This window comes from Caminibacter profundus (assembly GCF_054657155.1).
Genome location: NZ_BAAHXC010000001.1, coordinates 346029 through 461371 on the forward strand (window position 1 = coordinate 346029; position 115343 = coordinate 461371).

The 115343-nt window shown below is 28.0% G+C and carries 116 protein-coding genes, 2 tRNA genes and 1 pseudogene (3 of these 119 running past the window's edge); 66 read left to right on the forward strand and 53 right to left on the reverse strand.

Annotation, left to right across the window (positions count from 1 at the left end):
* The 4 genes in view from yihA to mrdA are tightly spaced (each overlapping or abutting the next) and all read left to right on the forward strand, a layout consistent with a single transcriptional unit that may run on beyond the window.
* Window positions 1-425, forward strand: partial view of a ribosome biogenesis GTP-binding protein YihA/YsxC gene (gene yihA / locus ACYQ1U_RS01800; RefSeq protein WP_459883597.1) — the 3' portion only. It extends 160 nt beyond the left edge of the window; the window shows 425 of its 585 coding nt (coding positions 161-585); its start codon lies beyond the left edge, outside the window; its stop codon occupies window positions 423-425.
* Window positions 409-867, forward strand: coding sequence for an N-acetyltransferase (locus ACYQ1U_RS01805; protein ID WP_459883599.1), 459 nt, complete (start codon window positions 409-411; stop codon window positions 865-867). The genes yihA and ACYQ1U_RS01805 overlap by 17 nt, the downstream gene beginning before the upstream one ends.
* Window positions 864-1244 (forward strand): hypothetical protein, encoded by a 381-nt coding sequence (locus ACYQ1U_RS01810; RefSeq protein WP_459883601.1) that lies wholly within the window; start codon window positions 864-866, stop codon window positions 1242-1244. The genes ACYQ1U_RS01805 and ACYQ1U_RS01810 overlap by 4 nt, the downstream gene beginning before the upstream one ends.
* Window positions 1226-3004, forward strand: coding sequence for a penicillin-binding protein 2 (gene mrdA / locus ACYQ1U_RS01815; RefSeq protein WP_459883604.1), 1779 nt, complete (start codon window positions 1226-1228; stop codon window positions 3002-3004). The genes ACYQ1U_RS01810 and mrdA overlap by 19 nt, the downstream gene beginning before the upstream one ends.
* A 14-nt stretch (window positions 3005-3018) precedes the next feature.
* On the opposite strand, the gene ACYQ1U_RS01820 is transcribed toward mrdA, so the two are convergent.
* Genes ACYQ1U_RS01820 through dnaG form a run of 5 tightly spaced genes read right to left on the reverse strand, consistent with a single transcriptional unit; the run spans window position 3019 to window position 8998 of the window.
* A complete protein-coding gene (locus ACYQ1U_RS01820) occupies window positions 3019-4365 on the reverse strand; it encodes a sodium ion-translocating decarboxylase subunit beta (RefSeq protein WP_459883606.1) in 1347 nt (448 codons plus the stop codon).
* A gap of 3 nt (window positions 4366-4368) precedes the next feature.
* Window positions 4369-6162 carry a biotin/lipoyl-containing protein gene (locus tag ACYQ1U_RS01825; protein WP_459883608.1) on the reverse strand — a complete coding sequence of 598 codons (1794 nt, stop codon included), beginning with the start codon at window positions 6160-6162 and terminating at the stop codon, window positions 4369-4371.
* Window positions 6159-6398, reverse strand: coding sequence for an OadG family protein (locus ACYQ1U_RS01830; protein ID WP_459883610.1), 240 nt, complete (start codon window positions 6396-6398; stop codon window positions 6159-6161). The genes ACYQ1U_RS01825 and ACYQ1U_RS01830 overlap by 4 nt, the downstream gene beginning before the upstream one ends.
* 40 nt (window positions 6399-6438) lie before the next feature.
* On the reverse strand, window positions 6439-7398 hold the full coding sequence (locus ACYQ1U_RS01835; protein ID WP_459883613.1) for an argininosuccinate synthase domain-containing protein: 960 nt from the start codon (window positions 7396-7398) through the stop codon (window positions 6439-6441).
* Entirely contained in the window at window positions 7376-8998 is a 1623-nt protein-coding gene (gene dnaG, locus ACYQ1U_RS01840; RefSeq protein WP_459883615.1) for a DNA primase, read from the reverse strand. The genes ACYQ1U_RS01835 and dnaG overlap by 23 nt, the downstream gene beginning before the upstream one ends.
* 157 nt (window positions 8999-9155) lie before the next feature.
* Between dnaG and ACYQ1U_RS01845 the strand changes: the two genes are divergently transcribed.
* From ACYQ1U_RS01845 to ACYQ1U_RS01855, 3 genes are read left to right on the forward strand one after another with little or no spacing between them, the layout of a single operon-like run.
* A complete protein-coding gene (locus tag ACYQ1U_RS01845; RefSeq protein WP_459883617.1) occupies window positions 9156-10094 on the forward strand; it encodes a tetratricopeptide repeat protein in 939 nt (312 codons plus the stop codon).
* A gap of 38 nt (window positions 10095-10132) precedes the next feature.
* Window positions 10133-12337: a phosphoribosylformylglycinamidine synthase subunit PurL gene (gene purL / locus ACYQ1U_RS01850; protein WP_459886364.1), complete on the forward strand. Its 2205-nt coding sequence runs from the start codon at window positions 10133-10135 to the stop codon at window positions 12335-12337.
* Window positions 12338-12347: 10 nt separating this feature from the next.
* Window positions 12348-13367, forward strand: a complete 1020-nt coding sequence (locus ACYQ1U_RS01855) for an aldo/keto reductase (RefSeq protein ID WP_459883620.1) — start codon at window positions 12348-12350, stop codon at window positions 13365-13367.
* Window positions 13368-13372: 5 nt separating this feature from the next.
* Here ACYQ1U_RS01855 and ppsA read toward each other — a convergent pair whose 3' ends face one another.
* The gene (ppsA, locus tag ACYQ1U_RS01860) at window positions 13373-15772 is read right to left on the reverse strand and encodes a phosphoenolpyruvate synthase (protein ID WP_459883622.1); all 2400 of its coding nucleotides are present in this window, start codon (window positions 15770-15772) and stop codon (window positions 13373-13375) included.
* Between the two features lie 135 nt (window positions 15773-15907).
* Window positions 15908-17086: a glucose-6-phosphate isomerase gene (locus ACYQ1U_RS01865; protein ID WP_459883625.1), complete on the reverse strand. Its 1179-nt coding sequence runs from the start codon at window positions 17084-17086 to the stop codon at window positions 15908-15910.
* A gap of 61 nt (window positions 17087-17147) precedes the next feature.
* Between ACYQ1U_RS01865 and purH the strand changes: the two genes are divergently transcribed.
* The 6 genes and pseudogenes from purH to rpoN all read left to right on the forward strand — a co-directional run.
* Window positions 17148-18662 carry a bifunctional phosphoribosylaminoimidazolecarboxamide formyltransferase/IMP cyclohydrolase gene (gene purH, locus ACYQ1U_RS01870; protein WP_459883628.1) on the forward strand — a complete coding sequence of 505 codons (1515 nt, stop codon included), beginning with the start codon at window positions 17148-17150 and terminating at the stop codon, window positions 18660-18662.
* Between the two features lie 8 nt (window positions 18663-18670).
* Complete coding sequence (locus tag ACYQ1U_RS01875) at window positions 18671-19105, forward strand: phosphoribosylaminoimidazolecarboxamide formyltransferase (protein WP_459883631.1); 435 nt, start codon at window positions 18671-18673, stop codon at window positions 19103-19105.
* 117 nt (window positions 19106-19222) lie between these two features.
* The gene (tsaE, locus tag ACYQ1U_RS01880) at window positions 19223-19624 is read left to right on the forward strand and encodes a tRNA (adenosine(37)-N6)-threonylcarbamoyltransferase complex ATPase subunit type 1 TsaE (RefSeq protein ID WP_459883635.1); all 402 of its coding nucleotides are present in this window, start codon (window positions 19223-19225) and stop codon (window positions 19622-19624) included.
* Window positions 19612-20331 (forward strand): LPS export ABC transporter ATP-binding protein, encoded by a 720-nt coding sequence (gene lptB, locus ACYQ1U_RS01885; protein WP_459883638.1) that lies wholly within the window; start codon window positions 19612-19614, stop codon window positions 20329-20331. Before tsaE ends, lptB begins: the two co-directional genes overlap by 13 nt.
* Window positions 20328-20537: a hypothetical protein gene (locus ACYQ1U_RS01890; RefSeq protein WP_459883641.1), complete on the forward strand. Its 210-nt coding sequence runs from the start codon at window positions 20328-20330 to the stop codon at window positions 20535-20537. The genes lptB and ACYQ1U_RS01890 overlap by 4 nt, the downstream gene beginning before the upstream one ends.
* 15 nt (window positions 20538-20552) lie before the next feature.
* A pseudogene (gene rpoN / locus ACYQ1U_RS01895) lies at window positions 20553-21551 on the forward strand (RNA polymerase factor sigma-54); the annotation flags it as partial.
* Here rpoN and ybeY read toward each other — a convergent pair.
* Window positions 21541-21954, reverse strand: a complete 414-nt coding sequence (ybeY, locus tag ACYQ1U_RS01900; RefSeq protein WP_459883644.1) for an rRNA maturation RNase YbeY — start codon at window positions 21952-21954, stop codon at window positions 21541-21543. The pseudogene rpoN and the gene ybeY overlap by 11 nt on opposite strands.
* 41 nt (window positions 21955-21995) lie before the next feature.
* On the opposite strand from ybeY, the gene queC reads away from it, so the two are divergent.
* The 8 genes from queC (at window position 21996) to htpX (ending at window position 31181) form a co-directional block, all read left to right on the forward strand.
* Window positions 21996-22658, forward strand: a complete 663-nt coding sequence (gene queC, locus ACYQ1U_RS01905; protein WP_459883647.1) for a 7-cyano-7-deazaguanine synthase QueC — start codon at window positions 21996-21998, stop codon at window positions 22656-22658.
* 109 nt (window positions 22659-22767) lie between these two features.
* Window positions 22768-23610: an acetylglutamate kinase gene (gene argB, locus ACYQ1U_RS01910; protein ID WP_459883650.1), complete on the forward strand. Its 843-nt coding sequence runs from the start codon at window positions 22768-22770 to the stop codon at window positions 23608-23610.
* Complete coding sequence (locus ACYQ1U_RS01915) at window positions 23610-24815, forward strand: cation:proton antiporter (RefSeq protein ID WP_459883652.1); 1206 nt, start codon at window positions 23610-23612, stop codon at window positions 24813-24815. The genes argB and ACYQ1U_RS01915 overlap by 1 nt, the downstream gene beginning before the upstream one ends.
* 31 nt (window positions 24816-24846) lie before the next feature.
* Window positions 24847-25206, forward strand: coding sequence for a flagellar assembly protein FliW (gene fliW, locus ACYQ1U_RS01920; RefSeq protein ID WP_459883654.1), 360 nt, complete (start codon window positions 24847-24849; stop codon window positions 25204-25206).
* Window positions 25207-25236: 30 nt separating this feature from the next.
* Window positions 25237-27264: an ATP-dependent helicase gene (locus ACYQ1U_RS01925; protein ID WP_459883656.1), complete on the forward strand. Its 2028-nt coding sequence runs from the start codon at window positions 25237-25239 to the stop codon at window positions 27262-27264.
* Window positions 27265-27452: 188 nt separating this feature from the next.
* On the forward strand, window positions 27453-28655 hold the full coding sequence (locus ACYQ1U_RS01930) for an MFS transporter (RefSeq protein WP_459883658.1): 1203 nt from the start codon (window positions 27453-27455) through the stop codon (window positions 28653-28655).
* Window positions 28656-28727: 72 nt separating this feature from the next.
* Window positions 28728-30242, forward strand: coding sequence for an MFS transporter (locus ACYQ1U_RS01935; protein WP_459883660.1), 1515 nt, complete (start codon window positions 28728-28730; stop codon window positions 30240-30242).
* A gap of 57 nt (window positions 30243-30299) precedes the next feature.
* Window positions 30300-31181 (forward strand): protease HtpX, encoded by an 882-nt coding sequence (gene htpX, locus ACYQ1U_RS01940; RefSeq protein ID WP_459883662.1) that lies wholly within the window; start codon window positions 30300-30302, stop codon window positions 31179-31181.
* A 4-nt stretch (window positions 31182-31185) separates the two neighbouring features.
* Here the strand turns inward: htpX and ACYQ1U_RS01945 are convergent, their stop codons facing one another.
* Entirely contained in the window at window positions 31186-32355 is a 1170-nt protein-coding gene (locus tag ACYQ1U_RS01945) for an EAL domain-containing protein (protein ID WP_459883665.1), read from the reverse strand.
* 82 nt (window positions 32356-32437) lie between these two features.
* Between ACYQ1U_RS01945 and ACYQ1U_RS01950 the strand changes: the two genes are divergently transcribed.
* From ACYQ1U_RS01950 to ACYQ1U_RS01960, 3 genes are read left to right on the forward strand one after another with little or no spacing between them, the layout of a single operon-like run.
* Window positions 32438-33199 (forward strand): inositol monophosphatase family protein, encoded by a 762-nt coding sequence (locus ACYQ1U_RS01950; RefSeq protein ID WP_459883667.1) that lies wholly within the window; start codon window positions 32438-32440, stop codon window positions 33197-33199.
* 1 nt (window position 33200) lies between these two features.
* Window positions 33201-34313, forward strand: a complete 1113-nt coding sequence (locus tag ACYQ1U_RS01955) for an NAD(P)/FAD-dependent oxidoreductase (protein WP_459883669.1) — start codon at window positions 33201-33203, stop codon at window positions 34311-34313.
* Window positions 34314-34334: 21 nt separating this feature from the next.
* The gene (locus ACYQ1U_RS01960) at window positions 34335-34496 is read left to right on the forward strand and encodes a hypothetical protein (RefSeq protein ID WP_459883672.1); all 162 of its coding nucleotides are present in this window, start codon (window positions 34335-34337) and stop codon (window positions 34494-34496) included.
* A 160-nt stretch (window positions 34497-34656) separates the two neighbouring features.
* Here the strand turns inward: ACYQ1U_RS01960 and ACYQ1U_RS01965 are convergent, their stop codons facing one another.
* The 8 genes from ACYQ1U_RS01965 to ACYQ1U_RS02000 form a co-directional block, all read right to left on the reverse strand.
* On the reverse strand, window positions 34657-35949 hold the full coding sequence (locus tag ACYQ1U_RS01965; protein ID WP_459883674.1) for a TRAP transporter large permease: 1293 nt from the start codon (window positions 35947-35949) through the stop codon (window positions 34657-34659).
* Complete coding sequence (locus ACYQ1U_RS01970) at window positions 35949-36539, reverse strand: TRAP transporter small permease subunit (protein ID WP_459883677.1); 591 nt, start codon at window positions 36537-36539, stop codon at window positions 35949-35951. The genes ACYQ1U_RS01965 and ACYQ1U_RS01970 overlap by 1 nt, the downstream gene beginning before the upstream one ends.
* A 14-nt stretch (window positions 36540-36553) precedes the next feature.
* Window positions 36554-37966 carry a Mur ligase family protein gene (locus tag ACYQ1U_RS01975; protein WP_459883679.1) on the reverse strand — a complete coding sequence of 471 codons (1413 nt, stop codon included), beginning with the start codon at window positions 37964-37966 and terminating at the stop codon, window positions 36554-36556.
* Complete coding sequence (locus ACYQ1U_RS01980; RefSeq protein WP_459883682.1) at window positions 37959-38618, reverse strand: metal-dependent hydrolase; 660 nt, start codon at window positions 38616-38618, stop codon at window positions 37959-37961. The genes ACYQ1U_RS01975 and ACYQ1U_RS01980 overlap by 8 nt, the downstream gene beginning before the upstream one ends.
* On the reverse strand, window positions 38619-38888 hold the full coding sequence (locus tag ACYQ1U_RS01985; protein WP_459883684.1) for an acylphosphatase: 270 nt from the start codon (window positions 38886-38888) through the stop codon (window positions 38619-38621).
* A complete protein-coding gene (locus ACYQ1U_RS01990) occupies window positions 38888-39913 on the reverse strand; it encodes a D-alanine--D-alanine ligase (protein WP_459883686.1) in 1026 nt (341 codons plus the stop codon). Before ACYQ1U_RS01990 ends, ACYQ1U_RS01985 begins: the two co-directional genes overlap by 1 nt.
* A 166-nt stretch (window positions 39914-40079) precedes the next feature.
* Window positions 40080-40613, reverse strand: a complete 534-nt coding sequence (gene ruvA, locus ACYQ1U_RS01995) for a Holliday junction branch migration protein RuvA (protein WP_459883689.1) — start codon at window positions 40611-40613, stop codon at window positions 40080-40082.
* Entirely contained in the window at window positions 40582-42441 is a 1860-nt protein-coding gene (locus ACYQ1U_RS02000) for a flagellar assembly protein A (protein WP_459883692.1), read from the reverse strand. Before ACYQ1U_RS02000 ends, ruvA begins: the two co-directional genes overlap by 32 nt.
* Before the next feature lie 27 nt (window positions 42442-42468).
* Here ACYQ1U_RS02000 and murJ point away from each other — a divergent pair, with 27 nt between their 5' ends.
* From murJ to ACYQ1U_RS02020, 4 genes are read left to right on the forward strand one after another with little or no spacing between them, the layout of a single operon-like run.
* A complete protein-coding gene (murJ, locus tag ACYQ1U_RS02005; protein WP_459883695.1) occupies window positions 42469-43860 on the forward strand; it encodes a murein biosynthesis integral membrane protein MurJ in 1392 nt (463 codons plus the stop codon).
* A 1-nt stretch (window position 43861) separates the two neighbouring features.
* On the forward strand, window positions 43862-45256 hold the full coding sequence (cysS, locus tag ACYQ1U_RS02010; protein ID WP_459883697.1) for a cysteine--tRNA ligase: 1395 nt from the start codon (window positions 43862-43864) through the stop codon (window positions 45254-45256).
* A 14-nt stretch (window positions 45257-45270) separates the two neighbouring features.
* On the forward strand, window positions 45271-46386 hold the full coding sequence (pyrD, locus tag ACYQ1U_RS02015; RefSeq protein ID WP_459886367.1) for a dihydroorotate dehydrogenase (quinone): 1116 nt from the start codon (window positions 45271-45273) through the stop codon (window positions 46384-46386).
* Window positions 46376-47602, forward strand: a complete 1227-nt coding sequence (locus tag ACYQ1U_RS02020) for a M16 family metallopeptidase (RefSeq protein WP_459883700.1) — start codon at window positions 46376-46378, stop codon at window positions 47600-47602. The genes pyrD and ACYQ1U_RS02020 overlap by 11 nt, the downstream gene beginning before the upstream one ends.
* Before the next feature lie 82 nt (window positions 47603-47684).
* Here ACYQ1U_RS02020 and ACYQ1U_RS02025 read toward each other — a convergent pair whose 3' ends face one another.
* The 7 genes from ACYQ1U_RS02025 to secA are packed head-to-tail and all read right to left on the reverse strand — an operon-like array spanning window position 47685 to window position 55609.
* Window positions 47685-48344: a YggS family pyridoxal phosphate-dependent enzyme gene (locus tag ACYQ1U_RS02025; RefSeq protein ID WP_459883703.1), complete on the reverse strand. Its 660-nt coding sequence runs from the start codon at window positions 48342-48344 to the stop codon at window positions 47685-47687.
* A gap of 28 nt (window positions 48345-48372) precedes the next feature.
* Window positions 48373-49416, reverse strand: a complete 1044-nt coding sequence (gene rseP, locus ACYQ1U_RS02030) for an RIP metalloprotease RseP (RefSeq protein WP_459883706.1) — start codon at window positions 49414-49416, stop codon at window positions 48373-48375.
* Complete coding sequence (gene pgsA, locus ACYQ1U_RS02035; protein WP_459883708.1) at window positions 49413-50009, reverse strand: CDP-diacylglycerol--glycerol-3-phosphate 3-phosphatidyltransferase; 597 nt, start codon at window positions 50007-50009, stop codon at window positions 49413-49415. The genes rseP and pgsA overlap by 4 nt, the downstream gene beginning before the upstream one ends.
* 21 nt (window positions 50010-50030) lie before the next feature.
* Window positions 50031-50804, reverse strand: a complete 774-nt coding sequence (locus tag ACYQ1U_RS02040; RefSeq protein ID WP_459883710.1) for an enoyl-ACP reductase — start codon at window positions 50802-50804, stop codon at window positions 50031-50033.
* A 28-nt stretch (window positions 50805-50832) separates the two neighbouring features.
* Window positions 50833-51699: a 4-hydroxy-tetrahydrodipicolinate synthase gene (gene dapA / locus ACYQ1U_RS02045; RefSeq protein WP_459883713.1), complete on the reverse strand. Its 867-nt coding sequence runs from the start codon at window positions 51697-51699 to the stop codon at window positions 50833-50835.
* Window positions 51700-51731: 32 nt separating this feature from the next.
* On the reverse strand, window positions 51732-52928 hold the full coding sequence (locus ACYQ1U_RS02050) for an FtsX-like permease family protein (RefSeq protein WP_459883716.1): 1197 nt from the start codon (window positions 52926-52928) through the stop codon (window positions 51732-51734).
* 35 nt (window positions 52929-52963) lie between these two features.
* On the reverse strand, window positions 52964-55609 hold the full coding sequence (gene secA / locus ACYQ1U_RS02055) for a preprotein translocase subunit SecA (protein WP_459883719.1): 2646 nt from the start codon (window positions 55607-55609) through the stop codon (window positions 52964-52966).
* Between the two features lie 63 nt (window positions 55610-55672).
* Here secA and lolA point away from each other — a divergent pair, with 63 nt between their 5' ends.
* Genes lolA through ACYQ1U_RS02070 form a run of 3 tightly spaced genes read left to right on the forward strand, consistent with a single transcriptional unit; the run spans window position 55673 to window position 57948 of the window.
* A complete protein-coding gene (gene lolA, locus ACYQ1U_RS02060; protein WP_459883722.1) occupies window positions 55673-56170 on the forward strand; it encodes a LolA-like outer membrane lipoprotein chaperone in 498 nt (165 codons plus the stop codon).
* Between the two features lie 42 nt (window positions 56171-56212).
* Window positions 56213-57349 carry an FIST N-terminal domain-containing protein gene (locus ACYQ1U_RS02065; protein WP_459883724.1) on the forward strand — a complete coding sequence of 379 codons (1137 nt, stop codon included), beginning with the start codon at window positions 56213-56215 and terminating at the stop codon, window positions 57347-57349.
* On the forward strand, window positions 57349-57948 hold the full coding sequence (locus ACYQ1U_RS02070) for a GGDEF domain-containing protein (RefSeq protein ID WP_459883726.1): 600 nt from the start codon (window positions 57349-57351) through the stop codon (window positions 57946-57948). The genes ACYQ1U_RS02065 and ACYQ1U_RS02070 overlap by 1 nt, the downstream gene beginning before the upstream one ends.
* 37 nt (window positions 57949-57985) lie before the next feature.
* Here ACYQ1U_RS02070 and ACYQ1U_RS02075 read toward each other — a convergent pair whose 3' ends face one another.
* The 3 genes from ACYQ1U_RS02075 to ACYQ1U_RS02085 all read right to left on the reverse strand — a co-directional run bounded on the left by ACYQ1U_RS02075 (window position 57986) and on the right by ACYQ1U_RS02085 (window position 59626).
* Window positions 57986-58720: a Fic family protein gene (locus tag ACYQ1U_RS02075; RefSeq protein ID WP_459883729.1), complete on the reverse strand. Its 735-nt coding sequence runs from the start codon at window positions 58718-58720 to the stop codon at window positions 57986-57988.
* A gap of 14 nt (window positions 58721-58734) precedes the next feature.
* On the reverse strand, window positions 58735-58941 hold the full coding sequence (locus tag ACYQ1U_RS02080; protein WP_459883732.1) for a hypothetical protein: 207 nt from the start codon (window positions 58939-58941) through the stop codon (window positions 58735-58737).
* 220 nt (window positions 58942-59161) lie between these two features.
* Window positions 59162-59626, reverse strand: coding sequence for a DUF1998 domain-containing protein (locus tag ACYQ1U_RS02085; protein ID WP_459883733.1), 465 nt, complete (start codon window positions 59624-59626; stop codon window positions 59162-59164).
* Window positions 59627-60100: 474 nt separating this feature from the next.
* Here ACYQ1U_RS02085 and ACYQ1U_RS02090 point away from each other — a divergent pair, with 474 nt between their 5' ends.
* The 6 genes from ACYQ1U_RS02090 to ACYQ1U_RS02115 all read left to right on the forward strand — a co-directional run bounded on the left by ACYQ1U_RS02090 (window position 60101) and on the right by ACYQ1U_RS02115 (window position 63550).
* Window positions 60101-60805: a tyrosine-type recombinase/integrase gene (locus tag ACYQ1U_RS02090; protein WP_459883735.1), complete on the forward strand. Its 705-nt coding sequence runs from the start codon at window positions 60101-60103 to the stop codon at window positions 60803-60805.
* A gap of 42 nt (window positions 60806-60847) precedes the next feature.
* Window positions 60848-61321 (forward strand): tyrosine-type recombinase/integrase, encoded by a 474-nt coding sequence (locus tag ACYQ1U_RS02095; RefSeq protein WP_459883737.1) that lies wholly within the window; start codon window positions 60848-60850, stop codon window positions 61319-61321.
* 412 nt (window positions 61322-61733) lie between these two features.
* The gene (locus ACYQ1U_RS02100; protein ID WP_459883739.1) at window positions 61734-61979 is read left to right on the forward strand and encodes a hypothetical protein; all 246 of its coding nucleotides are present in this window, start codon (window positions 61734-61736) and stop codon (window positions 61977-61979) included.
* Entirely contained in the window at window positions 61966-62346 is a 381-nt protein-coding gene (locus ACYQ1U_RS02105) for a type II toxin-antitoxin system VapC family toxin (RefSeq protein WP_459883741.1), read from the forward strand. The genes ACYQ1U_RS02100 and ACYQ1U_RS02105 overlap by 14 nt, the downstream gene beginning before the upstream one ends.
* Before the next feature lie 104 nt (window positions 62347-62450).
* A complete protein-coding gene (locus ACYQ1U_RS02110; protein ID WP_459883743.1) occupies window positions 62451-63011 on the forward strand; it encodes a hypothetical protein in 561 nt (186 codons plus the stop codon).
* Between the two features lie 413 nt (window positions 63012-63424).
* Window positions 63425-63550, forward strand: a complete 126-nt coding sequence (locus ACYQ1U_RS02115) for a hypothetical protein (RefSeq protein ID WP_459883745.1) — start codon at window positions 63425-63427, stop codon at window positions 63548-63550.
* Here the strand turns inward: ACYQ1U_RS02115 and ACYQ1U_RS02120 are convergent.
* Complete coding sequence (locus ACYQ1U_RS02120) at window positions 63536-63727, reverse strand: hypothetical protein (protein ID WP_459883747.1); 192 nt, start codon at window positions 63725-63727, stop codon at window positions 63536-63538. The two genes, ACYQ1U_RS02115 and ACYQ1U_RS02120, sit on opposite strands and share 15 nt — an antisense overlap.
* Before the next feature lie 271 nt (window positions 63728-63998).
* On the opposite strand from ACYQ1U_RS02120, the gene ACYQ1U_RS02125 reads away from it, so the two are divergent.
* The 5 genes from ACYQ1U_RS02125 (at window position 63999) to ACYQ1U_RS02145 (ending at window position 66817) form a co-directional block, all read left to right on the forward strand.
* Entirely contained in the window at window positions 63999-65048 is a 1050-nt protein-coding gene (locus ACYQ1U_RS02125; protein WP_459883749.1) for a Fic family protein, read from the forward strand.
* Window positions 65049-65108: 60 nt separating this feature from the next.
* Window positions 65109-65237, forward strand: a complete 129-nt coding sequence (locus tag ACYQ1U_RS02130) for a hypothetical protein (RefSeq protein WP_459883751.1) — start codon at window positions 65109-65111, stop codon at window positions 65235-65237.
* A gap of 227 nt (window positions 65238-65464) precedes the next feature.
* Window positions 65465-65986 carry a hypothetical protein gene (locus ACYQ1U_RS02135; protein ID WP_459883753.1) on the forward strand — a complete coding sequence of 174 codons (522 nt, stop codon included), beginning with the start codon at window positions 65465-65467 and terminating at the stop codon, window positions 65984-65986.
* A 272-nt stretch (window positions 65987-66258) separates the two neighbouring features.
* A complete protein-coding gene (locus tag ACYQ1U_RS02140; protein WP_459883755.1) occupies window positions 66259-66459 on the forward strand; it encodes a helix-turn-helix transcriptional regulator in 201 nt (66 codons plus the stop codon).
* 10 nt (window positions 66460-66469) lie between these two features.
* The gene (locus ACYQ1U_RS02145) at window positions 66470-66817 is read left to right on the forward strand and encodes a hypothetical protein (protein ID WP_459883757.1); all 348 of its coding nucleotides are present in this window, start codon (window positions 66470-66472) and stop codon (window positions 66815-66817) included.
* 207 nt (window positions 66818-67024) lie between these two features.
* Here the strand turns inward: ACYQ1U_RS02145 and ACYQ1U_RS02150 are convergent, their stop codons facing one another.
* Both ACYQ1U_RS02150 and ACYQ1U_RS02155 read right to left on the reverse strand, forming a co-directional pair.
* Entirely contained in the window at window positions 67025-67258 is a 234-nt protein-coding gene (locus tag ACYQ1U_RS02150) for a hypothetical protein (RefSeq protein WP_459883759.1), read from the reverse strand.
* Window positions 67251-67466, reverse strand: coding sequence for a helix-turn-helix domain-containing protein (locus tag ACYQ1U_RS02155; RefSeq protein WP_459883761.1), 216 nt, complete (start codon window positions 67464-67466; stop codon window positions 67251-67253). The genes ACYQ1U_RS02150 and ACYQ1U_RS02155 overlap by 8 nt, the downstream gene beginning before the upstream one ends.
* Before the next feature lie 488 nt (window positions 67467-67954).
* Between ACYQ1U_RS02155 and ACYQ1U_RS02160 the strand changes: the two genes are divergently transcribed.
* Genes ACYQ1U_RS02160 through ACYQ1U_RS02175 form a run of 4 tightly spaced genes read left to right on the forward strand, consistent with a single transcriptional unit; the run spans window position 67955 to window position 71016 of the window.
* Window positions 67955-68281: a hypothetical protein gene (locus tag ACYQ1U_RS02160; RefSeq protein ID WP_459883763.1), complete on the forward strand. Its 327-nt coding sequence runs from the start codon at window positions 67955-67957 to the stop codon at window positions 68279-68281.
* A gap of 10 nt (window positions 68282-68291) precedes the next feature.
* Window positions 68292-68462 carry a hypothetical protein gene (locus tag ACYQ1U_RS02165; protein WP_459883765.1) on the forward strand — a complete coding sequence of 57 codons (171 nt, stop codon included), beginning with the start codon at window positions 68292-68294 and terminating at the stop codon, window positions 68460-68462.
* Window positions 68459-69574, forward strand: coding sequence for a hypothetical protein (locus tag ACYQ1U_RS02170; protein ID WP_459883768.1), 1116 nt, complete (start codon window positions 68459-68461; stop codon window positions 69572-69574). Before ACYQ1U_RS02165 ends, ACYQ1U_RS02170 begins: the two co-directional genes overlap by 4 nt.
* The gene (locus ACYQ1U_RS02175; RefSeq protein WP_459883770.1) at window positions 69571-71016 is read left to right on the forward strand and encodes a DNA primase family protein; all 1446 of its coding nucleotides are present in this window, start codon (window positions 69571-69573) and stop codon (window positions 71014-71016) included. The genes ACYQ1U_RS02170 and ACYQ1U_RS02175 overlap by 4 nt, the downstream gene beginning before the upstream one ends.
* 460 nt (window positions 71017-71476) lie before the next feature.
* Here ACYQ1U_RS02175 and ACYQ1U_RS02180 read toward each other — a convergent pair.
* The 4 genes from ACYQ1U_RS02180 to ACYQ1U_RS02195 all read right to left on the reverse strand — a co-directional run bounded on the left by ACYQ1U_RS02180 (window position 71477) and on the right by ACYQ1U_RS02195 (window position 74934).
* Window positions 71477-71563, reverse strand: a tRNA-Leu gene (locus tag ACYQ1U_RS02180).
* 27 nt (window positions 71564-71590) lie between these two features.
* Complete coding sequence (locus ACYQ1U_RS02185; protein WP_459883772.1) at window positions 71591-72466, reverse strand: hypothetical protein; 876 nt, start codon at window positions 72464-72466, stop codon at window positions 71591-71593.
* Window positions 72459-74015, reverse strand: a complete 1557-nt coding sequence (locus tag ACYQ1U_RS02190; protein ID WP_459883773.1) for an AAA family ATPase — start codon at window positions 74013-74015, stop codon at window positions 72459-72461. Before ACYQ1U_RS02190 ends, ACYQ1U_RS02185 begins: the two co-directional genes overlap by 8 nt.
* 91 nt (window positions 74016-74106) lie before the next feature.
* Window positions 74107-74934 (reverse strand): NAD(+)/NADH kinase, encoded by an 828-nt coding sequence (locus tag ACYQ1U_RS02195; protein ID WP_459883775.1) that lies wholly within the window; start codon window positions 74932-74934, stop codon window positions 74107-74109.
* A gap of 110 nt (window positions 74935-75044) precedes the next feature.
* Between ACYQ1U_RS02195 and ACYQ1U_RS02200 the strand changes: the two genes are divergently transcribed.
* Together ACYQ1U_RS02200 and ACYQ1U_RS02205 are read left to right on the forward strand one after the other, a co-directional pair.
* The gene (locus ACYQ1U_RS02200; RefSeq protein ID WP_459883778.1) at window positions 75045-75551 is read left to right on the forward strand and encodes a bacterioferritin; all 507 of its coding nucleotides are present in this window, start codon (window positions 75045-75047) and stop codon (window positions 75549-75551) included.
* Between the two features lie 2 nt (window positions 75552-75553).
* Window positions 75554-75742 carry a CDGSH iron-sulfur domain-containing protein gene (locus ACYQ1U_RS02205; protein ID WP_459883781.1) on the forward strand — a complete coding sequence of 63 codons (189 nt, stop codon included), beginning with the start codon at window positions 75554-75556 and terminating at the stop codon, window positions 75740-75742.
* Window positions 75743-75756: 14 nt separating this feature from the next.
* Here ACYQ1U_RS02205 and ACYQ1U_RS02210 read toward each other — a convergent pair whose 3' ends face one another.
* Window positions 75757-76857, reverse strand: a complete 1101-nt coding sequence (locus ACYQ1U_RS02210; protein WP_459883783.1) for a mechanosensitive ion channel family protein — start codon at window positions 76855-76857, stop codon at window positions 75757-75759.
* Window positions 76858-76918: 61 nt separating this feature from the next.
* Between ACYQ1U_RS02210 and aspS the strand changes: the two genes are divergently transcribed.
* The 8 genes from aspS to ACYQ1U_RS02250 all read left to right on the forward strand — a co-directional run bounded on the left by aspS (window position 76919) and on the right by ACYQ1U_RS02250 (window position 85931).
* Window positions 76919-78685 carry an aspartate--tRNA ligase gene (aspS, locus tag ACYQ1U_RS02215; protein ID WP_459883786.1) on the forward strand — a complete coding sequence of 589 codons (1767 nt, stop codon included), beginning with the start codon at window positions 76919-76921 and terminating at the stop codon, window positions 78683-78685.
* Entirely contained in the window at window positions 78678-78920 is a 243-nt protein-coding gene (locus ACYQ1U_RS02220; protein ID WP_459883789.1) for a ferrous iron transport protein A, read from the forward strand. The genes aspS and ACYQ1U_RS02220 overlap by 8 nt, the downstream gene beginning before the upstream one ends.
* 183 nt (window positions 78921-79103) lie before the next feature.
* Window positions 79104-79682, forward strand: coding sequence for an adenylate kinase (locus ACYQ1U_RS02225; RefSeq protein WP_459883791.1), 579 nt, complete (start codon window positions 79104-79106; stop codon window positions 79680-79682).
* The gene (locus tag ACYQ1U_RS02230) at window positions 79679-80395 is read left to right on the forward strand and encodes a competence/damage-inducible protein A (RefSeq protein ID WP_459883793.1); all 717 of its coding nucleotides are present in this window, start codon (window positions 79679-79681) and stop codon (window positions 80393-80395) included. The genes ACYQ1U_RS02225 and ACYQ1U_RS02230 overlap by 4 nt, the downstream gene beginning before the upstream one ends.
* A gap of 105 nt (window positions 80396-80500) precedes the next feature.
* Complete coding sequence (locus ACYQ1U_RS02235) at window positions 80501-82297, forward strand: hypothetical protein (RefSeq protein ID WP_459883796.1); 1797 nt, start codon at window positions 80501-80503, stop codon at window positions 82295-82297.
* Window positions 82272-84329, forward strand: coding sequence for an ATP-binding protein (locus ACYQ1U_RS02240; RefSeq protein WP_459883799.1), 2058 nt, complete (start codon window positions 82272-82274; stop codon window positions 84327-84329). The genes ACYQ1U_RS02235 and ACYQ1U_RS02240 overlap by 26 nt, the downstream gene beginning before the upstream one ends.
* Window positions 84319-85476, forward strand: a complete 1158-nt coding sequence (locus ACYQ1U_RS02245) for a GGDEF domain-containing response regulator (RefSeq protein WP_459883802.1) — start codon at window positions 84319-84321, stop codon at window positions 85474-85476. The genes ACYQ1U_RS02240 and ACYQ1U_RS02245 overlap by 11 nt, the downstream gene beginning before the upstream one ends.
* Entirely contained in the window at window positions 85473-85931 is a 459-nt protein-coding gene (locus tag ACYQ1U_RS02250; protein ID WP_459883805.1) for an adenylate kinase, read from the forward strand. The genes ACYQ1U_RS02245 and ACYQ1U_RS02250 overlap by 4 nt, the downstream gene beginning before the upstream one ends.
* A gap of 3 nt (window positions 85932-85934) precedes the next feature.
* Here ACYQ1U_RS02250 and ACYQ1U_RS02255 read toward each other — a convergent pair whose 3' ends face one another.
* Window positions 85935-86174 carry a hypothetical protein gene (locus ACYQ1U_RS02255; protein WP_459883808.1) on the reverse strand — a complete coding sequence of 80 codons (240 nt, stop codon included), beginning with the start codon at window positions 86172-86174 and terminating at the stop codon, window positions 85935-85937.
* 50 nt (window positions 86175-86224) lie between these two features.
* Between ACYQ1U_RS02255 and ACYQ1U_RS02260 the strand changes: the two genes are divergently transcribed.
* Window positions 86225-86965, forward strand: coding sequence for an SIR2 family NAD-dependent protein deacylase (locus tag ACYQ1U_RS02260; RefSeq protein ID WP_459883811.1), 741 nt, complete (start codon window positions 86225-86227; stop codon window positions 86963-86965).
* Here ACYQ1U_RS02260 and ACYQ1U_RS02265 read toward each other — a convergent pair.
* Window positions 86957-87463: a DUF302 domain-containing protein gene (locus ACYQ1U_RS02265; RefSeq protein WP_459883814.1), complete on the reverse strand. Its 507-nt coding sequence runs from the start codon at window positions 87461-87463 to the stop codon at window positions 86957-86959. The two genes, ACYQ1U_RS02260 and ACYQ1U_RS02265, sit on opposite strands and share 9 nt — an antisense overlap.
* A gap of 1 nt (window position 87464) precedes the next feature.
* Complete coding sequence (locus tag ACYQ1U_RS02270; protein WP_459883816.1) at window positions 87465-88421, reverse strand: SLAC1 anion channel family protein; 957 nt, start codon at window positions 88419-88421, stop codon at window positions 87465-87467.
* Between the two features lie 143 nt (window positions 88422-88564).
* On the opposite strand from ACYQ1U_RS02270, the gene ACYQ1U_RS02275 reads away from it, so the two are divergent.
* Window positions 88565-88837: a DUF134 domain-containing protein gene (locus ACYQ1U_RS02275; RefSeq protein ID WP_459883818.1), complete on the forward strand. Its 273-nt coding sequence runs from the start codon at window positions 88565-88567 to the stop codon at window positions 88835-88837.
* A gap of 171 nt (window positions 88838-89008) precedes the next feature.
* On the opposite strand, the gene ACYQ1U_RS02280 is transcribed toward ACYQ1U_RS02275, so the two are convergent.
* On the reverse strand, window positions 89009-90364 hold the full coding sequence (locus ACYQ1U_RS02280; protein WP_459883820.1) for an adenosylmethionine--8-amino-7-oxononanoate transaminase: 1356 nt from the start codon (window positions 90362-90364) through the stop codon (window positions 89009-89011).
* 91 nt (window positions 90365-90455) lie between these two features.
* Between ACYQ1U_RS02280 and ACYQ1U_RS02285 the strand changes: the two genes are divergently transcribed.
* From ACYQ1U_RS02285 to ftsZ, 3 genes are read left to right on the forward strand one after another with little or no spacing between them, the layout of a single operon-like run.
* Complete coding sequence (locus ACYQ1U_RS02285) at window positions 90456-91883, forward strand: peptidylprolyl isomerase (RefSeq protein WP_459883822.1); 1428 nt, start codon at window positions 90456-90458, stop codon at window positions 91881-91883.
* Between the two features lie 10 nt (window positions 91884-91893).
* Window positions 91894-93219 carry a cell division protein FtsA gene (gene ftsA / locus ACYQ1U_RS02290; protein WP_459883824.1) on the forward strand — a complete coding sequence of 442 codons (1326 nt, stop codon included), beginning with the start codon at window positions 91894-91896 and terminating at the stop codon, window positions 93217-93219.
* Window positions 93220-93233: 14 nt separating this feature from the next.
* Window positions 93234-94346, forward strand: a complete 1113-nt coding sequence (gene ftsZ / locus ACYQ1U_RS02295; RefSeq protein WP_459883827.1) for a cell division protein FtsZ — start codon at window positions 93234-93236, stop codon at window positions 94344-94346.
* 13 nt (window positions 94347-94359) lie between these two features.
* Here ftsZ and ACYQ1U_RS02300 read toward each other — a convergent pair whose 3' ends face one another.
* Entirely contained in the window at window positions 94360-95139 is a 780-nt protein-coding gene (locus ACYQ1U_RS02300) for an MlaE family ABC transporter permease (protein WP_459883830.1), read from the reverse strand.
* A 42-nt stretch (window positions 95140-95181) separates the two neighbouring features.
* Here ACYQ1U_RS02300 and fliL point away from each other — a divergent pair, with 42 nt between their 5' ends.
* The 3 genes from fliL to ACYQ1U_RS02315 all read left to right on the forward strand — a co-directional run bounded on the left by fliL (window position 95182) and on the right by ACYQ1U_RS02315 (window position 96144).
* A complete protein-coding gene (fliL, locus tag ACYQ1U_RS02305; protein WP_459883832.1) occupies window positions 95182-95706 on the forward strand; it encodes a flagellar basal body-associated protein FliL in 525 nt (174 codons plus the stop codon).
* Entirely contained in the window at window positions 95703-96056 is a 354-nt protein-coding gene (gene acpS, locus ACYQ1U_RS02310) for a holo-ACP synthase (RefSeq protein WP_459883834.1), read from the forward strand. Before fliL ends, acpS begins: the two co-directional genes overlap by 4 nt.
* A gap of 11 nt (window positions 96057-96067) precedes the next feature.
* Window positions 96068-96144 (forward strand) — tRNA-Arg (locus tag ACYQ1U_RS02315).
* A gap of 198 nt (window positions 96145-96342) precedes the next feature.
* On the opposite strand, the gene ACYQ1U_RS02320 is transcribed toward ACYQ1U_RS02315, so the two are convergent.
* The 10 genes from ACYQ1U_RS02320 to nadB all read right to left on the reverse strand — a co-directional run bounded on the left by ACYQ1U_RS02320 (window position 96343) and on the right by nadB (window position 108624).
* On the reverse strand, window positions 96343-96840 hold the full coding sequence (locus ACYQ1U_RS02320) for an NADH-quinone oxidoreductase subunit B family protein (RefSeq protein ID WP_459883836.1): 498 nt from the start codon (window positions 96838-96840) through the stop codon (window positions 96343-96345).
* 9 nt (window positions 96841-96849) lie between these two features.
* The gene (locus tag ACYQ1U_RS02325) at window positions 96850-98214 is read right to left on the reverse strand and encodes a hydrogenase large subunit (protein WP_459883839.1); all 1365 of its coding nucleotides are present in this window, start codon (window positions 98212-98214) and stop codon (window positions 96850-96852) included.
* Window positions 98211-99587, reverse strand: a complete 1377-nt coding sequence (locus ACYQ1U_RS02330; protein WP_459883841.1) for a proton-conducting transporter transmembrane domain-containing protein — start codon at window positions 99585-99587, stop codon at window positions 98211-98213. The genes ACYQ1U_RS02325 and ACYQ1U_RS02330 overlap by 4 nt, the downstream gene beginning before the upstream one ends.
* Complete coding sequence (locus ACYQ1U_RS02335; RefSeq protein ID WP_459883844.1) at window positions 99588-100175, reverse strand: hydrogenase; 588 nt, start codon at window positions 100173-100175, stop codon at window positions 99588-99590.
* Between the two features lies 1 nt (window position 100176).
* The gene (locus tag ACYQ1U_RS02340; protein ID WP_459883846.1) at window positions 100177-101097 is read right to left on the reverse strand and encodes a respiratory chain complex I subunit 1 family protein; all 921 of its coding nucleotides are present in this window, start codon (window positions 101095-101097) and stop codon (window positions 100177-100179) included.
* Complete coding sequence (locus tag ACYQ1U_RS02345) at window positions 101090-102811, reverse strand: proton-conducting transporter transmembrane domain-containing protein (RefSeq protein ID WP_459883849.1); 1722 nt, start codon at window positions 102809-102811, stop codon at window positions 101090-101092. The genes ACYQ1U_RS02340 and ACYQ1U_RS02345 overlap by 8 nt, the downstream gene beginning before the upstream one ends.
* Window positions 102812-103635: 824 nt before the next feature.
* Complete coding sequence (locus ACYQ1U_RS02350; RefSeq protein WP_459883850.1) at window positions 103636-104292, reverse strand: uroporphyrinogen-III synthase; 657 nt, start codon at window positions 104290-104292, stop codon at window positions 103636-103638.
* 20 nt (window positions 104293-104312) lie between these two features.
* Entirely contained in the window at window positions 104313-105848 is a 1536-nt protein-coding gene (guaA, locus tag ACYQ1U_RS02355; RefSeq protein ID WP_459883852.1) for a glutamine-hydrolyzing GMP synthase, read from the reverse strand.
* A 51-nt stretch (window positions 105849-105899) separates the two neighbouring features.
* Window positions 105900-107204, reverse strand: coding sequence for a sodium:proton antiporter NhaD (gene nhaD / locus ACYQ1U_RS02360; protein WP_459883854.1), 1305 nt, complete (start codon window positions 107202-107204; stop codon window positions 105900-105902).
* Window position 107205: 1 nt separating this feature from the next.
* Entirely contained in the window at window positions 107206-108624 is a 1419-nt protein-coding gene (gene nadB, locus ACYQ1U_RS02365) for an L-aspartate oxidase (protein WP_459883857.1), read from the reverse strand.
* A gap of 137 nt (window positions 108625-108761) precedes the next feature.
* Here nadB and ACYQ1U_RS02370 point away from each other — a divergent pair, with 137 nt between their 5' ends.
* On the forward strand, window positions 108762-109184 hold the full coding sequence (locus ACYQ1U_RS02370; RefSeq protein WP_459883859.1) for a DciA family protein: 423 nt from the start codon (window positions 108762-108764) through the stop codon (window positions 109182-109184).
* On the opposite strand, the gene ACYQ1U_RS02375 is transcribed toward ACYQ1U_RS02370, so the two are convergent.
* On the reverse strand, window positions 109174-111126 hold the full coding sequence (locus ACYQ1U_RS02375; protein ID WP_459883861.1) for a methyl-accepting chemotaxis protein: 1953 nt from the start codon (window positions 111124-111126) through the stop codon (window positions 109174-109176). The genes ACYQ1U_RS02370 and ACYQ1U_RS02375 overlap by 11 nt on opposite strands.
* Window positions 111127-111197: 71 nt before the next feature.
* On the opposite strand from ACYQ1U_RS02375, the gene uvrC reads away from it, so the two are divergent.
* Window positions 111198-113030, forward strand: a complete 1833-nt coding sequence (gene uvrC, locus ACYQ1U_RS02380; RefSeq protein WP_459883863.1) for an excinuclease ABC subunit UvrC — start codon at window positions 111198-111200, stop codon at window positions 113028-113030.
* Here the strand turns inward: uvrC and ACYQ1U_RS02385 are convergent.
* Window positions 112999-115343: the 3' portion of a putative bifunctional diguanylate cyclase/phosphodiesterase gene (locus tag ACYQ1U_RS02385; RefSeq protein ID WP_459883865.1), read on the reverse strand. Its footprint extends 1 nt past the window's final position; only the last 2345 of its 2346 coding nucleotides appear in the window; its start codon straddles the right edge of the window (only 2 of its three bases are visible, at window positions 115342-115343); it ends in the stop codon at window positions 112999-113001. The genes uvrC and ACYQ1U_RS02385 overlap by 32 nt on opposite strands.
* Window positions 115334-115343: the 3' end of a hypothetical protein gene (locus ACYQ1U_RS02390; RefSeq protein WP_459883867.1), read on the reverse strand. Its footprint extends 470 nt past the window's final position; the window shows 10 of its 480 coding nt (coding positions 471-480); its start codon lies beyond the right edge, outside the window — the gene reads right to left on this strand; the stop codon is at window positions 115334-115336. The genes ACYQ1U_RS02385 and ACYQ1U_RS02390 overlap by 11 nt, the downstream gene beginning before the upstream one ends.

The window sequence follows — 115343 nt, forward strand, 5'->3', positions numbered from 1 at the left end:
AGACAAAACTTATAAACTTTTTTGAGGTTGAAGATACAGGTAAAAAGTATGTACTTGTTGATTTGCCTGGGTTTGGATATGCTAAAGTTTCAAAAAGTATGCTAAAAGAGTGGGGAAAAAATTTAGATGAATTTTTAAAAAAGAGATTCAATATAAAGCTTTTTATTCATTTAAGAGATGCAAGGCATCCTGACTTGGATATAGATAATAATGTAGATGAATATTTAAAAAGTTTTTTAAGGAATGACCAGCAAATTCTTACTGTTTTTACAAAAATTGATAAATTAAAACAAAGTGAATTTGCAAAACTTAAACAAAAATATCCTGATGCACTTTTTGTATCAAATCTTAAAAAAAGAGGGATAGAAGAAGTTAGAAAAAAAATAAATGAAATTCTTTGGGGTGAGTATGATAAAAATAGTTAAACCCACTCTTAAAAATATTATTGATATAAAAAGTGTATTAAAACCTTATGTAGAAGAGGGGATAATTTTAAATAGAGATGATGATGAGATAGCTACTAATATTCGCTCATATCAAATTTTATATGATGATAAAAAACCAATAGGAGTTGGGGCTTTACATATTTATTCTCCTTTTTTAGGAGAGATTCGCTCTTTAGCAATTGATAAAAACTACCAAGGAAAAGGACTTGGTAAAAAACTTGTAGAGAATTTAATTGAAGAAGCTAAGAATCTTGAATTAAAAGAAGTATTAGTTTTAACATATCAAAAGGATTTTTTTGAAAAACTTGGATTTATTGAGATTGAAAAAGAAGCAATTCCTGATAAAAAAATATGGGCGGACTGTATAAAATGCAAATTTTTTCCAAATTGCAACGAAATAGCTTTAATTACTTATTTGTGAAACTTGTTTTTTTATTTTTTGTTGTTATTTTAAATAGTGAGTTTTTATTTTTCCCTTTAGCTTTAAGTGTTGTTATTTATTGTGAGAGTTTATTAATAGGAGCTTTTTATTTAGGTCTTTTTTCTATAATGCATGGAATTTGGGGGATTAAAGCTTTATATTTGTTTAGTCTTTTTTTATTGTATAAGCTATTTGTATATCAAAGAATAGATAATCTATTAAATAAAACATATAAGCCGGTTGTTTCATCTATAATTATTTATATTTTGTTATTTCCTCTTTTCGGATTTAATAATTTTTACTTAATATATATTTTTTACAATATAGCATTTGATATTGCAATTATTAGGATTTTTAAATGCGAACCAACATTGTAATAGGAGTAATCTTTCTTTTTTTTACACTTTTAATTTATAGAGTATATAGTCTAAGTATTCTTTCTCACGAAAAATATGTAAAACTATCTCAAAAGAATATTATTAAAGAAATTCCTATTGCACCAATTAGGGGTATAATTTATGATAGAGACAATACTCCTGTAGCATTAAATGAACTTAGATTTAATTTGACACTAAAACCTCACTTAAAAGATACAGAATTAAATGCTACTATTAAAAACATTGCTGAGGTTATAGATATTAATAAAACTAAAGTTTTTTATACATATAAAAAGCAAAATTCTCCCTATAATCATAAACCAATTCCAGTTTTGAGATATTTAAGTGAAGATGAAGTATATAGAATTGAACCACTTCTATCTCAAGATACAAATATCAAATTCACACCTACGTATATTCGAAAATATCCATATAAAGAGTATCTTTCAAATGTTTTAGGATATGTTTCAAAAGCAAATGCAAAAGATCTACAGAGAAATAAAGTAATAGAACTTACTCAAATTTCAGGAAAAAGGGGTATTGAAAGGTTTTATGATGATATTTTGCAAGGAGTTTCTGGAGAGAAAAAAGTTATAGTCAATGCAAAAAATGAGATATTAAGTGTTTTATCTGTAAAACCTCCAAAAACACACTCAATTACACTTAGTATTGATACTAAGTTACAAAAATTTATTTATGACTTATTAAAAAAAGAGAATAAAAAAGGTGCAGTGATTGTAATGAGAACAAACGGAGAGGTTTTAGCGCTTGTAAGTTTTCCTAGTTTTAATAATAATCTTTTTGTAAAAGGAATATCTTTTAAAGAATGGAAAAGTTTATCCCATAATATCTATAATCCACTTTTAAACAAACCTGTAAGTGGGCTTTATCCACCAGGGTCTACTATAAAACCAGCAGAAGCTTTAATTGCAATTGCAAGCGGGAAATGGAACCCATGGAAAAAAATATATTGTCCAGGTTATATTGAAATAGGAAATAGGAAATTTAGGGATTGGAAAGAAGAGGGACAAGGAGAAGTTGATATATTTAAAGCAATAAAAAGAAGTGTTGATGTTTACTATTATAAAATGGGATTAAAACTAGGTATTGATTATATTGCAAAAAATCTTAGAAAAATGGGATTTGGAAGTAAAACCGGTATAGATTTACCAAATGAAAAAAAAGGAATTGTCCCAGATAAAGAGTGGAAAGCAAAAAGATTTCATCAGCCTTGGTTTATTGGAGAAACATTAAATGCTGTTATAGGACAAGGTTATTTTTTAGCTACTCCTCTTCAAGTTGCGGTCAATACTGCTTTAATTGCAAGTTCTAAACTTCCAAAACCTTTTGTAGTTAAAAAGATAGACAATAATATTACAAAACCTATTTTAAAAGATGTATTAACGTTAAAGGAAAAAAAGTCTCTTTGGATGATAAGAAAAGGTATGTGGGAAGTTTGTAATGCCCCAGGAGGTACTGCTACAAGACATATTCAAACAAAAATAATAATAGCAGGTAAAACAGGAACAGCTCAAGTTTATTCAATTCCTCAAGAAGTTAAAAAAAGAAAAAGAGAAGATGAACTTGCTTATTTTCATCGCTCTCACGCATGGCTTACAACATTTGGTCCTTATAAAAATCCTCAATTTGTTGTAACTGTTTTAATCGAACATGGGGGACACGGAGGAAGTGCAGCCGGAGGAATTATAAGTAAAGTATATAATTGGTTAGTAGACAATCGATATATAAAAATAAAATAAAAATAGGAAAAGTTTTAAAAAATAGAGATTAAGACTCCTGCTGCAACAGCTGAGCCAATTACTCCAGCCACATTAGGCCCCATTGCGTGCATTAATAAAACATTAGTTTTATCACTCTCCATTCCAACTTTATTTACGACTCTTGCAGACATAGGCACAGCACTAACTCCAGCTGCTCCAATTAATGGATTGATAGGTTCTTTTGAAAATTTATTCATAATTTTACCCATTATAACACCTGCTGCTGTTCCAATTGAGAATGCTACAAGTCCTAAAATTAAAATTCCTAAAGTTTCTGGGACTAAAAAATATTCTGCTGCAAGTTTCGAACCAACTGCAAGTCCTAAAAATATTGTAACAATATTAATTAATTCATTTTGTAAAGTTTTAGATAATCTCTCAACCACACCAGACTCTCTTATAAAATTACCAAAAGTTAATGCACCAATAAGTGGAGCTGATTCAGGCAAAATTAAAATTGTAAGTAATAGTACTATTAGAGGAAATAGCATTTTTTCTAATTTACTTACTTTTCTACCTGTTTTCATTTTAATTTTTCTCTCTTCTTCAGTTGTTAAGGCTTTCATAATAGGAGGTTGAATTACTGGTACAAGTGCCATATAACTATAAGCAGCAACTGCCATAGCGCCTAATAGCTCAGGGGCTAATTTACTTCCAATAAAAATTGTAGTAGGTCCGTCTGCACCACCAATAATTGCAATAGCTGCAGCTTGTTGCAAAGTAAAATCAAAAACTCCAAAATGACTTAAAAGCACTGCACCTACTAAAGTTCCAAAAATACCAAATTGAGCTGCTGCTCCAAGTAGTGCTGTTTTTAGTCTTGAGAGCAGGGGTCCAAAGTCAGTCATAGCTCCTACACCCATAAATATTAAAATAGGAAATAACTCATTGGCAATACCAGATTTGTAAAGTTCCCCTATAAACCCACCTTCACCAATAATATTAGCTAATGGAATATTTGCTAATAATCCACCAAATCCAATAGGTATTAAAAGGAGTGGTTCAAATCCTTTTGCAATAGCTAAATAAAAAAGCAAAAATGAAATACCTATCATAATAATGCGTCCAAAACTTTGGTGAAATTTACTTACTTTGTCGCCTTTTGCATTAGTTACATTATCTTGAGGATTTAAAAATGCATATATTCCTGTGGTTTTATAAAAGTTATAGAGTAGCTCTCCTAAACTTTTACTTTTTACTTTATCGTTTTTAGTAGTTTGAATTTGTGTTTCTTCAGTTTTGATGTTGTTTGAAGTAAAGTGTGAAACTGTTGCTAAAGCACTAAGAGGAATAATAAAAATACTAAGTGCTAATAAAAAAGATGTAATTTTATTTTTCATTTCTTACTCCATTGTAGCCAAAACTTGGCCTTCTTCAACAGTATCATTTACTTTAACAGCAATATGAGCAATTATTCCATCTTTTGGTGCTGGGACATCTATTTCCATTTTCATAGATTCAAGTATCATTATTTTATCTCCAGCTTTTACTTTATCTCCTGGGTTTACAACTATTTTCCATACTGTCCCAGGTACTGCTGCTTTAATTTCTGTCATACCAGGTGCAGATTCTCCTAACACATTAGGTTCTTTTATAGTTTCAGTTTCTTTTTTTTCCATTTGTGACTTAACTTCAACATTTCCTTCAGCAATTTCTACCACAAATTTTTCACCATCTACTATGACAGTATAAATTCCGCTACTTTTACTCACTTTTTCCTCCTCTATATCACTTTTTTTTCTTATCATTAATGGGCTTTCACCTTTTAAGAATGCAATACCTTTATCTCCACAAGATGCTGCAATAAAAATATTTTCTTCTGTAATTTCAATATTTTCTTCTTTTAATCTTTTTTTCCAATATGCAATAGATTTTGTCTCATCTCTATCAGCAATATCTAATGGATTTTCTGTAGTTGGTTCTAATCCCAGCTGTTCACTTGCTAGTTTTATAGTTTCTGGGTCTGGTTTAACAGGAGTTTTTCCAAAATACCCAAGTATCATTTTTCCATATCCTGGAGCAATTTTTTTCCAAGGACCAAACATTACATTATTAAATGCTTGTTGCCAATAAAATTGGCTAACAGGAGTAACACTTGTACCAAACCCACCTTTTTCTACAACTTCTCTCATTGCTTTAATAACTTCAGGGTATTTATGTAAAATTTTATTATCTCTCATCATTTGAGTATTTGCAGTAAGTGCTCCTCCTGGCATTGGAGAAAAAGGAATTAATGGACTAACATGAGTAGCTTCTGGTGGAATGAAGTAATCAGCTAAACATTCTTTCAATACTTCTTCATATTCTAATACTTTTTCCATATCAAGTCCGCCTAAATCATAAGGTTTACCTTTTACAGCGTGTAACATTGTAATGATATCTGGCTGACTTGTTCCACCACTAACAGGGGCTGCTGCTAAATCTATTCCATCTACTCCTGCTTCAAGTGCTGCTAAATAACAAGCTACACTAACTCCTGCAGTTTCATGAGTATGTAGTCTAATATGCACATCATTTCCTAAAAGTTTTCTAGCCATTTTGATTGTTTCATAAACTTTTTGAGGAGAGCTTGTACCACTTGCATCTTTAAATGCTAATGAATCAAATTCTATTCCTCTATCTAAAATTTCTCTTAATTTTTTTTCATAAAATTCAGGAGTGTGAGCTCCAATACATCCTGGAGGCAGGTCCATTATAGTGATAACTACTTCATGTTTCATTCCATACTTTTTGATACATTGAGAAGAGTACTCTAAATTATCAACATCATTTAATGCATCAAAATTTCTAACAGTGGTTGTACCATGTTTTGCAAATAGTTTTGCAAATAGATCAATAAGTTCTCTACTTCCTGTATCAAGCATTACAGTATTAATACCTCTTGCTAAAACTTGAAGATTAGCTTCTTTTCCTACTTTTTCTCTAAAAGCATCCATCATATCAAAAGCATTTTCTCTTAAATAGAAAAATAGACTCTGAAATCTTGCTCCACCACCAAACTCAAAATGATTTATCCCAATTTCTTTTGCGGCATCTAAAGCTGGTAAAAAGTCTTTCATCAATACTCTACCACCAAATACAGACTGAAAACCGTCTCTAAAAGTAGTATCCATTACATCAATGTATTTTTTTTTCATTTTTGCCTCTTTTTATAGTTTTTCATATGATGAATTGAAGCAGCAATTGCAGCTATTTTTTTTAATTTTTCTCTTTTAGAAGGTTGTGGTTTAGTTGAGGTTTTGTCTTCAAAACTTTTAGGAAAAAATTTTAAAAGTAACTTATATTGCAATTCTAATACAACAGACATTACATACAAAAATATAAATACAACCCCCATTCCTAATATCATATATTTAACGGCTTCTAATATCATCTTTTGTCCTTTGAATTCATATGGGGATGTGAAAAAAGTTTTAAATTAGATAATTTTTAAACTCATTTTTCTCTTTCTTTTTCCCTTGAAAAACTTCTGCAGAAATCTTTACATCTGCTTCATTAAATTTAGTATAACTTACCATCATATCAGCGGCTTTAATTTTAATTTCAATTGGAGCATTTTTTTGGATAAGTCCTACTGGACCTGGTTTATTAATAATAAACATTTTTTCAAAAACTTTGCCTTCATATTCTTTTAAAGTAGGGTTTTCATCTTTATTTCTTGAAATGATTATTTTATATCCATCTACATTGAAGTGGCGTCCTATTTTTAATATATTAATTTCATCTGGTGTTAGTGGAAGATATTTGTGATAATCTTTTAGTCTTTTTGAAAAGTTTATATCAGTTAAAAGACATCCTCCACCAGGTGACTCAAATCCTTCAAGATTATATTTTTTAGCAAGACTTAGTTGTACTTTTCTATCTCTTCCACTAATTCCAAATAACTTTTCTCTATCAACCCATCCTTTAATTTCTGGAATTGTAGGTGGTAATAACTTTGCACTAAGAGGTCTTAGAAGCAGGCCATTGGCTTCACTTAACTTGTTTACAGCATTAAGAGCCGGAAGTCTTTGACTCATAGGTCTTTGTCCAACCACTTCACCACTTATTATAAACTCTGCACCAGCCTCTGGCATATATTCAAGGGCCTTTTTAATCATAAACGCATGACAATCAATACAAGGATTCATGTTTTTTCCATATCCATATACAGGTGAAAAAAGAACCTTTTCTATATACTCTTTTTTTGCATCAATTACTTTGAAATCAATCTCAAGATTATCTGCTAATTTTTGTAAATGAAGAATTTTATCTTTATTTGCATCAAATCCTATATTAATATAAACACCTTCTACTTCTATACCTTGGTCTTGTATTATTTTAATAGCAAGTGCACTATCAAGCCCTCCGCTAAAAAGTGATATCGCTTTCAACTAAGTATCCTTTCTTTAATGAAATTAATTTTTTATTTAGCTCTTTTAGTAAATGCATTTTTTTATTGTTATCAATAGATGAATTGAGTTTAAGTTGTATTATTTTTTCTTGATAATATGGTATCAAAATTTTTCTTATTTGATTTTTTAATTTATCGTAATCTAATATTTTTATATCCTCTCTTAATACAATATCTAGAAGTTTTGTGTCGTTAAAATCTTCTTCATATACTTTTTGAAGTTCATATCTATGTGTTTTAAACATATCAACTGATAAATACTCTACAATTTCATTCATTAAATAAGGATTTTCATAAAGTGTTTTTATAATACTAGCCTCTGCAATATCTATTTTCTTTGATATATCTTTAGTTCTTGAGATTTTTTTACTTACTAATAAATAGTTTGGCGAAATTTGTAAAAATCTTGCTGTTTTAATTACAAAATCTTCTTTTAGAATTTCAGGCAATGTAGATATATATTCTCTAAACTCATCAATTGCTTTTTTCTTTTCTAATACATTTTTTATATCATATTTTTTTATAGTGAACTCTATAATAAAGTCTGAAAATGAAATAGAATTTTTAAAAAATTCATCTACATTTTTACCACTACTAATCAAATCTGCTGGGTCTAAATTTTCAGGAAAAAGCACAACCCCTCCATCAAAAAATTCACTAAATAAAAGCTTACTAGCCTTTAGTGCAGCATTTATTCCAGCACTATCACTATCATAGGCTATTAATACTTTTGGATTTATTTTTCTAAGGATTGGTAAATGATCTTTTGTAAGGGCAGTTCCAAGAGTAGCCACGCTATTTTCAAGACCTGCTTGATGTAGCATTATAACATCCATATACCCTTCAACAATTATTATTTCTTTTTTTCTTAAGATATGTTCCCTTGCAAAATTTAGTCCATAAAATGTTTTTGATTTATTGAATATTTTAGTATTAGTAAAGTTTATATATTTAGCAGGATGGTTTGTAATAGTTCTACCACCAAATGCAATTATTTTTCCACTTTGTGAAAAAATAGGAAAAGTAATTCTCTCTATTAGTCTTGGATACTCTTCATTTGTTAAAACTCCTAGTGTTATTAATTCTTTTTTATTTAGATTAGCATTTTTAAAAAATTGAAGTTGTGTTAGGCTATCTGGAGCAAAACCAAGTTGAAACTTTTCAATAGTTGAATCAAAAAGACCTCTTTTTTTTAAATATTCAAAAGCATCTTTTTTTTTATAAAGCTCACCTTTATAAAAATTACCCACTTTTTCTAACACATCAAGTGATAAAAAGTTTGAGTTTGTTGTGTATTCAAGTTTAACATTATAAAGACTAGCTAATTTTTCAATAGCTTCTTTGTAACTTAGCTTTTCAATTTCCATTACAAATTTTATAGCATCTCCGCTTACACCACATCCAAAGCAGTGATAAATTTGCTTCTCTGGAGACACTACGAATGAAGGGGTTTTTTCACTATGAAAAGGACATAAAGCTTTATAATTACTTCCAGCTTTTTTTAACTGAACATAATTTCCAATTACATCTACTATGTCAATTATACTTTTTAGATTTTCGATTGATTCTTGGGTTATCATGTCGCAATTATACTATAATAACATTAAAAATGTGGGTAATGGAAAATATAGGTACTGACTAAAACAAAAAATTTATACTCTTGTTGAGTGTATTTAGCCAGTGCTAAAATATACGTATTTCCTAGCTTAAAGTTTTAAGTAATACAATGGAGAAAAAATGGACTATAGAGACCCTCTTTTTAGTGTAATTGTATTTTTTTTAATAATATTAATTACTATTCTTTTGACACTTGGATTTGGAAAACTTAGAAGTTTTCTAAGGCAAAAAGAAATAGAAAACTTATTAAAAGAATTTGAATATGTAGAAATTGAAGATATGCCAATTGACAAGTATTCTATTAATGCTATTTTATTATTAGCTAGAGCATTTGAGATTAAAGGTGATTATGAAAAAGCGTTAAAACTTTATTTATTAATAGAAAAAAAACAACATTCAATTGAAATTTTAAGAAATATATCTTTACTTTATTATAAAGCAGGTTTTTTAGAAAAAGCAAAAAATATAATTTATCAAATTTTAAAAGTTTATCCAAGGGACATTGAATCACTTAGACTTTTAATTTGGATTGATGAAAAACTTGGAAATTATAAAGAAATAGTAGATATTTTGGAAGTATTTAATGAACTTGGAGTAGATTTGCCAAGAGAGAGAGCTAATGCAATATTTAAAATGGAAAATGGAAAATGGAAAATGGAAAGTTATTTAGAATTTTTAAAAAAATATCCATTTACAAGAAGAGAAGTTGTAGAGAAAATATTTTTAATTAATCCTAAAAAAGCTTATGAAATATTAGATGTTTATAGAGATTTGGATTTGTATTTTTATAGAAATGATATACCTGATATAGAAAAATTTTGTAATATTTTGGCTGCTAAAAAACTCAAAATTTGCACAAAAAAAGCACCTTTTGAGATAGAAGCATTAAAACACTTGCCTCAAAATCTAGCAGAGCTTGAATTTGAGTATTTGTGTGAGAATTGTAAAAAAGTGTTTCCTCTTTATTCAACAAGATGTCCAAATTGTCATGAGTTATTCTCTCATAAGCTTATTGTTAAACTTGCTGAGAAAAAAAATATTGAGAATATTGAATTTTAATGGTAAAATTCAAATAAAAAAGGTCTGATATGGGATTTATGGAAATTGATAAAAGTCAGCTTGATGAAATTTTAGCACAGCATAAATTAAGTAAAGATGATTATGAGCATATTGTAAAAATTTTAGGACGTGAGCCAAATTTAGTCGAACTTGGTGTTTTTAGTGCAATGTGGAGTGAACATTGTAGTTATAAATCAAGTAAAATTTATTTAAAAGGATTTCCAACATCTGCTCCTTGGGTTATACAAGGACCTGGTGAAAATGCGGGCGTAATTGATATTGGTGGAGGAATGGCGGCTGTATTTAAGATGGAAAGCCATAACCATCCAAGCTTTATTGAACCTTATCAAGGTGCAGCTACTGGTGTTGGTGGAATTTTAAGAGATGTATTTACAATGGGTGCTAGACCTGTTGCAAACCTTAATGCAATTAGATTTGCTGATATTAAAGGAAATGAGAGAAAAGCAAAACTTCATAGACATTTGCTTAGTGGAGTTGTTGCTGGGATTGCTGGATATGGAAACTGTGTTGGTGTGCCTACAATTGGAGGTGAGACTGCGTTTGAAGAGTGTTATAAAGGAAATATTTTAGTGAATGCATTTGCTCTTGGCCTTGCAAAACAGGATGAGATTTTTTATGCAAAAGCAGAGGGGATAGGAAACCCTGTAATTTATGTAGGAAGTAAAACAGGTCGTGATGGACTTGGTGGTGCTGTTATGAGTAGTGATAGCTTTAAAGAAGGTGATGAAGATCAAAGACCTACAGTTCAAGTAGGTGACCCATTTACTGAAAAATTATTAATGGAAGCGTGTTTAGAACTTTTTAAAACTGATTATATTATAGGTATTCAAGATATGGGTGCAGCGGGGCTAACTTCTAGTAGTTTTGAAATGGCAGGAAAAAGTGGAAGTGGGCTTAGACTGGATTTAGATAAAGTGCCAATGAGAGAAGAGGGTATGAACCCATATGAATTGATGCTTAGTGAATCTCAAGAGAGAATGCTTATTTGTGCAAAAAAAGGATATGAAGATAAAATTATTGAAATTTTCAAAAAATATGACCTTGATGCTGAGGTTATTGGTGAAGTTACAGATAGTGGAAATGTTGAGTTATACTGGTATGGTGAAAAAGTAGCTGAAATTCCAGTAGCTCCTATTACAGAAGAAGCACCTGAACTATGTCGTCCTGTTAAAGAGCCTGAATACTTAAAAACAATTAAAAATGTAGAAATACCAAAAGTTGATCCACAAGTTGCGTTTGAAAGACTTTTAGCTGAGAGTGAAGTTGTAGATAAAGCTTGGATTTATGAGCAATATGATTCAATGGTTCAAACAAATACGGTTGATACAAAAAGAGTTGATGGAAGTGTAATTAGAGTAAAAGAGAATGGAAGATATCTTGGAATGAGCTGTGACTCAAATGCAAGATTTTGTTATATAAATCCTCGTCTTGGAGCAGCTGCTAGTGTAATGGAAGCAGGGAGAAATATTGCCGTTAAAAAAATTAAACCTTTAGCAATTACGGACTGTTTAAACTTTGGAAATCCAGAAAATCCTGAGATTATGTGGCAATTTAAAGAGGCATGTGAAGGAATAAAGGAAGCATGTGTTGCTCTTAATACTCCAGTAGTTAGTGGAAATGTTTCACTTTATAATGAAAATGAAGGTGAGGGTGTTTATCCAACACCAGAAATTGCAATGGTTGGAGCAAGTGATGATTTTAGAAGCAGTGAATTAAAAAGTGAAGGGAATAGTATTTATATTTTAGGTGAGACAAAACCAGAATTTGGAGGAAGTTTATACTTAAAAGTATTTGGAGGAAAAGTGGCTGGAGTCCATCCTGAGGTTGATTTTGAAAAAGAACTTAAACTATGGAAAGTACTTGAGAGTGATTTGATTGAAAGCGCAAAAGATATAAGTACTGGTGGAGCTGCAATTGCTGCTTATAAATGGGCTTGTATTAGTGATAAAGGGCTTGAACTTAATATCAAAGTTCAAAACCCAGAAGATATTTTTGCTGAGAGTCTTAGCCGTGCATTTGTAGAAATAAAACTAGAAAATGAAAAAGCATTTGAAGAACTTTGTGAGACACAAGGAATTTATTTTGAAAAAATAGGTCGTGTTGGTGGAGATAAAATAAAAGTAAATGAAGCTCAGATAGATTTAAATAAAGCAAAAGACATTTACTTTAACACTTTCCCAAAAATTATGCAAAATATCCACGATTTTGCTGATGATATATAAAAGGTGAACAGTGGAATACAGATATATTGGAAGAAGTGGTTTAAGAGTTAGTGTCATTTGTCTTGGGACTATGACATTTGGGTCTACTACTGATAAAAAAGAAGCTTTTAGGATACTTGATAAAGCGTATGATAATGGAATTAATTTTTACGATACAGCTGAATTATATCCTGTTCCACCTGAAGCAACTTATGCAGGATTAACAGAAGAGATAGTAGGGGAGTGGCTAAAAACAAAGCCAAGAGATAGTATTATTTTAGCTAGTAAAGTAGCAGGAGCAGCGAGTGGGTGGTTTGTGCCACCAATTCGCCATGGTCTTACAGCTATGGATAGGTTTCATATAAAAAGAGCAGTTGAAGGCTCACTTAAAAGGCTAGGGACTGATTATATTGATTTGTATCAGCAACATTGGCCTGATACAGTAGTGCCAATTGAAGAGACAATGAGGGCATTTGATGAACTTGTGCGAGAGGGAAAAGTTAGGTATATAGGTACTTCAAATGATAGTGCTTATGGACTAACAAAAGCAAATACTATTGCAAGATATGAAGGGCTTGCTAGGTTTGAAAGTATTCAAAATAATTTTAGTATTCTTAACCCTAGGTTTTTTGATGAACTAGAATATGTTTGTAGAAAAGAAAATGTTTCTCTTCTTCCATACTCTCCAATTGCTGGGGGAATACTTAGTGGGAAATACAATACACCAAATCCCCCAAAAGATGCAAGATTTATATTTTATTCTAATTACCCTAACAAAAGAGTTAAAAATCATGCGAAAAGATTTTATAATGAAAAAACGATTAAAGCTACTGAAAAGTTTTTAGAGATAGCAAAGAAATATAATATTCATCCTGTAACTTTAGCAGTTGCTTATTCGAAACATTTCGATTTTGTAGCTTCTACTATAATTGGAGCTAGAAAATTAGAGCAATTAGAACCATCACTTAGGGCTGCTGAAGTGAAACTTAATAGAGAGATTTTAAAAGATATTAAAAAATTACAAGAAGAAATCCCATATCCTATGGGATGATTTTTTTATTTATTATTTTCCATTTCTGCTATATCTTTAATTACCTTTAAGACGCTATCTGGATTTAAACTCATACTTTCAATTCCTATTTCAACTAAAAATTTAGCAAAGTCTGGATAATCACTTGGTGCTTGACCGCAGATACCTGAATATTTTTTGTTTCTTTTAGCTCCTTCTACTGCCATTTTTACCATTATTTTTACACCTTCATCTCTTTCATCATAATCAAAAGTTACAATTTGAGAATCTCTATCTACTCCTAAAGTTAGCTGAGTTAAGTCATTGGTTCCTATACTTATTCCATCAAAAATTTCTAAAAATTTATCTATTAAAATTACATTATTTGGAATTTCACACATCATATATGTTTCAATATCTCCAAGACCGTTTTCTTCTAAAACTTTTTTAACTCTTTTTGCTTCATCAACTCTTCTACAAAAAGGTATCATCAAAACAATATTATTAAATCCCATATCAAATATTGCTCTTTTTAACGCTTTACATTCAAGCTCAAATCCTTCTTTATAATTTGGATGAGTATAACGGCTAGCTCCTCTAAAACCAATCATTGGGTTTTCTTCAATTGGTTCAAAAAGACGACCACCAAGTAAATTTGCATATTCATTTGATTTAAAATCACTCATTCTAACGATACATTTTTTTGGATATACAGAACTTGCAATTGTAGCAACACCTTCACTAAGAGTCTTTATAAAAAACTCCTCAGCATCCCCATCAAAAGGAAAAGCTAATTCATCAATTAATGCTTTTTCAGTTTCACTTAGTAATTCTGGATGCTTTATAGCCATTGGATGAGCTTTTATATGGTTATTGATAATAAATTCCATCCTAGCAAGACCAATTCCATCTACAGGAAGTTTTGCTAAAGAAAATGCAATATCTGGGTTTCCTAAATTCATCATAATTTTTGTTTTAGGATGAGGAAGCTTTGAAATATCTACTGTTTCTATTTCATATTTTAATTTGCTATCATAAACTTTTCCAACTTCACCTTCTGCACAACTAACAGTTACTTCTTGATTGTCTTTTAAAATTTTAGTTGCATTACTTGCTCCAACTACTGCCGGTTTGCCAAGTTCGCGACTTACAATTGCCGCATGACAAGTCCTTCCTCCAGTTTCTGTAATAATTGCACTTGCTTTTTTCATTATAGGTTCCCAATCAGGAGTGGTTGAAATAGCTACTAAAACATCACCTTCTTCAAACTTATCAGACTCAGCCATTGATTTTAATATTTTTACTTTTCCTGCTCCTATTTTTTCACCAACAGCATTTCCAGTAAGTAATATTTTTCCTTTTTCTAGTAATTTATAAATTTCAAATTTAGTTAGCTTTTCTTGAGAGTGAACAGTTTCTGGTCTTGCTTGAACCATATATAATTCACCATCAATTCCATCTTTTGCCCACTCCATATCCATTGGGGTATAGTGTCCATTGATTTTTGAATAATGATCTTCAATTTTTATTGCCCATTCGGCAAGTTTTAGTATTTCTTCATCCGTAATTGAAAATTTCATTCTTTTTTCAATTGGTGTTTTTATATTTTTAGTGAATTGTTCGGATAAATTTGCAGTTTCTTTTTTTTCACTGAATATCATCATCTTTTTTTTATCACCTAGTTTTCTTTTTAAGACTGCTTTATGAGCTTTTTTGAAAGTGGGTTTATGCACATAAAAGCTATCAGGGTTAATAGTTCCTTGAACGATATTTTCACCAAGTCCCCAAGCAGAGTTTATAAAAATAACATCTCTAAAACCGCTTTCTGTATCTAAACTAAACATAACTCCACTACTTGCTAAATCGCTTCTTACCATTTTCATTACAGTAACTGATAGGTATACTTTTAATGGGTCAAATCCGTGAGTGAATTTGTAACTAATACTTCTGTTTGTAAAATTACTAGCTATACACATTTTATATGCCCAAAGTAAATTATCTTCGCCTTTTACATTTAAATATGTTTCATTTTGACCAGCAAATGATGCAGCACTTGAATCTTCTGCAGTAGCAGAACTTCTAACAGCAAGTGTTGTATCTTTACCATACTCTTCTTTTAGTTTTTTATAGGCTTGAAGTATATCTTCTTTTAAATCGTCAGGCAATTTTGATTCTAAAATCAGCTTTCTAGCAGTTTCTCCTACTTTTTTTAGCTTATCAATATCATTAGGATTAAAATCTTCAAAGAGCTTTTTTAGAGGCTTACATAGATTATTTGCATCAAGAAAATGTTTATAAGCAATTGTAGTAATCGCAAATCCATTTGGTACTTTTACCCCTAAAGGTGTTAAATTATTATACATTTCACCTAGGTTTGCATTTTTTCCGCCTACCTCATCTACATCTTTTATACCAATTTCTTTAAACCATTTTATAAACTTTTTCATTTTTTTCTCCTTAAGTGTATTAGTTTATTATAACTCTTTTAAACTTTAAATTGACTTAATCTAATAAAATTCTTGAAAATCTATAAGAGAGATAATAAAAATTAATAAGCAGAAGAAGAGAGTAGAATGTTAAATTTAGAATTTATTTCTAAGAATTGTTTTTCCAATTTCAACGCCAGGTTGATTATATGTGTTTACTTCAAGTAGTGCACCAATTGCACTTGTTAAAATTTCATAATACATTATAAGTTCACCAATATTTTCTAAAGTTAATTTCTCCATTATGATTTCATCAATAGGATATTCTTTTGCTAAAAGAGCTTCTTTTGTTGATTCGCATTCTTTATTTATAAGTTCTTCAAAATCTCTTCCATTTACGAAGTTAGTAGCTTCAAGATGAGGTAAATTAATATCAGGAATTTTTAGATTAGTTTCAAACTTATCTATTTTTAAAAATGTTATTGTTTTATGCCCCATTCCTTCCATTAAAAGTTGTAAAAATGAATGTTGATCAATTGAGCCAATATGTCCAACAGGCATTATTTCTTTTCCATTTTTACCAAGAGATTCACCAAATAATTGAACATACCATTCTTTAAAAGCATTAAGGATTGTTGCATAAGCAAACATTACATTTACAGGGTATATTTTATAATTTCTCCCATAAAAAGATGCTTTTTTTAGTAAATGTTCTTCTTTTCCTTCAAAAAAATTATCTCTAAAAGTTTTAGCTCCATCTAGTATTTTTAAAATATCAATACCAGCAATTTTGAGTGGTACCATTCCTACAGCACTGAGTACTGAAAATCTTCCGCCAACATTTTTAGGAATATTAAAAGTTTCTAAATTCCATTCAATTGCAAACTTTTCAAGTGGAGAATTTTGGTCAGTTATTATTTTTATGTTTTTCGCTCCTTTTTTTATATTAAAATGTTTTATTACTTTTTTGAAAATTGAAATAGTTTCAATAGTTTTTCCAGATTTACTAATTACAAAAAAAAGAGGTTTTTTTATTTTTTGAAATTTAGCATATAAGTCTATTGGGTCTGGGTTTTCAAGAAAAATCATTTTTTTTACACTGCAAATGTTTTTTATCATTTTATATATTGCTTTAGTCCCAAGTGAACTACCACCAATTCCTATAATAACAATTTCATTAAAATCTATATCAAAATTTATGTTTTTAAACTTTTTTGAAGAATCAGGTAAATGATAGTATCCAATTTGTTCGTTTTCATACTCTTTATATATTTTTTCTAGCGCTTCTTTCTCGGCTTTTTTATTTTCATAATCAAAATATATTTTGTATTTCATATAGTCCCTTTTTTGTGGTTTTTAAAATTATAGTAAAATTTCATAAAAAAAAAGGATTAAAATGAGAGCACTGCTTAGTGTTAGTGATAAAAGAGGTATTGTAGATTTTGCTAAAAATTTAGTTGACTTGGGATTTGAAATAATCTCAACTGGTGGTACAAGAAAAGTTTTACTTGAAAATGGAATAAAAGTAATTGATATTAGTGAAATTACAAAATTTCCTGAGTGTTTTGGAGGAAGAGTAAAAACTCTAAATCCATATGTACACGGTGGAATTTTATACAGAAGCGGAATTGATGACGAAGAGGCTAAAAGCCTTGGAATTACTAGAATTGATTTAGTGTGTGTAAACTTATATCCATTTAAAGAGACAACTGAAAGGACTAATGATTTTGATGAAATTATAGAAAATATAGATATTGGCGGACCTACTATGGTTAGAAGTGCTGCTAAAAATTTTAAAGATGTACTTATTGTAACTGACCCTAATGATTATGATGTAATTATAGACGCAATTAAAAATAAAAAAGATGATTTTGAGTTTAGAAGAGATTTAATGATAAAAGCATACGAACATACAGCAGCATATGATAGTATGATAGCAAACTACATGAATGAAAGATTCAAAGGTGGGTTTGGAGATAAAAGATTTATAGTAGGAAAAAGAGTATTTAATACAAGATATGGAGAAAATCCTCATCAAAGAGGTGCTTTATATGAGTTTGAAGATTTTTGGAATAAGTTAAATATAATAAAAGGTGAGCCAAGCTTTAATAACCTAACTGATATTAATGGAGCTGTTAAGATTGCAGTGAGTTTAGGTAGAGGCGCTATAAGTATTATTAAACACGCAAATCCTTGCGGTGCTGCTAAAAAAGATGATTTAATTACTACTTGGCAAAAAGCACTTGAATGCGACCCTGTTAGTGCATATGGAGGAGTTGTAGCAGTAAATGGTGTTGTAGATAAAGAGTTAGCAGAAGAGATTAATAAAATCTTTGTAGAAGTTTTAATTGCAGGAAAAATTACAGATGAAGCAGTTAAAGTATTTGAAAAGAAAAAGAGAATTAAACTTTTTTGTTTAGGAAAAGATTATCTTGAAATTCCGGGAGATAAGTGGGATTTTAAACATATTGAGGGTGGTTTTGTGTTCCAAGATGCTGATAGAGTGCTGGATATAGAGGTAGTAAATGCTAAATGTGTAACTAAAAAAGAAGTTCAAGATAAAAAAGACCTTGAAATGGCTTGGAAGATAGCGGCACTTACTAAATCTAACTGTGTAGTATTTGTAAAAGATTCTCAGATGGTAGCAATTGGAATGGGAATGACAAGTAGAGTTGATGCAACAAGATGTGCAGTTGAAAAAGCAAAATCACTTGGTCTTGATATAAGAGGCTCTAGCCTTGCAAGTGAGGCATTTTTCCCATTTAGAGATAGTGTAGATTATGCTGCAAGTGTTGGAGTAAAAGCGATTATTCAACCGGGAGGCAGTATTAGAGATGATGAGGTAATTGAAGCGGCAGATGAAGCTGGAATTGCAATGTATTTTACTGGAAAAAGACACTTTTTACATTAAGAAAAACAATGTTAAAACCTATAATTGATCACCAAAAAGAGATAATAGAGTTAAATAAAAAGCTTCTTTTTTTAAGAGATAATTTTGATTTAGCTCATCAAGACACCTTTTTTGATGAGCTAAATGTTATAATAAAAGAGTTAAAAGAAGAGTTAGATTATCATTTTAATCTTCAAATTCAAACAGTTGGTGAAAACAATAAAGTAAAGTTTTTAGTAAATGAGAATAGATTAATTAGGGATATGCTTTTTAGAATGTTAGATTTTATAAAAGCTAAATCAACTGAAAAAAATTTAGATGCGTTTTTAAAAATTGATGATGTTGATGAAATACTTAGAGCTTATTTAAAAAAAGAAAAAGGACTATTTATTCAGCAATTAAGAGATATACTAGATGAAAAAGAAATTAAAGAAATAGAAGAAAAGTTAAAGAAATTAATATAGAGTAAAAATATTATGTTAATATATGGTGTTACATTTATTATTTTGTATCAATACAAACAAAAAAACCCTTAAAGAAAAATTAAAAAAAAGGTAAAATAAAAACAAAAAGTTTGAAAGATGGTAGTCGAAGTAAAAAATATTATTGACTTAAGTAAAATAATAGAATGTATAAAAAATAAAAACAAAAATATAATTTTGCTTTGCGGGACACTTGGAAGTGGAAAAACTACATTAGTTAAAGAATTTGTAAAATCTCTTGGAATAGATGAAGAGGTTACATCTCCTACTTTTGCTATTCAAAATGTCTATGCTAATAAAGTATATCATTATGATTTATATAATAAAGGTATTGATGATTTTTTAGGACTTGGTATGCTTGAAGAGTTAAGTAGAGATGGATACCATTTTATAGAGTGGGGTGAGGATTTAGAGGAAGTTTTAAGTAGTTTTGGATTTGATTTTTTAAAAATTTCTATTTTGCTTGAAGGGGAAAAAAGGATATTTGAATGTCTAGACTAGTTGCAAAAAATCTTAAAAAGTCTTTTAAAAAAACTTTAATAATAAAAGGAGTCTCTTTAAAAATAAATACAGGAGAAGTGGTGGGACTATTAGGTCCTAATGGAGCTGGTAAAACAACAACTTTTTATCTTATTTGCGGCCTTTTAACTCCAGACGAAGGTGATGTAACATTAGATGAAAAGGATATTACAAAACTTCCTCTTCATAAAAAAGCAAGACTTGGAATTGGATATTTACCACAAGAGAGTTCAGTTTTTAGAGATTTGAGTGTTGAAGATAATTTATATATTGTAGCTGAGGAATATTATGATAGACACAAAGCATCGGAAGTTGTTGAAGATTTATTAGAAAAGTTTAATATTGAACCTATCAGAAAAAGAAAAGGGATAAATTTAAGTGGAGGTGAGAGGAGAAGAGTTGAAATCGCAAGAGCCCTTGTGCCAAAGCCTAAGTTTTTATTTCTTGATGAACCGTTTGCAGGAGTTGACCCTGTTAATGTCAATGAAATAAAAGAGCTTGTAAAGTTTCTTAGTATTGAAGGAATAGGAGTAATTATTACTGACCATAATGTTAGAGAAACTCTTTCAATTTGTGATAGAGCTTATGTATTAAAAGATGGTCAAATTTTAACAGAGGGAGATGCCAAACATATTGTATCTCATCCGGAAGTTAAAAAATATTATCTTGGAGAAGATTTTAGATTATGAAATTAAAAACAAAAGTTACAAATAAACTTTCAACTAAGCTTATAGGTTTTTTACCAATATTAAAAGCTAGTTTAGATGAATTATATGAAAATTTAAAAGAAGTAGCTTTTGAAAATCCATTAGTAGAAGTTAAAAATAAAAAATTTATAACATTTGGAAATTTAAAAAAAGCAATTACGGATGAAATTGAGGCATTAAGTATTTAAAAAAAAAGTTTTTATGAAGAACTTATAGAGCAAATTGAAAACTCACATTTTTTTCCTACTGAAAACTCAAAATATATTGCTAAATTGATAGCTGAAGACATTACGACTGATGGTTATTTTGACGGCAATGAGGAAGAAATAGCAAAAATAGCAAATTGTGATGTAGAAAAAGTTAAGAAAATAAGAGAAAGATTTAAGTATCTTTTACCTCCAGGGATTGGGGCAAAAGATATGAAAGAATCTTTTTTATTTCAGCTAGAAAGTTTGGATATAGATGATGATTTGTATAAATTATCTAAAGAAATAATATTAAATTTAGAAAATCTAGAAAATTTTTTTGATAATCCTAAATTTAATGAAGCTATAAATATAATCAAACAATTAAATATAACACCTGCTATTGATTATAGAGTTTCAGAAGAATTAATTCCAGAAATTATTATAATTAATAATAATGGATATTTAGAAGTAAGGTTAAATGAGGAATATTATCCAGAAATTTATATAAAAGAAAGCGCAGATGATAAATATAGTAAAGAAAAATTAAAAGAAGCTAGAAATTTAGTCGATGCACTAGAGATGAGGAAATCTACTCTAAAAAAAATTGCTCTTATGATAGTTGAACTTCAATATGATTTTTTTAAGGGTGGAATTATAAAGCCTATGAAAATTAAAGATATTGCAGATGAACTTGATTTTGCTCCATCTACAATAAGTAGGGCTATAGCAAATAAATATCTTTTATGTGATAGAGGAATAATTCCACTTAAAAATTTCTTCTCAACTGCACTTGATGAAGATATTTCAGCAAATCAAATAAAAGAAGAAATTAAGTGTATTATAAAAAATGAGGATAAAAATAAACCTCTTAGTGATGATAAAATTTGTGAGATTGTTAACAAAAAATACAATTTAAAATTAGTGAGAAGAACTATCACAAAATATAGAGAAGCTCTTCAAATTCCAAGCAGCCGAGAGAGAAAAAAACTCTATATTACTGGTGCTAGCTTCTGATAATTAAACTATCAGGAAGATTAAATTTTTTGATAATCTCTTCTTCTTTTTCTCTCATTTCACCATTGTCTATTTCATGGTCATATCCTAACAGATGCAAAAGCCCATGAATAAAAAGTAATTTTATTTCATCTTCAACACTATGACCAAACTTTAGAGCTTCTTTTTTAGCAGTGTCTATTGAAATTACAATACTGCCAAGTGGTGCTCCTGGAATATTTTCAAGAGGAAAGCTTAAAACATCTGTTGGTTTGTCCTTTTTTCTATAAGCATAATTTAGTTCTTGAATTTCTTCATCAGTTGTTAATATAAGTTCTAGGTCTTTGTCTGTTAAATACTCATAAATTTCTTTTAATAAATTTACATCAAATTTAAAATCAGTTCTATTTTCAAAATCTATCATTTTAAGCCCTTTTTTAGTAAAATTATACAAAAAGGCAATAAATGAAAAAAGCAGTAGTAATTTTAAGTGGCGGAATGGATAGCACAACAGCAGCATTTATTGCAAAACAGCAAGGTTTTAAAATAGTTCCTCTTCATTTTAATTATGGGCAAAGAACTGAGAAAAGGGAACTGAAAGCCTTTAATGATATTTGTGATTTTTTAGGAATTGAAAATAAATATATAGTTGATATTCCATTTTTTAAACAAATAGGAGGTGCACTTGTGGATGAAAATATAGAAGTCCCTACAGATGGAATAAAGCCTGGTATTCCTGTAACTTATGTGCCTTTTAGAAATGGAATATTTCTAAGCATAGCAGCAGCCATTGCAGAAAAAGAAGGAGCAGAAGCAATTTTTATAGGGGTAGTTGAAGAAGACAGTAGTGGATATCCAGATTGTACGGAAGAGTTTATAAAACATATGCAAAACGCAATAAATGCAGGAACTAAACCAAAAACAAACATAAAACTAAAAACTCCTCTTATTCATTTGAAAAAAGAAGATATTGTAAAAAAAGCACTAGAAGTTGGGGTACCACTTGAACTTACTTGGAGCTGTTATAAAGAAGAAGATAAAGCCTGTGGAGTGTGTGATAGTTGTAGATTAAGGCTTAAAGGATTTGAAAAAGCCGGAATAAAAGATCCGATATCTTATGTAAATTGAACGTTAGTAGAGGTTGTAGAGGTTAGTAGAGGTTAGTGAAAGTATACCTCTAATACCTCTACAACCTCTAATACCTATACTAACCTATACTAACTAAAAAAGGAGAAAAATGCAAAAAAAAATTGAAACAGTAAAAACACTTCTTGATTCACTTCCATTTATTAGAAAATTTTATGGCAAAACAATAGTTATAAAATATGGAGGCAGTGCTCAAATTGATGAGAAGCTAAAAGAATCTTTTGCAATTGATATTTTGATGCTTTATATGGTAGGTATTAAACCTGTAATAGTTCACGGAGGTGGAAAAAGAATTACTGAGATTTTAAATGCATTAAATGTTAAAACAGAGTTTAAAGATGGAGTGAGAGTTACTACAAAAGAATCAATAAAAATAGCTGAAATGGTTTTAAGCGGAGAGATTAATAAAGAGATAGTTAATATGTTAAATCAACACGGAGCAAAAGCAATAGGAATTAATGGAAAAGATATGGGATTTATGAAAGCTGAAGAATTAATTGGATATACTGGAAAGATTACTTCAATTGATGGTGAATTTATAAATAGACTAATATCAGAAAATTTAATTCCTGTAATTGCTCCAATTGCAGCAGGTAATTCTCCTACTCATCCGGGATTTAATATAAATGCAGATACGGCGGCAAGTGAAATTGCAGCAGCAATTGGTGCAAAAAGAGTGATTTTTTTAACAGATACTCCAGGAGTTCTTGATAACAATAAGAACTTATTAAGTTCGCTTTTCTCTAAAGACATAGAAAAATTAAAAAAAGAAGGAGTGATTACAGGTGGAATGATTCCAAAAGTAGATGCTGCTCTTTTTGCAGTAAAAAGGGGTGTAGAAAAAGCTCATATTATTGATGGAAGAGTAGAGCATTCTATTTTATTAGAGCTATTAACAAGTGAAGGAATTGGGACTGAAATAAAGGATAAATAATGCACTATATATGGACTGAAATGTTTCTTCTTTTTTTAGCAATTTTTATATCAAAAATTTTAGCTAAGAAAACAAACACTGTTGATGTATTATGGTATATAGTCCTTGGGGCAGTACTTGGAAATATTGGCCTTTTACCAGAAGATGAGAGAATAGAGTTTTTAGGAGAGATAGGAATTATTTTAGTAATGTTTGCTCTTGGTTTTGAAGAAAATCTATCAAACTTTCTAAAAGGTCTTAAAAAAGCATGGGGAATAGCTGTAATTGGGGCAATATTTCCATTTTTAGCTGGATACTACACAGCAAAATTTTTTGGATTTTCCACAACTTCATCTTTTGTTTGGGGACTTACAATGACTGCTACTGCAGTATCACTTACAATGGTAAGTCTTAAATCTCTTGGACTTGAAAAAACTCCAGCAGCAACAGGCATTATGACAAGTGCTGTGGTTGATGATGTTTTAAGTCTTATTGGTCTTGCGATATTACTTCCTATTATTTTAAATAGCGGAGGTAGCGGAAACTTTACAATTGACTTTGAAAATTTACAGTCAACCATATTTGATGTTTTAGCATTTTTTGGATTTGTGTATTTAGTTGGTAAATTTATTGTGCCGCACAAAAAAGGTATTCGTTATCTTTTTATGGTAGATAAAGGGAACTATGCAGTACTTGGTGTTTTTATTTTAGTTTTTATGTTTGGAGATGTGGCTCATATTTTAGGTTTTCATCCAGCAATAGGAGCATATTTTGCAGGACTAATCCTTAAAGCTGAATATTTTGAGGTTGGAAATCAAAACCGTACTCGTGAAATTGAAAAAATAACTTCAACTATGGCATTTACAGTTTTTGGACCAGTGTTTTTTATATTGCTTGGAAGTAAAATAATTTTTGAAATAAGTGTATTAAAAGATGTAATTTTCCCAACTTTAGCACTATTTTTAGCAGTACTTTTTTTACAAATTTTCTCAGCTGCAGGTGCTGCAAAATATACAGGAGGTTACTCAAATAAAGATAGTTTGCTTATTGGATTTGGAATGCTAGGACGTGCAGAGCTTGCTTTTATTGTAATAAATATTGCGTATGTTCAAAATCACTTAATCACAAAAGAAGAGTTTTATACACTAATGTTTACAACATTTTTGCTTAATATTTCAGTCCCTCTCCTTTTGAAGTGGTATACGCCTATTTATGAAAAGGAATAGTTTTTGCTTGTGCTTTTAAAAAGGAGAGAAAATGTATAAAATAAAAAAACCTATACCAGGCTTTGAAACACTAAATGAGGCAATTTTTAAACAGATAGATGAAAATTTTGCGCTTTTACAAATAGGGGATTTTACTTTTACATTAATTAATCCGTTTGCTTTAATTAAAGATTATTCTTTTGAAGTACCAGCAGATGTAAAAGTTCTATTAAATATTAATGAAGAAAACTTACCACTTGTGTATTGCAATTTGATAAAAAAAGAGCCATTTACTGAATCAATAGTAAACTTTAAAGCACCAATTCTTTTAAATCCAAGAAACAATACTTTAGCTCAAGTGGTTTTAGATGAATATTCTTATGCTCCTCTTAAGGAGTTTATAAAAGAATAATGATAAAATTTCACCCAAAAAAGGGTGAATTTGCCGCTTTCTAAACTAAATACTGAACAACTTCAAGCAGCAACTGCTCCAATGGGTCATAATCTAGTCATTGCAAGTGCCGGGACTGGAAAGACCTCAACAATTGTTGGAAGAATTGCTTTTCTTTTGCAAGAAGGTATAAAACCAGAAGAAATTTTACTTCTGACTTTTACAAATAAAGCAGCAGCTGAAATGAAAGAAAGAGTTGCTAAAGTTTTGCCAATAGCAAAAAATATTGAGGCAGGGACATTTCATTCTGTTAGTTACAAGTGGTTAAAAAAACTGAATAAAAATATAGTACTAAAGCAACCAAAGGATTTAAGAATTCTTTTTAAGTCTATTTATGATAAAAGGGATTTTTCAAGACTTGGTATTGAAGAAAAGCCATATTCTGCAAATTATCTTTTTGATTTATATTCACTTTATCTTAATTCAAATGAAAATAATTTTCAAGAGTGGCTCTTAAAAAGAGCACCAACTCAAGAAGAATATGCTTTAATTTATGAAGATATTTTTGAGGAGTATGAAGAGTTAAAGAGAGCTCATAATTTAGTAGATTTTAACTCACTTCTTATTGAAATGATAAATATGTTAAAAAGTGGAATTGATAATCCTTATAAAGAAATTCTGGTAGATGAATATCAAGATACTAACCCTCTTCAAAATGAATTTATTGAGAGTGTTAAAAAAGATAGCCTTTTTTGTGTAGGAGATTATGACCAAAGTATATATGCATTTAATGGTTCTGATATTTCAATTATTTCTACTTTTGACAAAAGATACTATAACGCAAAAGTTTTTACATTAAAGAAAAATTATAGAAGTTATGGCGAAATTTTAGAAATTGCCAATAGAGTAATAAAAAATAATCCTCGTATTTATCCAAAAACTCTTGAAGTTACTAGAGGGTTTTGTGGAGAGTTTCCAAAAGTTTTAATATATAATGATACTTTTGAAGAATATAGAGATATTGCAAGTAGAATTTCTACTAGTTCTACTAAAAGAGATGAAATAGCTGTTCTTTTTAGAAACAATTCAAGCGCTGATGCTATTGAAGCAATGCTTAGAGAAAAAGGAATTGAGTGTAAAAGAAAAGGTGGAGTTGGTTTTTTTGAATCAAAGGAAATTAAAGTAATTCTTGATATACTCACTTTTCTTATAAATCCAAAAGACATTATGGCATTTATTCATATTTTTGAATATGCAAGAGGTATTGGAAGTGCCATTGCGGGAGAAATTTTTGAAGCATTGAGTATATTAGGTGATGGAGATGCTATAAAAGGTTTTTTAGCACCTGATACTTCAAAAAAAGTATTTGTCAGCAAAAAAACTTTTTATCAGCTTGGACTTTTTGATGATTTTGTAACACTTGGAAGCGTTTTGAGATTTAAAGACCTAGGGTTTGAAGAAGAATTTTTGCCAAATCCTATTCTTAGACATCCAAAACTTTCAATTGAAGGTGCTGAATTTTTACATTATTTTTATAAATTTTTAAAAAGAGTAAAAAGACTTAAAAACTCTAACTCAGTATTTAATGAACTTATTAACTCTAAAATATTTGAAATAATAGTTTCAAATATTGCAAAAAATAGAGCAAAAGATAAAAATGGAAAAATCGATGAAGAAAAGTTTTTAGAAGCAAAAGAAAAAATAAAAAATAAAGTAAAAATTCTTGGTAATTTACTAAGAAATTATAGTGATTTAGAAAAATTTTTAAATGCTATGGTTTTAGGAGCAAGTGAAATGAGTGAAGGAAAAGGTGTTAATCTTTTAACTGTTCATGCGAGCAAGGGGCTTGAGTTTAAAGAAGTATATATTGTAGATTTGATGGAAGGAAGATTTCCAAATATAAAACTCTCTAAACCCGCAGGAGGGATAGAAGAAGAGAGACGACTTTTTTATGTAGCAGTAACTAGGGCAAAGGATAAACTGTTTTTTGCTTTAGCAAAATTTGATAGAATTAAAAATATAGAGTATCAACCAAGCAGGTTTTTAAGTGAAGCAGGGTATAATATAAATGTAAAATGAATAATGGAAAATGGAAAATGAAAAAAGTTGCCAAGTTTCAAAGCTTGCCCAGCATACACTAAGTGTGTGCACGGGTTCAAGTTCCAAGTGAAGAGAGGTTTTAGGGGTATTAAAAGTATTAGAGGTTATAAACCCTTAATACATCTAATACCCCTACTAACTTCTAATACTTCTAATTAAGGAGAGAGATGAATTATAAAGAAAATAACTTAAAAAATGTTTTGCATGGCTTTTTTCTAGCAATTGCCATGACAATAGCAGAACCATCTACAATATTGCCATTAATTGTGCACCATTTTAGTGAAAGTGTAGTGTTAGTTGGTATTTTTGCTTCATTGCTTAGAGGCGGAGCAATTGTTGTGCAGTTATTTGCAGCGTTTTATGCTCAAAGTTTTGGATTAGTTTTACCTTATTTAAAAAGAGTATTTTTAGCTAGATTTCTCTCTTGGTTTGCAATAGGGCTTGCTATTCTTTTCATAGGAGATAAAAATCCTGTTCTTACATTGTGGATATTTGGAATAGGGCTTTTTATTTTTTCTTTTTCCGCTGGGTTTGGAAGTATTTATTTTAGTGAAATAATAGCTAAAATTTTTAATAAGAATGAGCGTGGAAAATCTATGGCAAATAGACAGTTTTTTGCTGCACTTGCTTCTATTATAAGTGGAGGGGTTGCAGGATGGGTTTTGAGTACTTTTGATGCTCCTAAAAGTTATGCATATTTGTTTATGATAAGTGCAATCCTTATGGGAGTAGGGTTTTATGCTTTTTCTACAATAAAAGAGCCTGTTAAAGAAAATATAAGTATAAAAGAAAAAAGTTTTGTTGAGTTTTTAAAAAATGCAACTCTTATTTTAAAGAATGATAAAGCACTTCAAGTTCAAATTTTTACAATCCTTTTTAGTTACTCTTTTCTTTTTGCATTTCCTTTTGTAATTTTAAAAGCTAATCAAACTATACATTTGACAGGATGGTTAATAGGAGGGTTTGTAACTGTTCAAATGATTGGAGCGTTACTTGGAAACTTAGTCTGGAAAAAACTAGCTCCAAGATATAAAATTATAATAATATTATCTTTTGTTTTAATGATATTAGCTTTCCTAATAGCTTTTATTGCTAATAATGCTTTTGTTTATGGGTTAATATTTTTCTTAATAGGTTTTGCTATGGATGGATTTAAGATAAGTGGTCTAAATTTACTATTCGAAATAGCCCCTGAGGATAAAAGACCTGTATATGTTGCACTTCAAAACAATATTACATCAATAGGTCTGTTTTTTGCAATTCCAGGAGGAGTAATACTTGAATATTTTGGATATAACACACTTTATATTTTTACGATTATTATGCTTTTAGTTGGACTATTTTTTGCTTTAAAATTAAAGGCTGAGTAGAATTAAAGTAAAATTTTTCAATAATTGTAAAGAGTGAAAATATTATGTTAATTGATTTAAGGAGAAACAAAATTGAAAAAAGTAATTAATATTTTAAACAAAACACTCCTAAATCCAATAAAACACTTCAAATTAAGATACTTACCACTTCTAATGATCTATTTTGCTTATGGAGCTAGTGGTATAAGTAGTATAGCAGAAACTTTTTGGGTAAAAGAAGAGCTTAAACTCTCAGCCGCAGCCCTTGTTAGTTTAGGAGTATGGTTAAGTATACCCTGGACTATAAAAATGGTTTTTGGTCAGCTTGTAGATAGTGTTGTAATTTTTGGTTCTCAAAGAAGAATTTATGTTTATATTGGAGCAGGGCTTATTGCTGCTGGGACAATTTTACTTATTGGACTTGCTGGAGACTATCCTTGGGCTAAATTTGCCAGTAAAGAGAATGTCTATATCATCTCAGCACTTCTTAGTGTAATAGGGTTTGTTCTACAAGATGTAGTAGCAGATGCAATGAGTACAGAAGTAGTAGATAGAAATCAGCCAAAAGAAAAAGTAGAAGAAGAACTAGCTTATGTACAGATTTTAGGAAGACTTGCTATTTCACTTGCCGGTGTAATGGTTGCGGGTTTAAGTGGGTGGCTCGCTCAAATTTTCTCATATGAAACTATGTTTAAAATTTCTCTAATAATTCCAATAATTTCAATTGTTGGAGTTACAATAATTAAGCTTGATAAGGTAACCCCAAGTCCAATAAATTGTAAGATACTATGTGGAGGTTTAGTGTTTGCTGTATTTGTTGTTTTAATGGGATATGGGCAATATCAAAAATGGAATAATGAAATTTTAGCTTTTATATTTAGATATTCGCAAGAAATAGTATTTATAGTGAGTCTAACAGTTATTTCATATATGATTTGGCTTATTTTAAAAGATATTGAAGAAAAAACGAGAAGCTTTATTATAAAAACAGCTATTGTGATTTTTGTTTATCGTGCTATGCCAAGTGTAGGACCAGGACTTCAGTGGTGGGAAATTGATATTTTGGGGTTTGATAAAGCTTTTTTTGGGACACTCTCTCAAATTGGTGCAATACTTTCAATCTTAGGAATGTGGTTATTTAGTGATTTTATTGCAAAAAAACCTGCACATTTTACTTTACTTTGGCTAACAGTTATTACAACAATTTTATTTTTACCAATTATAGGACTTTATTATAATATCCCTCAAAGTTTTGGTATTGATCCAAAAACAGTTGCTATTATTGATACAGCACTTGAGTCACCTTTTGCACAGCTTAGTATGATACCGCTTTTAACTTTAATTGCAATTTATGCTCCTGAGGGCAAAAGAGCTACCTGGTTTGCTTTAATGGCAAGTCTTATGAATTTGGCTTTAACAGCCGGAGGACTATTTACTAAATATTTAAATCAAATTTTTGTGGTAAGTCGTAAAGTCGTAGAAAATGGCAAAGTTATCGTCCCAGAGGATTATTCAAATCTAGGAATTTTAATGATAATAGTAACAATTTTAAATGTAACTATTCCAGTTGTTACGATTTACTATTTAATGATAAAAAATAAAAATTAACTTGATTTTAATAAAAAACTTGATATAATAAGACTAAAACTTTTAAGGAGGATATTAATGGCAATACTAATGCTTATACTTATGAATATAGCCGTAATGGCATCAATATATTTGACGATTTTTGTAATCGAAATTCTATTTGGCATTAGACTTGATGGAGGAACTATTAGTGGGCTTGCAATTTTAGCTGTTATTGTAGGATTTAGTGGAAGTATTATTTCACTTCTTTTATCAAAATGGCTTGCAAAAATGAGTGCCGGGGTTAGGGTAATTGAAACCCCAAGTAATGAAGCGGAAAAATGGCTGGTTGAAACAACCTACAAGTTAGCAGATAAAGCTGGTATTCCTAGACCTGAAGTTGGAATTTTTGATGGTCCTCCAAATGCATTTGCTACAGGCCCTAGTAAAAGTAATTCGCTTGTTGCAGTTTCAACTTCACTTTTTGATATTATGGACTTAAATGAGATAGAAGGTGTTATTGCTCATGAGATTAATCATATTAAAAATGGCGATATGGTTACAATGACAATAGTCCAAGGTGTGCTTAACTCATTAGTATTTTTCATCTCAAGACTAATTGCAAATATTTTAGCACCAAAAGATGAAGAAGGTAATACAAGTCCATTTGCGTATATGGCAATTAGCTTTGCATTAGAGATTGTTTTAAGTATTTTTGCTAGTATGCTTGCAATGTGGTTTAGTAGATATAGGGAGTATAAAGCAGATGAAGGTGCTGTAAAATTAGATGGTCCTGAAGGAATCTATTATGCATTAGCTAAACTTGGTCAAATTCCAAAAGAACAAATTGCATTGCCAAGTGAAATGAAAGCGTTTGGTATAGTTGGATTTATTTCAGAACTCTTTAGCTCTCATCCACCAATTGAAAAAAGACTTGAAAATATCAAAAGAATAGCAAGAGAACTTGGATATAATGTATAAAAGCCTATTTGGCTTTTTTTATTATTTCAACCATTTTTTTATCTTTTGTTATTTCGTGTTTTATAAGCCAGTTTTTAACTATATTGAAAAGATTATGTAAGTTTCTTTCATTTGAAGAAGTTAAACTTTTTTTAAATTCATTAAAATTTTTTAAAAGCTTTTTATGTTGATTTACATGATCTTTTATATAAGGGTAATTATATTTTTTCATAAAGTTAAATTCTTTTTCAAAATGTTTATGTATATAATCATCCAAAATTTCTATAAAACGATTTAAATTTTCTTTTTTTCTTTCTTCTTTGTTTGTTAAAATATTATAAACATTATTTAATATATTCGTCAAAATCATATGATCTGTATCAATAGAATAATCACCTACACCGTATTTTTCATCACTCCAAATGATAAATTGGGAATTTGTAGGTTTGTTGACCGCTTTTACAAATGTTATAAATTTTTTAATCGGAAGAGGTTTGGAGTAATAATATCCTTGAATTTCATCACATCCTATTTCTTTTAATTTATCTACCTGATATATTTCCTCAATACCTTCTGCTGTGGTTGAAATATTTAATTTTTTAGATAAAAAAATAATAGCTTCTACTATTGCAAGACTTTTTTTATCATTAAGATGATCAATAAAATATTTATCTATTTTTATATTGTATATAGGAAAGTCTTTAAAATATTTTAGAGATGAATAGCCTGTTCCAAAATCGTCAAGTGATAATGAAAACCCGGCATTTTTTAGATTGTGCATTTTTTTTATTGCTAAATTAGTATTATTGATTATAGCACTTTCTGTTATTTCTATTTGAAATTTTGAATTGAAGTCTTTTGTTGAAGTGAATATATTTGTTAGATTTTCTTCAAAGTCATCTATTAAAAAATGTTTAGCAGATACATTAAAGGAGATATTAATTGCTTGATTAGTTTTTGTGAAAATATTTCTTGAGTCTTCTATAATTTTTTTCATAACCCATCTGTCGATATCAATGATTTCTCCGCTTTTTTCAGCATGAGGAATAAATTCATTTGGAAAAATTATTCTATTTCCTATTTTTATCCTAATTAATGCTTCGGCACCTTCTATTTTTTGAGTGTGAAGGTTTATTTTTGGTTGATAGTATAGAATAAAGTTATCATTTTTTATAATATTATTTATCTTATACATAGTAAGCTCCTTTTATTTATTTTAGCAAAAATATTAAGTTTTATGACTAAGAGTTGTATAATTTCTAAAAAAAAGGTAACTTATGCAAGAGTTTATTGAGATAGTAAAAAAAGCTGGAGAAATATTTAAAGAAGGTTTTTTTAGTACAAAAAATGTTTCTCATAAAGGTATAAAAGATTTAGTAACTGAATATGATGTAAAAGTAGAAGAGTTTTTAATTAAAGAGTTTGAAAAATTTGGATTTAGTATAATCGCAGAAGAGAGTATTCAAGAAAACTTTGATAATTCAATTATTATTGATCCGATTGATGGAACAACAAATTTTGCCCATAAAATTCCTTATGCAGCAATAAGTGTTGGAATATATGAGAAAAAATCTCCTAAATATGCTATTGTTTATAATCCAATACTAGATGAGATGTTTACAGCAATAAAAGGTGAGGGTGCTTATAAAAATGGGGAAAAAATACAAGTGAGTAATACCAGTAATTTTCAAAGAGCTTTAATTGCTACAGGATTTCCATATTCAAGTGCTGAAAATGAAAAAGATTTAAACTGGGTTATAAATAAACTAAACTATATTTTGCCAAGATGCCAAGATATTAGAAGATTTGGAAGTGCTGCATTAGATTTATGTTATGTAGCTGAAGGAAAATTTGACGGCTTTTATGAAATTAATCTAAAACCTTGGGATGTAAGTGCTGGAATATTAATAGTTGAAGAAGCAGGGGGAATTGTAAGTAATGAGTATGATGAAGATTACGATATGTTTAAGAGTAAATGTATAGTTGCCGGTAATGAAATAGTACATAGAAATTTAGTTGAAATCTTAAAAAGAAATTAAAATGAAAAAAGTAATAATACTAGGCGGAGGATACGGAGGCATTAAAACATTAGAAACTTTATCAAAGGAAAAAATTGAATGTGAAATATTATTGATTGATAAAAATGTCTATCACTATATGCAAACAGAGAGTTATGATTTTATAGTATCAAACTCTTCTTTAAAAGATATTACAATTCCTTTATTTCATCTTGTAAAAGGTATAAATAATAATGCTATTTTTATAAATGATGAAGCAATAAATATTAAAAACAATACTCTTATATGTAAAAAAGAAAGTTATGAATTTGATTATTTAATTATAGCAACTGGAAGTATAACAAAGGTACCTAAAATCTTTAAAAACTTTTTAGAAGTAAAAGAGCTAAAAAATGCAACTATTTTAAAACAAAAATTTGAAGATTTAGTTTTAAAACACTTAAAAAAAGAAAAACACTCTTCACATATTGTTGTAGTAGGAGGAGGGGCAAGCGGTATAGAAATTGCAGCTGAAATGCAACACTTTATAAATGAATTAAAGCTAAACAATGAAATAAAAATTACAGTTGTAGCAGATATATTTTTAGCCGAATTAGATGAAAGTTCAAAGAAAAAAGCGATTAAAACAATAGAAAATATGGGTATTGTTATAAAACAATCTTTTATTGATAAAGTTGAAGAAAATAAAATCTTTTTAGACGATGAGATTATAAAGTTTGATTTTGGAATAGTTGCAACAGGGATAGAAACAAATGATTTTATTAAAAACTTATCTTTTAAAAAAGTTAATGGATTTTTAGAAACTGATGAATACTTAAGAGTTAAAGAAAATGTTTTTGCAATAGGAGACTGTGCAATTTTAAAAGATAAAGAAGGAAATATTCTTCCTCCTACAGCACAGACTGCAGAACAAAGCGGAATAATTGCTGCTAAAAACATAATAAATTTAATTCAAAACAAACCTTTAAAAAAAGCTGATATTAAAATATATGGACTTGCAATTGCACTTGGAGGAAAATTTGCAATAGCAAAAGCTGCTTTTTTTGAAATTGATGGAATTTTGGCGTATCTTGGTAAGAAAGCTATAGAAAAATATTATAAAATTCCGTTGAAATTAAAGATTAGTAAATTTTAATGAAATTTTAAAGGTTTTTTAATGGTTGAGATGAAAAATGCAAATTTTAAAGTTGAAAAGTCAAAATGGGAAGCTTTTAAAAAAATTGCAAAAATGAAACATTCTGATTCGAGTAAAGAACTTAGAAAACTCATTGATAAGTATTTAGATGAAAATAAAGATTTACTAAATAAGTTGTTTTGAATAATTAATGTTGCATTGGAATAGTAGTAGTTTTAACTGTATTTATTAATACCTTATGTTTAACTATATATGAATAAAATAAATAGATACCAAAAGACGGTATCTATTTATTTTATATTTAGTTAACATAATGTATATTCTCCTGAAAATATTTCTTGCTCTATTCAACTAATAAATAAACAAGTTTTGGGTAGAAAATTACTATTAAAAGAGCTACAATTTGAATTAAAATAAATGGGATGATACCTAAGTATAAATCTTTTGTTTGTATTTTATTGCCTGCAGAGCCTTTTAAATAAAACAGACTAAATCCAAATGGCGGTGTAAGAAATGACGTTTGAAGATTTATTGCAATTAATAATGCAAACCATAAAGGATCAATTCCAAATTCTTCTACTATTGGAAGTAAAATTGGTATCACAATAAATGTTATTTCAATAAAATCAATAAAAAATCCTAAAATAAAAATTAAAATCATAGTAATTGCTATAAACAGATATTGATTTGGAATTGAGTCTGTAAAAAATTCAGCTACAATATCTCCTGCACCAGACTCATTAAATACAAGAGAAAATGCCGTAGCACCTATAAGAATCATAAAAATCATTGCAGTGATTTTAACAGTTTCGACACTTGCATATTTTAGTAACTTAAAACTAAAAGTTCTATAAAATAAAGTTAATAAAATTGCACCAAGAGCACCTATAGCTGCTGATTCAGTAGGTGTGGCAAATCCGGCAAAAATACTTCCAAGTACAAGTGCAATTAATATAATAGGTGCTATTAGACTTTTCGCAGCTTCTTTTAAAACTTTTGAATATGGTTCGTTAGTTTTTATAGCAGGAGCTATTTCTGGTTTTATTAGGGCAATTATTAAAATGTATAAAATATAAAGACCTACAATAATAAGTCCAGGAATTATAGCCGCTTTGAATAAGTCCCCTACACTAATATTCATAACAGCACCAAGAATAATTAAAACAATACTTGGTGGGATAAGTTGACCAAGTGTCCCACTTGCAGCAATTACCCCGCTAGCAAGTTTTGGTGAGTATCCATATTTTAACATTACAGGAAGGGAAATAATTGTCATCATAACTACACTAGCTCCTACTATTCCAGTAGATGCTGCTAAAATTGCCCCTACTATTACTATAGCAATTGCCAGCCCTCCTCTAACAGGTCCAAAAAGTTTTCCAATACTTTCTAGCATATTCTCGGCAATTTTACTTTTTTCAAGTATAAATCCCATAAAAATAAATAAAGGTACTGCCATAAGAGTAAAATTCTGCATAATTCCATATATTCTATATGGCAAAAGACCAAATACTTCAAGCCCTAAATCTGGGTCTATTAAGCTGGCAAAAATTGCACTTGCACCAAAAGCAAATGCAACTGGAATTCCTAACATCAAAAGAATAAAAGCAACTACAAAAAGTATAATACCTGTCATTATTTTCCTTTATGATGTTTTAATTGATAGTATATTTTTCTAAGTTCTGCTATTGATTGCAAATAAACTGTTAAAAATGCTAAAATCATAGAACTTTTAATAATCCATCTACAGCATAATCCTCCAGGGTCTCCGCTTGATTCGTGTTGTGTATATGACATTTCTACAAAAGGAAGAGCCTCTACAACTATTAAAACAGCAAGAGGTATTACAAAAAATAGTATTGTGACGATGTTAATCGATTTTTTTATTTTAAAAGGAAACTTATCATAAAAAATATCTACTCTTACGTGTTTGTCTTTACTTAATGTGTATGCAATTGCAAATAGAAAAACTATATCAAACAGATGCCATTCAAGCTCTTGAAGTCCAATACTTCCACTTGAAAAAAGTTTTCTCATAATAACATCATAACTAACTAGCATTGTCAAAGAGATTAATGAAATTACAGATATTATCATAAACATATTAGTCAGTTTTTCTACCAAAATATCAACTTTTGGAATAAATGATAAAATTATTGTAATAACAATAGCTACAAATATTGTTTTATCAAGATTCTCACTTAGCAAGTTAATTATATCTTGCATTTATTCTCCTTTAACTATAAATATTCAGGTGCATCATTACTAAAAATTATTAAATCACCACTATTTGTAACATCTGCTAGTAATTTTTCAAGTTTACTTTTATCTTGAAGGGTAATTTTGTCTATTGTGATGTTAGAACATAATATTTTTCTATTAATTTCTCCTGTAATAATTGCTAAATCAAAAGTATTATTTATTGCACGTGCTAGTCTTTCATTTATCTCATCAGTCCCTTCAACTATTCCTGGAGTTACAATGATTTTTCTTCCAGGATAGTTTTTGATAAGTTTAAAGCTTTTGAGCATTCCTTCTATATTGCCATTAAAGCTATCATCAATAATTATTTTACCCCCTACTTCTATCTTTTGTAGTCTATGAGGGACAGGTTCTAATTTTAGTACTTTTTCTTGGAGCTTTGATATATCTTTTATAAATTCAAATGCTTGATAAATTGCAAGAGAAATATTTATTGCACTAAATTCACCTAAAACTTTTGTTTCAAAATGATAAATCTGCCCATCTATTTCTAGATCCCATTCAGTTTTATCTAAGCTAGCTTTTATATTTTTTATTTTATTTTTAATTACTAGCACATTACCTTTATAAGGTAAATTATAAGAAAATCCTTTTATAAGTCTATCACTTTCAAATACTTTTAATTTTGTTTTTTCAATATTTTCAATAGTTTTGAAATATTCTAAATGCTGAGGACCAACTTTACCAAGAATTGAGTAATGATTTTGTAAAAATTTAACTATTTCTTTTATATCGCCCTTCTCTCTTGCTCCTGCTTCTGTTACATAAATTTCTACATCTTCTGGTAAATCTTTGTTAATGTCTAAAACTATACCTTTTATGGTATTAACACTTCTTGGGGTTTTATATACTTTGTAATCATCTTTGAGAAGCTCATATACAAAATTTTTTATAGATGTTTTCCCGTAACTTCCAGTAATGGTAATAATTTTAGGGTTGATTTTTTCAAGTTTTCTTTTGGCTTTTTTCTTAAATTTATAAAATAAAAACTCTTCTACTAATTCACTTATAATAATTGCGAGTGATAAAACAACAACAAGAGAAACTCCAGGATTATTATAAAATTTTTTCATAAATACTAAATTAATTGTTTCGATAAAACCAAGTATCAGCAAAAACCTTTTTACTCTATCAGTAAACTTTAATGGTTTTTTTATCTTTTTAAACCAAAAAATAACAGCAGGTATAAGACCAAAAAACAGATAAATCCAAAAGAATTTATAAGCTACTATATATGTAATTATTGGGATTATTAGATAAAATATATGCCATCTTAGTTTGTGAAAATGAAAAATAATTCTATTTACTTTATAGTTATACCATTGCAGTGTTGTAATTAAATAAAAACCTAAAACATAAGTTGTAATAAAATGAACTAATAAATCAAACATTTCCTATTCCTTTAATTATATGAAAAAGTATATCTTTTTTTGGTAAAAAAATAAATATTATAAAAAGCAAAGAATAAACTAACAAATTTATAGTTTTGTTACTTGAACAAATCTTTAAAGCACTTCCAAAAGATTTTTTAATTTTTTTTCCTGTGATATCTACACTATAAATTTCATCTAAAATCAAATGAGTTATATAACCTAAAAATACAAAAAAGCCTAAAAAGTAGCTTTTTGTAATTCCTAAATCAAAATATTTATAAGATATTAACGAAGTTAAAAACCAAAAAATAAAAGCAGCTGGAATTGAATGAATCATTCCTCTGTGTTTTGTGAACTTTTTAAAAAAATAAAAAAACAAACTCATTAATAAATAGCTTCCTATCCAAATAATTAAAATATTAAGAATTGGAATTTTACCAATAAATCTAAATGTTATTAAAAAAGCAATTAAGTTTGAAAAGAAAAATTGTAAAATTTTTATAGGTGTTGATTTGTCATGATCTATATCTGGTAAAACACCTCCAACAATTCCTGCAAAAAAGAAGCTTAAAACCTCTGTAGGCGTAGATAAATTTGAATAACCAATACTAACAGATGCTATACCACTTACAAAAGCAGCAACATTTAAGTGAGTTGCAAAACTTGCCACCTACTTCCTTATTTCAAAATCATCAAACTTTTGTTCTTCTATTTCAAAATAGTCTATATTTTTAACTTCTGAATAAGGAGAACCTTCTTTTAAAATTTCAATAAATTCTTTAAGTCTATTTTCATTTTCTATATTTGCAACTGCTTCAACACTTCCATTTGGTAAATTTCTAATATATCCTTTAAAGTTATGTTTTTTAGCATTTTCACTTACAAACTTTCTATACCAAACCCCCTGTACTAACCCTGATATTAAAAATTTATAAGTCATTATTTTCCTTTTGCCATTTGAATTTTGTTTATATATTCATAATTTATGTTTATTTTTTGTTCTGTTTTTAAATTTTTTGCTAATTTTTCTATAACATTTTTAAAGTCCTCAAATAAATAATTTGCCAAACTCCCTGGAATTGGGTTAATCTCGTTTAAATAAATTATACCATTTTTATAAAAAAAGTCGCATCTAATTAACGCATTTGTAAACTGATTAGCGTAAATTTTTTTAAAAACTTCTTGAAATTTTTCTTTTAACTCTACATTTTCATTAACTTTTATCTCTTTTCTACTAAAATCCATATATTTTTTTTCAAAATCCAGAAAATCATTTTTTTCAACTTTTTCTAACTTACTAAAAATCCACTCTTCCTTTGCTTTGCATCCAGCTAAATTATACTCTTCAATTCCTTCAATAAAAGGTTCTACTATAATCAACTCATCAAACTCTCTAGCAACATCAAAAGCATAGTTAAACTCATCTTGATTCCTTGCAATACTAACACCAATACTACTTCCAAGTCTAGCTGGTTTAACAATCACTGGAAAACTGAATTTCGTTTTTGGAGAAGCAATTATTTCATAATCTATTACATTAACTCCTATTTCTTTTGAATATGCTTTTGTTAAAACTTTATTGTAACTTATGGCACAGCTTTCTACATTTGGAGTAATAGCTTTGATGTTATAAAATTCTAGCATTCCTGGTATTTTGCCATCTTCACCATCACGTCCGTGTATTAAATTTATAGCTACATCAAAATCAACATAATAAACTTTTTTTAAAAAACCTTTTTGATACTTAAATCCTCTTTTTGTAATTTCAATTTTTTGAGCCTTTTTATATTCACCACTTGCAAAGTATTTACTTTTCATATTCTCTTTTTCAATCAAATAAAAATCTCTATTTTTATCAACAAAAATAAAGGCTGTAATATTTAATTTATCTTTTATAGTTATTGCACTTACAATACTTATTTCATGTTCAAAACTACTTCCTCCAAATAAAACAGCAAATTTCATTTTCTTCCTTTTTTTAAGTTTTAGAGGTATTAAAGGTATTAGAGGTTAGTAGAGGTATTAGACGTATTTTACTAACCCCTACTAACCCTTACAACCTCTACAACCTATACTAACCTCTACTAACCTTTTTTACAACCTATTATACTAACTTTTACCAACCTCACCTTCACCCACTAAGTCTCTTTAGAGCCTCTTTTATTACTTCTTCTAGACTTCCTTCAATTCCATTTATTGCTTTCATTATTTCAGCTTTTTTAAACCCTAAGTTTTCAAGAGCAGTTATTGCTTGATTTTGTATAGGATTTATATTCCCTATTTCAAAGTCTCCCATTTCCATTAGAATTCTTTTAGCTGACTTTGGACCAATTCCAGGGACTTTTTTTAAAGTATTTATATCATTGTTTGAAATTATATCCACAAATTCTTCTGGCGTAAAAGTAGAACAAATAGCAAGAGCAACTTTAGGCCCCACTCCATTGAGTTTAATCAAAGTATCAAAAAGTTTTTTTTCATTTTTATCCAAAAATCCATAAAGTGTATATTCATTTTCTTTTATAACTTCTGTAATATAATAGATACCATCTTTTGCATTTGAAAAAGTAAGTAAAGAAACATTTATTTCATATATTACATCTTTCACATCAAGAAGTATTTTTCCATTCTCTTTTTCAAAGATCTTTCCCTTTAGTGCTGCTATCATTATTTACCTTTATTTTTATTATTTTAAATGTATCTCCAAAGTCTTTTAATTTAAATCCACAAACTCCTTCATCTCCTTTTGTATCATATGTAAGAGATATAGGAGGTTCTAAAAAATCAAATTCTATTCTGTTATAAGCCTTCCAAGGTGAAAGAGAAATTATTTTAGCATTATATATAGCATTTTGAAGATTATCAATAATTTCGAGTAGTTCTTCTTTTTCTTTTTTTGTTTTTTTTAGTTTTTCTTGAAGTTTTAAATAGTTTTCATGTAAAAGTTTATACTGCTTTAATTTCATAAGTATTGCCGGAGAAGTTTTCTGCCCTTTTTGTTTATTTGTCATATAAATATTTTTAAGCTCTTCATAAGCGGCTTTATTTTTATCTAAATTTACTTTTTTTGAATTAAGTTCTTTTTTTAAGATATTAATGTTTTGTTCTAAACTTTGAACTTTTTTAATCATTTCGTCAGTGTTTTCTTGATCAAGCACAACTTTTGGTGCAATAGATAGTAAGTTTTCTTCTCCTTTTATATTCTTTATAGTAATTGAATTTAAAGCATAAATTTTAGTGTGAGAAAGTAAATTTTCTATTATTACATCGTGAGCTATAATTTCTCCACCTATTGCTTGTTTTATTTTTACATTCTTTCCTTTTACTTTTCCTCCTTCAAGAGAATTTATATAAACGTTTTTTGCATCAAGTACTCCTTTATGTTTATTAATTTCTGCTTTATAAGCTTTTATAAAACTATTTTGATGAGTCTGTCCTTCGATTTTCAAAGTTTGTGCTTTTATCTTTGCTTTGTTTCCTACATTTCCTCTAACTATCAATTCCTTTGTTTCAACAATCATATCATCTGCTATTGCTTCTTTTAAAACATCTTTCTCTTTTACTTCGAGTTTTACTTGAGATTTGTCGGCATTTTTTACATCTCCTGTTTTTAGATTAATTTGTCTAACTTCTAATTCATCTTTTATATAAAATTTATTATCCTCTTGATAAATAAACCCATTCTTTTTTGCTAAATAAAGAATTTTCTCTTCGTCTTCTTTTTTTTCTATAGTTTTTTCATCAAATAAAATTTCTGGTATATTAAATTCTTTTGGTTTTTTAATAGGAATTACTTTCCCCTTACAGTTTCTTCCTATTCTACCTTCTTTAGGTTTAACTATTTCAATAATTACTTCCCCTTCCTTTATAGGATGAATTAATTCTTTTTTTACTGATTTTTTCATTTTTTTATAATGATATATTACTTTTCCTTCCACGCTTTCAATAGGGTCAATTCCCTTGCACAAAGTAATTTCAAAATCTTCGTTGAATTCTCCTGATAAAATTAAATTTGATAATTTTTTTATATTTTTTTTAACTTCATCATCTAAAATATTGATAATAAGGGAATTTCTGAGCTTTTTTTTATTTATTTCATTATAAAAGTTAACTTCATTATAGTTTTTTAAGTCAGAATTTGGAGATAAAATGAATTTTGCATATGTTAAATATTTATTCACTTCTAATTTTCCTAAAATTTCAAATCCATTTTGAGGCTTATATTTTTTAATTTTTATTTCATAGACTTGTTTTATTTCTTGATTTTCATCGAGGAGAAATTTTTCATTTATATTTATTTCCTCATCAGCCTCTACAAATTCTTCTTCATTTTTTATGTATGTTTTTACTTTTAAAAGATCAAAATCTAATTGTGACAGGGGTATATTATATTCTTTTGAAATTTTTAGAAGTTCTTCATTAACATTCTCACAAACTACAATTTTTTCTTTAAACTTTTTTTCTTGTTCTTTTTTCAGAAAATCAAATATACCCATTTCTTACCTTTATGTTAAAATTACACTATGCTTAAATCTATTATCGTAAATTTCGTAGGAATCTTTAATTCAAGAATCTTAGGATTCATTCGTGATTTGTTAAGTGCTTCGGTTTTAGGGGCAAATATCTATTCTGATATTTTTTTTGTAGCTTTTAAATTCCCAAATCTTTTTAGAAGGATATTTGCTGAGGGCGCTTTTACTCAAAGTTTTTTACCTGCTTTTGCAAAAGAAAAATATAAACCAGCTTTTGCTTGGAAAGTTTTTATAACATTTCTTGGAATATTAATTGTTTTAACACTTGTAGTAAATATATTTTCTTTTCAAGTCGCAACAATTTTAGCATACGGTTTTAGTGAAGAAGTTAAAAAGTTAACATCTCCTCTTATAGCTATAAATTTTTGGTATTTAGATTTAATTTTTATAGTTACATTTTTAGCTAGTTTGCTTCAATATAAAAATCATTTTGCTACTACAGCATTTTCAACTGCCCTACTTAATATTTCTTTGATTTTAGCATTACTCTTTTCAATGAATTTACCAAAAGAAGAAATAATATGGTATTTAAGTTATGGAGTTTTAATTGGAGGAATGCTTCAAGTTGTTGCTCACTTGATTGTAGCAAAAAAATATAAAGTACTTCATTTTTTAAGTATAGGAGCTAGAAGCAAAAAAAAAGTAAAGTTAACTAGTTTCAAAAAACATTTCTTACCATCAGTTTTTGGTAATTCAACTGCCCATATTAGTGCATTTCTTGATACATGGCTTGCAAGTTTTTTAGCTGCTGGAAGTATTAGTTATTTATATTATGCAAATAGACTTTTCCAGCTACCTTTTGCCCTATTTGCAATTGCTACATCAACTGTTCTTTTTCCAAAAATTACTAAATTTTTAAATGAAGGTGAAGAAATAAAAGCAAAAGAGATAATGAAAAAGGTTTTTTGGATTCTTTTTTATGCGCTAACTCTAGCCTTTATTGTAACATTAATAGCTAGTGAAGAGATAGTAAAACTTCTTTTTGAAAGAGGTGCTTTTAATGAAGAAGACACAAAAAAAACTGCTTTAACTTTAGTGATGTATATGGTAGGTCTTATACCTTTTGGGCTTAATAAATTATTTAGCAGTTTTCTATACGCAACTCATAAACACTTAAAAGCTGCAAAATTTGCAGCAATTTCACTAATAATAAATATATTTTTTTCAATTATTTTAATATTTCCTTTAAAGGTATATGGTTTAGCTCTTGCTAGTAGTATTGGTGGAATGGTTTTATTTCTTCTAACATTAAAAGAGTATGGATTTATAGAGTTTTCTAAATTCTTTGAGAAGAAGTATATTTTAGGTATGATTTTTGTTATATTTATTAGTATAATTTTGGCATTTGTTTTTAAAGAAACAATCAATTTTATAAAGGAATGAGATGGTAATTTATGATTCTCATAAAAGAGAAAAGGTTGAATTTAAACCAATTAAAAATGATGAAGTTAGAATTTATGTATGTGGCCCAACTGTATATGACGATGCACATTTAGGACATGCAAGAAGCTCAATTAGTTTTGATTTACTTAGACGTACATTAGAAGTAATTGGATATAAGGTTATATTTGTTAAAAATTTTACAGATATTGATGATAAGATAATTAATAAAATGAACTCTACTGGTAAGAGTTTAAAAGAAATTACAGAGTATTATATTGATTCATATTTAAGAGATATGGAAGCTCTTAATGTAAAAAGAGCTGATATTGAGCCAAAGGCTACTGAAAGTTTAGATGCTATGTTTGATATTATACAAAAATTACTTGATAAAGGGTATGCATATAAACTTGAAAACGGAGATATATATTTTGATGTTAGCAAAGACGAAGAGTACTGTAAGCTATCAAACAAATGTCAAGATGATGAGGTAGTACACAGGGTTGAGACTCACGGCAAAAGAAATCCAGCCGATTTTGCACTTTGGAAAGCGTGCAAAGGTGAAGGAGATGTATGTTTTGATTCTCCTTTTGGAAAAGGTAGACCTGGTTGGCATATAGAATGTTCTGCTATGATTAAAAAACATATAGCATATGATGGAGAATATGAAATTGATATTCATGGAGGTGGAGCTGATTTATTCTTTCCTCACCACGAAAATGAAGAAGCCCAAAGTCACTGTGCATATGGAGGACATCTAGCAAAATACTGGATGCACAATGGATTCGTTCAAATCAATGGTGAAAAAATGAGTAAATCTTTAGGAAATAGTTTTTTTGTAAAAGATGCTCTTAAATATTACTCTGGAGAAGTATTAAGATTTTATTTAATGTCTACTCATTATAGAGCTCCTCTAAATTTTTCTGAAGAAGATTTAATTGCAAGTAAAAAAAGACTTGATAAACTTTATCGCCTAAAAAAAAGAATTTATGGAGTTACAAAAAAACAAAAAGACAAAGAGTTTGAAAATAAGCTTCTTGAAGCTATGAAAGATGACTTAAATATCTCAAAAGCTTTAGCAGCAATAGATGAATTTGTAAGAGAGGCAAATGAAAATTTAGACAAAAATCCAAAAGATAAAGTATTAAAGCAAAAAATAGTTAGTAATATTGAATTTATTGATAAACTTCTTGGAGTTGGTGGAAGTGATGCATTTGAATATTTTCAATCGGGAATTGATGAAGAGACTAAAAGAAAAATTGAAGAGTTAATTCAAAAAAGAAGCGCTGCTAAAAAAGAAAAAGATTTTTCTCTTGCTGATAAAATAAGAGATGAATTGAAAACAATGGGAGTTGTAATTCAAGATACTCCAAATGGAACTGTTTGGGAGAAAATTTAATTGGAGAATGGAAAATGGAAAATGGAGAATTAAAAAATAAAAAGCTTTTTGATATTATAAAGCCCTTAATTTACAAAACTGATCCTGAATCTGCTCATAATATGGTTGATCTGATTTTTAGAACGGCTAAAAGATGCCCTCTTTTTTTTAATCCATTAATTAAAAAAAATTTTATAGATGATCCTATGCTCACTCAAAAAATATGGAATTTGGAATTTAAAAACCCTGTTGGTGTTGCAGCAGGGTTTGATAAAAATGCCACAATGGTTTACGGATGGCCTGCACTTGGATTTGGATGGGGAGAAATTGGTGCTGTAACTCCAAAGCCACAACCTGGAAATCCTAAACCAAGGGCTTGGAGGCATATTGAACATCAAGCAGTCCAAAATGCTTATGGATTTAATAATGATGGAGTTCAAGTTATTAAAAGTAGACTAAAAAAAACATATCCTTTTATATTACCAATTGGTGCAAATATAGGAAAAAATAAAACAACTCCCGAAGAAAATGCAATTGAGGATTATAAGACTTTAGTAAAAGAATTAAATGCAGTGGTGGATTTCTTTGTAGTTAATATATCTTCTCCAAACACACCAGGACTGAGAGACCTTTTAAATGCAGAGTTTATTTCAAATTTATTTAAAAAGTTAAAATCTGAAACTCACAAACCTATTTTAATCAAATTCTCACCTGATATGGAAGATGAAATGATTATAAATTTAGCAAATTTATCTGTTTTAAATGGAGCGGATGGTATAATAGTGACCAATACAACAGTTAATTATGATTTAATTCAGACTCCTATAAAAAAAGGAGGAATTTCAGGAAAACCATTAGCTAAAAGAAGCTATGAAGTTTTAAGGCTTGTAGCAAATGAAGTATTTGGTAAAGTTCCAATTATTAGTGTTGGAGGAATTGACTCTGCAGAGGAAGCTTATAAACGTATTAAGGCAGGAGCTAGTTTACTTCAAATTTATACAGCCATAATCTACAAAGGACCGGGAATTGTTAAAGAAATAAATGAAGGTTTAATTAAACTTTTAAAAGAAGATGGGTATTCCCATATAAGTGAAGCTGTTGGAGTAGACATACCTAAAAAACTTATTTTAAAGGAAAATAATGCTTCATAAATTTTACACTCATAAACTAAAAAATAATCTTGAAGTTATTGCAATTCCTATGAATAAAGGAAGTAATGTAATTACAAGTAATATTTTCTATAAAGTTGGAAGTAGAAATGAAACTCTTGGTAAAACAGGTATAGCTCATATGCTTGAACATATGAATTTTAAATCTACTAAAAATTTAAAAGAAGGTGAGTTTGATAAAATTGTAAAAAGCCTAGGTGGTGTTGACAATGCATCCACTGGATTTGATTATACTCACTACTATATAAAAACTTCAAGCACTTATTTATCTAAAACTTTTGAATTGTTTAGTGAAGTTATGGAAAATTTAAATTTAAATGATGAAGAGTTTCAAAGAGAGAGAAAAGTAGTATATGAAGAAAGACTTTGGAGAGTTGATAATAACCCTATAGGATATTTATATTTTAGACTTTTTAACAACACATATATTTATCATCCATATCATTGGACACCTATTGGGTTCAAAGAAGACATATTAAATTGGAGTATTGAAGATATTAGAGAATTTCATAAAACTTACTATCAACCAGAAAATGCTTTTCTTTTAGTTGCTGGAGATATTGAGCCTGAAACTGTATTTAATGAGGCTGAAAAATATTTTTCTCATATAAAAAACAAAAAAAGAATTCCAGAAATTCATCAAAAAGAACCTCCACTTGATGGAGAAAAATTTATAGAAATAAAAAGAGAAACTCAAGTTGATATGGTTGCAATTACTTATCATATTCCAGACTTTACTCATGAAGATCAAATTGCTCTTAGTGCTTATTCAGAAATCCTTAGTGGAGGAAAAAGTGGGGTACTAAGAGAAAAACTAATAAATAAAAAGGGACTTGTTAGTGAAGTATATGCATATAATATGGAATTAAAAGACCCTGGAGTGTTCTTAGCCCTTGCTATAGTCAATCCAGGTATTGATGCAAAAAAAGTTATTAAAGAGATAAAAAATATTTTAATTAATACAAAAGTAACTAAAAAGAGTCTTGAGAAAGTCAAAAACCAAACAAAGTTCGATTTTCTTACTCAACTTGAAAGTAGCAGCGGGGTTAGTAATATATATGGTGATTATTTTGCAAAAGGCGATATCACTCCTTTAATTGAATATGAAGAGAGAATCAAATCACTAAGTGTTTCTGATATTGAACGTATTAAAGATTATTTTGACAAATCAGTAACAATTTTACTTAAAAAAGACTAATAAGTCTAAAACCATATACACTCTTTTTTCTTTATTCCAAGTTAAACCATTTTTACTATTAACAAAAAAGAAAAGTAAAAGTTTATAGGTATGAGTTTATTAAAGCACTCCCTATTCTAATCATGTTACTCCCCTCTTCTATTGCAATTTCAAAATCACTACTCATTCCCATTGAACAAATTTTAGCACCATATGGCTTTAATTTTTCAAAAATATTATATGTGAGTCTAAAGCTTTTTCTAATTTCCTGAATTTCATCAGTATGAGCTCCAATAGTCATTACACCTTGAAGGTTTATATTTGGTAAATTTTCTTTGATTTTAAGATAAGTTTCAACTGCTTCCTCAGGATTCATTCCATGTTTTGTACTTTCACCTGAAGAATTGATTTCAATTAAACATCTTATAGGTTTTGTGGCTCTTTTATTTATAGCTTCAGCTAATTCGAAAGAATTTATTGATTGAATCATAAAAGGATTAAGTTTTAAAAGTTTATTAATTTTATTTTTTTGAAGATTACCAATAAAATGCCACTCAATTGGTAACTCTTCTAAATCTTTTACTTTTTTTTCCATATCTTGGACTCTATTCTCTCCAAAAGCTCTTTGTCCACTTTCATATAATTTTTTTAAAACATTTGCATCATCAGTATATTTTGTAACTGCTACAATTTGAACTATTAGATGTTCACTTCTTCTAAGTCTTGCTTCTTCTACTTTTTGAATTAATTCATCAATCTTCATTATTTCTCCTTAACTTAGTTGCCTCTTTTTATTTTCCTGTTAGTCTCATTAAATCATTATAAATACCAATAAGCATAAGACTACCAAGCAATATCCATCCAATTATTGTTAATTTTACCATAATTTCTTCACTAACTTCTCTTTTGAAAATAGCTTCATAAAGATTAAAAATAATATGTCCGCCATCAAGAGCAGGAATTGGTAAAAGATTTAAAACTCCTAAGTTTACACTAAGTAAGGCTGTTAAAAGTAAAAGTGGCTGAATTCCAAGGTCTGCTACTTTTGCAGTAACATCAACTATTCCTATCGGACCACTTAGCGTATTTAGTCCAATTGCACCTGTTATTAGTTTTTGGACACCTTTTATTATCATACTTGCATCATTTATAAATTTTTCCCACGCTACACTAATTGCTTCAAGTAAAGAATATCTAACTTTTATTAGCTTACCGCTTGGTACTATTCCTATAATTTTTCTTTTTATGTTTTCGTTAAATATGTTTTTTGTTATTTCTATTTTTGGTTTTAAAGTTAACATAATAATCTTACTCTCACGTTTTACTGTTAAATATAATATGTCACTATTTTGAATTATTTTTGGTATCTCATCCCAGGTTTTGATTTCCATATTATTTATTTTAATAATTTTATCACCAGGCTTTAAAACTTTAGCAGCTGGAGTATCAGGAAGAGTTTTTCCAACAACTGGAGCAAGTTTAGTCCATCCATTTATTGCTAAAAAAAGATATATTAAAAAAGCAAGTAAAAAATTAAATCCAGGACCACCAAGAAGTATAAGAATTCTTTGCCATGGAGTTTTAGCAGTGTATGAATCAGGGTCGTTTGATCTAAGTGTAGGATTTGAATCATCTTGACCTTTCATTTGAACATATCCACCAAGTGGAATGGCACTAATACACCAGTCAGTATATCCAAATTTCTTGCAAAAAATCTTTTTTCCAAATCCAATTGAAAAAACTTCCACTCTTACCCCAACAAGCCTTGCCATTAAAAAATGTCCAAGTTCATGAAAGAAAATTAAAAACGAAAGTATGAGTATTGCTGTAATCATTGTTGAGCCCTAATATAAGCTTTTATATAATCTACTCCGCTATAAATAGTTAAAAACACTGCAATCCAAAGCAGAAAATTGCCAAATGGCCAATCCATTAATAAAAAACCAATTGCTATCATTTGAAAAACTGTTTTTACTTTACCTGCAAAAGACGCTTTTACACTAAGTCCTTGCTGAGCCATTGCTACACGAATTCCTGTTATAAAAAACTCTCTAACAAGTATTAAATAAACAGCCCAAGGTTCTGCTCTATGAAGATATAAAAGCCCTAAAAAAGCTCCAAGGGTTAGCATTTTATCAGCAAGAGGATCAAGAACTTCTCCAAGTTTAGATATCGCATTAAAATTTCTAGCAATATACCCATCAAAAAAATCAGTAATACTTGCTATCACAAAAATTAACGCTGCAAAATAATCAAGCCAGGAAGAGTGTATATTAGAGAATATATCTCTATTTACTAAAAATAAAAACATTAAAAAAGCCAACATTATTCTTATAAAAGCTAATATATTTGGAATATTTTTAAGTCTTTTTTTCCATTTTGAATATTTGTTTAGTTTAATAGCATCTTCTGTTATAAAGTTTTCCATTATTAATTCTCCACTCTCAAATTATTTACCTCCAAATGTAGTTCCTCCATCTACTATAAATGTTTGACCAGTTATCCAACTAGCTTCTTCTGTGCATAAAAAGTATATAATTCCTGCTAAGTCCTGAGGTAATCCCATTCTATTAAGTGGACTTCTTTTTTCAACTTCAGCTTTTACTTCTTCATAATTTGGAAATGCACGCAATGCATCAGTATCGATAGGTCCTCCACTTACTGCATTAACTCTAATATTTTTTTCTCCAAGCTCAGCTGCAGCATATTTTACCATTGTCTCAACAGCTGCCTTACTTGCTCCGTGCCCTGCATAATTTGGAGTATAAACTAAGTTTCCAGTAGAACTAAGTGAAATAATAACCCCTCCACCTACTTTCTCCATTCTTTTTGCAGCTTCTTGAGCTCCTACTACAAATGCATTTACCGTTGCAGTAAAAATATTACAAATTCCTTTAGGTTTTAGTCTCATAAAAGGACCAAATCCGCCAACTACAGCACGACCACTAATAATGGCATTTGATACAAAAAAATCTATCCTCTCAAAATCTTCATCAATTTGTTTGAATAAATCTTTATAAGTTTCAGGCTCAAGTATATTTAATTTATAAGCTTTTGCTTTAATATTATATTTTTCACTCCACTCTTTTGCCAAGTTTTCAGCTAGTTCTTTATTTGAGTTGTATGTAAATGCAATATTTACACCCTCTTTTGCAAACCTTTCAGCAATAGCTTTACCAATCCCTCTTGTTGCACCACTTATAACTAATGTTTTATTTTTCAATACATCTCCTTAACATAATATTTTTACTCTAAACGTATCTTTTTAAAATTTCTTTTATTCTTTTTTTATTCTCTATACTTGGTTCTACTAATGGCAGTCTATATTCTAAAGTAGGAAGTAAACCAGCCTCATACATTGCATATTTTATAGGAATTGGATTACTTTCAATAAACAATACTTTATTTATGTCATACAATTCTTCATTTATTTCTCTTGACTTTTCAAAATCTCCCTCTAATGCTTTATGAACAAGTTCTGCAATTTTATTTGGGAGTAAATTTGATGTAACAGAAATTACTCCCTTCCCACCAGTTGCTAAAATTGGATAATTAATCGCATCATCTCCACTAATAACACTTATCTTGCTTTTTGAAAGCATTGCCACTACATTTTCTATTTTTCCAGTAGCTTCTTTTATTGCGACAATATTTTCTACATCATTAAAAAGTCTAATAGCTGTATCTACTTCTATATTACTACATGTCCTACCTGGTACATTATATAAAACTACCGGAATTTCAATAGAATTTGCTAAAGCTTTGTAGTGTTCGTATAATCCTTTTTGAGTAGGTTTATTATAATATGGCGAAACGCTAAGAATAGCATCAGCTCCCTTGTCCTCAGCAAATTTTGCAAGATCAATAGCTTCATGTGTAGAATTACTTCCAGCACCAGCTAATACTTTTGTATTAGTACCTTTGCAAACTTCTACAGCTATTTCAATGCATTTTTTATGCTCCTCATGAGTTAAAGTAGCACTCTCTCCTGTAGTACCAACAGGTACTACCCAATCAATCCCATTATCAATTTGTCTTTGAATTAGTTTTGCATAGGTCTCTTCATCTACTTTACCATTTTTAAACGGAGTAATCAAAGCGGTCATTGCACCTTGCATATTTTTCCTTTTTTTACGAATTATATCAAAGTTTATTCATATCTAAGTGTTTCAAGTACATCTGTTTTTGAAGCTTTTATCGCAGGATATATAGATGAAATCAATATTATGATAAAAGCTCCAATTATTATTAAAGAAAAATCAATTAAACTCAAATCAACTGGCAGTTTGCTAACTCCATATACATCAGCTGGAAGTTTAATAATATCAAATGTCTTTAACGCCCATATTCCAAGACCTCCTAAAACAGCTCCACTTACAATCCCACTAGTTCCAACAACCATACCAAGTCTTAAGAAAATCGCCTTTATTTCTTTTTCACTTGCACCTAAACTTATCATAAGAGCTATTTCTTTTCTTTTACTCATTATCATCATAAGAAGAGAGCTTATTATATTAAGTGATGCTACAATAATTATAAGCATCAAAACTAAAAATAAAGCTCTTTTCTCCATTTTTAAAGCAGCAAAAAAGTTTCCATTTTGCTCCCACCACCCTATTACACCAATACCAGCTGGTAAAACTGATTTTATTTTTTTAATATCTTCAAACGGATTTGGAGTGTATATATGAATACCGCTATAATATTTTTGATGAAGCATTCTCTTAAGTCCATCTATATTCATATATGCAATTCCTTTATCATATGCTACAAGTCCACTATTAAAAAAACTAACAACTTTTACTTTTTTCATCATTGGAGTTACTCCAAATCCAAGAGGAGTTACTTTTGAAAAAAACATAATAACTTTTTCACCTTTATATATACCACTATCTTCAAATAGTCTCTTTCCAATTATCACATCAAAAAGCCCCGGATATTTTAGATTTTTTATAGCGTCTTTGAAAACAAAATTAATTTCTTTTTCTTTATTAAAATCAACTCCATATAACAACACTCCATTTAAACCATTTTTTTGTAATATTGCACTTGTCTCTATATATGGAGAATATTTAAAATCTGGAAAGTGTTTTTTTAGGATTTTTAAAGTATATTCATCGACTTTTGCCAATGAAGAATAGACAGTAATAGGATAGTTCATAACTTTAAGTTTTCTCTCAAATTCTTTATCCATACCATTCATTATACCCATTGCTATCATAAGAGTGGCAACTCCGGTCATAATACCAAGAAAAGCAAGCAGGAAACTAATATAAATAAAAGGATGTTTTTTATCAAACCTCAAATATCTTTTAACTATGAATTTAATAAATTTTTCACTTTTCACTTCTCACTTCCCATTTTTTACTTCTCACTTTTCACTTAAAATTTCGGGCTTCTTCCACAACAATCTTTGTATTTTTTCCCACTGCCACATGGACATGGTTCATTTCTTTTAGCTTTTTTTCTTTGTTTCGCTTCAAACTCTTTTTTTAGCATTTCAGTTTGAGCTTCTAGTTCTTTCATTATTTCATCAGCACTTTTCTTTTCAAACTCTTCAGGAATTTCAGGAATATTCGCAAGTATTTCATCAATATTTTTACCCTTCAAAGAGTTCATAAATTCTTCAATATCCGGGTCTATTTCTGGCATTTGATATTCAATTTGAAGATTTTGAAGTATTTTCATACTTTCAACTTTTACTCTTTGAATAAGTTCTTCAAATAGATTAAAGCTCTCTTTTTTATATTCAACTAGTGGGTCTTTTTGATTATATCCTCTAAGACCTATTCCAGTTTTGAGGATATCCATCATATATAAATGGTCTCTCCAACTTTCATCTAAAACTTGAAGAATAACTTGCCTTAAAATCCTATTTTTTTCTCCATCTGCAGCATCTTTAAATTTCTCTTCAAATTTCTCTTTTAATTTAGCAACTAAATAACTTTTAAGTTCTTCATACTCTTTATCTAACTCTTCATCGCTAAAATCAATACCTGTGTATTCTTTCAAGTGTGCTTTTAGCTTTTCTTTATCAATTTCTTCTTTTGGAGTATGCTCGTATACTTCACTTAAGTTTAGTATATATTCAACAAACTCTTCTCTCATTTCATCAATTTTTGATTCTACATCAAAAGAAGGATCAAGTAATTGATCCCTAAATTTATAAATTACTTTTCTTTGCTCATTAGCTACATCATCATATTTTAAAATATGTTTTCTTGCTTCAAAATGCATTGTTTCAACTTTTTTCTGAGCATTTTCTATAGCACGAGTTACTATCTTACTATCAATATGCTCCCCTCTTTCAATTCCAAGTCTGTCCATAATATTTTTTATTCTATCACTTCCAAAAATTCTTAGAAGATCATCTTCAAGCGATAAGTAAAATTGAGATACCCCAGGGTCACCCTGACGACCAGAACGACCTCTTAACTGATTATCAATTCTTCTACTCTCATGCCTTTCAGTCCCTATAATATAAAGCCCTCCAAGAGCTCTCACTTCGTCATCAATTTTGATATCAACCCCACGACCTGCCATATTTGTAGCAACTGTAACTGCTCCTTTTCTACCAGCTTGAGCAATAATTTCTGCTTCTTTTTCGTGATGTTTTGCATTTAGTACTGTATGAGGGATTTTTTCTTTTTTTAATAGTTTACTTAAATATTCACTCTTAGCAACACTTGTAGTTCCAACTAAAACAGGCTGTCCTTTTTTGTGTAATTCTTTTATTTTCTTAACTACTGCCTCAAATTTTTCTTCTTCAGTTTTATATACTATATCATTTAAGTCTTTTCTTGCAACAGGTTTATTTGTTGGAATAGAAATTACTTCAAGCCTGTATATTTCTAAAAATTCAGTTGCCTCAGTTTGAGCAGTTCCTGTCATACCAGCTAGTTTTTCATAAAGCCTAAAATAGTTTTGGTAAGTAATTTCTGCAAATGTTTGTGATTCTTCTTGAATTTCCACACCTTCTTTTGCTTCAAGTGCCTGATGAAGACCTTCACTAAATCTTCTACCCTCAGCAATTCTTCCAGTAAATTCATCTACAATTAAAACCTCACCTTTTCTTACGATATAATCTCTTCCTTCTTTGAAAAGATAGTTGGCTTTTAGAGCTTGGTCAAGGTGATGAGCAAGTATTGCACTTTCTGGCGTATAAAGATTATCTACTCCAAATAATTCTTCTGCTTTTTTTATACCCTCTTCAGTTAGTAAAACAACTTTATCTTTTTCATCAACTTTAAAATGTTTATTAACTTCAAGAGCTTTTGCCACCTTATCAGCCCTTATATAATCCTCAACTCTTTTATTTGCAGGACCTGAAATAATAAGAGGAGTTCTTGCTTCATCAATCAAAATACTGTCAACTTCGTCCACTATAGCAAAGTAATGACCTCTTTGGACTTTATCATTAATATCAAATACCATATTATCTCTGAGATAGTCAAAACCAAACTCAGAGTTTGTTCCATAAGTTATATCACATTGGTATGCTTTTTTTCTTTCATAATCTTCCATTCCACTAACAACTACACCGGTTGTAAAACCAAAAAACTCATAAAGTTTTCCCATTTCATTCGCATCTCTACTTGCTAAATAATCATTCACTGTTACTACATGAACACCTTTTCCAAGAATTGCATTTAATATAACTGGAAGAGTTGCTACAAGCGTTTTCCCCTCACCTGTCTTCATTTCAGCAATTTTACCTTCATGCAATACCATACCACCAACCAGCTGAACATCATAGTGTCTCATGCCAAGAACTCTTTTACTTGCTTCCCTAGTCAATGCAAATACATCATTTAAGTATTTATTTAAAGTTACTCCCTCTTCTGCTCCGTTTTTTATCTCTTCTAAAATTTTTGATTTTATTTTATTAAACTCTTCTTTTAATTCCTCATTACTCTTCTTTTCATACTTACTCTCTAATGCATTTATCTCTTTTACTCTGGCAAAATATTTTTTTAATTCTCTGTCATTTTTTGTTCCAAAAATTTTTCTAATTATACTTTTTACCATCTATCAGGCCTTTAAAAACTTTTTTGTTATAATAACATATCTTAAGGAAATGGAGAATTTAGAATGAAAAATGGAAAATTATTATTGATAATTTTTTTTATGAAACTATTATATGGAATTGAACTGCCAAATGAATTTAGTGCTAAATTCATTCAAACAATAAAGTCTAATGACCAAAATCTTACCTACAAAGGTCAAGTGTTTTACAAAAAAGGAAATATTGTCTGGAAATATAATTATCCAACTCAAAAAATAATTTGGATTGAAGACAAAGTATATATATATGAACCAGACTTATTGCAAGTAACTATTACAAAAAGAAAAAAATTGACTCTTGAAGATATATTAAAAAACTCAAAAAAAATAAAAAATAATCTATATATTTCACAAATAGACAATAAAAAAATTTATTTTATTTATGATAAAACTCTAAAAAAACTTTATTATACTGACGATATAGGAAACAAAGTTGAAATAAATTTTTTTGAACAAAACAAAAAAACTCCCAAGGAAATATTTAAAATTAACTATCCTCAAGATATAGATATTATTTATCAGTAATTTTTTCTTTATCAAAAATAAAAAATATTGGAGAATATAACAATGAATACATGTTCATTCTTTTCAAAAAAAAGTAACTTTTTATGTTGCTTAAAAGATATAAAAAAACAAATTGATAACAAATTTGGAAAATATGATTTTTTAATTTTTTCTATTCATTCTTCTTTTAATTCAGACAATATAAATAGGACTATTTATGAAATTTTCAATACATCAAATTTTATAGCTTTCAATACTATTAATTACTTTATCGATAATAACATTATAAGGGGGGGGGTAGGAGTATATGCTATTAAATTTGAGAGAAAAGGAAATATTAAAACTTTCTTTATAGATAGTTTAGACAAATCAAATATTCAAAAAGTAGCAGACTATTTAAATAATAATAAAGATGATTTCCATTTAATATTTGCAGCTTACAAAAATATTTATAATACAAATTTTATTAATAACATTTCTGAAAAATTAAATTACTCTCCAATTAACAATATAGCTGGAGGCGTTGCAAGTGGATACAAAATCAATAGAGAATTAAGATGCTGTTTTTTTGTTAATGATGCTGTTTTAAAAGAGGGAGTAGCTATTGTAAGTTTTGAAAATGTTAAAGCAGAAATAGGAGTTTCATTAGGATTCAAACCATATGGAATCACATATAAAATTACAAAAGCAAAAGATAATAAATTATATACAGTTGATGATGACAAAAGTGCTTCTTATATTTTTTCAAACCTTTTAAAAGGTATAGATAATCCGGATATAAGATATCTGTGGTATGTACCAATATATGTACTAAATGAAAATAATAGCGATATATCAGCAATAAGAACTATTAAAGATATAAAAAAAGATTACGTAGAATTTTTTGCCAATTTAAATGAAGGAGAATATTTTAAACTTTCTTTTTCTACATACAAAGATTTGTTAGCAGAAAACAAGAGAGTTGCCAAATCAATGATAAACAGACTTAAAAATCCTGAGTTTAGTTTTTTATTTTCGTGTGTAGCAAGACAATATGTTTTAGAAGACCACCAACAAGATGAAATAGAAATATATTCAAAAACATTTAATACTCATTTATTTGGATTTTCTACCTTTGGAGAAGTTGCATCTTGTATGAAATATAAAAAATTAAAATTTTGTAATGAATCCTCAATAGCTGTAATTATGAAGGAAAAGTAATGAGAGAAGATATTAAAATTCGGCTTTTGCAAAATATATTAGAAGAAGTTACAAAACAATATGATTATTTCATATCACAAAAAGATGAAATTATTAAAGAAACTTTTCAAAAAGCTATTAAAGATAAACTAACTGGTTTATATAATAGAGAATTTTTATTTGAGGCTCTTAATAAACTATCCGAAAAAACAAAAAGAACAGGTTCTAAATTTGTTCTAATATTCTTTGATTTGAACAATTTTAAAAACATAAATGACAATTATGGACATGAAGAAGGAGATAGAGTATTAAAGAAAGTAGCAAATATTTTAAAACAGTCTTTTAGAAAATATGATATAGTAGTTAGGTATGGAGGAGATGAGTTTATTGTAATAATTGAATTAGACAAAAATATAAATATAGAAAAAACACTAAAAAAACTTGAAGAAAAAATAGAAAATAGTTTTGCTAAATATAATATTTCAATTGCTTATGGAATAGCAAATTCTGATGAGTCAGACAATATAGAAAAATTAATTGAAATTGCTGATATGAGAATGTATCAAGATAAAAAAACAAAAAAATCTAAAGCAAATAGCACTAATACCAATCAAAACTGAAAAACTTGTCAGATATATGAAAAATGGTCTGAGTTAGCTAAAATTTAACTACATATTTTTGATTAGGAGAAGTAGGCTTATCAGGCAAAGTCATTTGAATAAGATTTCTTTCAATCATTCTATCTAATATTTGTTTTAAATATTTTCTATCTTTAATACCGATATATTCGCTAATTTCTTTTCTACTTCTTGGAATTTGGCAAAATTCAATAATCTTTCTTTCTCTTTCATCTTGTGGGGTAACTTGTGGCATAACTTGTGGGGTGTTTAGGGTATCAAGTATAATTTTAAGCATAAATTCAATAAATGGAGTTGAATTGCCAATAGAAGTTGAATTTTCTATAGCTTTATAATAATCATCTTGATTTTCATAGATTAATGATTCAATAGGCAAATATTCAAATAGTTCTTTCCAATTATATAGTATTAATGTTTGCCAAAATCTGCCAATCCTACCATTACCATCTACAAACGGATGAATAAACTCTAACTCATAATGAAACACACTGCTAACAATTAAAGGATGTAATTCAGTATTCTTTAACCACTCAAATAAATCACTCATTAATTTAGGAACATTACTTGCAGGCGGGGCTATATGAGTAATCTCTTTTTCATTACCCACACCAACATTTTTAGTCCTATAAACGCCTGCTTCTTTAATAATATCTTGCATTAAAATCTTATGCGCTTTTAATAAGTCCTTTTCATTTCTATAATCGAATTTATCAATATTTTCATATAATGCAATAGCACCTTTAATTTCAGCCAACTCCCTTTGAGTAGCTAATACTCTTTTACCTTCAAGAAGTGCTGTAATTTTTTTTCATCAGCTTCAATACCTTCTATTTTTAATGTGCCTACAAGAGTTTTGATTTTAGATATTTTTCTAAGTCTTAAATCTTTTTTAATGCTTAAAGCACCAATTTTTTCCGATATTTCGCTTATTAAATTAACAATAGCAGGAGTTATCTCAAATGGTGGGATATGCATTTGTTTCCTTAATTTTTTGTAGCTTTTATAATTATATCTCATTTTTAATATATCAGACATTTCTCACTAAAAAAATTATTTTTTAATGAGTCTCACTAAAATAAACTCTTTTATAAAAAGATAATGCAATGAAAAATAAAAGCATTAACTAATCCAATATTTAAATTTTCAAGAACTCCTATAAATTCGGATTAAAAAAAAATGAGTGCGAAATGTCAGGTTAATTCCGTCTTTTAAGAAATTTTTTAAATCGGTCTTCATCAGAAATTTCTTCTTTTACAATTTTTTTAAACTTTTTTTCTTTTATTTCAATTTTTTTATTAAGATAATCTAAAGTTCTTTTTCTTGGTAAAAGCTTATTTGTTTCCATTGTTAATATACATTTTATACAACCATTTATACAGTTTTTATCATGTTCTTCATCAATATATAATCTTTGTTTTGTTTTTCCTATCCAATTATTACATCTATTTTTTGCTAAATCATACACATAACCTACACCTCCTGATTGATTATCATATATTAGAATATAACAATTTTCTTTTTCTACTTGAACTAATGTATTGATTTCTCTTTCATCTATTCCCAATTCCTCAGCTCCACTTAGTTTCAGTGCATTTGCAAGAGCTGTGGCAACTAACCCATCTTGTATTTCTCTTTTAGGAATGATAATACCAATTTTCAATTAGTTAGTTACTTTAAAAATGTTTAAAACTGCTATTATTTCAATACTTTTCATCATTTTCCATTGTCCATTTTCCATTGTCCATTTTCCATTGTCCATTTTCCATTGTCAATTGGTATAATAATTGAATCTGTGATTTTGAGGCAAAATTGAGGACAAGTTTTTAAATATAACAACATAGATTTTAAGGGAATTTTAATGTTTAATGTTTAACAAAATATCGAAGTTATGGGATGTTTAAGACTAAAGTGTCTGAGGATAAAGTAGTTTAAAAGTTTTAAATGGTGCGGCGGGGGTGCGTCGATTTATTGTTTATATGTGTTTATGTCTGTATCACTCACCTTGAAATGTTACCATAAATTCAATGTTTTATAGTCTATATGTGTATATTGTTGTATCATAGTAGCTATAAAAAAAGTGAGGTCGGTAGTGGGGTCGGTTTTTTTACCGCACCATTTTTTAAAGGAGATTAATATGGCGAATGTAAATTTAACACAAAGTGCTATTAATTCATTTTTAAAAAGTGATAAAAAGAAATTAAGTGATGGAATGGTTAAAGGATTGAGATTAGTTAAAAAATCAAAATTTGTTATTTGGGAGTTTAGGTATAAAAAGATTGGAACTCAAAAAGACACTAATATTAAAATCGGTAACTACCCAGATATTAGCTTAAAAACAGCCAGAGAAATAGCAAGAGAATACAGGGAGTTATTAGCAAAAGGTATTGACCCAAGATATTATAAAAGAGAAAAAGAAGAAGCCATTAAAAGAGAGCAGGAAAAGAAAACTTTTAAAATAGTTGCTTATGAGTTTTTAGAACTTCAAAGAGATAAAGTATCAGAAAACAGGTTTAAAAGAAACTATTTAAGAGCTTTTGAAAAGTATGCAATACCTTTTATGGGTTATAAAAAGATTGATGAGGTTACAAGATATGATTTAATAGAGTTAATAAAAAAGATACCAAAAATAAAGCTACCAAATGCAACAAGAGCTACAAATAAAACAGCAACAGCTAAGGAAGTGTTTGGATATGTTAAAAATTGTTTAGATTATGCTTTAAATTCAGGTTATATAGAGTTTAATCCAGCTTATGGGATAGACCCAAGCCAGATACTACCAAAAGAGCAGAAAAACAAAATGAAAGCAGTTATTGATGAAAATGAGGTAAAAGAATTATAAAAAAAAATATCATCTTACGAGTATGAAGCAGGTCGTTATATTATGCAGTTTCAGACACTGACAGCGTTAAGAAATGTGGGGTTATATCATTTAAAGTGGGATTATATTAGCTGGGATAAAAAAATCATTATTTACCCAGTAAATACCTACAAAGGTAATAAACAAGAGTATCGTTTACCGCTTACAGATACCTTAATTAAAATTCTTCAATTCTTCAAAAAAGTTAATCATTCATCAGAATATGTTTTTATTAATAAGCCAATAAAAGATGATAGTTTTAGCAATAGATTAAAAGCCTATTACAAAAGGCTAAATATTACAAATCATACACCGCACGGATGGCGTAGCTCATTTAGAAGCATTGCAAGAAAACTAAAATTAGCAGATAATGACACGATAGAACTTCAACTTAATCACTCATTAGGCAATAAAGTCGTAGAAGCATATATGAGAGATGATTTACTTGAAGAGAGAAGAGAACTACTAATTAAGTGGGAAAACTTTTTAACTTCTTAATTTTCTTTTTTAGCCTTTAAATAGAAATTAAACGAAAAAAAATAATTTTATTGTCAATTACTAAAACATTAACTTAATGTTAATTTTTAGAGATAAAAAAAATTTTTTTTTATGAAAAAAAGTGCGAAAATGGAGAAAAAAGTCTAAAAAGTCCTATATTTCCTATATTTTTTAAACTTTTACTCTCAAAAAAATTGGAGAAAAAATAACTTAAAAAATGGCTCAAAATTATGGTAGTATCGATGTTTTCTTGACATAGATGACCATTTTTAAAAAATGGAGAAAAAATGGAGAAAAAATGGAGAAAAAATGGAGAAAAAGTGGAGAAAATCACTTTTGTAATAAAAAAATCCTTATTTAAAGGCTTAATTTATATATTTTGTGTTATAATTTATATAAAAAAGGTTTAAGTATGACTATATCAATTGGAGAACTTCAAAAGAATATTTCTATAATCAAAAACATAAAAGAGCCTATAATTGTAATTGATAAAAAGAGTAAAAAAAGAATAGCTATTATTGAACCTATAAAGGATAATGATTTAGATTTACTTGATGAACTTATGCAATTTGATAAAAAAGTGGATAAAGAGTATTCAAAAGAAGATTTTGAGAAAATTTATACATCTTCTTTAAAGGCTAAATATGATATTAATTGATGCAAATTATATTATTAGGCTTTTTACTAAAACACCAGATAAACAATACCAAGAAGCAAAAGAGTTATTTGAAAAAATAGCAAAAAGAGAAATAAAAGCGTATATAAGCGAGGGTATTATAATGGAGTGCTTTTTTGTATTGCATAAGTTTTATGATTATTCAAAAGAAGAGACAGCTAATATATTAATAAAAATTATGAGTATGAAAAATATTATTAATGATGAAAAAGAGATAATTATTACAGCGTTAGAGCTTTTGAAAAAATATAATATCGATTTTATTGATTGTTTATTGTGTGCAAGAGCTAACATATTGACACTGGAAGTTAAAAGTTTTGATAAAGATATTAAGAAGTGTTTAAAATAACATTTTTATATGAAATATTGAATAATTATTGATTTTATAGTGATTGATAATCAAAATTTTTACTTGGTATTTGTAGTTACAATGAAATTTATTAAAGGTTTTAAATGATAGATTTTATTATAAATTTGATATTAGCTTATTTTATGGGTATTGTAATGTTTTATGTGGGAATATTTTTATTAGCTGGAATTGTGTTTATTTTTATCAAAATATATGATTTTTTTATTTATTTAAAAGATTTGATATTTGATTTTATAAAAAGTAGTTTTATTTTTTTAACATCACATTTATTTGAAATTTCAACAATTTTATCATCGATATTTATTTTATTGATTATATATCAGATTTTAAGCAAAAGAAAAGAAAGAATTAAAAATAAACTTACTTTTTTTTTAAAAAAGTCTAAATTTAAATTAATTGCAATTAATAATAAATTGCAACCTATAATAAAGCCAATAAAAGAGTGGAATGATAGACATAAGCCAAAAGATATAAAGTCAATGAAAAAATATGGTTTGATTTCATTAGTAGTTGGTTTGTTTGGAGCAATAATATTTTATAGTAGTGGGTTATGGTATATAGCTTTATTTTATTGTTTTTATATAATATCTGGAATATATGAGGTATTATTCCCACAAAAAGCATTGAAGCAATTTTATAAATAATATGGGTCCTGTGTAAACTAACCTTTTCCTGCGGACACTCGCGACCGCAAAATTTGCACACACAATAAGATTTTTTTAGGTTTACATATTTCAATAATCATTTTTGAAACTTACCTTTAAAACTCCCATAAATAGAAAGATATAAGCACTTTTAGTAAAAATCATTGTGTAAACTTCAAAGAATGTTTTGTGATTATTTTACCTTCTGGGTCCTTACAGGGTGAAAATCGTGTGCGGTGGTCGCCAACCCCAGCTTTTACACACACAAATTCTGAAAAAAAGTGGTTGACAAATTTAGTTGACAAAATTATATTAAATCATTGATATATCGGGCCTTTTAAGCAATGTAAACTATGTCAACTAATATGTCAACTGGTTGACATATTAGTTGACAGGTTGACAAAAGGAGCAAAATGGAATTGGTGTCACAAAATCAGTTAGCAAAAGAACTTAAAATTAGCAGACAATACATAAGCAAATTAGTCAAAAAAGGAGTTTTTGATAACTGCTTTGAGTGGAATATGTTATTCTTTAATTAATTCTTTTGTGTAAAGAAAAAGAGTGATTAAAATTAAAGAAGTTGAGATTGTTAAGATAACAATATCGTTTTTTATAAAAAGAGCAAGTATAATATTTAAAATCACCCATGCAACTAACGAAACAACAAGTGCTATAAAAAACCTTACCATTTTAAAAGCTGTAAATAAATCTTTCATATTTTTATTATACCATAGGGGCTATATCAAAATTTTTAACTTTTAAAAGGAACATCGACCGCTCAACCACGAAAAAACAAAAACTAATTTTAGGGGGGTGGGGGTATGCTTAAAATTCTTTTTAAAAGGAAACAAAAGTCAACAAGATTATAAAAGTTTCTATTTTATAAAGTTGTGAGGGATTAGAGCTTAAGTTAACTTTTTGTATATTATTTAACTTATATTCTATTTTATGTTAAAATTGCTAAAACTTTTTAACATAAGGATATGTATGAAGTTATTACCTTTAAGAAAAGATATTGAAACTAAAAGAGTATTAAAAAAGTGTATTTCAGCTAATCGTGCATTATCACTTCTTAATGGCGTTGCAAATATAATACCAAATCAATTAGTATTAATAAACTCTTTAATTTTAAAAGAAGCAAAGTCAAGTAGCGAAATAGAAAATATTATTACTACAAATGATGAGTTATACAAAGCGGAAATTGATTTTGAAGTTTCAAGAGAAACAAAAGAGGTGCAAAGATATAAACAAGCACTTTTTAAAGGCTATGAACTTTTAAAAGAAAATAACTTACTCTTAATAAAACATTTAATCGAAATTCAAAGCGTAATAGTTAATAATAATGCAGGGATTAGAAAACAAACAGGAACACAGCTTAAAAACTCAAAAGGTAAAGTTATCTATACCCCGCCTCAAAATTATGATGAGATAATGCGATACCTTATCAATTTAGAAAAATATATCAATGATGATAGTTTAGAAGATTATGACTATTTAGTGAAAATGGCGATTATTCATTATCAATTTGAAGCTATACATCCATTTTATGATGGTAATGGGAGAACTGGGCGTATTCTTAATGTGCTTTATTTAGTATATAAAGAGCTTTTAAACTTGCCTATTTTGTATATTAGTGATTTTATTATCAAAAATAAAGAAGAGTATTACAAGTATTTAGCTAATTTACATCAAGATAAGTATTGGGAAGATTATATCTTATTTATGCTTAATGCAGTTGAAAAAACAGCTATTGATACAATAGAAACTATAAAAAAAATAAATACTTTAATGAATAAACAAAAACAAATCATAAAACAGCAATTACCAAAAATCTATTCAAAAGAGCTTATTGAACTACTTTTTATTAATCCATATACAAAGATTGAATTTTTGGAAAAGAAACTAAATATTACAAGACAAACAGCGTCAAAGTATTTGAAGCAGTTATTAGCTATTGGGATACTCCAAGAGCATAAAAAAGGCAAATTCAAATATTACATTAATACAGACTTTTACAGCCTTTTAAAAGAGACATAAAGCAGTATTCAATAATTTTATATATTTTATAAAAATAAATTAAAAATAATGGGGAAGAAAATGGAAGATAATTATACTTATATTTCAGATGAAATTAAAAACACTTTAAAAAGAGATAGTGAAATATACTTAAATTTATTTAATGAACTAAAAAAATGCAAAGATATATATGAAAAATATTTATTATAAAATTTTTTATAAGAAATAGAGTAGATAGGATACTTGATAATATTGTTAAGGAACTTCAAATAAATAACCTTATTGAAAATACTACAACCTCTAATTATATAGTAAATGGAGAGTGTATAACAGATGAAAATGAAAAAACAAAAATTAAAGAATTTATTATAAATGAAACATATAAATCATCTTATCAGAATTATTTACAGCTTATAAAACAAGATGAAAAGTTTGTTATGGAAGATATAATCGAAATTGAGGTTGAAAAAAGATTTTTTAATAATTCAGCACATTGTTATATAACAGAGTTTTTAAGAAAGTTTTATAGAAAATTAATATTTAACAAGTCTCATAATTCAGATATTTTTCTTAATATTGATTTGGATGCAGATGAAAGAGAATTATTAGCATTAATTAGGATAGCGAAAAAAAAAGTTAAGGGAGAAAAAGATATTTTAATGCAATGTATTTATGATATTTTAAAAAATATTACAAAATATAGAAAAGATAGACTTGAATTAGAGGACAAATTATCAGATATTATATTTTTATTTGATGCTAAATATTTAAACATCAAAGAACATAATATTAAAAATTTATTAAACAATTATTATATTGAAAACTACCCACAAATAGATATAAGCTATATATCTGGGACTTACTTTTATCGTATTAAAAAAATGATTAGTAATATATTCAAAGTTATTAAAATTCTACAAAAAGACCTACAGGAAAAAACTAAAATTCTAAATCAATAAAATAACTTTTTCTCTTATCTCTTATAGGTTATTTTTCTTTATTTCATAAGACCCATTTCTTATGAAATTCATAAGCATAGTTTCTTATGTTTATTACTTTTTTTTTAAAAAAATCATAATTCCATTGTATAAAGTTGTTTAAGTTAGGCTATTCTCATTTTGTATTAACTTATTGAATTTAGATAAAGCTAAAAATGTCAATAATAATAAACAAAATTGAGGGTAGTTTAATTTTTGGGCTAATATTTTAAAAAACACAAAGGAGCTAATCAATGGTAAAAGAGCCTTTATACAAAAGAGCGAATGAAATTGCGGAAATGTTTAGTATTGGTAGAGCAACACTATACAAATACTTAAATGAAGACCCAGAGTTTCCAAAGCCTTTAAAGGTGAGTAGTAAAGTAACCTTATGGAATGTTTGGGAGATTGAAGAGTATTTTAAAAAAAGAAGTCAAAAAGCTCAAAACTTTTAAGGATGGGAAAATGAAAATCATTAAAAGATATTTACCAAAAGCGAAATGTCCAGAAACTCCACTTGATTGGAAGTATTTAAAAAGTCGTGAAGTGTTATGTTTGATAGACAAGTTGCTTAATGGTGAGATGGTTAATCAAGTTAATAATAATTGCGGAGTTTCCAAGATAACTAATGCAATAGCTCATATTAGAAAGTTTATCGGCTATGAAAATATTATGAATGTGAGAATTGATGGTTTAAGATGTGATTTATATGAATTGGTTAGAAATCCTCAAAGCATACAAAAGCTAAAAGAGCTAAAATTAATTATCGAAGCATATTTAAAAGAGCCACTAAAAAGAAAAGGGAGAAAATGAAAATATTCATTTTAAAGGGCTATAAAGCTTTTTCAATCTCAAAAGGGTAAATATAGCTAAAAAAGAAAATAGTTTAATAATAGGCGTTTTAGGAGCAAATAAAGCTATTTTTCAAGTAGTTTTTCAAGTTTATCAAAGATACCAAGATGAAAAATCATATCGGCTACATACAATCCCACTAAAAAAACAAAAATTATCAAAAGTATTTTATCCATTGTTATCCTTTAATTCCTCTAATTCTTTTTGGATTTTACCAACTTTATGCAAATTAAACAAGAAGCCATATAAAGAAAATGAAAAAGCTATTATTAAAATAATATCGGCTATTTTGTTATCGATTTTAAAAAATGCAAAAAAACTACCACTTAACCCAGCAGACCATAAAATTACTTTATCTTTAATTATTGAATATTTTAGTTTCAAAATCTCTAATTCATTCATTATTACCCTTACAAATTACATCTTTTACATCATCAAGCGTCTTAGCTTTTATGTAGTTATTAAGCCAAGTTTCAACCCATTTTGGAACTTCATTTTTGGACTTCCAAGTTGTGGAAATAGTAGTATTGTGAAGACCACAAATATTAGCAAATTCTTTAATAGTCAGGTTGCATTTTTTAAGCATTTGTTTGAATTCATCATAATTCATCTGGTAACCTTTAATATAAAATATAGAAAATTTTATCAAAAAAATTCTATAAAATGAAATTTTTAAATTGACTTTATAATTCTATTTATTCTATAATTAGATTTATAAAATTCTATTTTATAGAAATATAAGGAGCAAAACAATGAAAAACACAAAAAGCATAATTTTAGATAGCGAATACATTGTAAGAGACATTGAGGGTATTGGTATGCTATTGTAAAGTTTAAGTTGTGGTTTATTTAAAGATGGGACTATTGCAAAGAGGGAATATTTAGCAATGCAGGTATTGGTTGATAAGTTACTTGAAGATATTGCACCAAGAGCTAATGAACTTATACAAGCAAGTTACTCTCTTTTAAAGGCTCAAAAATGAACCTATTAGAGAACTTAAAAAAAGATTTCAGAATAACATCACTTCTAAAAGACCATAACTTAACTTTTGAAGATGTGTCAGTAATACAGAAGTTGAAATTATTAAATTTGATGAAATGAGCGTAACTATTTACTTAAAAGAGTTTGACCTTGAATATACCTTATTCAAATATGACTGGTATTTTATAGAAGCCTTACATATCCTTTTTTTAATCTCAATAAAAGACGAGTATGCAAAAATTAGCGATAAATACCATCTATTTAGTGGTTATGATTTAAATAAGCTCACATATGCAATAAGAGAGGATTATAATCACTTAGGCGGTATCTATTCAAGATACTTTTTTGACCCAGCAAGTAATGAGAAAGTGTTAAAAGATAGCATAAAAAAAGAAGATGTCTACAAATATATCGAATTTATAAATAAAGCTACTTCTTTTTAAAGGCTTTATGATGGTTAAAGTAATTAAATTACATTTAGGAATTTACCAAATAGAAGCAGGTAATAAAGCGATAGTATTACCAGCTAAAAATGAATTAGAAGCCATTAAAAAGGCTTGCAGGTTTTTAGGTATTAATTACAATGAAATTATAGCTACATCATCTTTAAAGGCTGTAAAATGAGATTAAAAGATATTTCAATATTAGTAACCCAAGATATTGCAGTAGACATTTTAGCAAGTTTAGGAGTAAATATAAAGCCAAATCGTAATTTTTCACTTAGAGAAGATGACAAAAATCCAAGTGCTTCAATGTATATGAAAAATGGAAAAGTTAGATTTCACGATTTTGGGACAGGATTTGATGGGGATTTGATTGATACTTTAAAAGAGTTTTTTAATATCCCTTATCAAGAAGCTAAACACTTAATAGCTTCATATTTGGGATTGAGTAAATTCAATAATATCAGCTCTTATAAAAAAGAGTTTAAACCTATAAAAGAAGAGATTTTATCTTGTAGGGAGATTAAGGCTATTTGGGATAGATATAAGCCGTTATCTTCTTTAAGTGAAGAAAAAACAAAAGAGATAATAAATAAATTAATACCAGTAGAATATTTTATAACCGCTAAAAAAGAAGATAAAAAAGCCTTTTATAATGCTGTTAGATTTGACCCAAAACAAGATGAACCAGTAGTTGCTACATTTACTCCGACAGGCAATATTTTAACTATAAGGCATAGAAGATATAAAACAAAAAATACTATTATCAAATGGAAATCATTAAAAAATACAGAAGCTAATAAATATACTCAAATAAGAATTAAAAACAATGACCCGATATTTATTATTGAAGGAACTCACGATTATACAACTGCTTTACTGCTTGGAATAAATTTTATAGCACTTCCAAGTAAAAACTATAAAACCTTTAAAAATGAAGAGCTTGCACTTTTAAAGGAGAAATATGATTTTATTATACTACCAGATTTAGACTTCAAAAACGAAAATGATGAGAAGTATAAAAAGTTTAAAAAAGAGTTAGCAAATAGCTTAAAAACTCTTATACCCCAACTTGAACCTTACACTAAAAAGACTATAACTATTTGGAACTTAAAAGAGCGTTTCTTTCATTTTAAAGGTATTGAAAAGGTAAAAGATTTAAGTGATTTATGCGAAGTATCAGACTTATACGATAGCACTTATTTAAGAGTATTTCATTTATTAGCTTCTTTTATAGCTAAAGACCAAACAGATTTAGAAGTAACCTTAGATTTAGAGAAAGGAGAAATATGAGTATTACTATAAAAACAGATTTTGATTTACCTATTGACATTATACCAAAAGAGCTACCAAAAGAAGAGGAGCTTATCAATCGTCTTTTACTGGATGTAAAAAAGATAAATATTTTTGAGTATCTAAAAGAGTTAGGCTGGAAGCCAAAATATGACAATAAAGGAAATTATTTACCACCAAAACAAAAGGAAATAAAAGTCGGCTTAATAGAATATCTTTTAAATCTTGCAAAAAATAAAGATTGGAAAATAATTAAAGATGAAAGTGATACTATTTATATTTACAACGGAGCTTACTGGATACCATTTAGTAAAAGTGAAATAATAGAATTTTTGCGAAACTTTTCTCTTAAAGTAGGACTTCCTCTTTTAGAGGCAAAAGATGAAGCATTTATTGAAAAATTATATAAACAACTTATAAGTGCATTACCAATAAGAAAAAGAAAAAAAAGTGCTTTAAACTTGATAAACTTGCAAAATGTAACTTTTAACATTGAAACAATGCAGTTGCAAGATTTTAATCCCAATGATTTTTTAACATATCAATTGCCTTTTGAATATAATCCCAATGCAGTTAATCATTTATGGCTTAATTTTTTAGATGAAGTTTTACCAGATAAAAACACTCAAAGAACTCTTCAAGAGATTTTAGGCTCAATATTTATTAAAAATATTAAATTAGAATATGCTTACTTTTTATATGGAAGCGGTGCAAATGGTAAAAGTGTAATAATGGAAGTATTAAAGGCTTTACTTGGAACTAATAACCTATCTTTTCATTCAATAGAAGACTTAAATAAAGAGTATAACCGAGCAGAACTAAAAGATAAAATTTTAAATGTTGCAAGTGAAGCAGAAACAAGAGAAATTAAAAGCGATTTATTTAAAAAGTTAGCAAGTGGAGAACCAGTAATAGCAAGGCACTTATACGGCAGACCTTTTGAGATGGAAAATTATGCTAAATTACTATTTTTAGTAAATAGACTAAAACTTAAAAGCATTGAATATACAGAGGGTTTTTTTAGAAGATTTTTAATTATTCCTTTTAATGTAACTATTCCAAAGGAAAAAAGAGATAAAAAGCTCCATTTAAAAATTATTAATAAGGGATTAGATGGAGTGCTTAATTGGATAATTGAGGGAGCTAAAAGTATTTTAGTAAATGAAGATATTTATATATCTGTTGAATGCGAAAAAGCATTTAAGAAGTTTATAAGAGATATTGACAGCGTTATTCAGTTTTTAGATAATAATAATTTAGGCAAATCAAATTATGATAGATATTATACAAGTGATTTGATTAAAGATTATAGGACTTGGTGTTTTGAAAATGGACTTAAATCCTTAGGGAGAAATGAGCTTTTTAAAAGACTTGAAGCATTAGGTTATATAAAGTTAAAAGACAAAAGACACTATTTTCTTATAGGTAAAAAAGAAGATTAATTTTTATTTTTATCTTCATTCTCCATTTTTTCCGCAGTTTTTCTCCACTTTGTTTTATAAAAATGGAGAAATAAAATGCCTATATTTAGGGACTTTTGGAGCGTTTCTCCAATTTCGCACTTTTTTTTATAAAAAAATTTTTTTTATTTCTAATAAAATAAGAAAATATTTAAAGTGTCATAGGGTGCAAAAGGTGCAAGTTTTTTTTATATTCACACTTTTTTTTATTTTTATACAAAACTTCATTAAAAAATCTTCAAATATTCTTTTTCTTTTAAAGGCTTATATTCAAATTGATTAATCATTTTGATTATAGAGTTACTATTAGTTAGGTCATCTCATTTTAGATAAATTTGAGTTAAGAAATGGGGTTAAATTTAAAAAAGTGGGGCTATTAGTGGGGTCAATTTTTACTTAATTTTTCAAAGTGCTTATTTTATGGGAGTTTTGAGCTAATAAATGGTGCGGCGGGGGGGACTCGAACCCCCACGGGCTTACGCCCACAAGACCCTCAATCTTGCGCGTCTACCAGTTCCGCCACCGCCGCAAGCAATAAAATTGTACCAAAAATTAGTTACTCTTTCAATTGCTTTCTAAGTGTTTTTATTATTTTTTTTATTTCTTTTTCATTTACTTGTAATTCAATAAAATTAAGTATTCTGTTTACTACATTAATACTTCCTCTAGATTTTTTAATCTCATCAATTTCTTTATCTATTCTTTCTAGCATTGCAAAAATAAACGGTATATTATTTCTTTCTCTTTTTAGTTTTATCTCTAAAACTGGATATGTTTCTTCATAAATATAAGAATATTTACTTTTTTCTTTTTCTATTTTTTCTTTTTCAAAATCTATAAATTTTTCTTTATCAAGATCATATATTATAAAATGTTTTTTCATAAGTGATGGTCTGTTTCTAAAGCTATCAAACAGTTCAAATATTTTATGTAGATTATTAAAACTAAATTTATCAGTTAAAAAAATTGCTTTATAAATTTCTATATCTTCATATTCTAGAGTCTGAGGATTAAAAAATGGAATACTTTTTACTGATTTTAAATCATCTAATACTTTTTTTTCTATAACACCTATAATTTTCTCCTTATAAATAGTAAAAAATGGTGAAAATTTTTTAATTAAAAAACTTGTGACATACTCTTTTTTATCACTATCTACAATTATAAAAATTACATATTTTTCTCCCTCAATCAATTCAAAAAAATTATTTGGAGAAATATAATTTTTTGTAAAAAAAGACTCACAATTTTCAATCTCTAATGCATTTAAATTTTTCATTAATTTTTCTATAAAATCATTTTTTTTATTTTTTTCTATTTTGCAATCTTTAAACAATACAATTAAGTTATTTTTTATTATTTGATTTTTATTTTTTATATGTTCGATTTCTTCTTCAAGTTTTTTTATTTTGTCTAACAACTTATTAATCATTTGTATCCTTTTTTAATAGTTCTCTTGCATACTCAATTGCTTTTTGAGATTTTTCTTTTCCACCGATAATTCTTGCTATTTCTTCTATTCTTTCATTGTATGTTAGTTCTTTAACAAATGATTTATTATCTTTTTTTGTAACTACAAAATGCTTATCAGCAAGACTTGCTAATTGCGGTTGATGGGAAATTGCAAAAATTTGATATTTTTTACTTAACAGTTTCAATACATCAGCTACACTCATACTCTCTTCCCCACTCAAGTTTGCATCAATTTCATCTAAAAACAGTGTTTTTTCTTCTTCGCTATATTCAAGCGTACTAGCAAGCAATGCTACTCTTAACCTGTTAAATTCTCCAGTTGAAATGGTATTTATATCAATATCATTTACAATTATTTTAGCCTCACTCATTCCAAGCTCATTAAATTCATCAGTTTCCTCAACAACAACTCTAGCTGACGGCATATAAAGTCTTAAGAGGTAGTGATTTAATTTTTCTTCAAATTTTTTAGCGCTTAATTTTCGTTTTTCGTGAAGCTCTTTTGCTAAGTTTATTAATTTACTTTCCAGAGCTTTTAATTCATTTTTTAATGATTCTTTCTCAAACGTCAGATTTTCAAGATTACTTAACTCAACTTTTTTTTCTTCATAATAAATTAGAGCTTCCTTAATAGAACCGAATCTTCTAATAAGTTCTTGCAAATCTGATAATCTGTTTAATACTTCTTCAATATCGACTTGTTCTAAAAAAGATGCCTTTTCATAAGCTTTGTCAATTGCTATCCTTAATTCATTTAAAGCACTAGAAAAAAACTCTTTTTCTTCATCTATCATATCTAAAAGCTCATAAACACTATTCTCAAATTCAAAAATCCTTTCAATCTCAAAAACTTTTTCTTTTATTTTTTCAATTTTACTTAAGTCTTTTTTTATTTTCATAAGCTCTTCAAATTCACCCTCTTTTGGATTAATGCTATCAATTTTGTTTAATTCATATTTTAAAAACTCTATTCTATCAATTGCATTTTTTTCTTTTTGTTCTATTTCATCTAATTTTTTCTTTAATTTTTTATATTTTAAATATTTGTTTTTGTATTCATATAACTTAACATAATAATCTTTCTCTGAAATCATTTTATCGAGAACTCTTAAAATATTTTCACTCTCAAACTCTTTTATGTCTCTCAAAGATAAATAATTTATAAACTTATCAGCTATTTCTCTTACAACCTTTTTACTTACAGCTTGATTATTTATGAAATATCTACTTTTATTCTTTTTTATTTGTCTAAAAATAATTACCTCATCTTTTTCAATTCCAAAATCTTCTAAGTCCAAATCATTATCCACAATTGCCTCACTAATTTTAGCATTAACATCAAAATAGCCAAAAATAGAGAGAATCCCTCTCATAAGCACAGACTTACCAGCCCCACTAGGTCCTGTAAAAACAATAAGCCCTTTACTAAACTCCATCTCTACTTCACTAAACTCAAGTTCAACTTCATCAAATGTTACATACTCCTTAAGATAAACTCTCTCAATCACTTTTCTCCTTTATAAAAAAGTATTAGAGGTAAATTAAAACCTCTACTAACCTCTACTAACCTCTACTAACCTTTTCCATTTTCAATTGATATTAATTCCCGCTTCCCCAGTTAAGTTTTTCTCTTAATACTTCAAAATAATTTCTCTCTACCCTATGAATAAGTTTAGCTTTTCTTTTTGCTTTTTTTATTTTAATTTTGTTATTCATATTATAAATTTCTTGCCCATCAATTATAAGTTTTGCCATTTTTTCCTTTACTTCTATCTCCAGCTCAAAATCACTTGGTAAAACTAAAGGTCTTTGAGTCAAAGAATGTGGACAAATAGGTGTAAATATAAATCCCTCAGTCAAAGGATAAACAACAGGCCCTCCTGCGCTTAGATTATAGGCAGTAGAACCAGTTGGTGTTGAAATAATAAGCCCATCTCCACGATAAGTATTCAAAAAACTTTCATTAGTATCTACTTTTATATGAATCATAGACGAAATTACATCTTTACTAATTACTACATCATTAAAAGCATAAAGTTTTTTCCCCTCAAAATCTATCTCTATTACCATTCTCTCATCAATTCTATATTCTTTATTTAAAAACTTATCTAAAAACTCTTCAATATTTTCAGGATTAATATCTGTTAAAAACCCAAGGTTTCCAGCATTTATTCCTAAAATTGGTTTATCATATTTATATGCTCTTCTAGCAAGAGAAATTAATGTCCCATCCCCACCTAGAGCAACTAAAAAATTAGCTTCCTTACACATCTCTTCAAACTCAACTCCTAAAAGATTTATTGCTTTTGCTGAAACACTATCAATTAAAACTTCAATTCCTTTTTTTTCAAAAATTGTTTTTATTTTTAAAAAAACAGGCTTTAAACTTATTGTATTTTTAGGTTTTAATACAAATCCAACTTTCATAATTAGCCTTTTTTAAAAAAAATTATATCAAGTAATTATTTTTTCTTATAATTAAAAAAAAGTAGCTTTTATTATATAATAGTGGTATAATAATATAAAAAGGAGAAAAAATGAAAAAAGAAAAATCAATCGAACTACTAAATAAAGCAATATCTGAAGAATTAAGCGCTATACATCAATATATGTATTTTCATTTTGTTTTAGATGATTTAGGTTATGATTTATTAGCTAGTATTTTCAAAAAAACTGCAATAGATGAAATGCTGCATACTGAAAAGTTTGCTGAGAGAATTTTATTTTTAGGTGGTGAAATTGAAATGAAACCTTCACTTCCTGTGGAGCATATAAGAGACCCTAAAAAAATGCTTGAATGGGCTATGAAAAGTGAAGAAGAGGCAATGGAAATGTATAATGAATTTGCAGTACTTGCAAGTGAAGCAAGAGATAGTGGTACTAAACAAATCTTTGAACAAATTATTGCTGATGAAGAGAGACATTTTGAAACATTTGAGCTTGAGTATGAAAATCTTCAAAAATTTGGTGATGGATATCTTGCTCAACAAGCAATGGAAAGAAGTAAAAGAGTTGGTTCTATGACAACAAATAATGGAGGATAAAAATGGCAAGACTAGTAAAATTTACAAAAAATGAACCTTTAAAAATAGAAGGTAAAGACAAACCTATATTTATTTGTCAATGCGGTTTATCTCAAAATTTTCCATTTTGTGATGGACATCATAAAAAAACACAAGATGAAAAAGAAGGAAAAATTTATATCTATAATGAAGAAACAAGAATAGAGATTTAATTCTCTTTTCTTTTTTAGTCTTCCCATAAATTTTCTCTTTTATCACAAAAGATTATAGAAGTAGGATATGCTAGTTCGAGTTCTGAGTTTTTAATAATTTCTAAAATTTTTAACATTACATCTTGTTTTACCTTTAGCCACTCTTCCCAGTCAATTGTTATAGAAAATGCATAAACCAAAATATCCATAGAATATTCATCAAATTTATCAAGATATACAAGAAGAGTTTTTCTAACACCATATTTGTCTTCTAATAAAAACAAAGTGTCTTTTTTCATTCTCTTTATAAGATGTGATTTAATTTTATCATCAGTTACAATATCTCGATGATGTGAGAGCATATCACGAATTTCTTTAATCACTCTTTCAATTTCTTTAGTATTAGTAGTATATTTAATTTTTATCCAAAATTTAATTCTTCTTCCTACAATTCTTCTTGACCAATTTTTTATCCATTCATTTGCAAGACGCGAATTTGGAATAATTACCATTGCATTATCAAAAGTTCTAATTTGAGTAGCGGTTAGTCCAATTTCTGTTACAAATCCTTCAAAATCTTTTGTTTCAATCCAATCACCTACATGAAAAGCATCTTCACTAACAAGTCTTATAGAATCAAAAAAATTACTCAAAGTCTCTTTTGCAGCAAGTCCAATAATTACACCACCTATTCCTAAAGATGTAATAATTGCAGTAATATCTACACCTAAATGAGATAAAATAACCACAAAAAGAATAATAATTATTAAAACTTTTGTGAGGTTTATCACAAGAGCAAAAAGCTCTCGTCTTACTGATTCTTTTTTTGAAACTTTTATAGTGATTAATGTATAAATAAAATATTTGATAATTTCATAAAAAAGCCAAGATATTAAAAATATATTTAAAAAAAATTTTATATCTTTCAATACATTTAATCTATTTTCAAAAAGATAAAAAAACGTATTCACATCTACTAAAATTATAAGTGGTATACCTATTTTATATACACGAGAATATAAAAGTTTTAAGAAAATATTCTTACGTCTTTTAAATAAAAAAAATTTTATTCGTTTAACAAAAAAAGATGAAAATAGATTAATTAATAATACCCCTATTCCTATATACCACTTCATTTTTTGCACTTTTTTTAAATTATATCACATTTTGATATAATTGCGCCAAAAAAGGAAATTTATGAGAAGCCATTATTGTGCAGAATTAAATGAGCTAAATGTAGGAGAAGAAGTAGAACTTGTTGGATGGGTAAACTCTCATAGAGACCACGGAGGTGTAATTTTTATTGACCTGAGAGATAGAAGTGGTCTTATTCAAGTAGTAGCAGATCCAGCTGATAGCAAAGAAGCTCATGAAGTAGCAGAAAAAGTAAAAGATGAGTATGTTATAAAAGTTAAAGGAAAAGTAAGATTACGTGGCGAGGGGCTTGAAAATCCAAAACTAAAAACAGGAAAAATTGAAGTTGTTGCAAATCAAATCGAAATTGAAAATACAAGTGAAACTCTTCCCTTTAGAATTGGTGATAAAAGTGTAAATGAAGAATTAAGACTAAAATATAGATATCTTGACCTTAGAGACAAAGATATGCTTGAAACTTTTATTCTAAGAAGTAAAGTAACTAAAGCCATTAGAGATTACTTTGATAAAAACGGATTTATAGACGTAGAAACTCCTGTACTTACAAAATCAACACCTGAAGGTGCAAGGGATTATTTAGTTCCAAGTAGAGTTCATCCAGGAGAATTTTATGCACTTCCTCAATCACCTCAACTTTTCAAACAAATTTTAATGGTTGCAGGATTTGATAAATACTATCAAATTGCAAAATGCTTTAGGGACGAAGACCTAAGAGCCGATAGACAACCAGAATTTACTCAAGTTGACGTTGAGATGAGTTTTGTAAATCAAGATGATGTAATTAAAACAATTGAAGGAATGGTTAGTGCTGCATTCAAAGTTGCTGGTATTGATGTAAAACTTCCAATTGAGAGAGTTTCTTATAAAGAAGCTATGGAAAAATATGGTAGTGACAAACCTGATCTCAGATATGATTTAGCAATGGTAGATGTAATTGATGAGTTTGTTGATTCAAATAATGAAATTTTTAGTGAAATTGCAAAAGATAAATTAAACAACAGGTTTAAAGCTCTAAAAGTTCCAGGCGGTGATAATTTTTATAGTAGAAAGAAATTAAAAGAACTTGAAAACTTTGTTAGAAAATTTGGAGCAAAAGGACTTGCATATATTCAAGTAAAAAAAGAAGGTCTAAAAGGACCTATTATTAAATTTATGAGCGAAGAATCACTAAATAAAATGATAGAGAAGCTAAAGCCAGAAGTAGGAGACATTATATTCTTTGGAGCTGGTGAGAAAAAATTAGTTTTAGATTATATGGGAAGACTTAGAATAAAAATTGCTAATGATATGAAACTTTTTGATGAAAATGAATATAAATTTGTATGGGTTGTAGATTTTCCAATGTTTGAAAAAGATGAAAATGGTAACGCAACTGCACTTCATCATCCATTTACGATGCCTGATATGAATACTTGGGATGAAGAAAATTTTGAAAACATTAATTCAATTGCTTATGATTTGGTACTAAATGGATATGAAATTGGAGGAGGAAGTATCAGGATTCATAAAGAAGAGATACAAGAAAAAGTTTTCAAACTTCTTGGAATTGATGAAATGGATGCAAGAGAAAAATTTGGATTTTTACTTGATGCACTTAAATTTGGAGCACCTCCTCATGGTGGATTTGCACTTGGGCTTGATAGGGTGATAATGCTTATGAGAAAAACTGACAATATTAGAGATGTTATAGCATTCCCTAAAACTCAAAAAGCTCAGTGTCTTTTAACAGGCGCACCTGGAGAAGTTGATAAATCTCAACTTAAAGAACTTCATATAAGAGTAAAAAAACCAAAAGCTGATAATGAATAAACTAATAGAGCTAAAAAAAGGTGATGTTTTTAAGATTATGGGATTTGATGATAGTTGTAAAAACTTTAAACAGCGTTTAATAGACCTTGGAATACACAAAGGCCAAATGGGACAAGTTATTAATAAGTCCTTTTTGGGACCTCTTGAAATAGATATAGACGGTAGAAAAATAGGTATTGGCAGAGGTATAGCAAAAAAAATTTATGTCAAAAAATTTGAATGCCCTATTTTGTGATGTGAGAAGTGAAGAGTTGACAAGTTCCAAGTGAAAAGCTTGTCCGACAACCAGGTATTAGAAGTTTTAGAGGTTAGTAGAGGTATTAGGGATATTAGAGGCATTACAACCTCTACAACCCCTCTTAACCTCTACAACCTATACTAACCTTTACTTAAAATATACCAATTATAAGGAGAAGTTATGAAAAAATTATTTTTAATTATCGGAGCACCAGGAAGTGGAAAAACAACTGATGCAGAACTTATAGCAGAGAGAAACGCAGATAAGATTATTCATTATTCAACAGGTGATTTACTAAGAGCTGAGGTTGCAAGTGGTAGCGAACTTGGAAAAACAATAAAAAGTTATATTGATAATGGAAACCTTGTTCCACTTGAAATAGTAATTAATACTATTAAAAGTGCTATTGAAAAAGCACCAAAAGATATAGTGTTAATAGATGGGTTTCCAAGAAGTGTAGAACAAATGAAAGCACTTGATGAAATGTTAAAAAACTCAAACGATATTGAACTTGTAAGCGTAATTGAAGTAGAAGTAAGTGAAGATGTAGCAAGAGAGAGAGTATTAGGCAGAGCTAGAGGAGCTGATGATAATGAAGAGGTGTTTAATAACAGAATGAAAGTATTTTTAGAGCCATTAAAAGATATTCAAGATTTTTACTCTGTACAAAATAAATTAATAAAAATAAACGGGGAAAGAACAATAGAAGAAATTGTTGATGAAATGGAAAAAATAGTAAAAGAAAAAGCAAATATATGAAAATTTTTCAAGTAATTATAGGTTCAGAAATTTTAGAAGGCAGAAGAGAAGATAAACATTTTGAATTTTTAAAAGATTTATTATTAAAAAGAGGCTATGAGCTGTTTGCCTCTTTTATTGTAAAAGATAATCCTGAGCTTCTAAGAGATATTTTTTTGTTAATTAAAAACTCTCCTGACTCTTATCTATTTTGTTATGGTGGAATTGGAGCTACACCAGATGATTTTACAAGAGAAATAAGCGCTGAAGTTTTTACAAATTCTCAAATGGAATATAATTATGAATTTAAGAAACTTATTGACAATAAGTTTCCAAATGAAGACAATACAAAAAAATATTTGCTTGCCTACTGGCCAAAAGGTTCAAAGCCTATTTGGAATAATCCTATAAACGGATATCCAGGTTTTATGATTGATAATAGATACTTTTTCTTGCCAGGATTTCCTCAGATGGCACACCCTATGAGTGAATGGATAATAAAAAAATACTTTGCTAAAAAAACTCCAAAAAAAAGATATACTCTTTTAGCATATGCAAAAGAGTCTGAAATGCTTGATATAATGCAAAAAATCCCAAAAGATGTAGAATTTTCAACTCTCCCAAAACTTGATTTCACTTCAGAGATTTCATTCTCAGGCAAAAAAGCAAAAGAAGTTTTTGAGTGGTTTAAAGATGAATTAACAAAAATAAACATCAAATATAAAGAAATTTAATTTATAAAATTAAGCAATAAAAAAATTAATTTAATAAGATATAATAATTAATTAAAAATTTTCTCTTTTAGCAAAATATAATTTCAAATAAAAAGGCTATCAATTATGAAATATTTATTATATTTTATATTCATTATTAATTTATTTGCCTATCAAATAAAAACTCCAAGTGACGTATATTCATATGCAATGCTTTTAAAGAAAAAAGTTGAATATTTAAGAAAATCATCTAACATAAATAAACCTTTTCCTAAAGTACCACCTCAACAAAATAAATACCCTCGCCATGTTATTCAAAAAGCTTTAGAAATTCTTAACAAAATAAATATTTATAGAGTTTCAAAAGGATATGGAGAAATTTTTATTCCTCCATATCCTGCCCGTGAAATTACACCTAGTGATGTATATGAAATGGTAAAAAGACTTGATGCTGAAGTTACTCCATTCATAAAAGACAGAGGATTCTTAAAAAGTTTAAAACTAGTAAAATATAAAGGAAAAACTCCTAATGATGTATATAGACTATTGTGGTCTATTTCACTTGCTTTTGATGATTTGCTTGGAATTCACGGTTATACGCCAACAGATGTATATGCACTATCTCAAAAACTTGTAGAAACTGTTAAATTTATAAGAGAAACACAAAATATTTATACTCAAGTACAAAAACCAACAAAAATACCAAACTTACACCCAAATCATGCATTATATGCAAGTTATAGTTTTTTAGCTAAAGTCAGAACAGCTGAAAAACACTTATGGATTGATCCTACTGAAGTTCCCAAAAAAACTCATCGAGTAATAACTCCAACTGATGTATATGATTCACTTCAATATAACATTGCAGAACTTCAAAGAATAAAATACCGTCTTGGAGTTGAAAGATATTTTAAATTAAAACCAGTCAAAGGAAGTAAAACCCCAAGTGATGTTGTTCAAAATATTATGTATGCAAAAGAATTGATGCCAACATTTGATTTTGATAAACCTCTTATTCAATACCCTATATCCTCTCTTAAAAAAACTCCAAACCACGTATATGCAGTAACTGTTGAAATACTAAAAAAACTTAATATCTTAAAAAACCTAAAAGGTATTCAACAAATAGTAAAGGAACCTCCTTTTATCTATGGCTTAAAACCAATACACGCTTATCAAAAAGCAATAGAAGCAACAGAGAAAGCTATTAGACTTAAAGTTCAAATGGGATTTTATCCATCAGAAGTTCCGCAGCAACCTTTAAGAGAAATTACACCAAATGAAGTATATGAGATGGTAATAAGACTTGATGGAATTGTTACAATATTACTCCATAAAGCCGGCTATAAAAAAATAGATGAATATATTTACAAAACAGATAAAAAAATACCAAAAGGAAAAACTCCAAGTGATGTTTATCATAATCTTTGGAAAATATCAAACACTATCGACGTATTACTTGCAAGAGAATATACACCAAATGAAACTTATGCTTTAAGTAGTAGAATTATGTCAAGATTAGATGTTTTATTACAGAAACTAAAAATCAAACCAAGTGCGATTAAATATATAAAAAAAGTAAAAATTGAAGCTCAAAATAAAACTCCTAAGGATGTATTTATTTTAACATTAAAACTATATGATGAAATTAAAAAAATTCAAAAAAGACTTAACATGATAAACAGTAATATTATCATTCCGAACCAAAAAGAAAAAGTTACCCCTAATACAGTTTATAATGCATTAAGAATTATTAATGCAAATATAAATGAAATATTAATATATAAAAATATAGACGAAAATGACATTCTATATCCTATTGAGTTTACAAAAAATAAGACCCCAACAGATGTTTATAAAAATGTAAAGATACTTTATAATATGTTAAGGCTTTTATATGACGAAAAAAATTACAAAAAATAAAATTTCAATCTCAATAAAAATTTCTCTTTTAGTTATGCTTATATCTTTTTTTGGTATCGCAACACTTAGTTATATCTCTTATACTCAAGCAAAAAGTATTTTTACATATCATACTGCACAAATGTTAAATAAAAATATTGAAGAATATGCAAACTATATAAAAGATTCAATTCAAAAACTTAAATATAACATTACAATTCTAAGTTACAATCCTTCTATTAAAGGCTTTATGAGAGCATATACAAATAAGTATAAATATGATGAAATTACAAACAAAACTTTCAATCAATATAAAAGTGATATAACAACAATAACCTCTCTTATGATGAAACAAAACCCAGAATATTTCCAAATAAGAATAATAGATGCAAAAAATGGTAAAGAAATTATAAAATTAGTAAAAGAAGAAAATAACAATATAACAATTCTTCCAAAAAATAAACTTCAAAACAAATGGGATATGCAATATGTACAAGATACTCTAAAATTAAAAAAAGGAGAAATTTATATCTCTAATATAAACCTAAATAAAGAATTTCATACAATAGAGTTTCCTATAAAACCTACTATTAGGGTTGCTAATATAATTTTTACAAATAATAAGCCAACAGGGATAAGTGTAATTAACGCTAATATAAAAGAGCTTTTTAAATTTAAAAAACTAAGAGAAGTAAAAGATACTAAAACTTATATCGCAAATATGAAAGGATATTATTTATTTAATTATGATAATCCAGAAAAAGAATTTGGATTTGAGTTTGGAAAAGACTTTAAAATTACAGATGATTTTCCTTTATTAAAAAAAATCTATAAAGATGGTGTTTATAAACTTTCTTTTGTTGACACAAAAAATAATTTAATACTTGAAGCACAAAAAGTATATCTATCACCAGATATATATATAATTATATTAAAAACAACTACAACTGCTATTTTTGAAAAAAAAGCAAGTGAATACATCAAAAATTTAATTATTGCAATTATGATAATTACATTAATCATAACAATAATTACAACTTTGTTAGTACAAAAAGTTACAAAACCTATTAGAAAATTAACACATTTGGCTAATATCATTGCTAAAACAAAAGGAGAAACAAAATTTAACATAAAAATTGATTCAAATGATGAAATAGGAGATCTTGCAAAAGCATTTGATGTTATGCTAAAAGCTCTAACAAAATCAAAAAAAGAAATAGAACAATTTGCAAACAAACTTGAAAAAGAAGTAGAAACAAAAACAAAAGAACTTCAAGAAATTAATAAAAATCTTCAAAAAATAGTAGAAGAAAAATTAAAAGAACTCAGAAAAAAAGACAAAGCTCTGGTTCAACAATCAAAACTAGCAGCAATGGGGGAAATGATTGGAGCAATTGCTCATCAATGGAGACAACCTTTAAATGCCCTTGCTATAAATATTCAACTACTTGAAGACTTGCAAGAAGAAGGAAAACTTGATAAAAAAACTCTAAAAGAGTTTATAGAAAAAAATATGCAAACTATTCAATTTATGAGTAATACAATTGATGATTTTAGAAGTTTCTTTAGGAAAGATAAGGAAAAAGTGGAATTTGATATAAAAGAGGCAATTGAAAAAACTCTAAATTTACAAAAAGCTCAACTTAAAAATTATAATATTGAAGTGCTAGCAGAACTTAAGCCAATAAAAATAAAAGGATATAAAAACGAATTTATGCAAGTAATTTTAAACATAATATCTAATGCAAAAGATGCAATTGAAGAAAAAAGAAAAAAAATTGGTAACTTCCAAGGAAAAATAAAAATAAAAACAAGAAAAGATAATGATAAAATCTTTATTGAAATAGAAGATAATGGTGGAGGAATTCCAAAAGAAATAAAAGAAAGAATTTTTGAACCATATTTTACAACAAAAGAAGAAGGAAAAGGTACTGGAATGGGACTATATATGGTAAAAGAAATAATTGAAAGAATGAATGGGAAAATAGAAATAGAAAATACTAGTAAAGGAGCAAAGTTTATTATTACTTTAAAGGACACAAGTGAAAATTAATTCATATCTTAAAAACTTAACTTGTCTTTATGTTGAAGATGAAGACTTTATTAGAGAAAGTTTTACTTTGATGCTTAATAGATATTTTAAAAAAGTTTTCGTTGCAGAAAATGGAGAAGTTGGACTTGAATTATATAAAAAACATAAACCTGACATAATTATAAGTGATATAAGAATGCCTGTAATTGATGGTATAGAAATGGCTAAAAAAATAAAAGAAATAAACCCTAAAAGCTATATAATTTTTATAACAGCATTTAGTGACAATGAATATTTAAAAGCAGCAATTGAACTTGGTGTAGAAGGTTATTTAACAAAACCAATTGATAGAAAAGCTTTAATAAAAAAACTAAATTTTCTAGCTGATATTATTAAAAATGAGAGAGAAAAAGAAGAATTATTTGATCTTTTAAAATTACTTTTTGATATGCAGCTTGAAGCCTCAATTCTTTATGAAAAGAATACACCAAAACTTTGCAATAAAAAATTTATTAATATATTTGGCAAATGTATGGACTTAGAAGAACTTATTGAAAAATATAAAATTGATTTAAACCTAGAAAATCAAATTATTTATCAAGAAAGCGACTACAAAAAAACATATGAAGTAAGAATTCAAAAAATAAATGAAAAATATATTATAATTTCATTTCACGATATTACCAATTATGAAAATGAAATTTTTATTGATGAATTAACAAAAGTTTTTAATAGAAAATATTTAAGTAAAATAGTTGAAAAATTAATAGCTCAAAAAGGATGTTTTATTTTAATAGATATTGATTATTTCAAACATATTAATGATAAACATGGACATCCAATTGGTGATATGGTTTTAATCAATTTTGCAAAAATATTAAAAGACAACTTAAGAAAAAATGATACTATTATAAGAGTCGGTGGCGAGGAGTTTTTGATTATACTAGATAATGTAAAAAATACTGAAACAGCTAAAAAAATTGCTTATAATATAAAAGAAGCTATAGAAAAAAGTGATTTTAATGGGATAAAAGTTACAGCTTCATGTGGTATTTGTTGTGGAGAAATAAATAATATGTCTGATTTTGAAAAAATTTATAAAAAAGCTGATATAGCCTTGTATAAAGCTAAAGAAAGTGGTCGTAATCAAGTAAAGGTGTGCAAATGATTTTATATTATGTTCTTTTCTTTGTAGGTGTTATTATGATTATAATGTCAATTTATAATTTTTACTCATCTACTAAAATTGAAAAAAATATCGATAATTATCTTTTTCTTATAACTTCTCCAAAAGCATATTTTGTAGGGACTACCCTATTTTCAACTGCTATACTTGTTATTATTGCTTATCAAGCAAGTGAGTATGAGTTTAATATAAAATTTTTTTCAATAGTTTTTTTCTTTGGAAGTCTGTTTTTACTAACTCTTTCTCACTTAGTTTATTATATTAGTGTTGCAAAAAAACTTAATGATTATGAAGAATTTTTTAAAGATTTCAATATTGATCTAAATAATAAATGTCAAAAATTAATGCTAAAGTTTATTTATTCAAAAGAAAAAAATTTAGATAAAGTAAAAAAAGTGTTTAATATGAATAAACACTTATGTGATAAAAAAGATTAATCTTTACTCTTTATCTGTATTACATTTTAATAATTCTATATTTTTAATTTTTTCTACTCTTTGAATCAAACTTTCTATTTCATTTAGTTCTTCTTCATATTTTTTCTTAAGTTCTTCTCTTTTTTCTTTTAAGATATTTAATTGTTTTTCAATTTCTTCTAGTGGAATGGCACACTCTTTTGCTGCCTCTTCTTCTTTTTCTAAAGCCCATTCTGTTATCTTTTTAAGAAATTCTTTAAACATAAATTCTCCTTTTGTATAATATATAAAACATTTTACCATAAAGGAAAGATATGGATACTAATAATTATAAAAAAGCAGCCCAAATTTTAAAAAATTCTAAATTTCCCGTAGCTTTTACAGGAGCTGGAATATCTGTAGAGAGCGGAATTCCACCATTTCGTGGACCAACAGGTCTTTGGAGCAAATATGATCCAAAAATTTTGGATATCGATTTTTTTATGAAAAACCCATATGAGTCTTGGAAGTATATAAAAGAGATTTTTTATGATTATATAGGAAATACTAAACCAAATGACGCTCATAAATTTTTAGCTTGGCTTGAAAAGTTAGGGAAATTAAAAGGTGTAATTACTCAAAATATAGATAATCTACATCAAAAGGCTGGGAGCAAAACAGTAATAGAATTTCATGGCACTGCTTCAAAAATGCAATGTCTAAAATGCAAAAAAAAATTTTTATCTAAAAATATCAGTTTAGAAAAATTACCTCCTTTATGTCCAGAATGTCAAGGAATTTTAAAGCCAGATTTTGTATTTTTTGGTGAAGCTATCCCTACTTTAGTTTTAGAAAAATCAATTGAATTAATGCAAAATGCAGATGTTGTAATAATAATAGGTACTACTGGAGAGATTATGCCAGCAAGTCAATTGCCAATACTAGCAAAAGAAAATAAAGCTTTGATTATCGAAATCAATATAGAAAAATCTAACTATACAAATAAAATTACAGATATCTTTTTAAAAGAAAAAGCCACAAAGGCTTCAAATAAATTAAAAAAATTTTTAGAATAATGAATATCTAAAGTGAATAAAAGACAGAATGTTTTCTATGTCTTTTACAACTAATTCCATTATTGGACCCTCTTTTGTACAACTTAACATCCTTGTTAAAAGATATCCATTCATTAAAGAAATAAACACTTGACCTTTTGAGTCTTCATATACAGCAATTGAAAGAGGCATTTTTACTGCCATAAATTTTGTGTCATCATTACTTAACATTTTACCAGCAAGTTTTGCATTGCAAAATTTAATAATAACAACTTTTCCTACATCAGGTCCACCATATTTTTTAATTTCTTCTTCTTGATTAATAACATTTACAACATGCCATCCTGGTTGATGGGATATTCTGTCTACTAATAAATTTACAGTTTTATCAAAACTATAAGGGCTTTTTATTTGTTTAAACATCATATTTTCAGCTGATAATTTAAAAAATAATGGAATAACAAATACAGCTAATACAAAACCAATAATAAATCCTCCAATTAAACTTCTTTTACTCATTTTACTCCTCCTCTGGTATACAAATTTTTTGTGATTTTATAGCTAAATATGTTCTAAAAGATACAAATACTACAACAGCTGTTACTAAAAACAATAAAAACAACGAAAATAAATACATTGGTAAATTCTTAAAAGTGTTATATACTAAAATTGTTGCGATTGTAATTGCTGCAAGTGGGAAAGTGTAAGCCCACCAGGAAATAAAAAATGGAATTTCTGTATAAACACTTTTTTTAGTAATTAATAAAACAAATATAAAAATAGCAATTAAGTATAAAAACATACTAAATATATCTATAGCCCCAAATGTAATTCTAAAATAACTAATAAATCCAACCGCAGGAGGTGCTATAAGAATGAAAAACGTTGGAATTAATTTTTTAGGTAATGGATGATGAAATATCATTCTATAAGTCACAATTGTAAATAATATTATCCAATAAAAAATACCTATTGAAAAGAAAAATAAATTTACATATTCATTTACTATATCAACTCCAGCAACAGGTATTAAAACATTACCTACGATTGGAATAAACCAAGCAGGATTTATCATTTTTACATCAAATTGATTTCTAATCCAAAACTTAATAACATTAAAAGTAAAATAAAGATGAAGCCAAGCACCTATCCACCAAAATGTCACAGCAATTGATGGTGCATAATCCATATATGCAATTGAAATAAGTAAAAAGCTAACTGAAATAGCTGGAACAAATGAACTTTTTATAGGATGGGAAAACTCTGCTCTCACCATATCAGGATATTTTATCCATTTAAAAATATATAAAATAAAAATTGTAAAAAAAGCTACTGTATCTACAAAAAGTAACAATAAATAAAGCCAATAAGGAAAATTTAAAAAATGATATGCTTTTGCATATACAATAGTTAAACCAGAAATTCCCATAATAATTGCAAAAAGTGGAGCAGGAAAATACTTTAAACTTCTCTCCATTTTAAAACTCCTTATTTTAAATTTTGGCAAGTATAACAGAAATTTATAATAAGTTAAACAATTATAAGAAAATATTATAATACTTTCTTGACATATGTTTAAAATATATTTATCATTTTATATATGTTTTCAAAGGAATAAAAATGCCTAGACGTGTTAGAAGGAGAATTAGAGGTATATTTAATAATAAATGCTTTAAACCATGTGGAGTTCCTAATCATTCTCTTGAAAAAATATTCTTAAGTAAAGATGAAATGGAAGCTATTAGACTTATGGACCTTGAAGGACTATATCAAGAAGAAGTTGCAAAAGAAATGGGAGTGTCTCGTCCAACAGTAAGTCGTATTCTCACAAGTGCTAGAGCAAAAATAGCTGATGCTTTAATTAATGGTAAATCTATTGAAATTGAAGAATAATATTTAAAAAATCTAAAATTGCCACCATTAATAATTTAGTAAATTTTTCTATTTTTTTATTTGTGTGTTTAATTAAATTTCAAAACTTATTAAAAATTAGATTACAATTTATTTATAGTTCTTCTTTATACTTCTTACTTCTTGGATTTACAATAAATTAACATAATAATTTTACTCTAAAAGCTTAATTCCTTCATATGCTACATTTACCATCTTTTCAATTTCTTCTCTATTAATAATGTAAGGCGGCATAAAGTAAATCACATTTCCAAGAGGTCTAAGAAGTACACCTTTTTTTAGACCATATTGATATACTTTAAGACCTATTCTTTTTTCCCAAGGATAATCAATCATCTCAATTGCTGTTATCATACCTGTTTGTCTAACATCTTTTACATTAGATAATTCTTTGAATTTTTGAACACTCCCCCAGATATAATCACTTGTTTTTTTATTAAACTCTAACACACTCAAACCATCACTTTTCACTTTACACTTTTCACTTTTAACTTTTAATTCCCCATCTATCCATTCTCCATTCTCAAATATATCCAAAGTTGCATTAGCTGCAGCAATTGCAATTGGATTTGCTGTGTAAGAATGAGAATGTAAAAAGGCTTTTAATTCTTTATAATCACAATAAAATGCCCTATATATTTCATCAGTTGTAAGTACTAAACTAAGTGGCAAATACCCACCAGTAAGACCTTTACTTAAAGTCATAAAACTTGGCTTAATATTTGCTTGTTCACAAGCAAACATACTACCACTTCTTCCAAAACCAACAGCAATTTCATCTGCGATTAAGTGAATATCAAATTCATCACAAAGTTCTTTTAGTCCTTTTATAAATAAAGGATGATGCATCTTCATATAACCCGCACATTGAATTAATGGCTCAATAATTAGTGCCGAGACATCTTTATAATATTTTTCAAAAATAACTCTTGCTTTAATTAAAGCTTTTTTTGCTTCAACCTCACTTTTATCTTTTGGAATAGGAATAGTTATGTTTTTTATTAAAATTTCTTTATATGTATCTTTATAAAGTCCCACATCCCCTACACTAAGCGCACCAATTGTTTCTCCATGGTAAGAGTTTTCCAAACTAAAAAAAAGAGGTTTTATTTTTCCTTTATTTTTCCAATAATGAAAACTCATCTTAATTGCAATTTCTACTGCACTACTTCCATTATCAGCATAAAAAACTTTATCAAATCCTGTAAGTTTACAAATTCTTTCACCAAGCTTCACTGCTCCTTCATGAGTAAAACCAGCAAAAATAACATGCTCTAGTCTTTCTAATTGCTCTTTTATTTTTTCATTTATATAAGGATTTTTATGTCCAAATATGTTCACCCACCAACTACTTATAGCATCTATATATCTATTTCCTTCGAAATCTATTAAATAAACTCCCCTGCCCTCTTTTATAGGAATAAGAGGTAAAAACTCATGATCTTTCATTTGAGTACAAGGATGCCAGTTATATTTTAGATCTTTTTGAATAATTTCTTCATTTTTCATAAAAATCCCTTTATTGTGAGGTTTTTTTTTATTATAATATCATAAACATCTTAAAAGTTATATAATAGGAAAATAGCAAAAAGGTTGGTTAATGATTGAATGGATGCAAACTCATAGAAAATGGTTGGTAATCACAATTTGGATTGCTACAATAGCTTTTGTTGGAGCTGGTTTTGTTGGATGGGGACAAGTTCAATTTGGTAAAAATTCCTCTACAATAGCAAAAGTGCAAGATACTGAAATTTCAATTCAAGATGTTCAAGACACTTACAATAAACTTTATCAAGAACTAAATCAAAAAATGGGTGGTAATTTAGACGAAGCAACCGCAAAAAAATTGGGTCTACAAACCCAAGCAATTGAATTAGCTATACAAGAAGGAATGTTAAGACAATACGCAATAGATTTAGGATTATATGTAACAGATAAAGATGTAGCTAAAAAAATACTTGAATATTTTAAAGATAAAGAAACATATAAACAATATTTAAAAAATACTGGTTTAAAGCCAAGTGAATTTGAAAAAAGACTTAGAAAAAGATTATTAATAGAAAAACTTCTTACATTTTTACATATAAAACCATCAAACACGGAACTGCTTTCAATAGCAAGTGCTCTTTATAATGCAGACAACCTGGAAATAAAAATCCTTAGTAAAAAAGACATTCATATCTCTCTTGATGAAAATGAAATAAAAACTTATTGGGAAAAAAATAAAAACAAATTCCAATCTCCTGAAAAATACAAAATTGCATATATAGATATACCTTTAACTCAAGAAGTTTCTGAAAATGAACTTAAAAAATATTATGAAGAAAATAAATTGAATTATAAAAATGAAAAAGGTGAGATTATCTCTTTTAAACTTGCAAAAGAACAAGTAAAAAAAGACTATCTTAAACATAAACTAAAAAAAGAAGCAATATTAGCATATAAAAAGTTGAAAAATTCAAAAGGTAATTACAAAATCATTACTGTAACTTTAAACAATCTAACTATTCCTACTGACAAAATGCTTGAATTAATAAAAAATGGCTATCTAAAACCTTTTGTTTATAAAAATTCATATATTACGGCAAAGTTACTTGAAGAATTCAAACCAAAACCTCTAAGCTTTGAAAAGGCAAAAAGTTTAGTAATTACAGAACTACTAAATATAAAAACAAGCAAAGCATTAGTAGAAAAAGCAAAAACTTTAACGAAAATATTTAAAGGTGAAGAAACTGGTTTTATAACAAAGTATGACTTTAATAAAATAAACTTATCTCCTATATTAGCTCAAGAATTTCTATTTAATGTATTTATCTCTCAAAATCAAAAAGGTTTTGTTTTATTACCACACGATAGTCCTGAATATGCAGTGCTTTATAAAATTAAGGAACAAAAATTGCTTGAAAAGAAAAAATATGAAGAAAATAAAAAAAATGTATATAACTTAACAGAAGCTCTATTAAATACTGAGATGTTACAAGATTTAATAGCTGAACTGTCTCAAAAATATAAAGTGGAAAAATTTTAAAGGATTAAAGTTGAGAAATATTTTAGCAATAGACTTAGGCAGTTACAAAACTACCGCAATAATAGCTAATTACGATGAAAAAAGTGATTCTTTATCAATAAGTGGTGTTGGGATTGCAAAATCAAAAGGTATAAAAAAAGGTGCAATTATAAATATTGATGAAGCTTCTAAATCAATTAAACAAGCAATAAATGATGCAAAAAGAGTAGCAGGGGTAGATGTTAAAAATGCTATAGTTTCAATATCTTCTGTATATACTAAAAGCCTTACAAGTTATGGCATAGTAAATGTTCCAGGAAATGAAATTACAATAAAAGAAATAAATCGTGCAATTCAAACCGCGCTTTATAATGCAAATATTTCTCAAGATTATCAATTACTTCAAGCAATTCCTTATGATTTTAAAGTAGATGAACTCTCAGAAATTGAAGACCCAGCAGGAATGAGTGGTAGTAGATTAGAAGTTGCTCTTCATATTATTGCAGCGCAAAAAAGTGGAATAGAAAATATGAAAAAAACTCTAAAACAAGCAGGTGTTGATATAGAAAATATAGTAGCTGCCGGATATGCTAGTGGACTTGCTACTTTAAAAGATGACGAAAAAGAACTAGGTGTGGCACTAATAGATATAGGTGCAACCACATCAGATTTAACAATTTTTATAAATAAGACTCTGAGATATACTGATTACTTAGGTGTTGGTAGTCATCATATTACAAATGATCTTTCTATGGCTCTTCATACTCCTTTAGCTGATGCAGAAACAATTAAAATAAACTTTGAAGAATATGTTAAAAATGATGAAGATTTAATTGAAATTTCAATTATTGGTTCTGAAGAAGAAAAACAAAAAGCATCACTCACTACTATTACCCAAGTCATAAGTGCAAGAATTGAAGAAACTTTTCTACTATTAAATAAAGAAATAGAAGACTCAGGATTAAAAAATAAAATTGGAGCTGGAATAGTACTTACTGGAGGTTTTACAAACTTTTATAATATAAAAGAGATCGCAACTTCATTTTTTGAAGGACTACCTGTTAGAGTTGGTTTACCAAAAAACATAGAAGGACTTTTTGAAAACCTAAAAGCTCCTGAATACTCTACTGCAATCGGACTATTATTATATGGAAAAAAAGATGGTTTAACATATGAAATTGATTCGAACAGACAATTTAGAACTAAATATTCATTTGATGAATTTTCAACTAAAACATTAGATAAAGAAGAAGAAACAAAAAAATCTCAAGAAAAAGAAGAAATTTCATCAATAATAATAGAAAAAGAACCTGGTTTCCTACAAAAAATAAAAACTTGGTTTAATAACTTATTTTAAGAAAGGATGAGAAAATGGAAGAGCTTTTTGTAATAAACGATATGAATGATGGTCCAAAAATAAAAGTTATAGGTGTAGGTGGCGGTGGTAATAATATGATAAATTACATGGCTGAGAAAGGCATTAAAGATGTAGAGTTAATAGCTGCAAACACAGATATTCAGGCATTAAAAACTAGTAAAGCCCATAAAAAAATCCAACTTGGAAAATCTTTAACTAAAGGGCTTGGAGCAGGTATGAGGCCTGAAGTTGGTGCAAAAGCAGCTGAAGAGAGTTATGAAGAGGTAAAAGAATCACTTGAAGGTGCTGACTTAGTATTTATCTCAGCTGGAATGGGAGGAGGTACAGGAACTGGTGCTGCTCCAATTATAGCAAAAGCTGCAAAAGAAATTGGTGCCCTTACTATCGGAGTTGTTACAAAACCTTTTACTTTTGAAGGTCCTAGAAGAAGAAAACTTGCTGAAGCTGGAACAAATGAGTTAAAACATGAAACAAACTCAATAGTTGTAATTCCAAATGATAAAATACTTACAATTATTGATAGAAAAGTTGGAAGACGTGAAGCTTTTTCTTTAGTTGATGATGTATTATATAAAGCAGTGAGTGGTATTTCAAATATGGTAATTAGTTATGGTGAAAATGACATAAACGTTGACTTTAATGACCTTAAAACTGTTATGTCACATCAAGGTCTTGCACTTATGGGTGTTGGTGAAGAAAAAGGTGAAAATGCAGCATTTAATGCTATCAAAAAAGCTATTGAGTCTCCACTTCTTGATAATATCTCAATTGATGGAGCAATGGGTGTACTTGTTCACTTTACTTTACATGAAGATTATCCTCTTGTAGAAATGGAAGAGAGTATGAACTTGATTTATGATAAAGCAGATGATGATGCTGACATAATCTTTGGTACTACTACTGATAACAGTTTAGCACCTGATGAAATTAAGGTTACAATAGTTGCTACTGGTTTTGAGAAAGAAAAAGCTGCAAATAATAAACTAACTGAAAAAGTTGAAAATACAGTAAACGAACTTCTACTAAAAAGAAAAGTTTCTGGAGGAATTGAACTTGATAGTGATACTCTTGACATCCCTACATGGGTAAGAAAAGCAAGAGATTAATTTTTTTCTTTTTTTAAAACATTAAGAAAAAAGCTGAGAGTATATAATCAAATCCAAATACAGACATTGAAGAATAAACAACTGCTTTTGTAGTACTTATACCAACTCCCTTAGCTCCACCTTTTGTATTATAGCCTATATACGTCCCAACAGCACTAATTATATACCCAAAGAAAACCCCTTTTATTATTCCTTCATTTACATCTCTCATCTGAGCATATTGTCTTATGTTATCAAGATATGTATATCCATTAATATCAAGAGAGTATACAGAAATAATATATGCTCCTAAATTTGAAATAGTATCAAAAAATATTACTAATAAAGGAAGAGAAATAATTGTAGCAAGTATTCTTGGAACAATCAAATATTGTTTTGAGTCAACAGCCATAACCTCAAGCGCATCTATCTGTTCAGTTACCCTCATACTCCCAAGTTCAGCAGCATATGCACTTATACCTCTACTTATGACCATCAAAGCAGCAAAAACAGGTCCTAGTTCTTTTACAATAGAAATAAATATAGTATACCCCATAAAGTCCTCTACTCCAAATTTATGAAATCCATTATATAACTGAACTGCCTCTACAAGACCTGTAAAAAATGAAGTTAAAAAAATCACACCTAAACTTCCATATCCCATAAATTTAATTTGCTCTATTGTTTCTTTTACTCTAAAAGGAGGCTTAAAAAATTGTTTTATAATTATGAATTGAAAAATTACAAATTTTCCTAACCCTTCAATTAACTCAATTACAAAATTGCCGATTTTGTATAAAAGTTTTGATACCAATTAAAACCTTTTTTGTTAAAATTATATCAAAAAGGAAAAGTAATGGCAGAAGAAAAAGAGAATAAAGAAAATCAAGAAGAAGAAAAAGAATCAAGTGGAGGAGGTAACAAATTATTACTTATTGTAATTATCGTATTATTGTTACTTTTATTAATAGTTGGTGGATTAGTTGCTTATTTTCTACTTAGTGGAAATGATACTCCACAAGACAACCAAGAACCTCAAAAAGTTGAAAAAAAGAAAAAAGTATCTGATATGACAGAAATTGGACCAATTTATCCACTTGATACTTTTGTAGTGAATCTTGTTAATAACAATGCAAACAGATACTTAAAATGTAAAATTGACTTAGAATTAGATGCGCCTGAGCTTCAACAAGAAATTGATAAAAAACTCCCTGCTATTAGGGATTTAATTATTAGAATATTATCAAGTAAGACTATAGAAGAAATACAAACTTCAAGAGGTAAAGAAAAATTAAAAGAAGAAATAAAAAGAAAAATAAATGAAATATTAACAACAGGTGAAGTAAGAAATGTATATTTTACGGAGTTTGTAATTCAATGATAGGTATAGATATTGTTGAAATATCTAGAATTGCAAAGCTTAAAGAAAAATTTGGTATAAAAGGACTTGAAAAATTTTTAAATGCTCAAGAATTAGAAATAGCAAAATCTGATGAATCAATTGCTGGACTTTGGGCAGCAAAAGAAGCATTTAGCAAAGCAATAGGTACTGGGATTGGAAAACATTGCTCATTTAAAGATATAAAGATTATAAAGTCAAAAAATGGTAAGCCTCTTTTCCATTCTTCCACTTTAGAAAAATTTAATTTAAAAAAAGCTGATTTATCTATTTCTCATGATGGTGGATTTGCTATTGCTGCAGTTATTGTTTTAAAAAAAAATATGGTATAATTTCAACCCAAGTCCCCGTAGCTCAGCTGGATAGAGCGTCGCCCTGCGGAGGCGAAGGTCGTGCGTTCGAGTCGCGCCGGGGACGCCACTTATAAATCTTATAAACTACATTACGTTATGTACCCCCATGTTAAACACAAATATTTTCTATATTAAAATTTTTAAGTACTTTAAACTATTTTCAATAACTTATACTTTAACCAAAACTTAACAAATTAAAAAAACTATTATTTAGTATAAATACAATATGTACATCAAATTGCATATTTATTTAAAAAAAATTTAATTAAAAAGTTTTTAAAAAACCTAAAATACCTTTAATAATTTCTTTCGGACTTGGAGGACACCCTTCAATAAAATAGTCAATTGGCAAGTCTACTCCATTTATTGCATAAGTCTTTTCAAAAACACCCAAATCCTTAGCACAATCTCCAAGAGCAATTACCCATTTAGGATTTGGCATTTGATTAAAAGCATCCCAAGCATGATGATACATATTAATAGTCATTACGCCACTTATTAATAAAACATCTGCATGTCTTGGACTCGCAACGAAATGAATTCCTAGTCTTTCCAAGTCATAATATGGGTTACTTAAAGCATTACATTCTGCCTCACAAGCATTACAGCTTCCGCTATCTACCATTCTTATAGCAAGACTTCCGGCAAAATGTTTTTTTACTTTGTTTTTTATCTCTTTTTTAATTTTTTCAAGCTCTTTATCAAATTCTAAGTTCTCTGTTAAAACTCCGGTTTTCATTCTTTTTACCCAAAATTTAAGCATAAAAACTCCTTATAAATCATTCCCTGCATAACTTAAATCAAAACTTTTATTAATGAGTGGAAAATCGGCAATAATATCTTTATAAATAGTAGTATGAAAAGCTTGCCAATTAATAAAAGATGGGTCACGAACAAAAAATCTATCAACAATTCCTTCTTTTATCTTTACATACATAAAAAGTTCTCCTATGCTACTCTCAACAAAACTCATATATTCTCCATCTTGTACCTCACCATATTCAAATTTTTCATTTACATCTGTTTTTAAGTTTCTAATCATTTCAATAGAATTTAAAACTTCATTAATTCTTACTCTAAATCTATCACTAACTTCACCTTTTTTACCAAGTTGTATTTCAAATCCATAATTTTTATAAAATTCATTATCTCTTCTATCAATTGCTATTCCACTAGCTCTTGCTCCAACTCCTACAACACCATACTTTATGGCTTTTTGTCTACTAAGCATTCCAGTTGTATCAAATCTATCCCATAGTGAAGGAATGTCTTCAATCCAATCCCTAAAAAACATAACTTCTCTCTCAAGCATATCCAAAAATTCATCTAAAATAGAATAATCTAAAATAACATCTTCTTTTATTGCCCCAAAACCAAACCTATGATTGGTAAGTTTAAATAAAACCCTTCTAGTGTCTTCTACCAATTTACTCATAAAAGCAAGAGCAGCACCAAAGCCTGCATCATTTGGTATAAATCCCAAATCAGTTAAATGGTGTGCTATTCTTTCAAGCTCTAAAAGTATTGCATACTTTCTTTTAAGACTGTCTGGGATTTGAGAGTTTGTAGCACTTAATAAAATATCAAATAAAGCTATTTGATAAGCTATACTTTCATTTCCACTAATTCTTTCAACTATTTTTTTAATATCCTCAAGTTTTTTACCTTCGCACATTTTTTCAATTCCTCTATATTTATAAAAATGCCTAACTTCAAGATGAAGTATCTCTTCTCCTGCTTGAGAAAATTGAAAATGTCCTGGTTCTATAATTCCAGCATGAATTGGACCTACAGGTACAATAAATACACTATCTCCGCTAATTTCTTCATATTCATAAGGTTCATATTCGCTAAATTCAAGATTTTTTAAATTAAAATCTTTTCTTAAAGGAAAAACATCTTTTGGAAATCTTTCATGTTTTACTAAATATCTATTATCTATACTTCCCTTAAAATGTATCCCAAATTCATCTTTTATTTTTCTCTCCATCCAAATTGCTGCTGGATATTTTTTTGTTAATGTCTCTATTACTGGATTTTTTTTATCTATTTTATGTCTTTTTATCTTTTTATCAAAAACGTCTATTATTTCAAATGTATCACCCAAATCATTGGCAAATCTTGCAATAAGTCTCATATTACTATCCCTTTAATATAATGGAATGTCTTAGGAAACAAAAGAACAATTAATGAAATTGCAAATATTAAAAGCACAATAATTTCACTTTTATATATTGTTTTTTCTTTTCCTTCATAATATAAAGCTTCTTGATAAATTGATAAGAATTTATAAAAAATTACACTCAAAAACGCTAAAATAAAAAATATTCCCAAAATCATTAAAAGAAAATAGTTAGAATCTTTTGCAACATCTATCACTGCCTTAAATCCATAAATTTCACTAAAAAACATAGGACTTGGAGGAAGAGAAATCACTCCTAGTAAAAATGCACTTATTATAATAGGTACCAATTTATTTTTAAATCCATTAAGTGTGCCCTTGAATATATATTTTCCATTTTGTTCTAAAATTGAGGTGCTTAGAAAAAGAGGCGGTTTAAGAAGAGCATGAGCAGCAAAATGAAGAAGTGCCGCAAAATATCCACCACTTACCCAAAACAAAGCTATCAAACTCATATGCTCTATCCCTGAAAGAGAAAAAACTCTCACAAAATCTTTTGACCTATATAGTAAAAAACTCACCATTAAAAGCGTAAAAAATACATAAATATAAACAAACCCTATTAAATGAGAATAATTAATATGCATTTCTATTTGAGCAAGTCGAAAAAATCCTAAAATTATTGCACTTTCCAAAATACCACTAAAAAGAGCTCCCACTTGATAAATAGATGCTCTTTCAATATCACTTAACCACAAGTTCATGGGGAAAAATCCCATTTTTATAAACATTCCTACAACTGCTATCAAAAACCCAACTTCAAACAAAAATCCGTTGATTTTATCTGTGTTTTCAAGAAGTGTATTAAAATTAATAGCACTCTCACCAAGAATAGGTTTAGCTGATGCATACATCAAAATAATTCCAAAAAGAATAAGTCCAATTGCAATTGCTCCTACTATTAAATATTTCCACTCCTCATTGTTATATGTTTTTTGAACTTTTATTTTTATCATATATATAGAAAGAGTTGCAAGTTCAAGTCCAACCCAGTAAAGTCCCATATTATTTGAAAGAATTGAAATTATAACTCCAAGCCAAAAAACACCAAAAAACCTATAAAATCTTTTAATTGACCCATCATCAAGATCAATTCTCTTCGGCAATGAAATCATAGAAAAAGCAACTCCTACTCCTACTATTGATGAAACTAATAACACAAAAGAGTTAAGTTTATCTACAAAAAAATACTCATTTGCAAAATTATGAAAGAAAATGTAAATAGCCGGTAAAATAATTGTAGAAGCCACTAAACTCATCAACACCCTATTTATTTTAAAATAACTCAAAATAAAAATTATAATAGGTGGTAAAAATATATAATACATTTATTCTCCTTGAGTTTTTAAAAGTAAATTTACAACTACAAAAAACATCAATAAATCAAAAAATATTCCAAGTTCTACAAGCATTGGCATTCCATTCGTTGCAGAAATACCGAGTAAGAACAAAGAATTTTCAATAGACAAAAATCCAATTATTTTTGCTGCAATATTTTTTTGTCCTATTATCAATAAAAGTGCTAAAAATAATGAACTTATAGAAATTGCCACATAATTTGGATGTATGCTAAAAGCATTGATTAAAGGAGAAATGAGATAAAAAGTAAATACTAAAGTTATAGGCACAATTATAGTTAAATATTGAATTTTTATTTGAGGTATAATGTTTCTTTGTATTCTAAATTTAATACTTAAATATTTAAGTACATATGGAATGATTAAAAACTTTAAAACTATCGTAATTATTCCGGTTATTATCATTGCTTTATCTGAAATCTTAATACCTTCATAAATAGCAATCAAACCTAAAAAAAGCGAATTTAACGCATAATATTGATAAAGCCTAAAAAGACGAGTTGTAAATATTTCTGTAATTAAAAGAGCAAAAAAAAATCCAACCAACACATCTATCATTTTAAACTCCTAAAATATAATAAGTAAATAGAGACAAAAATGCAAAAACTATAGCAATTCCAAGAAGATTTGGAACTTTAAAAAGCCTTAGTTTTGCTGTATTTATTTCAATCCATCCAACTAATAAAGATATAAAAATAAGTTTTGACACAAACACAAAAATAGCCAAACACCAGCAAAGCGAACTTCCAAAAGGCATAAAAAGAGTTGCAAAAAGAGTTGCAAAAATCCCAAATTTTAAAGCTCCTGCCATTTCAATCAAAGCTAGGTTAGCACCCGTGGTATCTAAAATCATAGCTTCATGAACCATAGTAAGCTCTAAGTGTGTTTCCGGATTATCTACTGGAATTCTTCCATTTTCTGCAATTAATAAAATAAAAAAGCTAATTGCTGCCAAAACAAAACTTGCTGCATAACGCACTGGAAAATTCTCACTTAAATTAAGGGCTGCCTTTCCTATTCCTATATTTTGAGCTATAAGAGACACACTAAAAATAGTTAAAATCATAGCTGGTTCTACCAGTGCTGAAATAAAAGCTTCTCTACTACTACCAATTCCTCCAAAACTACTTGCACTATCAAGTCCTAAAAGCATAAGAAAAAAAGTGGATAAACTAAGTAATCCCGTAATTGTAAAAGCATCCATAAATGAGATGTAAAAACTTCCATTGAAAATTGGAGGGAGTAAGAAAACAACTATAATAATAGGTGATAAAATTAAAAAAGGTGCGACTCTTGAAATAACCGAAGCTTCTTTTGAATAAATAACTTCTTTTCTCAAAAGTTTTGCAAAATCGATATATGGCTGAAAAGGTGAAATAGACTTTTTAAAAAGCATATACATTTTAAAACTTTTAATAATCCCAACTAAAAAAGGAGAAATCAAAAATATTAAAAAGACAGTTAAAAAATAATTAAGCATTTTTATCTCCTATAAGTAAGACTTTAAGAAATATAATAACTACCACAATTTCAAGCAAAATACTTCCCAAATTAATTTCTTTATAAAAAACCCTAAAGCTAAATAGCACCAAAACCAAAAAAATGAATATAAAAGCCTCATATCTCGTTTTTTCAAAATGAGAAATTTTATAAATGTAATAACTAATTAAATTTACTAACTTTTTCGTACCTTCATATAATGATTTTTCAAATAGAGATTTTACATGAACTTCATATAAAGATGAGGTAAACTTTGTTTTATGACCTGCAAGAGTTTGAGTGTAAGTATGAACTTCTGGCCTATAAAGCCAATTAAAAAATCTTCTAATAGGTCCGGCAAATCCTGTTGCCGAATATTGACTTTTTGAGTTTGTACTATAGCCACAAGCCCAGGTATGATAAATTTTTTCTTTAATATTAAGTGATTTATAAATCATAACTATTAAAAAACTTACTAAAATCAATGCTACTAAAAGAACAAGAGGCGATACTGCTCCTCCATTTTGAGAAACTGAATGCATAGTCCAAAAATTTGGAAAGATTTTATTATATATATTTTCAAATGGAATTGCATTGTTTATCGCTTTTACTAAAAATGGAACAAATATCATCAAAAATATTACAATAATAGCCATTAATATTTGACCTATCTGCATTAAAAGATTTACTTCTTTTGCATGTTTTGAATTTTCACTTTTATGAAGTCCCAAAAAAGTAATTCCAAATGCTTTTACAAAGCAGGCAATTGCAAGTCCTCCTGTTAAAGCGAGCGCAAAAATAGCAAACGGAAAAGCAAGTTTTAAAGTAAGTGTGTTTATTTCATTGGATGAGAGCATACTTTGAAATATCATCCATTCACTCAAAAACCCGTTTGTAGGAGGAAGTGCAGAAATTGAAATAGCTGCTATCAAAAATGTAAATGCCGTAATTGGCATATTTTTTATAAGTCCTCCATATTTTTCAATGTTTTTTGTATGAGTTTCATATAAAACGCTACCTGCACTCATAAATAAAAGACTTTTAAAGCTCATATGATTAAAAGTATGATATATTGCAGCAATAAAAGCAAAAGCAGATAATGTTTTTAAATTAAGAGTATAAAATATCATCCCAACACCAATGCCTATTAAAATAATACCTATATTTTCAACAGAATGATTAGCAAGTAAGGCCTTTATATCATGCTCACTTAATGCATATAAAACTCCAACTAAACTTGAAAGTGCCCCTAATATTAAAATTATTACACCCCATTCAATATGCCAATTTGGTAAAATAAATAAAAATCTTAAAAATGCATATATAGCAACTTTTAACATAACACCACTCATTAATGCAGATACAGGCGAAGGTGCAGCAGGATGAGCATAAGGCAACCAAACATGTAAAGGTACAACCCCTGCTTTACTTAAAAAACCAATAGTTATTAAGAAAAACAAAAATGAAGGATATTTAAAATTTATAGCATTTTCTTTTAACACTGAAAAAGTATCAAATAAATCATTTGATGTTAAAATTAAAAAGAAAATTAAAATAAAAACAAACCCAAAATGAGTCATAAAGAAATAAAATCTTGCTGCACTTATTGACTCCTCAGTTTTTTCAGTCAAAATCAATTGCCAACTACTAAGACTCATAAGTTCCCAAAAAAACAAAAACCACAAAATTTCATTGCTTAAAACAACTCCAAGCATTGAAAATATAAAAACAAAGTAGTGAATTAAAAAGTGAGTTTTTCTTTTTATGTGAGACTAATATCCACTCATATAAAAAAGATTAGGAATTACTCCAAGTAAAATCAGCCCACTGAACAACAATGAAAGGGAATCAAAACTAAACATCAAAGCGACCTTTAAGGTAAAAATAAGGAAAGTTTTAGATGTGGAATTATAACTCTAAAAACTTAGAAAATGCTTAAAAAGAAAAAATTTTTTACTATTTGTTACTTAAAGTAGCAAGAAAAATTTTCTACCCTATTAAACATATTTTTTCAATAACAAAGATTTCATTAAATTTTTTTTAATTTTTTTTATAAATTTTAATTCTCTTTTTAATCCATTTCAGATATTTCTAATTTTACAACTCTGTAATAATTTTAGTAATTTCTTTAACCCCTAACTGATGCTTAATATCAAACATTATAAAGAGATTTTAAATAATATTTCAGGAGTGTTTCATGTCAAAACTTGTGTAAAATATAAAGATATAATTAAAATATGTCTAAGTTTAGTGTCGGGTGCATTTATTCTAGAAATTAAAATACCCAGGAGGGCGTTCGCGCAGTGACTTTGGGCTCCCGCGAGCCACAATTTGGGGATAGGAGGATCAGTTTAGGGGCAGCTTAAAGCCGCCGCACACCCTGACCACTACCATCTCCCCTATAAGATTCGTTGTAGGGCCCCAAAATTTGCGGGTAGCGCATCCTCCCAGGTAATGAAATTATATCACAGTATTGAGCGTGTGTCAATCAAGAACTTTGAAAGAACTTAAATCAACCAGAGGTTTTTCTAATATAATTTTATCTAAATTTTACATTTTTTGCAATCTCAATACATTCTTTTATAGAAGGATTATCAGGCATATAAATTTTATTTTTATTTGTTGCATAGTTTTTGAGAGCATTTAGTGTTTTTTTGCCAATTGCAATAGGAATTATATTTTCAAAACTTTCTAATTTAGAAAAACACTCTACAGTTGATGGTGAAGTAAAAATAACTACTGCAGGCTTTTTAATATATCCTTGTGGCTTATTGCAAATTGTTTCATAAACTATTACTTCTTTTAATTTATTATTTTTAAAAATTTCCTTAATATTTGAAACTATTTTTTTAGCTCTAAAAAAAAGAAAAGTTTTGTTTCTGTAATTATCATTTATCTCTTTTGCAAATTCATCTCCATAAGCTGATTTTGCAATATATTCTACCCTGCCACCAAATTTTTCAATTTCTTTTGCAGTTGCCCTACCAATTGCAAAAGATGGATATTTTTTCCACTCATTAGTTAATTTATCAATCGCCCTAACTCCGTTTTTTGAGGTAAAAAGTAAAAAGTCCACATTTTCAAAAGAAATAGAAGGAAAGAGAAAATTTATCTTTATAACAGGATAATTTAAAATCCCATCATAATTTTCATCTGTTAAAAGATAAATTGGAAAATTTAATTTTCCATTTTCCATTTATAATTTTCCATTAAAATTTACTCCCACTCAATTGTCGCAGGAGGCTTACTTGAAATATCATAAACTACCCTATTAATACCATCAACTTCATTTATAATTCTAGTACTTACTCTTTCTAAAAACTCATGTGGTAAATGAGAAAAAGTCGCTGTCATCCCATCTGTTGAGCTTACACATCTAATTGCCACTGTATTATCATATGTTCTATTATCTCCCATAACACCAACACTTTTTACATTAAGGAGTACTGCAAATGCTTGCCAAACATCATTATAAAGTCCCCACGCTTTAAGCTCCTCAATAAGAATAGCATCAGCTTCTCTTAAAATATCTAAATCTTTTTCATTTACTTCACCCATAATCCTAATAGCAAGCCCTGGCCCTGGGAAAGGATGACGATAAACTAACTCTTCTGGAAGACCAAGTTCAATTCCAAGCTTTCTAACTTCATCTTTAAAAAGTTCTCTTAATGGTTCAATTAACTCAAACTTCATCCAATCAGGAAGACCTCCAACATTATGATGAGATTTAATTGTTTTACTAGGGCCTTTAACAGAAACTGATTCAATTACATCTGGATAAAGTGTTCCCTGAGCTAAAAATTTTGCATCTTGATGTTTTTTTGCTTCTTCATCAAACACTTCAATAAAAGTATGACCTATTATTTTTCTTTTTTCTTCTGGATCAGTTACACCCTTAAGCTTACTTAAAAATTTATCTTTTGCATCAACTGTAATTAATGGGACATGAAGAACATTTTTAAAAGCGTGTTCAACTTGAGCTCTTTCATTTTTACGAAGAAGTCCTGTATCAACAAAAATTGGAACTAACTTTTCTCCAATTGCTTCAAATAAAAGTGCTGCAGTAACAGAACTATCAACTCCACCACTAAGTGCACAAATTACTTTATTGTCCCCTACTTGCTCTCTTATTTTTTTGATTTGATATGAAGCAAAATGAGCCATATCCCATTTGCTCTCTACACCACAAACATTTCTTGCAAAGTTTCTTAGTATTTTTGCACCTTCTTTACTATGAGTTACTTCCGGATGGAACTGAATAGCATAAATTTCTCTTTCTTCATTAACAATAGCTGCATATGGCGCATTTGATGTGTGAGCAATTCTTTTAAATCCAGGAGCTAACTTTTCAACTCTATCACTATGGCTCATCCAAACAATTGTAGGATTGCTAACTCCATCAAAAAGTTTATGAGGTTCATCAATAAAAAGCTCAGCTTTCCCATATTCGTGACGGTCTGCTCTTACTACTTCTCCACCAAAATCAACTGTAATAAGTTGCATTCCATAACAAATTCCAAGAATTGGAAGGCCTAATTCATATATTTCTTTATCAACTCTATAAGCATCTTTTTCGTACACACTTGCAGGTCCACCACTAAAAATAATTCCTTTTGGTTTTTTTTCTTTTGCGGCTTTCAAACCATCAAAATAAGGCACTATTTCACTATATATACCTTCTTCTCTTAGTCTTCTTGCAATTAATTGAGTATATTGACTCCCAAAATCAAGTATTAATATTTCTACTTGCATTTAAGTCCTTTTTATTGAAATTGTAACAAATTAAGAGGAAAAGAAGAAGGATTAATATAACCCCATAATTTCGAATTGAATATACCAAATACCAATACTTAAAACATACCCAGCTAAAATTGTCCATACATACTTCATATGAGCACCAAAAGTATAAATACCTTTCATTCTACCCATAACACCAACACCTGCAGCACTTCCAAAGCTTATTAAACTTCCTCCAATACCAGCTGTAAGAGTTACAAGTAACCACTGATCAATTCCCATTGGAGGGTTTGCTTTTAAAATAGCTGCCATTACTGGTACATTATCAATAACTGCACTAATAAATCCAACTCCTATATTAGCCCAAGTTGAACCAATAATTCCATAAAGTTTAACTATATAGAATAACCAACCTAAGAAATAAAGCGCACCAACAGCTGATAGAATACCAAAGAAGAAGAGCAGTGTATCATTCTCAACTTTTGCCATATTCACAAATACATTAAAGTGTTCTTTATGTTTTATTTTATGATAGAAAGAATAAATTTGAAGAAGTGAAAGACCAAACATCATACCCCACATTGCAGGGAAATGAAAGAAAATATGTCCAATAACAGCAATAAATATAGTAAAAATACCAAGTGCAATTACAACTTTACCTCCTCTTTTAATTGAAACTTTAGGAGTAGTAAGAGCATCAAAGTGAGGTTCACCTTTTGGAACAAATAGACTTAATAAAAATGCTGTAAGAAACCATCCAGCAAATGCAGGAGGGAAAAGATATAAAAAGTCTACAAACTCTCCTTTGCCAGCTGTCCAAGCCATAAGTGTTGTAATATCACCAAAAGGTGACCAAGCACCTCCGGCATTTGCAGCAACTACTATATTAATAGCTCCTGGAACTAAAAAGTCAGTTTTATGTTTATCAATGGTTAAAAGAACTGTAGATAAAATAAGAGCAGTAGTTAAGTTATCTGCAACAGGACTTAACCAAAACGCTAAAATACCTGTTATCCAAAACAATTTTTTATAGCTATATCCACGGGATATTAATCTAAATCTAAGAGCTTCAAACACCCCTCTTTCTATTAAAGTTTCAATATATGTCATAGCAACAAATAAGAAAAAGAAAATTTCAGCAATTTCTTCAATTAAATTTTTCATTTCATGATGAAGAGGAGTTGGGTCAAGTTGATTTATAGCAAAATAAATTCCAATTAACATAAAAGAAAAAGTACCAATAAACAGAGCCGGTTTTGCTTTATTCATATGAAATTTTTCTTCAGCAGCTATAGCAATATAACCTACAACAAATATAAAAAGTACAGCTAATCCAACCCAAGTATGAGTAAAATCATGAATTTCTAGCATCTTAATCCTTTCTATAATGAGCTCCAAGAGATTCAAGTCTATTTAAAGCAGAGATTACAATCTCTCTTGCCGTTAAAAACCTAAGTTTTGCTAACCTTCCAAGCTTTGGAATACTTTCTTCAATAAAATTCAAGGCTTTTTTAAGTCCTTTTTCACTTCTAATAATTCCTACATTATTCCACATATGATCTCTTAATAAATTCTTATATTTTTTATCGTCATTTTTAAAAAGTTCTTCACTATTTATTTCAAATTTTTTGTCACTTGTATAAAAATTTACTCTCAAAATTTCACTAGCAGCTTTTTTTGCAAAAACAAAACATTCAAGAAGTGAATTACTAGCTAACCTATTTGCTCCATGAACTCCAGTGTATGCGACTTCTCCAACAGCATATAAATTTTTAAATCCTGGAACTTTTGAGTTTTCATCAACTTCAATCCCACCCATCATATAATGAAATGCTGGTGAAATAGGAATTGGCTCAAATGGAACATTAATATCATAGTCTCTAAGCTTATTGAAAATCGTAGGAAATCTTTTCTTAAAATAATCTTCATCAAACATACTTACATCAAGAAAAACTTTATGTCCCTTTTGTTGATGCATAAAAATTGCACGGCTTACTATATCTCTTCCTGCAAGCTCACCTCTTTCATCATATTCAAATAAAAATCTCTCCCCTTTCTCATCAACTATATAAGCACCCTCACCTCTTAGGGCTTCTGTAAGCAAAAGTTTTTGAGAAAAATTCATTTCTATGAAAACAGTGGGATGAAACTGAGTCATTTCCATATCTTTAACGCTAATTCCTTTTTCAATAGCAATTCCTTGCAAATCTCCAGAAATTGTCCTAGCATTTGTATCGTATTTATATAATGCTCCAACTCCACCGCTAGCTATAATTACATTATCAGCATAAATATTATATTTTTTCCCTTTATGAAATACACTCACTCCATAAGCAACATCTTCTTCTATTAACAGATCAAAAACTATTGCCTCATCAAGCAAAAAGCTTTCATCCTTTTTAAACATAAACTTATGAAGTTCTCTACCAGTTGCATCTCCACCTGCGTGAAATACTCTTTTTACAGAATGAGCTCCCTCTTTTGTAACTCCTAGATCAAACCTAAATCCATATTTTAAAAGTTCTTCTTTTATACTTAAAGAAGCTTTGCTTAAAATTTCTACCATTTCTCTTTTATTATGAAAACTACCTGCTCTAAGCGTATCTTCTATATGAATAGGAACATCTTCCTCATCAAGTGCTAATGTAACTCCACCTTGAGCATAAAAAGAATTAGAATCCCAAACTTGATTTTTTGTAATAATAAGAGTACTTAACCCTTTTTCATTTAAAAATTTAGCACTCCAAAGTGCCGCTAGCCCACTTCCTATAATTATGCTATCAAACTTCATTTCACTCCCATCTTAATTTTTAATGTAGCATTTATATCAAAAATTTTTAAATCAGTTGCGTTTATTTCTGACTTTTTATTATCCCAAGTAGGAGGTGCTTTGTACCCACACCCTAAAAAAAGCGATATAATTACAATATGAAAAATGCATCTGAAATAATTACACATTTATTAAAACCTTTTGAACCAAGGATAAATCTTCATCGTTGTTTGAGGAAAATTATATCACTTATGCCCGAAAATTACAAAAAATATATCACAAAAATGAGCTATAAAAATGAAGTTTTATATATTGAAGTATCTCATCCGGCATTAAGACAGGAAATTTTTTATAAAAGAAAAATGATTTTCGATTTAATTTCTATTTTACATAAATTAGACAAATGCACACAAATAAATCCAAAAAAAATTGTTACTTTTTACAAATACAAGGTTCCTAAAAGTCCACCAAAAAATGTAAAATTTTTTATAAAAAAAGCGGGAAACTTTGAAATAAAAGCAAAAAATAAAGAAGTTAGAGAAAAGTTTGAAGAAATTAAAGAAATTATCTCTAAACTTTAAATTTGTTCACCTCATTTTCTAAAGACTTCATTGATTCACTTAAACTATCAGAAATATTTTTTAGCTTATTAGCAACTTCTGCACTGTTTTGAGATTCTTTTCTTAAACCTTTTATAACATTAAATAAGTTCAATACATTTTTATTTATCTTTTCTGTCTCTTGAGTTGTTATCTTTGCATATTCAAGAGTTTTATTCAAATTATTCATTGTTTGATTAATTTTTTCAAGCAATACCTCTGTCATTTTAGATACTTTTTGAGAATTTTCAACATTTTTGCTAATTTCACTTTGAACATTCATTACACCCTGTACTATTATGCTAATAGTAGTTTCTATCTCTCCAAGACTTTTTTGAGTTCTTTCTGCCAATTTTCTAACCTCATCAGCAACTACTGCAAACCCTCTACCATGCTCACCTGCACGAGCTGCTTCAATTGCTGCATTCAACGCTAAAAGATTTGTTTGGTCTGCTATATCTTTAATAATACTTATAACCTCTCTAATTTGAATAGTCTGATCTGCAAGGGATTGTATTTTATTAGCAAGTTCTAACTCATTTGAACTTTCATCATGAATATTTTGTACTACATCATTTAAAGTTTTTATCCCTTCACCTAAAACGCTTTGAGTATTTAAAACATCACTTTTAGTAATTTCTATTTTCTCTTTTGCATTATTTACATCATCTTTTATCTCATTTGTATAATTAACAGTTTCATTTACAAATTTATTTTGATTTTTTACACTTTCATCTACTACATTTGAATTTAATGTAATATCTTTTACTACATTATTTATTTTATTAAGCTCTCTTTGTAAATCAATTATCATATTTTGTAGTTTATCAATAAATGTATTTATATTTCTTGAAATTTTTCCAATCTCATCATTACTTCTTACTTCAAGTCTTTTTGTTAAATCCCCTTCACCTTCTGCTAAATCTTCTACCATAACATTCAGATCATTAAGAGGTTTTATTATAACTTTAGAAATAAATAAAATTAATACAAGTAAAAACACTACACCTATTAAAGCAATTACAATAAACTGCTTTAATAAAGAACTTTTACTCTCATTAATAATGGTTGCAATATTACTTAATTTCTCACCTACAATAGCATATGCTACAACAATACCAGAAAAATCTTTAATAGGAACAGATATTGCAAAAAAGTTTTTTGAAAACATTTTATCTTTTAATTTTAAATCCTTAAACTCTTTGTAAAACTCCTCATCATACGCTCCTTTTTTAAGAGCTAATACATAATCTCCCATTACTTCAGGAGCAGTACTTTTTAAAAACTTTGCAATATCAAGATATTCTTTTTTTAAAATTATAAGGGTATATATATCTTTTTTTAACAAATCTTTACTAATTGAATTTAGTCCTTGCATAAATTCTACACTACCAAGATACTTTTTTTCATTATCAATTACAGGAGCCACTCCTCTTAATATAAGCCCAGCTCTACCAAGCTCAATTGCTGCTAGTGCTTTTTTATTTTTTCTTACCCAAACAAGTGTTTTTCTAAATGAACTTAAATCATCTCCATATTTCGTAGGTTTCCAAAGTCTTAAAAATGAATGAATATTAGATGTATGAATATGAATTTTTATATTTTTAAACTTTGTCCACTCCTTAAGTTCTTTGCTTAAATTTTTAAGTCCTTTTAATGCTAATTCTCTATTATTTGTTTTTAAAGCCTTAATAATATATAAATTGTTAGCTAAACTAATAGCATTAGTAATACCTATATCTTTTTTTGATTCTATTTTTAAGTAAAATAATGACCGAAGTTTATTAGCAGTTTCATTATATATTCTTTCTTTTATATTTTGTATAGAATAATAATTTATAGTCAACAATACTATAAAACCTAAAAATGCTAATACAATTGATGGTAAATAAATTTTTTTTGTTATACTTAAATCTTTAAACATAAATAAACCCTTTCATATATTTTACATTATTTTAACAAAATTTTAATTTAAACTTAATAAAAAGGAGAAAATTGATAGAAAAAATAAAATCTCTTCCTGACAAACCAGGTATTTACCAATATTTTGATGAGAATGGAAAACTTTTATATATAGGAAAAGCAAAAAATCTTAAAAAAAGAGTAAAAAGTTATTTTAGATTTAATCCCTTTCGTCCGGCTGATAATTTAAGTCCAAGAATCTATAAAATGATAACTGAGGCAAAAGACTTACATTATATAGTAGTTGAAAATGAAAATGATGCTCTCATATTAGAAAACTCTCTAATAAAACAACTAAAACCTAAGTACAATATTCTTTTGCGTGATGATAAAACATATCCTTATATTTATATTAATTTAGATGAACCATTTCCTATGCCCGAAATTACAAGAAAAGTAGTAAAGGGTTCAAATATCAAATATTTCGGTCCATTTAGTAGTGGAGCTAGTGCTATTCTAAAAACAGTCTATGAAGAAGTACCACTTGTACAATCTAAAAGCTGCCTAAAAGGCAAAAAAGCATGTCTATATCATCAAATAGGAAAATGTTTAGCTCCGTGTGAAGGAAAAATTACAAGTAAAGAGTATATGAAATATGTAAACAAAGCTATTGAATTAATCCACAACAAAGAAAAAATACTTGAAATTTTAAATAAAAAAATGCAAAAATTTGCCGAAAATTTACAGTTTGAAGAAGCAGCTGAAATAAGAGATAGGATAAAATCAATTGAAAGTGCTGAAATTTATTCTAATGTAGATTTAGCAAAACTTGAAGATTTAGATATTTTTGCAGTAGAAATATTTGATAAAAAAGCAATAATAATTAGAATATTTGTCCGTCAAGGAAAAGTAGTCGCAAGTAGCCATAATATAATCAACTCTCAAACAACTCCTGAAAAAAGCGAAATTTATACACAAGCAATCTTAGAATTTTATTCAACTGAAACTCCTTTTACCTCATCAAAGATTTTAGTGGGAGATGATTTTGAAGAGAGGGAATGGCTTAGTCAATTTTTAAGTGAAAAATTTAGTAGAAAAATAAAAATAATCACTCCTACAACTAAAGAGAGAATAAATTTAATAAAATTAGCAAAATTAAATGCCCTTGAAATTATCAAAAATCAAAAAGAGAACACTTTGCTAATAGAACTTAAAAATTTATTTAACCTTCAAAACATCCCTTATAAAATTGAAGTTTTTGATACATCTCACATCTCAGGTGAAGCAGTTGTAGGAGCTATGATAGTATGGGAAAATGGAAAATTAAAAAAAGAAAGCTATAGACATTACCATTTACAAGGAAAAGATGAATACTCCCAAATGAAAGAATTATTAATGCGAAGAGCTAAAAGCTTTGAAAAAAACTCTCCTCCTGAACTTTGGCTAATTGATGGAGGAGCAAACCAACTAAAAATTGCAAAAGATATTGTTGAGTCTATTGGTGCTAATGTCGATGTTTTAGCTATTTCAAAAGAAAAAATTGATGCAAAAGCACACAGAGCAAAAGGAAAAGCAAAGGATAAAATATATTTTATAAATGAAAAGTTAAAAGTGAAAAGTGAAAAATTAATTATTGATAAACTTGAATTAAGTGAGAATGATAAGAGGTTGCAATTTTTACAAATGCTTAGAGATGAAGCACATAGATTTGCAATTGAGTTTCATAGAAAAACAAAAAGAAAAAAAGACACCCAAATCGATTTATTACAAGTTAAAGGTATTGGAAAAGCAAAAATGACAAAACTTTTAAATTATTTTGGGACATTTGAAAATATTAAAAAAGCCACATTTGAAGAACTAAAAGCAGTATTAAATAAAAAAGATGCCTTATCAATTATTGAATTTTTTCAAAGTCAAAATTCTTAACATATTCAAAAAACTCTTTATTTTCAAGAGGTTTTGCAAAATAATAACCTTGAACATATTGGCACCCTAGCTCACTTACAATTTTTAAAAGCTCTTTATTTTCCACTCCCTCTGCTACATTTACTTTGTTTAAAATTTTACTAATTTCTATAATCATTTTTGTAATTAGTAAATCATCATTATCTTTTTCTAAATCTCTAATAAAAGTTTGGTCTATTTTTAATATATCAAAAGGAAGTTTTTTTAGATAGTTTAAAGAAGAGTAACCTGTCCCAAAATCATCAAGAGCAATTTTAACTCCAAGTCTTTTAACCTCTTCCAATACTCCAACAGCATAAGCAAAGTTTTGCATACTTAATGTTTCAGTTATTTCAATTTCAAGTTTCGATGGGTCAATTTTATATTCATCTACTAATTTTCTTAAATTACTAACAAAATCTTGTTGTCTAAATTCATTTGCTGAAATATTTACCGCTAAATGCATATCTTTTAACAATTCATCCTTTTCCCAATTTTTGAGAGTTTCAATAGCCTTTTTAATTACATATCTATCAATTTGAGAAATAAGTCCACTTTTTTCAGCATAAGAAATAAAATGAAAAGGAGTTAATAACCCCCTTTTTGGATGATTCCATCTAATAAGCCCTTCAGCACCTTGAACTTTCTTATTTACTATGTCAATTTTTGGTTGAAAATATAATACAATTTCATCATCCTTTTTCAACGCGTCTTTCAAATCAGTTACTATTTGATAGTAGTCATTAATATAATACTTTAGTTTATCACTAATAAATGTAAAAGTATTTTTACCATTATTTTTAGATTCATACATAGCTATATCAGCATATTGGAGCAGCTCATCAATATTTTTGCTATCATCTGGAAAAATAGCCCCTCCAATACTAAATGTTACATATATTTTAGAATCCTTTATATAAAATGGCTCTTGTAAAACTTTTTTTATTTTATCAACTACTTTTTCAACCACTTTTTTAGAAGAAATATCATAAAGCACTATTATGAACTCATCCCCTCCTATTCTTGATAGGATATCTGATTCTCTTAAAATTTCTTTAATTTTTTTTGAAACTTCAATTAATAATTTATCTCCACTTTCATGACCAAAAGTATCGTTTACCATTTTAAAATTGTCTAAATCTAAATACAATATTGCAAATTTTTCATTATTCCTATTTGCCAATTTTGCAAGCATTGAGAGATGCTCTTTTAAATATACACGGTTTGGAAGCGTTGTTAAAGTATCATGATACGCCAGAAATTCTATTTTTTCTTGTTTCTTTATTTCTTCTGTAATATCTAAACTTACTCCTATTATTGTTTTTTTATCTTTGCTTTTAATACATTTTCCTTGAGTTTTTATATAATAAACTTTATTATTACTACTTATGAGTTTTTGAATCATTTCAAAAGTGTCACATTTTTTGCAAGCCATATTAAAATGATTAAAAAACACAACTTTATCTTCATTTTCTAAATGATCAATAAAATCTTTCATTTTCTTAATACCAGGAATATTTAAAAAGTTTTCTATCTTTACATTAGAAACAAACTCTTTTTTATCACAATCAAACTCCCAACTAAACATATGAGATATTTTTTGTCCAGTTTCAAGTTGTTTTTTATATTTTATTATTTTTTTAAACATATTTCTTTGACTTGTATAAAAACTATTAACTTGAGTTAGAAGTTTATTTATCGCATTTGTTATGTTTACAATTTCATAATAACTATCTAAATATGGAAGATAAGAGACTTTTCTAAAATCTATTTTTTCTATCTCTCTTGCAAACAAATGTAGTTTTTCTATCTTTTTTCTAATATAAAGAAGTGCAATAATAATAAAAATAATCAGTATTAATACATAAAAACTAAATTTAGAAAAATATTTTTTAAAAAATGTATTAATAAGTTCCTTATCAGAATAAATAACTTTTATTTTTCCAATTTCCTGAGAATTATATTTTATAGGAAATACTATTACCTTTTCTTGTACCTCCTTTTCAGGGTATATAAATTTAAAGTTTTTTGAAATAATTTCTACTTGTTTTATCTCTTTTGATGAATCTACAAAATTTTTAATATTAGCTTTTAATTGATCAAAAAATTCAAACTTTAATAAAGGAGCAAATACATCATTTTGTGCTTTCAATGCTATTAATACTTTTTCTTTTTGAGTTTCTCTTAAAGTTAAAGAGATATTCTTTATATCAATAATAACATACCATACAAAAAAAAGAAAAAGAGCGATAAATATAAAATCTACAATTTTTATTAATGATATTCTATTTTTCA

What these genes read in the sequence shown, in the direction of transcription:
- ACYQ1U_RS02135 (WP_459883753.1), top strand. Translation starts at nt 65,465, where the DNA reads ATGGAAGATATAATCGAAATTGAGGTTGAAAAAAGATTTTTTAATAAT.
- ACYQ1U_RS01975 (WP_459883679.1), bottom strand. Translation starts at nt 37,966, where the DNA reads ATGTTTGATTTATTAGTTCATTTTATTACAACTTATGTTTTAGGTTTT.
- ACYQ1U_RS02070 (WP_459883726.1), top strand. Translation starts at nt 57,349, where the DNA reads ATGAGAGAAGATATTAAAATTCGGCTTTTGCAAAATATATTAGAAGAA.
- ACYQ1U_RS02350 (WP_459883850.1), bottom strand. Translation starts at nt 104,292, where the DNA reads ATGGAAAATGGAAAATTAAATTTTCCAATTTATCTTTTAACAGATGAA.
- fliL (WP_459883832.1), top strand. Translation starts at nt 95,182, where the DNA reads ATGGCAGAAGAAAAAGAGAATAAAGAAAATCAAGAAGAAGAAAAAGAA.
- ACYQ1U_RS01830 (WP_459883610.1), bottom strand. Translation starts at nt 6,398, where the DNA reads ATGATATTAGAAGCCGTTAAATATATGATATTAGGAATGGGGGTTGTA.
- htpX (WP_459883662.1), top strand. Translation starts at nt 30,300, where the DNA reads ATGGCAATACTAATGCTTATACTTATGAATATAGCCGTAATGGCATCA.
- ACYQ1U_RS02270 (WP_459883816.1), bottom strand. Translation starts at nt 88,421, where the DNA reads ATGGAGAGAAGTTTAAAGTATTTTCCTGCTCCACTTTTTGCAATTATT.
- ACYQ1U_RS01825 (WP_459883608.1), bottom strand. Translation starts at nt 6,162, where the DNA reads ATGAAAAAAAAATACATTGATGTAATGGATACTACTTTTAGAGACGGT.
- ACYQ1U_RS02155 (WP_459883761.1), bottom strand. Translation starts at nt 67,466, where the DNA reads ATGAATTATGATGAATTCAAACAAATGCTTAAAAAATGCAACCTGACT.
- ACYQ1U_RS01990 (WP_459883686.1), bottom strand. Translation starts at nt 39,913, where the DNA reads ATGAAATTTGCTGTTTTATTTGGAGGAAGTAGTTTTGAACATGAAATA.
- ACYQ1U_RS02210 (WP_459883783.1), bottom strand. Translation starts at nt 76,857, where the DNA reads ATGAAGTGGTATATAGGAATAGGGGTATTATTAATTAATCTATTTTCA.
- ACYQ1U_RS02105 (WP_459883741.1), top strand. Translation starts at nt 61,966, where the DNA reads ATGATATTAATTGATGCAAATTATATTATTAGGCTTTTTACTAAAACA.
- purL (WP_459886364.1), top strand. Translation starts at nt 10,133, where the DNA reads ATGGAAATTGATAAAAGTCAGCTTGATGAAATTTTAGCACAGCATAAA.
- lptB (WP_459883638.1), top strand. Translation starts at nt 19,612, where the DNA reads ATGTCTAGACTAGTTGCAAAAAATCTTAAAAAGTCTTTTAAAAAAACT.
- ACYQ1U_RS02230 (WP_459883793.1), top strand. Translation starts at nt 79,679, where the DNA reads ATGAAAATTTTTCAAGTAATTATAGGTTCAGAAATTTTAGAAGGCAGA.
- ACYQ1U_RS01985 (WP_459883684.1), bottom strand. Translation starts at nt 38,888, where the DNA reads ATGACTTATAAATTTTTAATATCAGGGTTAGTACAGGGGGTTTGGTAT.
- ftsZ (WP_459883827.1), top strand. Translation starts at nt 93,234, where the DNA reads ATGGAAGAGCTTTTTGTAATAAACGATATGAATGATGGTCCAAAAATA.
- ruvA (WP_459883689.1), bottom strand. Translation starts at nt 40,613, where the DNA reads ATGATAGCAGCACTAAAGGGAAAGATCTTTGAAAAAGAGAATGGAAAA.
- dapA (WP_459883713.1), bottom strand. Translation starts at nt 51,699, where the DNA reads ATGCAAGGTGCAATGACCGCTTTGATTACTCCGTTTAAAAATGGTAAA.
- lolA (WP_459883722.1), top strand. Translation starts at nt 55,673, where the DNA reads ATGAAAAATGGAAAATTATTATTGATAATTTTTTTTATGAAACTATTA.
- ACYQ1U_RS02195 (WP_459883775.1), bottom strand. Translation starts at nt 74,934, where the DNA reads ATGAAAGTTGGATTTGTATTAAAACCTAAAAATACAATAAGTTTAAAG.
- cysS (WP_459883697.1), top strand. Translation starts at nt 43,862, where the DNA reads ATGGTAATTTATGATTCTCATAAAAGAGAAAAGGTTGAATTTAAACCA.
- ACYQ1U_RS02240 (WP_459883799.1), top strand. Translation starts at nt 82,272, where the DNA reads ATGACGAAAAAAATTACAAAAAATAAAATTTCAATCTCAATAAAAATT.
- murJ (WP_459883695.1), top strand. Translation starts at nt 42,469, where the DNA reads ATGCTTAAATCTATTATCGTAAATTTCGTAGGAATCTTTAATTCAAGA.
- ACYQ1U_RS02025 (WP_459883703.1), bottom strand. Translation starts at nt 48,344, where the DNA reads ATGAAGATTGATGAATTAATTCAAAAAGTAGAAGAAGCAAGACTTAGA.
- ACYQ1U_RS02375 (WP_459883861.1), bottom strand. Translation starts at nt 111,126, where the DNA reads ATGTTTAAAGATTTAAGTATAACAAAAAAAATTTATTTACCATCAATT.
- nhaD (WP_459883854.1), bottom strand. Translation starts at nt 107,204, where the DNA reads ATGCTAGAAATTCATGATTTTACTCATACTTGGGTTGGATTAGCTGTA.
- ACYQ1U_RS02200 (WP_459883778.1), top strand. Translation starts at nt 75,045, where the DNA reads ATGAAAAAAGAAAAATCAATCGAACTACTAAATAAAGCAATATCTGAA.
- ACYQ1U_RS01875 (WP_459883631.1), top strand. Translation starts at nt 18,671, where the DNA reads ATGTTAAAACCTATAATTGATCACCAAAAAGAGATAATAGAGTTAAAT.
- ACYQ1U_RS02065 (WP_459883724.1), top strand. Translation starts at nt 56,213, where the DNA reads ATGAATACATGTTCATTCTTTTCAAAAAAAAGTAACTTTTTATGTTGC.
- ACYQ1U_RS01965 (WP_459883674.1), bottom strand. Translation starts at nt 35,949, where the DNA reads ATGACAGGTATTATACTTTTTGTAGTTGCTTTTATTCTTTTGATGTTA.
- ACYQ1U_RS02110 (WP_459883743.1), top strand. Translation starts at nt 62,451, where the DNA reads ATGATAGATTTTATTATAAATTTGATATTAGCTTATTTTATGGGTATT.
- ACYQ1U_RS02145 (WP_459883757.1), top strand. Translation starts at nt 66,470, where the DNA reads ATGAAAATCATTAAAAGATATTTACCAAAAGCGAAATGTCCAGAAACT.
- mrdA (WP_459883604.1), top strand. Translation starts at nt 1,226, where the DNA reads ATGCGAACCAACATTGTAATAGGAGTAATCTTTCTTTTTTTTACACTT.
- ACYQ1U_RS02340 (WP_459883846.1), bottom strand. Translation starts at nt 101,097, where the DNA reads ATGCTTAATTATTTTTTAACTGTCTTTTTAATATTTTTGATTTCTCCT.
- argB (WP_459883650.1), top strand. Translation starts at nt 22,768, where the DNA reads ATGCAAAAAAAAATTGAAACAGTAAAAACACTTCTTGATTCACTTCCA.
- ACYQ1U_RS01915 (WP_459883652.1), top strand. Translation starts at nt 23,610, where the DNA reads ATGCACTATATATGGACTGAAATGTTTCTTCTTTTTTTAGCAATTTTT.
- ACYQ1U_RS01845 (WP_459883617.1), top strand. Translation starts at nt 9,156, where the DNA reads ATGGACTATAGAGACCCTCTTTTTAGTGTAATTGTATTTTTTTTAATA.
- pyrD (WP_459886367.1), top strand. Translation starts at nt 45,271, where the DNA reads ATGGAAAATGGAGAATTAAAAAATAAAAAGCTTTTTGATATTATAAAG.
- ACYQ1U_RS02250 (WP_459883805.1), top strand. Translation starts at nt 85,473, where the DNA reads ATGATTTTATATTATGTTCTTTTCTTTGTAGGTGTTATTATGATTATA.
- ACYQ1U_RS02265 (WP_459883814.1), bottom strand. Translation starts at nt 87,463, where the DNA reads ATGAGTAAAAGAAGTTTAATTGGAGGATTTATTATTGGTTTTGTATTA.
- ybeY (WP_459883644.1), bottom strand. Translation starts at nt 21,954, where the DNA reads ATGATAGATTTTGAAAATAGAACTGATTTTAAATTTGATGTAAATTTA.
- ACYQ1U_RS02255 (WP_459883808.1), bottom strand. Translation starts at nt 86,174, where the DNA reads ATGTTTAAAGAATTTCTTAAAAAGATAACAGAATGGGCTTTAGAAAAA.
- ACYQ1U_RS02275 (WP_459883818.1), top strand. Translation starts at nt 88,565, where the DNA reads ATGCCTAGACGTGTTAGAAGGAGAATTAGAGGTATATTTAATAATAAA.
- ACYQ1U_RS02130 (WP_459883751.1), top strand. Translation starts at nt 65,109, where the DNA reads ATGGAAGATAATTATACTTATATTTCAGATGAAATTAAAAACACTTTA.
- ppsA (WP_459883622.1), bottom strand. Translation starts at nt 15,772, where the DNA reads ATGAAAAAGTTTATAAAATGGTTTAAAGAAATTGGTATAAAAGATGTA.
- ACYQ1U_RS02095 (WP_459883737.1), top strand. Translation starts at nt 60,848, where the DNA reads ATGCAGTTTCAGACACTGACAGCGTTAAGAAATGTGGGGTTATATCAT.
- ACYQ1U_RS02080 (WP_459883732.1), bottom strand. Translation starts at nt 58,941, where the DNA reads ATGCATATCCCACCATTTGAGATAACTCCTGCTATTGTTAATTTAATA.
- ACYQ1U_RS02260 (WP_459883811.1), top strand. Translation starts at nt 86,225, where the DNA reads ATGGATACTAATAATTATAAAAAAGCAGCCCAAATTTTAAAAAATTCT.
- ACYQ1U_RS02115 (WP_459883745.1), top strand. Translation starts at nt 63,425, where the DNA reads ATGGAATTGGTGTCACAAAATCAGTTAGCAAAAGAACTTAAAATTAGC.
- ACYQ1U_RS02235 (WP_459883796.1), top strand. Translation starts at nt 80,501, where the DNA reads ATGAAATATTTATTATATTTTATATTCATTATTAATTTATTTGCCTAT.
- ACYQ1U_RS01805 (WP_459883599.1), top strand. Translation starts at nt 409, where the DNA reads ATGATAAAAATAGTTAAACCCACTCTTAAAAATATTATTGATATAAAA.
- ACYQ1U_RS02170 (WP_459883768.1), top strand. Translation starts at nt 68,459, where the DNA reads ATGAGATTAAAAGATATTTCAATATTAGTAACCCAAGATATTGCAGTA.
- ACYQ1U_RS01950 (WP_459883667.1), top strand. Translation starts at nt 32,438, where the DNA reads ATGCAAGAGTTTATTGAGATAGTAAAAAAAGCTGGAGAAATATTTAAA.
- ACYQ1U_RS02100 (WP_459883739.1), top strand. Translation starts at nt 61,734, where the DNA reads ATGACTATATCAATTGGAGAACTTCAAAAGAATATTTCTATAATCAAA.
- ACYQ1U_RS02150 (WP_459883759.1), bottom strand. Translation starts at nt 67,258, where the DNA reads ATGAATGAATTAGAGATTTTGAAACTAAAATATTCAATAATTAAAGAT.
- dnaG (WP_459883615.1), bottom strand. Translation starts at nt 8,998, where the DNA reads ATGATAACCCAAGAATCAATCGAAAATCTAAAAAGTATAATTGACATA.
- ACYQ1U_RS02345 (WP_459883849.1), bottom strand. Translation starts at nt 102,811, where the DNA reads ATGCTTGGAGTTGTTTTAAGCAATGAAATTTTGTGGTTTTTGTTTTTT.
- ACYQ1U_RS02220 (WP_459883789.1), top strand. Translation starts at nt 78,678, where the DNA reads ATGAATAAACTAATAGAGCTAAAAAAAGGTGATGTTTTTAAGATTATG.
- ACYQ1U_RS02325 (WP_459883839.1), bottom strand. Translation starts at nt 98,214, where the DNA reads ATGAGACTTATTGCAAGATTTGCCAATGATTTGGGTGATACATTTGAA.
- ACYQ1U_RS02090 (WP_459883735.1), top strand. Translation starts at nt 60,101, where the DNA reads ATGGCGAATGTAAATTTAACACAAAGTGCTATTAATTCATTTTTAAAA.
- ACYQ1U_RS01865 (WP_459883625.1), bottom strand. Translation starts at nt 17,086, where the DNA reads ATGAAATACAAAATATATTTTGATTATGAAAATAAAAAAGCCGAGAAA.
- ACYQ1U_RS01945 (WP_459883665.1), bottom strand. Translation starts at nt 32,355, where the DNA reads ATGTATAAGATAAATAATATTATAAAAAATGATAACTTTATTCTATAC.
- ACYQ1U_RS02185 (WP_459883772.1), bottom strand. Translation starts at nt 72,466, where the DNA reads ATGATTAATAAGTTGTTAGACAAAATAAAAAAACTTGAAGAAGAAATC.
- ACYQ1U_RS02020 (WP_459883700.1), top strand. Translation starts at nt 46,376, where the DNA reads ATGCTTCATAAATTTTACACTCATAAACTAAAAAATAATCTTGAAGTT.
- ACYQ1U_RS01970 (WP_459883677.1), bottom strand. Translation starts at nt 36,539, where the DNA reads ATGCAAGATATAATTAACTTGCTAAGTGAGAATCTTGATAAAACAATA.
- ACYQ1U_RS02175 (WP_459883770.1), top strand. Translation starts at nt 69,571, where the DNA reads ATGAGTATTACTATAAAAACAGATTTTGATTTACCTATTGACATTATA.
- ACYQ1U_RS02330 (WP_459883841.1), bottom strand. Translation starts at nt 99,587, where the DNA reads ATGTATTATATATTTTTACCACCTATTATAATTTTTATTTTGAGTTAT.
- ACYQ1U_RS01930 (WP_459883658.1), top strand. Translation starts at nt 27,453, where the DNA reads ATGAATTATAAAGAAAATAACTTAAAAAATGTTTTGCATGGCTTTTTT.
- ACYQ1U_RS01890 (WP_459883641.1), top strand. Translation starts at nt 20,328, where the DNA reads ATGAAATTAAAAACAAAAGTTACAAATAAACTTTCAACTAAGCTTATA.
- pgsA (WP_459883708.1), bottom strand. Translation starts at nt 50,009, where the DNA reads ATGGAAAACTTTATAACAGAAGATGCTATTAAACTAAACAAATATTCA.
- ACYQ1U_RS02140 (WP_459883755.1), top strand. Translation starts at nt 66,259, where the DNA reads ATGGTAAAAGAGCCTTTATACAAAAGAGCGAATGAAATTGCGGAAATG.
- ACYQ1U_RS02125 (WP_459883749.1), top strand. Translation starts at nt 63,999, where the DNA reads ATGAAGTTATTACCTTTAAGAAAAGATATTGAAACTAAAAGAGTATTA.
- queC (WP_459883647.1), top strand. Translation starts at nt 21,996, where the DNA reads ATGAAAAAAGCAGTAGTAATTTTAAGTGGCGGAATGGATAGCACAACA.
- ACYQ1U_RS02335 (WP_459883844.1), bottom strand. Translation starts at nt 100,175, where the DNA reads ATGATAGATGTGTTGGTTGGATTTTTTTTTGCTCTTTTAATTACAGAA.
- ACYQ1U_RS02280 (WP_459883820.1), bottom strand. Translation starts at nt 90,364, where the DNA reads ATGAAAAATGAAGAAATTATTCAAAAAGATCTAAAATATAACTGGCAT.
- ACYQ1U_RS01960 (WP_459883672.1), top strand. Translation starts at nt 34,335, where the DNA reads ATGGTTGAGATGAAAAATGCAAATTTTAAAGTTGAAAAGTCAAAATGG.
- ACYQ1U_RS02165 (WP_459883765.1), top strand. Translation starts at nt 68,292, where the DNA reads ATGGTTAAAGTAATTAAATTACATTTAGGAATTTACCAAATAGAAGCA.
- ACYQ1U_RS02120 (WP_459883747.1), bottom strand. Translation starts at nt 63,727, where the DNA reads ATGAAAGATTTATTTACAGCTTTTAAAATGGTAAGGTTTTTTATAGCA.
- tsaE (WP_459883635.1), top strand. Translation starts at nt 19,223, where the DNA reads ATGGTAGTCGAAGTAAAAAATATTATTGACTTAAGTAAAATAATAGAA.
- ACYQ1U_RS01820 (WP_459883606.1), bottom strand. Translation starts at nt 4,365, where the DNA reads ATGAAAAATAAAATTACATCTTTTTTATTAGCACTTAGTATTTTTATT.
- ACYQ1U_RS02285 (WP_459883822.1), top strand. Translation starts at nt 90,456, where the DNA reads ATGATTGAATGGATGCAAACTCATAGAAAATGGTTGGTAATCACAATT.
- rseP (WP_459883706.1), bottom strand. Translation starts at nt 49,416, where the DNA reads ATGATTACAGCAATACTCATACTTTCGTTTTTAATTTTCTTTCATGAA.
- ACYQ1U_RS02370 (WP_459883859.1), top strand. Translation starts at nt 108,762, where the DNA reads ATGAAAAATGCATCTGAAATAATTACACATTTATTAAAACCTTTTGAA.
- ACYQ1U_RS02225 (WP_459883791.1), top strand. Translation starts at nt 79,104, where the DNA reads ATGAAAAAATTATTTTTAATTATCGGAGCACCAGGAAGTGGAAAAACA.
- ACYQ1U_RS01955 (WP_459883669.1), top strand. Translation starts at nt 33,201, where the DNA reads ATGAAAAAAGTAATAATACTAGGCGGAGGATACGGAGGCATTAAAACA.
- guaA (WP_459883852.1), bottom strand. Translation starts at nt 105,848, where the DNA reads ATGCAAGTAGAAATATTAATACTTGATTTTGGGAGTCAATATACTCAA.
- fliW (WP_459883654.1), top strand. Translation starts at nt 24,847, where the DNA reads ATGTATAAAATAAAAAAACCTATACCAGGCTTTGAAACACTAAATGAG.
- ACYQ1U_RS02000 (WP_459883692.1), bottom strand. Translation starts at nt 42,441, where the DNA reads ATGGGTATATTTGATTTTCTGAAAAAAGAACAAGAAAAAAAGTTTAAA.
- ACYQ1U_RS02320 (WP_459883836.1), bottom strand. Translation starts at nt 96,840, where the DNA reads ATGCTTAAATTTTGGGTAAAAAGAATGAAAACCGGAGTTTTAACAGAG.
- acpS (WP_459883834.1), top strand. Translation starts at nt 95,703, where the DNA reads ATGATAGGTATAGATATTGTTGAAATATCTAGAATTGCAAAGCTTAAA.
- purH (WP_459883628.1), top strand. Translation starts at nt 17,148, where the DNA reads ATGAGAGCACTGCTTAGTGTTAGTGATAAAAGAGGTATTGTAGATTTT.
- secA (WP_459883719.1), bottom strand. Translation starts at nt 55,609, where the DNA reads ATGGTAAAAAGTATAATTAGAAAAATTTTTGGAACAAAAAATGACAGA.
- nadB (WP_459883857.1), bottom strand. Translation starts at nt 108,624, where the DNA reads ATGAAGTTTGATAGCATAATTATAGGAAGTGGGCTAGCGGCACTTTGG.
- aspS (WP_459883786.1), top strand. Translation starts at nt 76,919, where the DNA reads ATGAGAAGCCATTATTGTGCAGAATTAAATGAGCTAAATGTAGGAGAA.
- ACYQ1U_RS02160 (WP_459883763.1), top strand. Translation starts at nt 67,955, where the DNA reads ATGAGCGTAACTATTTACTTAAAAGAGTTTGACCTTGAATATACCTTA.
- ACYQ1U_RS02205 (WP_459883781.1), top strand. Translation starts at nt 75,554, where the DNA reads ATGGCAAGACTAGTAAAATTTACAAAAAATGAACCTTTAAAAATAGAA.